The organism is Commensalibacter sp. ESL0382 (genome assembly GCF_009725775.1).
GTDB classification, from domain to species: Bacteria; Pseudomonadota; Alphaproteobacteria; order Acetobacterales; family Acetobacteraceae; genus Commensalibacter; species Commensalibacter melissae.
Genome location: NZ_WNII01000001.1, coordinates 57,672 through 146,825 on the forward strand (window position 1 = coordinate 57,672; position 89,154 = coordinate 146,825).

Annotated in this window: 70 protein-coding genes and 2 pseudogenes (1 of these 72 cut by a window edge); 45 read left to right on the forward strand and 27 right to left on the reverse strand. The window is 38.2% G+C overall.

The window, feature by feature from the left end:
- A protein-coding gene (locus GM552_RS00295) for a lycopene cyclase family protein (RefSeq protein WP_196424806.1) crosses the window boundary here: on the forward strand, window positions 1-1,353 show its 3' portion. 243 nt of this gene lie to the left of the window's left edge; 1,353 of the gene's 1,596 nt are visible here — the last part of the coding sequence; its start codon lies off the left edge, out of view; its stop codon occupies window positions 1,351-1,353.
- A gap of 315 nt (window positions 1,354-1,668) precedes the next feature.
- Complete coding sequence (locus tag GM552_RS00300; protein ID WP_370533572.1) at window positions 1,669-3,144, forward strand: SulP family inorganic anion transporter; 1,476 nt, start codon at window positions 1,669-1,671, stop codon at window positions 3,142-3,144.
- A gap of 46 nt (window positions 3,145-3,190) precedes the next feature.
- On the opposite strand, the gene GM552_RS00305 is transcribed toward GM552_RS00300, so the two are convergent.
- Window positions 3,191-3,745 carry a hypothetical protein gene (locus GM552_RS00305; RefSeq protein WP_110439249.1) on the reverse strand — a complete coding sequence of 185 codons (555 nt, stop codon included), beginning with the start codon at window positions 3,743-3,745 and terminating at the stop codon, window positions 3,191-3,193.
- 189 nt (window positions 3,746-3,934) lie between these two features.
- Between GM552_RS00305 and GM552_RS00310 the strand changes: the two genes are divergently transcribed.
- The 3 genes from GM552_RS00310 to GM552_RS00320 all read left to right on the forward strand — a co-directional run bounded on the left by GM552_RS00310 (window position 3,935) and on the right by GM552_RS00320 (window position 6,927).
- Complete coding sequence (locus GM552_RS00310; RefSeq protein ID WP_155564781.1) at window positions 3,935-5,122, forward strand: homoserine O-acetyltransferase; 1,188 nt, start codon at window positions 3,935-3,937, stop codon at window positions 5,120-5,122.
- Window positions 5,112-5,714 (forward strand): methionine biosynthesis protein MetW, encoded by a 603-nt coding sequence (gene metW, locus GM552_RS00315; RefSeq protein WP_122122823.1) that lies wholly within the window; start codon window positions 5,112-5,114, stop codon window positions 5,712-5,714. The genes GM552_RS00310 and metW overlap by 11 nt, the downstream gene beginning before the upstream one ends.
- A gap of 265 nt (window positions 5,715-5,979) precedes the next feature.
- Window positions 5,980-6,927 (forward strand): YihY/virulence factor BrkB family protein, encoded by a 948-nt coding sequence (locus GM552_RS00320; protein ID WP_110439252.1) that lies wholly within the window; start codon window positions 5,980-5,982, stop codon window positions 6,925-6,927.
- 10 nt (window positions 6,928-6,937) lie between these two features.
- On the opposite strand, the gene GM552_RS00325 is transcribed toward GM552_RS00320, so the two are convergent.
- Complete coding sequence (locus tag GM552_RS00325) at window positions 6,938-7,453, reverse strand: septal ring lytic transglycosylase RlpA family protein (RefSeq protein WP_196424188.1); 516 nt, start codon at window positions 7,451-7,453, stop codon at window positions 6,938-6,940.
- A gap of 326 nt (window positions 7,454-7,779) precedes the next feature.
- Here GM552_RS00325 and aroQ point away from each other — a divergent pair, with 326 nt between their 5' ends.
- Genes aroQ through accC form a run of 3 tightly spaced genes read left to right on the forward strand, consistent with a single transcriptional unit; the run spans window position 7,780 to window position 10,065 of the window.
- Entirely contained in the window at window positions 7,780-8,232 is a 453-nt protein-coding gene (aroQ, locus tag GM552_RS00330) for a type II 3-dehydroquinate dehydratase (protein WP_110439253.1), read from the forward strand.
- A complete protein-coding gene (gene accB, locus GM552_RS00335; protein WP_110439254.1) occupies window positions 8,232-8,708 on the forward strand; it encodes an acetyl-CoA carboxylase biotin carboxyl carrier protein in 477 nt (158 codons plus the stop codon). The genes aroQ and accB overlap by 1 nt, the downstream gene beginning before the upstream one ends.
- A 1-nt stretch (window position 8,709) precedes the next feature.
- Entirely contained in the window at window positions 8,710-10,065 is a 1,356-nt protein-coding gene (gene accC / locus GM552_RS00340; protein ID WP_155564782.1) for an acetyl-CoA carboxylase biotin carboxylase subunit, read from the forward strand.
- A 4-nt stretch (window positions 10,066-10,069) separates the two neighbouring features.
- Here the strand turns inward: accC and GM552_RS00345 are convergent, their stop codons facing one another.
- Window positions 10,070-10,630, reverse strand: a complete 561-nt coding sequence (locus GM552_RS00345; RefSeq protein WP_155564783.1) for an adenine phosphoribosyltransferase — start codon at window positions 10,628-10,630, stop codon at window positions 10,070-10,072.
- Between the two features lie 82 nt (window positions 10,631-10,712).
- Window positions 10,713-11,540 carry an SDR family oxidoreductase gene (locus GM552_RS00350; RefSeq protein ID WP_122122825.1) on the reverse strand — a complete coding sequence of 276 codons (828 nt, stop codon included), beginning with the start codon at window positions 11,538-11,540 and terminating at the stop codon, window positions 10,713-10,715.
- A gap of 179 nt (window positions 11,541-11,719) precedes the next feature.
- Between GM552_RS00350 and GM552_RS00355 the strand changes: the two genes are divergently transcribed.
- Both GM552_RS00355 and GM552_RS00360 read left to right on the forward strand, forming a co-directional pair.
- Entirely contained in the window at window positions 11,720-12,433 is a 714-nt protein-coding gene (locus GM552_RS00355) for an NAD-dependent deacylase (RefSeq protein ID WP_155564784.1), read from the forward strand.
- A gap of 9 nt (window positions 12,434-12,442) precedes the next feature.
- A complete protein-coding gene (locus GM552_RS00360) occupies window positions 12,443-13,036 on the forward strand; it encodes a uracil-DNA glycosylase family protein (protein WP_155564785.1) in 594 nt (197 codons plus the stop codon).
- 71 nt (window positions 13,037-13,107) lie between these two features.
- Here GM552_RS00360 and GM552_RS00365 read toward each other — a convergent pair whose 3' ends face one another.
- Both GM552_RS00365 and GM552_RS00370 read right to left on the reverse strand, forming a co-directional pair.
- On the reverse strand, window positions 13,108-14,556 hold the full coding sequence (locus GM552_RS00365) for a glycosyltransferase family 2 protein (protein ID WP_155564786.1): 1,449 nt from the start codon (window positions 14,554-14,556) through the stop codon (window positions 13,108-13,110).
- Between the two features lie 141 nt (window positions 14,557-14,697).
- A complete protein-coding gene (locus GM552_RS00370; RefSeq protein ID WP_155564787.1) occupies window positions 14,698-17,136 on the reverse strand; it encodes a DUF3772 domain-containing protein in 2,439 nt (812 codons plus the stop codon).
- A gap of 205 nt (window positions 17,137-17,341) precedes the next feature.
- On the opposite strand from GM552_RS00370, the gene GM552_RS00375 reads away from it, so the two are divergent.
- Complete coding sequence (locus tag GM552_RS00375; protein ID WP_155564788.1) at window positions 17,342-17,944, forward strand: YigZ family protein; 603 nt, start codon at window positions 17,342-17,344, stop codon at window positions 17,942-17,944.
- A gap of 86 nt (window positions 17,945-18,030) precedes the next feature.
- Here GM552_RS00375 and tldD read toward each other — a convergent pair whose 3' ends face one another.
- Together tldD and GM552_RS00385 are read right to left on the reverse strand one after the other, a co-directional pair.
- Window positions 18,031-19,482, reverse strand: coding sequence for a metalloprotease TldD (gene tldD / locus GM552_RS00380; RefSeq protein WP_155564789.1), 1,452 nt, complete (start codon window positions 19,480-19,482; stop codon window positions 18,031-18,033).
- 40 nt (window positions 19,483-19,522) lie between these two features.
- Complete coding sequence (locus tag GM552_RS00385) at window positions 19,523-20,563, reverse strand: COX15/CtaA family protein (protein ID WP_155564790.1); 1,041 nt, start codon at window positions 20,561-20,563, stop codon at window positions 19,523-19,525.
- 197 nt (window positions 20,564-20,760) lie between these two features.
- Between GM552_RS00385 and GM552_RS00390 the strand changes: the two genes are divergently transcribed.
- Together GM552_RS00390 and GM552_RS00395 are read left to right on the forward strand one after the other, a co-directional pair.
- Window positions 20,761-21,390, forward strand: a complete 630-nt coding sequence (locus tag GM552_RS00390) for a TVP38/TMEM64 family protein (protein WP_196424189.1) — start codon at window positions 20,761-20,763, stop codon at window positions 21,388-21,390.
- A gap of 47 nt (window positions 21,391-21,437) precedes the next feature.
- Entirely contained in the window at window positions 21,438-22,061 is a 624-nt protein-coding gene (locus tag GM552_RS00395) for a glutathione S-transferase family protein (protein ID WP_155564792.1), read from the forward strand.
- Between the two features lie 65 nt (window positions 22,062-22,126).
- Here the strand turns inward: GM552_RS00395 and thiM are convergent, their stop codons facing one another.
- On the reverse strand, window positions 22,127-22,948 hold the full coding sequence (gene thiM / locus GM552_RS00400) for a hydroxyethylthiazole kinase (RefSeq protein WP_155564793.1): 822 nt from the start codon (window positions 22,946-22,948) through the stop codon (window positions 22,127-22,129).
- A gap of 131 nt (window positions 22,949-23,079) precedes the next feature.
- Here thiM and GM552_RS00405 point away from each other — a divergent pair, with 131 nt between their 5' ends.
- The 6 genes from GM552_RS00405 to GM552_RS08900 all read left to right on the forward strand — a co-directional run bounded on the left by GM552_RS00405 (window position 23,080) and on the right by GM552_RS08900 (window position 34,907).
- Window positions 23,080-23,826, forward strand: a complete 747-nt coding sequence (locus tag GM552_RS00405; RefSeq protein ID WP_110439268.1) for an SDR family NAD(P)-dependent oxidoreductase — start codon at window positions 23,080-23,082, stop codon at window positions 23,824-23,826.
- A gap of 161 nt (window positions 23,827-23,987) precedes the next feature.
- Entirely contained in the window at window positions 23,988-24,965 is a 978-nt protein-coding gene (locus tag GM552_RS00410; RefSeq protein WP_155564794.1) for a COG2958 family protein, read from the forward strand.
- Between the two features lie 151 nt (window positions 24,966-25,116).
- Window positions 25,117-25,779 carry a DUF421 domain-containing protein gene (locus tag GM552_RS00415; protein ID WP_110439269.1) on the forward strand — a complete coding sequence of 221 codons (663 nt, stop codon included), beginning with the start codon at window positions 25,117-25,119 and terminating at the stop codon, window positions 25,777-25,779.
- A 92-nt stretch (window positions 25,780-25,871) separates the two neighbouring features.
- Entirely contained in the window at window positions 25,872-30,761 is a 4,890-nt protein-coding gene (locus tag GM552_RS00420; protein ID WP_155564795.1) for an alpha-2-macroglobulin, read from the forward strand.
- Window positions 30,762-30,846: 85 nt separating this feature from the next.
- A complete protein-coding gene (gene pbpC, locus GM552_RS00425) occupies window positions 30,847-33,177 on the forward strand; it encodes a peptidoglycan glycosyltransferase PbpC (RefSeq protein ID WP_196424807.1) in 2,331 nt (776 codons plus the stop codon).
- Between the two features lie 182 nt (window positions 33,178-33,359).
- Window positions 33,360-34,907 carry a hypothetical protein gene (locus tag GM552_RS08900; RefSeq protein ID WP_230882711.1) on the forward strand — a complete coding sequence of 516 codons (1,548 nt, stop codon included), beginning with the start codon at window positions 33,360-33,362 and terminating at the stop codon, window positions 34,905-34,907.
- Between the two features lie 98 nt (window positions 34,908-35,005).
- Here GM552_RS08900 and GM552_RS00440 read toward each other — a convergent pair whose 3' ends face one another.
- On the reverse strand, window positions 35,006-36,277 hold the full coding sequence (locus GM552_RS00440) for an MFS transporter (protein WP_230882712.1): 1,272 nt from the start codon (window positions 36,275-36,277) through the stop codon (window positions 35,006-35,008).
- Window positions 36,278-36,365: 88 nt separating this feature from the next.
- Window positions 36,366-37,409, reverse strand: coding sequence for an NAD(P)-dependent alcohol dehydrogenase (locus tag GM552_RS00445; RefSeq protein WP_155564797.1), 1,044 nt, complete (start codon window positions 37,407-37,409; stop codon window positions 36,366-36,368).
- Window positions 37,410-37,697: 288 nt separating this feature from the next.
- Here GM552_RS00445 and GM552_RS00450 point away from each other — a divergent pair, with 288 nt between their 5' ends.
- Both GM552_RS00450 and GM552_RS00455 read left to right on the forward strand, forming a co-directional pair.
- Entirely contained in the window at window positions 37,698-38,753 is a 1,056-nt protein-coding gene (locus GM552_RS00450) for a Gfo/Idh/MocA family protein (RefSeq protein WP_196424808.1), read from the forward strand.
- 71 nt (window positions 38,754-38,824) lie between these two features.
- A complete protein-coding gene (locus GM552_RS00455; RefSeq protein WP_155564798.1) occupies window positions 38,825-39,148 on the forward strand; it encodes a DUF1971 domain-containing protein in 324 nt (107 codons plus the stop codon).
- Between the two features lie 67 nt (window positions 39,149-39,215).
- On the opposite strand, the gene rpiB is transcribed toward GM552_RS00455, so the two are convergent.
- The gene (gene rpiB, locus GM552_RS00460) at window positions 39,216-39,674 is read right to left on the reverse strand and encodes a ribose 5-phosphate isomerase B (protein WP_155564799.1); all 459 of its coding nucleotides are present in this window, start codon (window positions 39,672-39,674) and stop codon (window positions 39,216-39,218) included.
- Between the two features lie 209 nt (window positions 39,675-39,883).
- Here rpiB and GM552_RS00465 point away from each other — a divergent pair, with 209 nt between their 5' ends.
- From GM552_RS00465 to dhaL, 5 genes are all read left to right on the forward strand, one after another.
- Complete coding sequence (locus tag GM552_RS00465) at window positions 39,884-40,999, forward strand: alcohol dehydrogenase catalytic domain-containing protein (protein WP_155564800.1); 1,116 nt, start codon at window positions 39,884-39,886, stop codon at window positions 40,997-40,999.
- Window positions 41,000-41,063: 64 nt separating this feature from the next.
- Entirely contained in the window at window positions 41,064-42,341 is a 1,278-nt protein-coding gene (locus tag GM552_RS00470) for an MFS transporter (RefSeq protein ID WP_231504039.1), read from the forward strand.
- A gap of 18 nt (window positions 42,342-42,359) precedes the next feature.
- Window positions 42,360-43,115 carry an SDR family oxidoreductase gene (locus GM552_RS00475; RefSeq protein WP_155564801.1) on the forward strand — a complete coding sequence of 252 codons (756 nt, stop codon included), beginning with the start codon at window positions 42,360-42,362 and terminating at the stop codon, window positions 43,113-43,115.
- A gap of 29 nt (window positions 43,116-43,144) precedes the next feature.
- The gene (locus GM552_RS00480) at window positions 43,145-44,149 is read left to right on the forward strand and encodes a dihydroxyacetone kinase subunit DhaK (RefSeq protein ID WP_230880972.1); all 1,005 of its coding nucleotides are present in this window, start codon (window positions 43,145-43,147) and stop codon (window positions 44,147-44,149) included.
- A 5-nt stretch (window positions 44,150-44,154) separates the two neighbouring features.
- Window positions 44,155-44,799, forward strand: coding sequence for a dihydroxyacetone kinase subunit DhaL (gene dhaL, locus GM552_RS00485; protein WP_155564803.1), 645 nt, complete (start codon window positions 44,155-44,157; stop codon window positions 44,797-44,799).
- A gap of 66 nt (window positions 44,800-44,865) precedes the next feature.
- On the opposite strand, the gene GM552_RS00490 is transcribed toward dhaL, so the two are convergent.
- From GM552_RS00490 to GM552_RS00500, 3 genes are all read right to left on the reverse strand, one after another.
- Window positions 44,866-46,407, reverse strand: a complete 1,542-nt coding sequence (locus tag GM552_RS00490; protein ID WP_155564804.1) for a carbohydrate porin — start codon at window positions 46,405-46,407, stop codon at window positions 44,866-44,868.
- Window positions 46,408-46,477: 70 nt separating this feature from the next.
- The gene (hisC, locus tag GM552_RS00495; protein WP_155564805.1) at window positions 46,478-47,548 is read right to left on the reverse strand and encodes a histidinol-phosphate transaminase; all 1,071 of its coding nucleotides are present in this window, start codon (window positions 47,546-47,548) and stop codon (window positions 46,478-46,480) included.
- A gap of 31 nt (window positions 47,549-47,579) precedes the next feature.
- Window positions 47,580-48,113, reverse strand: coding sequence for an ankyrin repeat domain-containing protein (locus tag GM552_RS00500; protein ID WP_155564806.1), 534 nt, complete (start codon window positions 48,111-48,113; stop codon window positions 47,580-47,582).
- A gap of 392 nt (window positions 48,114-48,505) precedes the next feature.
- Between GM552_RS00500 and tkt the strand changes: the two genes are divergently transcribed.
- The 9 genes and pseudogenes from tkt to GM552_RS00550 all read left to right on the forward strand — a co-directional run bounded on the left by tkt (window position 48,506) and on the right by GM552_RS00550 (window position 63,196).
- Complete coding sequence (gene tkt / locus GM552_RS00505; RefSeq protein WP_155564807.1) at window positions 48,506-50,560, forward strand: transketolase; 2,055 nt, start codon at window positions 48,506-48,508, stop codon at window positions 50,558-50,560.
- A 70-nt stretch (window positions 50,561-50,630) separates the two neighbouring features.
- The gene (locus GM552_RS00510) at window positions 50,631-53,471 is read left to right on the forward strand and encodes a bifunctional transaldolase/phosoglucose isomerase (RefSeq protein WP_155564808.1); all 2,841 of its coding nucleotides are present in this window, start codon (window positions 50,631-50,633) and stop codon (window positions 53,469-53,471) included.
- Window positions 53,472-53,543: 72 nt separating this feature from the next.
- Window positions 53,544-54,527, forward strand: a complete 984-nt coding sequence (gene gnd, locus GM552_RS00515) for a phosphogluconate dehydrogenase (NAD(+)-dependent, decarboxylating) (protein ID WP_155564809.1) — start codon at window positions 53,544-53,546, stop codon at window positions 54,525-54,527.
- 257 nt (window positions 54,528-54,784) lie between these two features.
- Window positions 54,785-56,413, forward strand: coding sequence for an NAD(P)-binding protein (locus GM552_RS00520; RefSeq protein WP_155564810.1), 1,629 nt, complete (start codon window positions 54,785-54,787; stop codon window positions 56,411-56,413).
- A gap of 49 nt (window positions 56,414-56,462) precedes the next feature.
- Complete coding sequence (gene nifJ, locus GM552_RS00525; RefSeq protein WP_230882713.1) at window positions 56,463-60,038, forward strand: pyruvate:ferredoxin (flavodoxin) oxidoreductase; 3,576 nt, start codon at window positions 56,463-56,465, stop codon at window positions 60,036-60,038.
- Window positions 60,039-60,225: 187 nt separating this feature from the next.
- A pseudogene (locus tag GM552_RS08905) lies at window positions 60,226-61,043 on the forward strand (Cof-type HAD-IIB family hydrolase).
- Window positions 61,044-61,148: 105 nt separating this feature from the next.
- The gene (gene pgl / locus GM552_RS00540) at window positions 61,149-61,901 is read left to right on the forward strand and encodes a 6-phosphogluconolactonase (RefSeq protein WP_155564813.1); all 753 of its coding nucleotides are present in this window, start codon (window positions 61,149-61,151) and stop codon (window positions 61,899-61,901) included.
- A 41-nt stretch (window positions 61,902-61,942) separates the two neighbouring features.
- Complete coding sequence (gene rpiA / locus GM552_RS00545) at window positions 61,943-62,641, forward strand: ribose-5-phosphate isomerase RpiA (RefSeq protein ID WP_110439287.1); 699 nt, start codon at window positions 61,943-61,945, stop codon at window positions 62,639-62,641.
- A 12-nt stretch (window positions 62,642-62,653) separates the two neighbouring features.
- Entirely contained in the window at window positions 62,654-63,196 is a 543-nt protein-coding gene (locus GM552_RS00550; RefSeq protein WP_155564814.1) for a gluconokinase, read from the forward strand.
- On the opposite strand, the gene GM552_RS00555 is transcribed toward GM552_RS00550, so the two are convergent.
- A complete protein-coding gene (locus GM552_RS00555) occupies window positions 63,197-65,404 on the reverse strand; it encodes a TonB-dependent receptor (protein ID WP_155564815.1) in 2,208 nt (735 codons plus the stop codon).
- A 74-nt stretch (window positions 65,405-65,478) separates the two neighbouring features.
- Window positions 65,479-65,928 carry a DUF2946 family protein gene (locus GM552_RS00560; RefSeq protein ID WP_196424070.1) on the reverse strand — a complete coding sequence of 150 codons (450 nt, stop codon included), beginning with the start codon at window positions 65,926-65,928 and terminating at the stop codon, window positions 65,479-65,481.
- A 161-nt stretch (window positions 65,929-66,089) separates the two neighbouring features.
- Here GM552_RS00560 and GM552_RS00565 point away from each other — a divergent pair, with 161 nt between their 5' ends.
- From GM552_RS00565 to fghA, 3 genes and pseudogenes are all read left to right on the forward strand, one after another.
- A complete protein-coding gene (locus GM552_RS00565) occupies window positions 66,090-66,860 on the forward strand; it encodes an energy transducer TonB (protein ID WP_196424809.1) in 771 nt (256 codons plus the stop codon).
- Between the two features lie 401 nt (window positions 66,861-67,261).
- Window positions 67,262-68,373: pseudogene (locus GM552_RS00570) on the forward strand (S-(hydroxymethyl)glutathione dehydrogenase/class III alcohol dehydrogenase).
- A gap of 27 nt (window positions 68,374-68,400) precedes the next feature.
- Window positions 68,401-69,237, forward strand: a complete 837-nt coding sequence (gene fghA, locus GM552_RS00575; RefSeq protein WP_155564818.1) for an S-formylglutathione hydrolase — start codon at window positions 68,401-68,403, stop codon at window positions 69,235-69,237.
- 77 nt (window positions 69,238-69,314) lie between these two features.
- Here fghA and GM552_RS00580 read toward each other — a convergent pair whose 3' ends face one another.
- From GM552_RS00580 to GM552_RS00590, 3 genes are read right to left on the reverse strand one after another with little or no spacing between them, the layout of a single operon-like run.
- Entirely contained in the window at window positions 69,315-69,923 is a 609-nt protein-coding gene (locus tag GM552_RS00580) for an SCO family protein (RefSeq protein ID WP_155564819.1), read from the reverse strand.
- Between the two features lie 3 nt (window positions 69,924-69,926).
- Window positions 69,927-72,707, reverse strand: a complete 2,781-nt coding sequence (polA, locus tag GM552_RS00585; RefSeq protein ID WP_155564820.1) for a DNA polymerase I — start codon at window positions 72,705-72,707, stop codon at window positions 69,927-69,929.
- An 8-nt stretch (window positions 72,708-72,715) separates the two neighbouring features.
- Window positions 72,716-72,916 (reverse strand): zinc-finger domain-containing protein, encoded by a 201-nt coding sequence (locus GM552_RS00590; RefSeq protein ID WP_155564821.1) that lies wholly within the window; start codon window positions 72,914-72,916, stop codon window positions 72,716-72,718.
- 66 nt (window positions 72,917-72,982) lie between these two features.
- Between GM552_RS00590 and GM552_RS00595 the strand changes: the two genes are divergently transcribed.
- Complete coding sequence (locus tag GM552_RS00595) at window positions 72,983-74,104, forward strand: alpha/beta fold hydrolase (protein ID WP_122122853.1); 1,122 nt, start codon at window positions 72,983-72,985, stop codon at window positions 74,102-74,104.
- 45 nt (window positions 74,105-74,149) lie between these two features.
- On the opposite strand, the gene GM552_RS00600 is transcribed toward GM552_RS00595, so the two are convergent.
- The 7 genes from GM552_RS00600 to GM552_RS00630 form a co-directional block, all read right to left on the reverse strand.
- The gene (locus GM552_RS00600) at window positions 74,150-75,481 is read right to left on the reverse strand and encodes a sulfate adenylyltransferase subunit 1 (RefSeq protein WP_155564822.1); all 1,332 of its coding nucleotides are present in this window, start codon (window positions 75,479-75,481) and stop codon (window positions 74,150-74,152) included.
- Between the two features lie 38 nt (window positions 75,482-75,519).
- Window positions 75,520-76,434 (reverse strand): sulfate adenylyltransferase subunit CysD, encoded by a 915-nt coding sequence (cysD, locus tag GM552_RS00605; protein WP_110439299.1) that lies wholly within the window; start codon window positions 76,432-76,434, stop codon window positions 75,520-75,522.
- Window positions 76,435-76,460: 26 nt separating this feature from the next.
- Window positions 76,461-77,213, reverse strand: coding sequence for a phosphoadenylyl-sulfate reductase (locus GM552_RS00610; protein ID WP_155564823.1), 753 nt, complete (start codon window positions 77,211-77,213; stop codon window positions 76,461-76,463).
- Between the two features lie 296 nt (window positions 77,214-77,509).
- Window positions 77,510-78,493: a sulfate/molybdate ABC transporter ATP-binding protein gene (locus GM552_RS00615; RefSeq protein WP_155564824.1), complete on the reverse strand. Its 984-nt coding sequence runs from the start codon at window positions 78,491-78,493 to the stop codon at window positions 77,510-77,512.
- 1 nt (window position 78,494) lies between these two features.
- Entirely contained in the window at window positions 78,495-79,337 is an 843-nt protein-coding gene (locus tag GM552_RS00620) for a sulfate ABC transporter permease (RefSeq protein ID WP_155564825.1), read from the reverse strand.
- A complete protein-coding gene (gene cysT / locus GM552_RS00625; RefSeq protein WP_155564826.1) occupies window positions 79,338-80,204 on the reverse strand; it encodes a sulfate ABC transporter permease subunit CysT in 867 nt (288 codons plus the stop codon).
- Window positions 80,205-80,222: 18 nt separating this feature from the next.
- The gene (locus GM552_RS00630; RefSeq protein WP_155564827.1) at window positions 80,223-81,254 is read right to left on the reverse strand and encodes a sulfate ABC transporter substrate-binding protein; all 1,032 of its coding nucleotides are present in this window, start codon (window positions 81,252-81,254) and stop codon (window positions 80,223-80,225) included.
- A 359-nt stretch (window positions 81,255-81,613) separates the two neighbouring features.
- Between GM552_RS00630 and cydD the strand changes: the two genes are divergently transcribed.
- From cydD to GM552_RS00660, 6 genes are all read left to right on the forward strand, one after another.
- On the forward strand, window positions 81,614-83,290 hold the full coding sequence (gene cydD, locus GM552_RS00635; protein WP_155564828.1) for a thiol reductant ABC exporter subunit CydD: 1,677 nt from the start codon (window positions 81,614-81,616) through the stop codon (window positions 83,288-83,290).
- Window positions 83,287-84,984, forward strand: a complete 1,698-nt coding sequence (cydC, locus tag GM552_RS00640) for a thiol reductant ABC exporter subunit CydC (protein ID WP_155564829.1) — start codon at window positions 83,287-83,289, stop codon at window positions 84,982-84,984. Before cydD ends, cydC begins: the two co-directional genes overlap by 4 nt.
- A 115-nt stretch (window positions 84,985-85,099) precedes the next feature.
- Window positions 85,100-85,570 (forward strand): hypothetical protein, encoded by a 471-nt coding sequence (locus tag GM552_RS00645; protein ID WP_155564830.1) that lies wholly within the window; start codon window positions 85,100-85,102, stop codon window positions 85,568-85,570.
- 190 nt (window positions 85,571-85,760) lie between these two features.
- Window positions 85,761-87,362: a cytochrome ubiquinol oxidase subunit I gene (locus tag GM552_RS00650; RefSeq protein ID WP_155564831.1), complete on the forward strand. Its 1,602-nt coding sequence runs from the start codon at window positions 85,761-85,763 to the stop codon at window positions 87,360-87,362.
- Window position 87,363: 1 nt separating this feature from the next.
- Window positions 87,364-88,500 (forward strand): cytochrome d ubiquinol oxidase subunit II, encoded by a 1,137-nt coding sequence (cydB, locus tag GM552_RS00655; RefSeq protein WP_155564832.1) that lies wholly within the window; start codon window positions 87,364-87,366, stop codon window positions 88,498-88,500.
- 16 nt (window positions 88,501-88,516) lie between these two features.
- Window positions 88,517-88,714 (forward strand): hypothetical protein, encoded by a 198-nt coding sequence (locus GM552_RS00660; protein ID WP_110439310.1) that lies wholly within the window; start codon window positions 88,517-88,519, stop codon window positions 88,712-88,714.
- The last annotated feature ends 440 nt before the right edge of the window (window positions 88,715-89,154 follow it).

Below are 89,154 nucleotides of genomic sequence, written 5' to 3' on the forward strand. Positions count from 1 at the left end.
ATTTATACAAATGATGAACTCTATAAAGAAATGGGAATTAGAAATTTTCCCCAAAAAAATTCCTATCAATTTAAACGTGGCAAACTGGAAAATCATTTTTTTTCATTATTACAAGATAAAATTGATATTTTACAAAATACGCGTTTTCTTGATGTTGAGGATGAGGGGCATTTTAAAAGAATCCACGTAGTTGAATTGAGCAAAGTCCAGAAAATCATTAATTCTCGTTGGATTGTTGATGCATCCGGACGGAAAAAAGTTATTTCCAGGAAGTATAATTTATCAAGCAAAGGTAATTTACCCAATTCTTCAGTCTGGTTTAGAGTCAAGGGGGCTGTTCTGGTAGATGAAATCTATCCGGCAGAAGAAGATAACCCTTTTTATGGCATGGATAGAAGCTACAGTTCCTTACATATTGATGGAAAGGGATATTGGATCTGGGTGCTTCGGCTTTCTGATCATACGACCAGTGTGGGAATATGTTTTAGTGAGAATATTCATCAATTTGACAGTTTATCGGATTTGGAAAAAACCTTTGAATGGTTAAAAACGCATGAAAGGGTTTTTTATGATTATTTGCTGAAGAAACAATTTTCCATCCTTGATTTTAAATATTTGAGAAAATACGCATCTATTGCGCAGCCCTGTATCTCTGAAAATCATTGGGCATTAACAGGGGATGCATGCATTTTTTTGGATCCAGTTTATTCAAGTGGTATAGATTTGATGTGCATTGAAAACACGTTTATAGTTGATGTCCTTGCACAGGAAAAAAATGGTCAAGACATAAAAGAACGTATGGCATTTTATAATTCGGTCATATCAGATCTGGTAGTTGCTTATAGTAACGTATTTGATAAAATGTACGAACAAAAAGATAATTGGTATTATATTTTTGTTAAATATGTTGTTGATTCCGTATTTTATTTTGGATCAATTTGCCCCTGTTTCATGAATAAGGGAATGAGAGATTTTAAAAACGCAAAGATTATATGGGATAAAATTCATAAAATTTATATGGAATATGATAAGGTGAATTCCATACTCAAAACCAAGAAATTTTCTGAAAACAATAGGCAGAATAATTTGGACTTACCAAGATTTATCAATCTTTCTGAAAGTCTATTTGCCAAAATAAACAGTTATTTGACGGAACCTGATAATGACCTGGAGAAATTGATTAATCTGTTACAGGATAATTACCAGGTCATGTGTAAAATATGTGAATATATTTCTTCCGATAGGAATTTATATGATTTGTATATTAGAAGGGATGGACAGCCAGAAATCTTTCATACTTCATGGCGTTATGGTGAATTTTTTCCCAATCCAGAAATGGTGAATAGAAATTAATTATTTTCTGATATAGATATTTATATTTTATTGTTCTGAAAGTGGCATTTTTATAGAAAAAGCGTTTACGTATTGATTCTGTGAATATTTTTAATTATAAATTATTAGTTTTTGTTACTAGATTGATTGATTTTAAAACTAAATTCTTATTGTTTTGTTGAATCGGAATGTTTGTTTTAACGCCGCCCTAAGTTAGCACTGTGTAACTAATTTTATTATTTCTGTTTTTTTAAAAAAAACAGAAACAGGATTGATGCGATCAGTCTGTTATTGATTAATTTTTCAATTTAAAAATATTTATAGGATTATAATATGTTGCTGTCTTGTAATCGACAAGAATGGCTTGGAAATATTCGTGCGGATATTCTATCTGGTATTGTGGTTGCATTGGCCCTGATACCAGAGTCAATTGCTTTTTCCATTATTGCTGGGGTTGATCCGAGTGTAGGACTTTATTCGGCTTTTGCCATTCCTTGTGTCATTTCGTTATTTGGCGGACGTCCTGGAATGATATCCTCATCGACGGGTTCAATGGCTTTACTGATGGGGCCTTTGGTAAAGACTTATGGATTGAGTTATTTACTCGCTGCATCAATTCTTGCAGGTATTTTTCAGATCATTGCCGGATATTTGAAACTTGGTGAATTAATGCGTTTTGTTTCCCATTCTGTCGTGACTGGTTTTGTAAATGCGTTGGCAATTTTGATTTTTATGGCACAGCTTCCGCAATTAGTGCATGTGACATGGCATGTTTACGTGATTGTTGGTGGTGGATTGGCAATTATTTACCTTTTCCCTTATTTAACGAAATTAATACCGTCTCCCTTGATATGTATTATTATAATGACCGCCATTTCAATAGGTTATGGTTTAAATATTCCAACGGTGGGTGATATGGGTAAATTGCCAGGTTCTTTACCAATTTTGGCTATTCCAGATATTCCTTTGGACTTTCATACCCTCATGATCATTTTACCATATTCTGCTGGACTGGCAGCGGTAGGATTACTTGAAACCATGATGACAGCAACGATCGTTGATGAATTCACGGATACTTCAAGTGATAAAAATCGTGAGTGTAAGGGGCAGGGAATTGCCAATATCTGTACTGCTTTTCTGGGCGGTATGGCTGGATGTGCCATGATTGGTCAATCGGTTATTAATATCAAGTCCGGGGGAAGGGGACGATTATCTACCTTGGTGGCTGGTATTTTCTTGCTCATTCTTGTTGTTTTTTTAAAGGAATGGGTGGCCCGGATTCCTATGGCCGCCTTGGTGGCTGTGATGATCATGGTTTCTATTAGTACTTTTTCCTGGCGTTCAATTCTTGATTTAAAAAAATATCCGCTTTCTACCAATATTGTCATGATTCTAACGGTCTGTGTTGTGGTTGGAACAAATAATCTGGCCTATGGAGTATTAACAGGCGTGCTGGTTGCCTCTCTTGTTTTCGCAAGCAAGGTTTCACATTTCATGCTGATTAAATCAGAAAAAAAAGATCAGTCCCGTATTTATAAAGTGAATGGTCATATATTCTTTGTAACGGTTGATCGTTTTATAAATAATTTTGATCTCAAGGAAGAGATTAAGAATGTTACAGTCGATCTAACCCATGCGCATTTTTGGGATGTAAGTTCAGTGATGGCATTGGATAAGGTTGTCATTCATTTTCGCCAACGTGGTATAAAAGTGGAGGTTCAGGGAATGAATGATGCCACGGCGACTATCATTGACCGTTTTGGCATCCATGATAAACCAGAGGAAATTGAAAAGGTTATCGGGAGTTATTAATCAGGATCATTCTTGGCGATATATATAGTTAATGTGTTTATATCGCTTATTTAGGTCTATTTTTTTGATATTTATGAATGGATTTTTTTAATTCATTTAGATTGGGTCCCTGTTGGGTTTCAACATAAGTTGTTTTATTCCATATCCAGATATCTGAACCTTCAACTATCAAATCATGCATCCCCTTGTGGGATGTTTTTTTTATTTCAATATTGCCAGTAACAGAATCGAGTATTTTTACCCAATGATTGTTACGGTTAAGATAGGCTGTGGTGGTACAGCCTCCAGACCCACAAAGACTGGCGGATTGTAACTGGGTAAATAGAACAGTTTGCGGTTTTTTTGTGCTGGAGAGGTTTGCATTGCCAATAAGGATAAGCGGTTTCTCACCATGTTGAACAGCAAAATTAATATCGGTTTTATTCAAGTTATATGCAATTGTTGAAAAATTGTTCGCAGGTTGGGGGGTTAAAACGACTCTTCCTGATTTTGGATTTTGATAATTTCTGTTTTTTTTCGTATGATGGGAAACTGCGTAAGAGGATTGGACAGTAAAAGCAAAGGCACTGATTATACAAAATACAACAAGTTTTTTATTCATAATTATTAAGGCCTTTTTCTAAACAAGAATATTTGATATTAATAGATGAACTTTTAAAAAAACCTAACTTATACAGAGATAACATTTTTAATTTCAAATGATTATATAAGATAGTGCAGTTTATGGCAAAGAGATGATTTTTGGGATGGATTTTCATATTTTATAGTAAAAAGGATACCTGTATTATTTATGGTAACTTCAGGGATTAAACAGGTTGCAGCTGACGAAACACAAAATGAATCTATTCAGAAATTACTTTTTGCTGAAGGACTTGTTTTGGAAAATGGTCAAAAACTAAACCACTTGGAAATTGCATATCAGACTTATGGAAAGTTGTCATCAGCCAAGGATAATGCAATTTTGATTTGTCATGCTTTAACTGGCGATCAGTATGTTACAGGTATTAATCCAATCAGTAAGAAACCTGGTTGGTGGAGCAGAATGGTTGGTCCTGGGCTACCTATTGATACAGACAAATATTTTATAATTTGTAGTAATGTTTTAGGAAGCTGCATGGGAACGACAGGACCACGTTCCATACGAACAGATCATCAGAAAATAGGCTATTGGGGAATAGACTTTCCTGCAATTACCATTGGGGATATGGTCAATGCCCAAAAACTTCTAATCGATCATTTCAAAATTGATCAGTTATTTGCCGTTATCGGTGGTTCAATGGGAGGAATGCAGGCATTGCAATGGGCGGTAAGCTATCCAGATCAAGTTTATGCAGCTATACCAATTGCCACCTCGTCTTTTCATTCGGCACAGAATATTGCATTTAATGAAGTGGGAAGACAGGCCATATTTTCAGACCCCGATTGGCAAAATGGAGATTATTGGCGATATGGTGTTATTCCATCCAGAGGGTTGGCTGTAGCACGTATGATGGCACATATTACCTATTTGTCAGAAGATGCATTAAACCGAAAATTTGGACGGAGATTGCAAGAAACAATGATAGATTCTTCGTCACCAATTTTCGGGGAAATGTTTCAGGTAGAAAGCTATTTGCATTATCAGGGATCGAATTTTGTGAGACGTTTTGATGCAAATTCTTATGTGACAATCTCCCGGGCAATGGATTGGTTTGATTTGTCCCAAGCTTATGATGGGGATCTGGTCAAGGCATTTTCACAGGTTAAATCCAGATTTTGTGTTATCAGTTTTTCTTCTGACTGGCTTTTTCCCACTTCACGGTCAAGAGTGATAGTCAAGGCATTAAATCGTGTTGGAGCCAAGGTTTCTTTTGTTGAAATTGTAAGTGATAAAGGGCATGATGCCTTCTTGTTGGATGAACCGGATCTTGATCATGTAATCAGCGGTTTTCTGGCAGGAATTAAAAGACAGAGGCAATTGGAAAATAATGCGTCTTGATCAATGTTGTATTGTTGACATGATTCAGCAAAATTCAACAATACTGGATATTGGATGTGGTGATGGTACATTAATTGATTATCTGTGCTGTAATCATCAATGTGATGCACGAGGAATAGAGTTGGATATGTCCTGTGTTACCAAGGCGGTAAGTAAAGGCTTATCTGTAATTCAGGGAAACGCAGATTTTGACTTGCAGAATTATCCCACGGATGGTTTTGATTATGTCGTATTATCGAGGACTCTACAGGCGGTTAATCGCCCACGTGAAGTTTTGCAACAAATGTTGCGAATAGGACGGTATGCTATTGTTTCATTTCCAAATTTTGGCCATTGGACTGTAAGAATGCAACTGCTTCTTAAAGGACATATGCCCATGACAAAAGTATGGGGAACCCATTGGTTTGAGACGCCGAATATTCATCCCTGTACCTTAACAGATTTTGTATCACTATGTAAACAAGAGGGATATCATATTAGTCAGTGGATGGCTATTGATGATCATGGCGAGGGGGAAAAGGCCCCCTGGCGACGTTCAATACGTTTGGCCAATTTTTTTGGGGAACAGGCCTTATTTTTGCTGACACGTTGATTAAATGAGACAATCAATGCAACTGTTACATATCTGATATTATATTGATTATATATAAACAAAATTGATATTCATTGGATTAGTTAACAGAGTATTTTAGATTTTTATTTTTATGTCATGAATTGGTTAATAGAATTGACGGGGTTGGATAATATTACTCTATCATTTACATTACATTATGGTTTTGTAGAGTCATATTTCTTATGGGTACGAATAAAATTTTTAGAATAATTTTTTAATATTTGATTGAGGTTTAAAAGAAGTAATGCGAGACTTGGATCGGTCTTCTGAAAGTCATATTTTTGTTGAAAAACATCATTCCCCTTTAAAGATATCATTTCATGGATGGATAAAAATTATAATGGCGACCATTCATACACTAATTGATGGTCCATATATGCTGGTTGCAGCTGGTTGCGCATTTTTTTCTACCTTGTCGCTATTTCCTTCTATAAGTAGCTTGATTTCCATTTATGGGCTGGTTTTTGATCCACAAACGGTTGAGCCACAACTGGAATTTCTACAACATTTTTTCCCCCCGAATGTTTATGTTTTTTTACAGGAAATGATTAACAGTATTGTCGAGCAAACCCATTCCACTTTAACAATACAATTGGTTGTTTCCATTTTGTTCGCTCTTTGGTCTGCATCCATTGGGACAAAGGGTTTGGTTACGGGGCTAAACGTTGCCTATAATACGCATGAGACACGGAGTTTCTTGAAATTTCAGGTTCTATCTGTTGTTTTGACATTCTGCGCTATTTTGGGAACGATTATGACCCTTGCGGTTATTGTTGCTTTACCGGCAATTTTGAATATTTTGCCATATCAATTTCTAAATATTCTTACAGATTACTTTCCTGCTTACAATATGGTGAGAATAAGTAGTAACATTATTGTTTTTCTTTTTGCAACGTGGACTTTTGCTTTATTTTACCGTTTTGGGCCCTGCCGTTCCAACGTGCATTGGCGTTGGACATGTCCAGGCGCTTTTATCGCCACAATTTTATGGTTGTTGGCTGCCTTTTCTTTTTCTTATTACGTTGCCCATTTTGCAAATTTTACAAGTACTTACGGCCCATTGGGAACCGTGGTTGCTGTTATGATGTGGTTTCTGGTTTCCTGCTATGTTGTTCTGGTTGGCGCTCAGTTCAATGCCCAGATAGAAGGATATATCTTGGATAGAAGCGAGGCTTCTAACAAGATACCATAGTCATAGAAAATTATTGGGGAGTTTCAGCAACTTCGATATTATTCAGGGGTTTAATTGTTACATGGGCAGTTCCCCGGCTTAACATGCCAATTTTTGCTGCAGCAGCTTTTGATAGATCAATAATGCGATGTTTTACGAAAGGGCCACGATCGTTAATGGTGACGATGACTGAGTGCCCTGTATCTTCTGATTTAACCAACACTTTGCTTCCCAAAGGAAGGGTAGGATGAGCTGCGGTAAAATTCTGGTTGTTGAATGTTGAGCCAGAGGCTGTTTTACGTCTTTGCGTATGTCGCCCACCGTACCAGCTGGCAATACCGCTTTGAAAAGCTGTTTCATCTGTACTGATGATCATGTCTGCAGGATGTCTATTTTTGTGAAGAGTGTAGGGCATCACTCTTTTCTTTAATTTTCGAATCCGGTGAGAGGTGATCTTATGAGAACCGGAGTTAGCATATACTTGCATGGATTGAACATTTAATCCGATAACAAGTGACAAAGCCAGTAATTTATTTCGACGTTTCATATACCCTGTTTATTATAGCGTTTTTTAATCATAATGATTAAGAAAACTACCATAATTCCTTTAAGTTAATATAAACCATGTTAAAAGCTAGAGAAAAAAAATGGCAAAAAAATGAAAAGATTTGCTTTTGTAACTTTACGCTAATACAATTGACGCACATATGGCAAATAATTTGTTTAATCTATTGTTTCTGGCTGAAATGATATAAATAGACATAGTTTATCAAAAAATTAAGAGAAAATTTAATTAATTTGTTGACTGTTTATAAGAGAGGCTTTTTAAATTCATATAGTGTTAAACCTGATTAAAGGCATGAATAACTAGTGATGGAATTGCCCCTCGTATATGTTTTGAATGGTCCTAACTTAAATATGTTAGGAATGCGTCAGCCAAATGTGTATGGTCATGCAACCTTGGATGATGTAGAACAAATCTGTATTCAAAATGCAGAACAGCTCGAAATAGCAATTGATTTTCGCCAATCCAATGATGAGGGGGAACTTGTTTCCTGGATTCAGGAGTGTAGGGGAAAAGCAAAGGGAATTATCATTAATGCAGGAGCATATAGTCATACTTCTATAGCAATTTTAGATGCTTTACTGGCAGTTGATTTACCTGTTATAGAGGTACATATATCAAATATTTACCGCCGGGAATCATTTCGGCATCATTCTTATGTTTCTCATGCGGCGACAGGGGTAATCTGTGGATTGGGTATTCAGGGTTATGCCTTGGCTTTGGCTGCGTTGGCAAATCTTATATTGGAAGAGGATAGTTGATGAGCAAAATGCTCGTAGATGTAGAAGTTATTCGTAAATTGGCTGATATTTTAACTGAAACAGGGTTAACAGAAATCGAGGTTTCCGAAAAGGATCAGCATATTCGCGTCGTAAAGAATATTACCGTTAACGCAAGTCCAGTAACAGCTCCCGTTTCCATGGCTCCTGTCATGAATTCCGCGCCTGTGCCTGTAACGGTTAATAATGATGATGCCAAACAGGAAGAAGATCTCTCTAAACATCCTGGCGCGCTGCTAAGTCCAATGATTGGTGTTGCCTATTTAACGCCGGAACCTTCTGCCCCCCCTTTTGTAACTGTTGGACAAGAGGTTCAGTCTGGACAGATCATCATGCTTATTGAAGCGATGAAAACGTTTAATCAAATTCGTGCCCATAAATCAGGAAAATTGACGCGTATGCTTGTTAATTCCGGTGATCCAGTAGAATATGGTGAGGTTCTGGCGGTAATTGAATAAAATGTTTTCAAAGATTTTAATCGCGAATCGTGGAGAAATTGCTCTTCGTATTTTACGGGCATGTCGTGAAATGGGCATTAAAACCGTTGCTGTGCATTCAACTGCGGATACAGATGCAATGCATGTGCGTTTGGCAGATGAAAGCGTATGTATTGGTCCCCCTTCAGTCACAGACAGTTATTTGAATAAGAGGGCAATTTTATCTGCAGCAGCCATCACAGGAGCCGAAGCAATTCATCCTGGTTATGGTTTTCTTTCCGAGAATGCAGATTTTGCCGAACTGGTTGAAGAGCATGGGTTTGTTTTTATTGGTCCTTCTGCCCAGCATATTCGTATGATGGGTGATAAGATCCAGGCCAAAACAACCATGAAGAAATTCAATGTTCCTCTGGTTCCAGGTTCAGATGGGGCCCTGTCAGATCTTGCTACAGCAAAAGAGGTTGCAAATAAGATTGGTTATCCAGTTTTGATCAAGGCTTCTGCTGGGGGTGGAGGTCGCGGCATGAAAGTTGCCTCTACAGAAACAGAGCTGGAAGAGGCGTGGCAGGTTGCAAGGGCTGAAGCAAAAATGGCTTTTGGTAATGACGAAGTTTATATGGAAAAATATTTGGATAAACCTCGTCATATAGAAGTTCAGATTATTGGCGATCAACATGGTAATGTCTTATTTTTGGGTGAGCGGGACTGTTCTTTGCAGAGACGGCATCAAAAAGTGTTGGAAGAAGCTTTGTCTCCTTGTCTAACTGTAAAGGAACGTGATTTTATTGGTAAAGTTGCCACTCATGCCATGCAGCAATTGGGATATAAAAATGCCGGTACGCTTGAATTTCTTTATCAGGATGGACAATTTTGTTTTATTGAGATGAATACGCGTTTACAGGTTGAACATCCTGTTACCGAACTGGTTACCGATGTTGATCTTGTTGCAGAGCAAATTCGTGTGGCTGCAGGAGAAAAATTAAAATTAAGCCAAAAAGACATTCAGTTTAAAGGACATGCAATAGAATGCCGTATTAATGCCGAGGACCCTGAAAATTTTGTACCCAATCCTGGAAAAATCAAAGTTTTTCATTCTCCAGGTGGACTGGGGGTTCGTTTGGATAGCGCTTTATATGTTGGTTATACTATTCCACCATATTATGATAGTATGATTGCCAAATTAATTGCCTATGGACATGACAGGGCAACCGCAATTGCAAGAATGCAAAGAGCATTGGAGGAAATGGTTGTGACAGGTGTAAAAACAACCATTCCATTACAGCAGAAAATATTGGCAGATAAAGAGTTCCAGAAAGGTGACTATACCATTCATTGGCTGGAACATTTTATTGAGAAAAACAAAGCCGAAAATAATTGAAACTTTATTCATTATAAGTGATTGCTGAAAATAAGGGGACGTCAATTTTTTCGCGTCCCTTTAAATTTTTTAGTTCAATTAAGGCAGCTGCTCCGATGATATTGGCACCAGTTTTACGTAAAAGTTTAATAGCGGCCTGCAACGTTCCACCAGTTGCGAGCAAGTCGTCAATAATAACAACGCGCTGTCCGGGCTTGATTGCATCTTCCTGAATATGGATACAATTTTGTCCATATTCCAAATCGTAATCAATTGAAATCGTTTTCCCAGGTAATTTCCCGGGTTTACGAATCATTATCATTCCACAGCCTAATGCTGTTGCAAGGGGTGATGCACTAACAAATCCTCTTGATTCAATTCCGGCAATTAGATCGGGTTGCCAAGCTGCAATTCCATGTGCCATACGTGCAGAAGCAATCTGCCAGGCATCAGCATTGCGTAGAAGTGTGGAGATATCGTAAAATAATATGCCTTCATGAGGATAGTTAGGAATAGTACGAATATATTTTTTTAAATCTATATTGTTGGGCGGTGTGAAATCTGTTTGATTAGGTGCGTTGCTCATTTCTAACAATCATTAATAAATTTAACATAAACCATTCATGTTTTAAAAGGTTCAAATACGTCACGCAATAAATTTATTGATCTTATGAATGTAGGTTATTTTTCTGCCAGTTTTTTTTTCTTTTTTCACAAAACTTTTCCACAAAAGGCATTAATCGTAGGATAAAATATGGTTTTAGCATCAAAAGTTTAGTTTGCAATCCTGACCATTTGGGAATGTAATATTCCAATCCTTTTTTCTTGAGGGCTTTCATAATTGTTTTACAGACAATTTCAGGTTCAAGAGGTGGAGAGCAGAAATTAAGCAAAGACCCTCCATTTTGCATTTCATTATGAAGCATTTGCGTGTTAATGGCGCCAGGAAAAATGGATGAAACATATATTTTCCGGGGACGGAGCTCCATGGCCAACGCCAAGGCAAATCCACGTAAACCATATTTACTGGCAGAATATAATGCGCTGTCTTTTAGGGGGAAAATACCTCCCAATGAATTTACAAAAATAATTGAGCTTTTTTTACGCATAAGCGGAAGTAAGCCCTTGGTCAAAAAAATGGCTCCATTAAGATTTACCTGAAGTTGGTTAAGTATTAATTGATCACTTAAATTTGAAAACGAACCTGGATAAATATTTCCTGCACAATGGATTAAAGCATTAATATGATGGAATTGTTTTTTAATATCCTCACATAAATACTGTATTTCATTAAGATGAGAAATATCGCAAATACGAATAATGACTTTATCTCCATAATGGAGAGAAATTTGTTCTAATTGCGCAAGATTTCTTGCAATCATAATAATTTTGTAATGTTCTTCTAAAAGGTAAGAAACAAGTTTTTTGCCCAACCCCCCGGTTGCTCCAGTAAGAACAGCGATTTTATTAGATTGTTTAAAAATATTTAAATTCATTTAGATAAATCTCAAACTTAAAAGGTCATTATACTAAGTTATAGAATACTATTTAATTAAGTATAACATAATATTTTAAAATATAAGATATTTAGGTTTATATAGCGTAATTAATCAAACTTGTTTATTTTTACCATAAAATAATTTTATGAATTAAATGTTATAAGAAGTATCGAGCAATGAATAAAATTGTTGTTTTAACTGGAGCCGGGTTCAGTCAGGAATCGGGTCTTGATACGTTTCGTGATGCTAATGGCATCTGGGCGAAATATAATATGGAAGAAGTTTGCACCTTGGAAGGATTTAAGAAAAATCCTGAAAAATTACATGAATTTTATAATCAGTTACGTTCGAATTTGCCTAAATATTTACCCAATGCCGCTCATATTGCCTTGGCGAAACTTGAACAGGCTGTCTTGAAAAAAGAAATTGAAGCTGAATTGGTTTTGATAACGCAAAATATTGATGATTTACATGAACGTGCCGGGAGCCGTTTTCTTTATCATATGCATGGAGAATTGTACAAGATAAGATGCACAACATGTGATCGACGTATGGAATGGCATAAGTCATGTTTTCCATATACATCTTGTCCATATTGTCATGCTGTGACATTACGGCCAGATATTGTATGGTTTGGGGAAATGCCTTATTATATGCAAGAAATTGGAAGGGCATTATCAGATTGTAACTTATTTGTAGCCATTGGTACTTCCGGTGTAGTCTATCCTGCTGCTGGGTTTGTAAACGAAGTACAGGGGCGAGCGAAAACAATCGAGTTAAATCTGGAACATTCTATGGGCACATCAAATTTTGATGAATCCTGGCAAGGTTCAGCAACAGAATTGGTTCCCGAATTTGTCAATTATTTATTAAACGCCTATCAGAAATAAGGGAAAAGAATGACTGACTCTTTAAACCGTCTTTTGAAAGAGGTTCGGGCTTGTCATATCTGCAGGGATTTACCTTTGGGTCCAAAACCCATTTTGCAGGTAGGTTCGTCTAAAGTGCGGTTGTTAATCACTGGACAGGCTCCGGGTACACGTGCACATGAAACGGGAATAACGTTTAATGATCCTTCGGGGGATCGTTTGCGTGAATGGATGGGAATTAACCGATCCTTATTTTATAATGATCAATTGATTTCAATTATTCCAATGGGATTTTGTTATCCAGGCAGTTATGAAAGGGGTGGGGATTTACCTCCTCGTAAAGAATGTGCGCCACAATGGAGAGCCAAACTTTTGAAATTATTGCCTGATATTGAATTAACCCTTCTGGTTGGATCTTATGCACAAAATTATGTCTTGGGAAAAGGAAGCCTAACAGAACGAGTTAAGAATTTTCGGGATTATTTACCTAATTTTTTGCCTCTTCCTCATCCTTCATGGCGGACAAGAATTTGGGCAAAAAAGAACCCTTTTTTTGAAACGGAAGTTTTACCAGAGTTGAAAAAAAGGGTCTGCGATATTTTGAATTTAGACATGAAATCTTAAATAATTATTTAATAACTTATTATATTAAATATAAGGAAACTATATATTGGCTGAAGTTGAAAATAATTATTTTATAGCCAACTTATAATTTTTCCAACATTATGTATATGTATTTTAGATTGTTCTTTTTTGGATAAAAGATTATATGCCAAGATAAAATCTGCATAGGTTATATCTTCACTATTTTGATATAAGTAATTATAAAAACTGTATAGATCATGTACAGAATCAGGTGAAACATTGAAATTAATTTCTAAATCCTTTGATTTCAGTTGAAGGTATTCCCATTCCTTACAAATGTTTTTGTTGACATCTACATCTCCAAAAAAACCTGTATCAGGATTTAACGACATAAATTTTTTAGAATAAGGTGTTTGTAATGAATGGTAAGGTGTATTATCAATTGAGCAAACTGAAAATTGATAGGTTGATGAAAATTTATTTAAAAATTTAATAATGAAAGGAATAGTAGATATGGAATTGCTTTCTTTATAGAAAAGATAAATCAAATTTGGTTTATGATTGTATATAACGCCATATATTGGTATCATATTTTGTATATTTTCAAAATTAAATAAATATCCTTCACGCATATGTAAAGCTAGATACCGTTCTTTTGTTGAGCAAAGTTTGAAACAATTTGATTGCTTGTTGTTGGATTTTTTCTTGTTAAAAGATCCCGTAATTTCAAATATATAACGATATACACATTCCTGTTTAAGGGTTACTAAGATTTCATTGGCTTTTATGATGAAATCTTTTCTTTCTTCGTGTTGTATATCATTTCTATTGAAATGCTTCCATCGACCTTCTGAATTTATCAAATCTGTATTTAGGCGGTATTGAATTCTAATTATATAATCTTCCATCGATCGGTTAATATAATGGTTGATACATGCATTATCCCATATAACAGTATCACTATCAGCACGTTTGTTTGAAACAGGTAATCCACACGCATTTGCATAATTTTGAGGGATTGTTTTGAAATAATGAGGATTCTCATATTCAAACGAGTAATTTCTAGGCCTTATAAAACATTTTGTTAATAAAGTATCGGAAAAATTTTTATCACAGTGCTTAGTATAAGCTTCATAGGTTGGAATTTTGCTCTTTAAAACTCTATCTGAATTTCCATAAATTCTCCAATTTAAAGAAACACCATTATAGTGTAAGAATCTTTTAAAAAAATCCTGTATAGATAGATCGTGTTCTAGTGATACATATTCATCGGCATCCAAAAATCCAATCCAGTCATATTCTTGATTCAATGCTTTTCGACAAGCGCTTTCAAATGCATTAGCTTGTCGATCATAAAAATAAGGAATACTGACAGGATTTGTTAGTTCAATTTCAATATTATATATATTAGAAACAGTTTTTAATATTTCATATGTTCCATCTGTTGAGTGATCATCATAAATAAAAAATTTATCGATACCGATAGCAAGATGCCAAGAAATCCATGATAAAATGTTTGGATTTTCATTTTTAAGAAATAAAGCGAGACAAATTTTCATACTTAAATAACTTTTTAGAAAAATAACAATAATACGTATTTAAAATTATAAATATATCGAAATAATAATATAAAAATAGCAAAAAATTAATTATTTTTTAATTTTTCTTAATGTTAAGTTATTAATATTTATGTATATTGTCTATTTGTCACCCTTTTCTGAGGAGGGTTTGTTATTGGATAGCTGACTTATATTATTTAGATATTCAGATAAGATGTTATTTCTTACTGCATCTGTATTTGCCAGATAATTTGTATAACAAACAATGGTCATGACTAAAGAGCTTTCTGTAATGTTATCAACCCATATATAGGGTTTCGGATCATCTAGAACATCTTTTTGTTTTTCCATGATTTTCATGATTAACGTGCGTGCTTGATCCAATTGTTGAATGGTAATTACAGGTAATTTAAATGAAACCAGACCCATATGACGTCCACGGGTGGCATTCTGAACAGAAGATGTGATAATTTGTGAATTTGGAACAATTAGGGTTGAAAAATCTGACAAACGAATTTCGGTAGCTCTTACTTTGATGCTCATTACCACTCCTTTAACACCATTTATGATAACCGTATCCCCTATGCGGACGGGTCTTTCAGCGAGAAGGATAAGACCGGAAACAAAATTCTGGACAATGGCTTGTAAACCGAAACCAATACCGACAGAAAGAGCGCTGACAATCCAGGTAATGTTTTGAGTTGTTACACCAAGGATGGATAAATCAATAATGGCGACAACGACCCAACAGCAATAATTGAAAATTGTATCAATTGAATTACAGGTTGCATTATCCAGACTGGTTTTTGGGAAGAAGTTTTTATTTAACCAGTTTCTGACAATTCTTATACAATATATACCAATGAAAAATACCAAGATTGCCTCGGCGATTGTTGAAAAGGAAAATGTAAAGTTACCTATTTTTTGGTTGGTTAGGGTGGTTGTTAAATGTTGGATGAAGACGACCAGATCAAAATTGCCGGGGGAAATAATGGAAACAATTGTCAGAATGACAGTTGTTAGTGTGATGACACCGGTAATGATGGTTGATAATTGTTCCATGCTTTGAGGTTTTATGCCTAAAAGCTGTATTTTTTTACCCAGCCAGCGATCCGGATCAAAGATGAGGTTTGTTATATCATTCAAAAGTATTCTTAAAAGACTTAAAGTACTGAAAACCAGAATTACCCAGTTAAGCCATACACACATTGAATAACCCAAATGGATGTATCCTGTTAGGATGGCAACAATAGAGATGATACAGAATAATGGGAGCCCGATTGCAACCACAAGAAGTGTGATATCCGGACTTTGATTATTTTGTGCTGAATGAAGTTTGATTCTTTTCTGACCCACTTCGCGAAGCTTTATGGGAATGGATAAAAAAAGGATTGAGGCGATACAGGCAAAAAAACCATTGCATAATTGCTGTGCTATAATACTTACACCACTAACATTATTGATATAACGGACAATTCCAAGAAGCAGGATAATGGCCATATAAATATTGGGTAGAATATTGATTGAATGCGCAACTTCATCACCAATGGGCAATAACCGCCATTGTGGATTTTTTACAGCAAGAAAACCTCGATAAAGTCCAAAGATGAAACCGCAAAAATAAAGTTGGTGAATTATGTTTTGTGCAAAAGCATAGGCTTGTGGGCTGATCGTATTGTGGTTATTAATGGTTACCAAAATGAGTGTGGCAGATAATCCTGCGGTAAGAGAGGCTATTATTGCTGAACACAGCGTCATTAAACTGCGTCTAAGACGTGTGGGGGGAATGAATTTTTCTGTGAACTGTACCAGTCCTTTTTCAATAAGAGGACGCAGGATGAAAATTAACAGAATAGCGCCAAGAAAACCTGCAAGCATTGTAAGACGGCTTCCCCAGCCATCTTGCCATGTTTTGGTGAATAAACTGCCAAAATCAGAATATAGTTTATTTATGCGGGAACTGTCATCATCGTAATGAATGGCAATTTCATGCCAAAAATTATAACCTAGGGGAGAGGATATGCGGGTAAATAACTGCACCTGTTGAATCTTGGATAAAGCCTGCTGAATTTGTGCAACCTGACTATTGGCTTCCAAGGATATGATTGTTGCCTGCTGAATTTTTGCGCTAAGATCATTTCTATTTTGAATAAAGGATTTTTGTCGATCATTTAAATTTTTAATATCATCTTTATTTTTATCACTTCCTGTATTTTGGATAACGTTATCCAGTAGCTTTAAAGCCTGATTATATCCCTTCAGACGAGGGGTCAAATCAGTTACAATCGCATCGGCCGAGGTGGATATCGATCGTGCTTGATTCAGCAGATTTTTGAATTGTGTAAAATCTTCAGAATGCTGAAGGTTTTGTAAGCTTTTATTAATATTTCCCAATTGTTTTATAAGCTTATTTAAAATTGGTTGAGTTGTTGTATCGGGAATATTGAGAAAAACAGGTGTATTTGAAGGGGTTGATGAGGAAATAAGAGAGTTGGCTGCTTCTTGCGCGTGGGTATTTTGTATAGATATTATTCCAAAGGAAAGGAAAAGATTAAATAATAGGTATTGCACTATTTTCATAGAAGCAGCTCCAAGTTTAAAGGCAAATTTGTTTTATTTTATAACGACTTGGTAAAGTAAACTATAAAAATATGTAAAAATATTGTTTTTTTGTACAAAATAAGGCGAAAATGATTTTTTTGGAATGAATTATATGGGAATTGTTAGTAAAATGTATTCTCAAACATTGCTTTATTACATAAAAACATAATTTCTGAATGAATTAATGATAGCAAACAATCTGATTTATACGTTAACCGCCCCTTATCAGTTTCAGCAAGAAATTCGAAAAAGTATATTTTTGGCACATGCTGTGCCCGTCTATACAGAAATGCAGGTTGGGGAATGGTTGCAACGATTAAAAATACCAGAGGCAACACATAATTGCTGGGCTTATCGTATAGGACAAAATTATAAAAGCAATGATGATGGTGAACCTTCCGGAACAGCGGGGCGACCCATTTTACAAGTTATAGAAAGACAGAATTTTGATTGTACACTAGTAATAGTTATTCGATGGTTTGGTGGTATTAAGCTAGGCGCAGGCGGTCTTATTCGGGCCTATAGTGGAACTGCGGCTGAATGTTTACGTCAGTCTTCCTCCAAATTATATATTCCTAAAAAAGAAATTATAATTGTCTGTTCTTTTTCAGATTATGCTTTGGTAAAAGCCCGTATTGGAGAATATCAAGCAGAAATTGCCATGGAAAATTTTGAATCCATGGATGTGGAGTGTCATCTTGTCGTGCCTGAAGAACAGTATTTGGCTTTAAAGCGGCGTTTACTTGATCTGACAAGGGGACAGATATTGATAGAGGATATTATATAGATAAAGATCGGTGATAAAATACAGGAGGAGAGATGATTTCCTGATCCTTGGGGTATAAGGATCAGTTACGTTTGTATTGACAAAAATTAGAAATCTGTTCCCCCGACGGTCAGGCCGGAAAGTTTAAGGGATGGCTGTCCAACTCCAACCGGTACGCCTTGACCAGCCTTTCCGCAAGTTCCCACCCCTTTATCTAATTCAACTTTATTGCCAATCATTGTGATTTTGGTAAGGGCATCTGGACCATTTCCAATCAGGGTGGCCCCTTTAACTGGATGGGTGACCTTTCCATTTTCTATCAGATACGCCTCTGAAGTAGAGAAGACAAATTTACCAGAGGTAATATCAACCTGACCACCGCCAAAATTGACAGCGTAAAGACCTTTTTTGGTGCTTTTAATCATATCGTCCAACGTATCTTTTCCAGCCAGCATAAATGTATTGGTCATACGAGGAATTGGCGCACAGGCAAAAGATTCTCTGCGTCCATTTCCCGTTGATGGTTTATTCATCAGACGGGCGTTCAAACGGTCATAAAGTAATCCTGTCAAAATGCCATCCTCGATCAGGTTTGTCCGTTGAGTTGGAGTTCCCTCATCATCAATATTAAGACTTCCCCGTCGTTCAGAGAGGGTGCCGTCATCAACGACATTAACCCCTGGAGCTGCAATTCTTTTACCCATTAAACCGGCAAAAGCAGAGGTTCCCTTGCGATTGAAATCACCTTCTAATCCGTGGCCGATAGCCTCATGTAACAAAATACCAGGCCATCCAGACCCGAGAACGACATCCATTTCACCGGCAGGTGCAGATTTACTTTCCTGATTGATTAGGGATTGATGCAAGGCTTCATGAACAGCATTTTTCCAAATATTTTCCTGTGTAATATGATCGTAACCATGGCGTCCACCACACCCATAGGAACCTATTTCTCGACGTCCATTTTTTTCTGTTATGATGGTAACATTAAGTCGAACCAGGGGACGGATGTCAGCAACACGGAACTGACTGGTCCGGATAATTTGAATTGCCTGCCATTCTGCCGATAGGGATGCGCTTACCTGAACGACATGAGGACTTTTTGAACGGGCATAAGCATCAATTTCATGAAGCAAATGAGCCCGATCGGCAAATTTACCTTGATGAAGTGGGTTGTCAGGGTGATAAAGCTGATGATTGGTCAGGACAGGTTTATCACTGATTATAGATTCATGATCTGATTTCAGTTGGCTGACAGTTTCACTGGCACGTTTTAAGGCTTTATCACTTAATTCATTGGAAAAAGCAAATCCTGTTTGAGTATCCAAGACTGATCGTAGGCCAAATCCAGAAGTGATATCTGTTGTCGCGGTTCGGATGGTTCCATCATCAATACTTATCATTTCACTTTCACGATATTCAAGAAACAGTTCTCCATCATCCATGGAAGAAAGGGTCTGATGAATGGATTTTTCTGTCTTATCCCGATCCAGCTGGGTTTTCTGTGGATTAAAAAATATAGAATCTGTCAGGGTCAAGGCATTGATGGGGTCAGTCATAAATGATAGCTTTCAAGAGGATCAAAATAAAAAATGTTAGTCATGATAATGATTTATTTTTACGCATATGATGTAGGGCAATCGTAACTGTTGTCAATAAAACGATTGCAAAGGCTTGATGAACGGTGCCTGCCCAGACGGGAACAACAAGCAATAATGTTGTAACCCCCAGGGCGTATTGGATAAGGACAGCCCATCCCATTGCCATAAAGCTGTCCTTGGTCGCCTTGTCCAATGAGGATTTCAGACCTGTCATAACGGTTATTAGAATCATTATGCCCGTAAATGTTGCCAGGAGCCTATGATTGAATTGAATGGTTGAAATATTTTCAAACCAGTTTAACCAGAAAGGGGATAGTCTGTTATAATCAGCAGGAATCAGGTGGCCGTTCATTAGGGGAAAACTGTTAAAGGAATGACCCGCATGGGTTCCTGCAGTAAAACCACCGGCAACAATGGTGACTAGCAATAAAATGAAATCAGTTCTCAATAGGGTTTTAATAAATTTTACGGCTGGATTTTGGGTCAGTGGATTGGGAACAGGATGGCGTAATGAAAGGGCTGTCCATAAAATAGCGATATAGAGAATAATGGCGCAGGCTAGATGCAAAACGAGACGGACCGGTTCAACCGCGGTGCTGTTTGCTCTGAATCCAGAATGAACCATGAACCAGCCAATACCGCCCTGTAATCCACCGAGAATAAAAAAAATGAACAGGCGCAGAGCCAGTTGTTTTGTGATCATTTTTTTATAAATAAACCAGATTAAGGGTAAAATGAGAACCAGACCTATTAATCTTCCCAGAAAACGATGGCTCCATTCAGCCCAGAAAATCTGTTTAAATCCATCCAGTCCAAACCCATTGTTAAGAATTTGATATTGTGGAATGGTTTTATAAAGATCGAATTCCCGAACCCATTCTGCGTGGCTTAGAGGGGGGATGATACCAGTGATTGGACGCCAATCCATAATGGACAGACCGGAACCCGTTAGTCGTGTATATCCCCCAAGGGCTATCATGCAAAGAAGCATAAAGCAGATGAGGAACAGCCACGTTGAAATTGATTTATTGTTTTGCATGAGTAAAGAAATTCTAAATAAATGATAAAGGGTATCGTTTTAAAGAAAAGTGAGATATTGTGTTTTTTTTAGTCCTATAAGAAGGTTTTTGCAAGTCAAGCCTTTCATAAGGTCAATAATTTAGTTGTGTTATGAAAAGAAATAAAAATTTAACTCAATACAAAACACTAATTGGTCAAGTAATAAAACCATTATGTATGGTTTTTGGAATTGTTATTGTTCTTTTACTTGCTCGTTATTTTCACGGCTTTGATTTGTTTTTAAATGATCATACGTTATTAAGGCGCGGGATAAAAGGTCCCCTGATTTTCTTATCCATTGCCATCATTATGTGCATGGTCGGTTTTCCAAGACAGCTTGTCTGTCTGACGGCTGGGGTGGTATACGGTTTTTGGTTGGGTATTTTTTACGCCACGATTGCGACTGTCATAGGAGCGTTATTGGCTTATAACTGGGCCCGGTGGCTGGGACGTGAATGGGGGAAAAAATATCTTTCCCATGCAAAACTAAAAAAAATTCATCATTTTATTCAAACAAACCCTTTTCATACCGTTCTTATCTGCCGTTTGATGCCTGTGGGCTCTTCCGTTCTGCTGAATACCATGGCTGGTATAGTTGGTATTTCCGTTATGCCTTTTATCTGTGCGACTTTTCTGGGAAGCTTTCCACAAACGGTTGTTTTTGTTTTACTCGGCGGCGGAATTCGGATTGGCCATTTTGGGCAAATTACGTTAAGTTTACTTTTATTGGCTGTTTCAATACTTGCTGGTTTGATTTTAATGAAACGTTCTTTTAACAAAAAAGATGATTTATTATTGCCTGAATAATTATAAAAGCATTATAATTTTCTCAGGATATTTCAAGGAGGCTATTGATGTTAAAGCTTTATACAATTCCAGGCGCTTGCTCAACAGGATGTCATATTGCCCTATATTGGTGCAAAGCTGATTTTGACTTTGAAATTGTTGATCATGATGGTTTAAAAAAGGATGAATTTCTTAAATTGAATCCATCAGGTAAGGTGCCCGTATTGGTTGATGATCGTTTTGTGCTGACTGAAAATGTCGCCATCATGAATTATATTGCGGATTCTTTTCCACAAGGGAAGCTACTCGGAGATGGTAGTAAGCAACAAAGGGCAGAGGCTTTGCGTTGGTTGGCTTTCGTAAATTCCGATATTCATCCTGTATTCGGTTTGATTTTTGGAGGACAACAAATCAGCGGCGATCAAAAAGTGATTGAAATCCTTGATACTGCCGCTCGTAAAAAACTTCATAAATTATACGGTCAGGTTGATAAACAACTGGCGGAAAAGGAATGGATCGCGGGTTTCCGTAGTGTGGCAGATCCATATTTATTCATGACCTTGACCTGGGTTCAAAATCTAAAAATAGATATTTCGAGTTATAAGAATCTGTTGCAGTTTTATATGAAAATGCAAAAAGATGATGGGGTTCTTGCTGTTTTCAAGGCGGAAGGTATTCCGAATTTCGTTTGATGTCCAAATAAGGTATGATGAAAATGAAATTTCATTTTCATCATTTTGGAAAATTATTTTATCCATTATTTGACAAGATTAATTTTTGCATATTTTATAATCTTTTCATCGTTCAATAGATAAAGCTCGTCAATTAATCCGATTTGCAGACTGCCGGGGGCGTTGATATGTTGCATAGCGATATCGGCGGCAATGCCAATAAAAGCCATTGCCGCGGAACAAGCATATAGGGTGTTTTTTTCAACAGACAGGCATGCTGCGGTGATGGCGGTTGCTGCACAACCAGATCCTGTTACTTTGGTTAAGAGAGGGTGGCTGTTTCTTACGGAGACAATCTCTTTTCCGTTGGTGATATAATCTGTTTGGCCACTGATTGACACAGTGGTTTTATAAGATAAGGCCAGTTGTTTAGCGGCTTCCAGTGCATCATGAGAGGAATCAAGACTATCCACTCCATGGCCCTGTGTTCGAGGAGATGTATTTTGATGATAATGGTAAAGACTGATAATTTCTGACGCATTTCCCCGAATGGCATTGGGGAAATTCTGTAAAAGACTGAGCGTTGTTTTGGCTCGATAAAGAGAGGCACTAATGCCCACCGGATCGAGTATCCATGGAATGTTTTGCTGGTATGCGGTACGACTGGCCAACTGCATGGAGCGTAATTGGGGTGTTGATAAAGTCCCGATATTGATAACCAGAGCGTTGGATTTTTGAACGAATTCCTCAACTTCCTCCTCCGCATTGGCCATGGCGGGTGATGCGCCAAGCCCAAGTAAAATATTTGCGGTAAATTGGGTTGCAACCTGATTGGTTATATTGAGGATAAGTGGATTTTTTGCGCGTATGGCATGAAGAGTGGAAATTAGGATATTGGGTTCGATCATGATAATACAAAGTTTTTGTTTTATAGGTTATGGTTTATGAATGGAGATTATAGACTATTTCGTTGCAAAAGATATCTGCCTTACGTATTCTAGAAATAATAATGTCTTTTAAAATTTGAGAGAATAATAAAGTGGATCTTGGTCTAAAAAATAAAAAAGTGCTTATTAGTGGCGGTTCCAAAGGAATTGGATTGGCGATTGCCCAAAAATTTATTGATGAAGGTGCGTTTGTCAGTATTTGTGCCAGAAATCAGCAAGGTATCGATAAGGCTATTCTGCAATTGGGTGACCGGGCCATGGGCATGACTGTTGATATTAACAAGGCGGATGAAGTTGAAAGATGGATCAAGGAAAGTCACAAAAAGATGGGTGGGCTTGATCATGTGGTGGCGAATGTAAGCGCTCTTGCCTCGGGACGGGATCTGCAAACCTGGAAAAAGGCGGTTGATACAGACCTGTTAGGTACCGTTGCCCTAGTTAACGAGACATTGCCTTATTTAACCAAACAGAAAAACGGATCAATTGTTATCATATCCAGTGTTTCCGCTTCTGAAATAGACGTATTTGCTGAACCATATGGCGCCTTAAAGGCTGCCTTGAATCATTATGGCAAATCGGTTGCACTAAGAGTTGCAGAACACAATGTAAGGGTTAATCTTGTTTCTCCAGGAACAATTTATTTTAAGGGAGGGATATGGGATCAAATTGAACGGGAGCAGCCTGAACTTTATAATACAGCCTTGAAGAATAACCCGTTAGGTCGTATGGGAACACCAGAGGATGTGGCCTCAACAGTTGTTTTTCTGACAAGTGAACAGGCAAGTTTTATTACAGGAAGCAACCTTGTTGTTGATGGTGGCATGACAAAACGCGTGTAAAATTATTGATAAATTGCCTGTCCCAAGCCTTTTTAAAATCAAATAGGCGGTATCGGGCAATTTAACCGGTTATATATATTATGTTCTTTAAATAAGGTTAACCAATTATTTTAATATCATATGATAGAAATAATGAATTTATCTGAACAATTTATAATATTATGAAAAATTATACATTAATTCAGCAAGTTGTTTTATTTTTAAAAGATAATCCGCATAAACGATTTACCGCGCGTGAAATTGCAATCCAATTAGTTAAAATTTATCCTGATTATTATAAACAAAAAAGACTAAATAGCCAGCAGCGTTTTACCTCGGAAAATTCTTTTATTTCTCAAATTGTTGCTGAAATTGGTTCACGTATTAAAAGGTTGAAACAATCAAATGCAGGAATATTGATTCAGGACCAACCTCGACCAAGAGTTTACGAATGGAAAGGTAATTCCAGGCTCAAGAGCAATTTTATAGATAAACTGAAAGATGAAGAAAATGCAGGTAAAGACATTTTAAATTTGCCATTAAAAAAGATAAATTATACGGAAGCTGATCTTTATCCTTTATTGATTGAGTATCTTGGTACGGAATATAATTTAAAATGTGATAGGATCAATGAAAAATTTTCAAAAAAAGGTAAAGGGGAAAATGGCAATAAATGGTTGCATCCGGATATTGTTGCTTTGCAGGCAGTGACTGAAGACTGGAATAGTTTGGTTAAAACTTGTGTACAGTCAGGGGATGCTAAAATGGCTTATCTATGGTCTTTTGAAGTAAAAAAACAGATTTCCCGCTCAACGGTTCGTCAATATTTTTTTCAGGCCGTTAGTAATTCCAGTTGGGCAAATTACGGTTATCTTGTGAGTGCAAGCATTCCAGATGATGGAACGATGAATGAGCTGAGAATGTTGTCGGCTTTACATGGTATTGGGTTAATTATACTTAAAACAGATAATGTAATTGATAGTCAGATAATGATTCCGGCGGCATTTAGAGCAGAGGTGGATTGGTGCTCGGTAAACCGGTTGGTTGAAGAAAATCCGGATATGAGATTGTTTATTCAAAAAGTTGCAAGTTATTATAAAAGCGGTTTGTTACAAAAAACTGGATGGAGTAATGATTTACTGAAAGTTGAGAGTAATTAAATATAAATTATTAATATATATTAATTTAACTATAAAAAACTGATTTGATTAAAATAATTCTTAAATAAATATATAAATATTTTCCAATATGTTATAATTTGTAGAGTAAAAATGAATTTATTCAGTGTGTTATTCATATAAGAGATTTTTCATGAATTTTTATATGTTGGTTTTTGTAAAATTTATTATCGGCTTTGCTGTTGTAATTTTTTATTTTAATCAGTCCGGAAAAACTCAGCTTTCCCAAATGACCCCTATTGATCTGATTGGAAATTTTATATTGGGTGGAATAATTGGGGGGGTTATTTATACAGATAGTATTTCTCTGTCTCGTTATATTGTTGTCTTGATAATTGGCACTCTATTAATGCATTTTCTAAATTATATTGCCAAGAAATTTGATGTTTTCCGTGCCTTGGCCTTGGGTAACACGATTGTTTTTATTAAAAACGGTTCCTTATTAATGGATAATATCCAGGATAAAAAAAATAAAATTGATATTATCAATATTATGTCCAGTTTACATTCCAGAGGCATTGGTTCAATGCAGGAAATATATTATGCCCAAATTGAGCCTAATGGATCGTTGACTGTTAAAAACAAAGAGGAAAAGGATCCTTCCGTCATTTTAATCCTTGATAGCGAGATCAAGGATTGTCCATCCCATTTGTTGGATATAAGTCAAGATACGGTCCAGCATTTACTTGATAAATATTCCTTGAAACTGGAGGATGTTTATCTAGCCGAATACTACGATAAAAAGATCATGTTTGCTTTATATGACGGTAAAAGAATAACTATTCCATTTTATTGAGCATCTATAGTGCTATATAAATTAATTTGAATATTTAAGTTTTTGTTTTTTAGTTTGTTTTTGAAAAATGTTTTATTTTATTGGATTTTTAGATGTTTGAAAAACAAAGGTTCTTTGCCTTTTTTATATGTTTATTTATATGTAGTTTTTTTTTAAATTCATTATCTGTCAAAACTGTTTATGGAAATTCAAATGTTCAGAATTCGGGTAATGAACAAATTTTAAAGGTTGTTGACGTATCTGAAATAGACAGGGATGGTTGGGACTGTCTTGCGGTTACTTTTTCATCCCCCCTGAATGAAAACCAGAACTTTGAAGAGATATTGCATCTTTTTGATGCAAAAAAAGGAAAGGTGGATGGCGCCTGGATTTTATCTGAAGACCATCAGGAACTTATTTTTAATCATCTTGAGCCTAACCGGAAACTGGTTTTAACTGTTGATGCTGGATTAAAGGGTAAAGACGCAAAAATTCTCAGAAAAGAATATACGGCCAAAATCACAACAAACGATTTAAGTCCCAATATCAGCTTTGCCAGTCAGGGTTCTTTGTTTCCCGTAAGATTGGCCGAGGGTTTGCCTGTTATAACATTGAATGTAAATCAGGCAAATGTTGAATTCTTCAGAATAAAAAATGACCAGCTTGTCAATTTTTTTGAAGATAAGGAATCTTCCTCAATCTTGTCAAATGACATGATCTCGGCTTTGGTTGATAAGGCGGATCTGATATATACGGGTTCTTTTAAGCTAAATGTAGATAAAAATCATCGTCAGAAAATTTTACTGCCGATTTCTTCCATCAAACCTTTACAAAAAAAGGGTGTTTATTTTGCGGTTATGCGTTCCGCGGGAATGTATAATTACAGTTATCCTGTTACAGTGTTTACGATTTCTGATATTGGCATTTCCGTACATCGTTATCAGGATAATGATCAGGTCAGCGTTTTTACACAGTCTCTAGAAACGGGTGATGTCTTACCAAACGTAAATATCAGTGCTTTGGATAAAAAAGGGCATATCATTGCGACAGCTTTTTCAGATAAGGACGGTTATGCAAATTTGACAAATATGTCAAAAGCTAGAATTTTGCTGGCAACACAAAATGGTCAAACATCCTTTATCCAATTAAAGTCTCCAGCTTTGGATTTATCAGATTTTAAAATTGATGGAGATATCCAGCATGATTTACAGTTTTTCGTTTTTGGCCCCCGTGATTTGTATCGTCCGGGAGAAACCGTAATATTGAACGCTTTATTGAGGGATGCGGATGGGCAACCTGTTCAAAATATTCCAGTCAATGCTATTGTTTATAATGCAGAGGGAAAAAAGGCCCAAAATTTTGTTTGGAAAGCCTTAGAGACAGGATTTTATCAATATCAGTTAAAATTACCCGCCAATGCTGTAACAGGCAAATGGTCTGTCGTTGTGAAAGCGGGAAGGAAAGAATTGAATCAGTATCGATTTGCAGTTGAGGATTTTTTGCCTGAACGTATGGGTCTTACTTTACAATCGGAAAATCTGGAAAATTCGAAAAATAATGTGCCTCTGACCTCTCGGCAAGATTTGCATGTCAAGGCTAATGGCTGGTATTTGTATGGGGCGCCGGCCAGTCATAATCTTTTATCAGGTTCAATTACCATGCACTCATTGAGAAAAGCGGTTCCTCAATTAAGGGGATTTGAATTTGGTGATAGTCAAGAAAAAGGCCTTGATAAACGGATGGATTTTGACGAGATTCATCTGGATCAGCTAGGTTATGGCCAAATTAAAATGGCCAATCAATGGCAAGGGATCAGATCACCTGTTCAATTGATTACCGAGGCCAGCCTGTTTGAAACCGGAGGACGTCCAGTGGTGAGACATTTGACGCAATTTGTATGGCCAGCCAAGCAATTGGTTGGTATCCGGCCCCTTTTTGATTCGGTTACCTCGCATGACAAGCCAATTCGATTTGAGGTTGTCATGGCTGATTTCGAAGGGCATAAATTACCGGCAAAAAATTTAAAAGCAAGATTTGTTTATGAACGTCATGATTATTATTGGACATATTCTGATGATACAGGGTGGGACAGCCATTTTAATAAGAAAGATGTTATAGAGGATGAACAGCTTTTAAACATAGGCCAAAACAAAACAGCGATGCTGACATTTCCTTCCAAAGATTGGGGATCCTATCGATTGGAAGTGTTCAATCCAGATACCGGTTTGACATCCAGTTATTCTTTTGAAACGGGGGCAGTTGAAGAAGCGGGTTCAGAAGAGAATTTGCGTCCCGATCAGGTTAAGGTCATGCTGGATAAAACGGCTTACAAAGTTGGCGATATTGCCCGAATCACTTTGACCCCTCCTTCTGATGGCAAGGGTTATTTGGCGGTAGAATCATCAGGTCAGCTATTATGGCGGCAATCTATTCAGGCTTCTGCCAAAGGTTCAAGTTTTACCCTTCCCATTAATTCAAAATGGTTACGTCATGATGTATATATTACAACTTTGATTATTCGACCCGGTGACCGTAAGGTTGGCGCCACTCCAAAACGATCTGTGGGAATATTACACTTACCTCTTGATCGGCAGGATCGTAAGTTAAAACTTCAAATGAAAATGAATTCAAAAATCGAGCCTTTAACGGATCAGAAAGTTAAGGTCAAAGTTACGGATGCATATGGGAAACCTGTAAAGGATGCCGAGGTTTTGTTATCCGCCGTGGATACAGGTGTCTTAAATATTACGGATTACAAAACTCCAGATCCTTTCAGGGCTTTCTTTGATCGCAAAGCTTATAATGTTGATCAGTTAGATGTTTATGGCAAGTTAATCGAGGCAGGTCAAAACCCTTCGGCAAGTTTGGCTTTTGGTGGGGATGCAATGGTGAAGGGGGGGAAACTGCCTGATACCAAGATCAAGATTGTTACGTTACAACCCAAGCCTATTCATGTGAATGATCAGGGTGAAGCCGAGATTTCAATTACTGTTCCAGATTTTAACGGCGAATTAAGAATTATGGGGCAAGTTTGGACAGCTGGTCAATTTGGTATGGCAGAAAATAAAATAACAGTTGCCGCACCTATTGTTGCCGAGATGTCCACACCACGTTTCCTGGCAGGGGGTGATGAAACGGTTCTGGCACTTGATCTTACTAACATGACCAGACAGTCACAGGAATTATCTGTGCGTTTCAAGACAGAAGGATTTATTTTTGCAACGCATTCTGGGGATCAAGCTGTTATATTGGCACCAAATGAACGGAAAACATTAAAAATTACTGTCCAGGCAAAAACAGGATCAGGAGAAGGAAAAATCAGGGTTGATGTTTCAGGAATTGTCTCCAACGGTAAAAAGCAAGTATTGAGCCGTTCATGGTCAATTGGAACACGCCCGCCTTATGCTGCTCAATTTATAATAGAACAGACTAAACTAAATAAAAAAAGTTGGCAGATATCACCATCGGTCTTGCATAATATCGGGATTTCAGGTCGTGAGGGGAGACTGAACATAAGTCCTTATCCACCCTTGAATTTATCCAGACAGATTGAGGATTTACAAACTTATCCCTATGAATGTGCCGAACAAACAACAAGTGGAATTTATCCTTTCCTCTATGTAAACGAGGATGTCTTAAAACAGCTTAACATTAAAAACAAGCTAACCGATCAACAGCGTCATGATGCGATTAATGCAGCGATTTTCCATATACTAACGATGCAGCGTTCAAATGGGGGATTTGGGTTATGGAGCAGTGACAGCCCAGAAGAATATTGGTTAACCGTTTATATCACGGATTTCCTTATTCAGGCACGGGACCGGGGTTATATGATTCCTGAAGATGCCTTGCAAAATGCCTTAAAACGTTTGTTAATATATGTTCAAAACGGCAATGAGATTGACCCTTATTACAGTCGTGACTTTAATGAATCGCGTTTTACGGTTCAAGCCTATGCTGGATATGTATTGGCACGAACAAAACAGGTACCTTTAGCCGCATTAAGAAATCTTTACAATCATCGTAAACAGGCACCATCAGGACTTTCTTTAATTCAGTTGTCAGCAGCATTAAAGCTAATGGGAGATGAGGGACGTTCTGCACAGACCTTAAATGAAGGTTTACATTATGGGCAACGTGTTCATGATTGGTGGATAGGAGATTATGGAAGTGATATTCGTGATAATGCGTTAATTCTTGCACTTTTACAGGATAATCATTTGGTCAGTGATGACGTTGTTATACAAAGGCTGTTTGCTTTAAGTCACCAAATTGAAGATAAAATATATTTGTCTACACAGGAAAAGAATGCAATTTTTCTGGCAGGATATCGCTATGTTTCAAAATCTGCTAAAAACTGGAAGGTTGAGGTCGACGTGGCAGGGAATCATTATAACCTGACAAACCAAAAATCTTTTTTGCAATTCAATGATCAGGAAATGAGACAGATCAATACGCTTCGCCTTGCCAGCAAAACGGGAGATGTTGATCTATATCCAAATCTCGGTTTATCTGGTTATCCGTTACAGGCTCCTGTACAGGTTCAGAAGAAGGAACTGAACATAGAAAGAGAATTTCTTGATATTTACGGTAATCCAGTGGATTTGAAAAATGTCAAAACGGGTGATCTTATATTGGTTAGAATTAAGATATTTTCGTTTTCAAGAATGCATGATGCCCTGGTGGTTGATTTCCTGCCCGCTGGATTTGAGCTGGAAAATCAAGATCTTTCAAATGTTTCTGTCAATTTGGAAAATGCAGGGGAGGTAATTAAAAAATCGCTTGAAAAAATGCAGGAAGCATCCATTCAACATCAAGAATATCGCGATGACCGTTATGTAGCCCAATTGAATCTTACAAATAAAACTGAACTGGTTTATTTGGCCCGTGCGGTGACACCTGGAAGGTATCACATACCATCGGCAACATTACAGTCGATGTATCAGCCAGGCCGGTTTGCAAGGACCAGTGGCAATATGACATTAATAGTTAAAGCACGTTAAAAAATTAATAAAAAGGTCATAATCAGGTGTGCATCAATATATGATGGTGTACGCCTTTTTTTTATTAGAATAAATGGTGTGTATAGTGCGTGTGATAGGTCAGATTTACCGAAAAGGGGTAATATTCTGTTTATTTATTTGCATTGGGTTATTTATAGCGGATAAAACCAACCCTCTTCCTTTACCAAATATCAGTTCTTCTCGTGTCGTTTTGGCAGAGGATGGAACGCCATTATGGCGTTTTACCAATCAAAAAGGGGTCTGGCGTTATCCTGTTACCATCCAACAGGTTTCTCCATATTATATTCAGGCTTTGTTAGCCTATGAAGATCGGTGGTTTTATCATCATCCCGGCATTAATCCTGTCGCTTTGGGCAGGGCTTTTGGACAAGATATTTATCATCATCATATCGTATCGGGTGGTAGTACGCTCTCAATGCAGGTTGCCCGTATTGTTGATCCCTGTCCCCATACTTATTTGGGAAAAATTGGGCAGATTTTCCGTGCGTTGCAACTTGAATGGCATTTGAATAAAGAACAGATTCTAACCATTTATCTAAATCATGTATCTTATGGGGGAATGGTAGAGGGTATTGCGGCGGCAAGTTGGACATATCTTGGTAAACCACCGGATCAACTTACCAAAGGAGAGGCAGCCTTGCTGGCTGTTCTACCACAAGCGCCCAGCCGTTTACGACCAGATCGTTATCCTGAGCGTGCCAAGAAGGCCCGTGACAAAGTTCTGGAGCGGCTGGCTCAATTCAAGGTATGGTCAAAGAGGGATATTGAGGAAATTAAAGGGGAAAATGTTTTATTAAGTGAACGTCAGATACCACAATTGGCTCCCTTATTGGCGAGACGATTATCATTTCAGAACAAAGATGCAGTCATCCATAGCACTATCAATATAGATATGCAACGTCATTTGGAGGAACTTCTTGAAAATTGGAAAAACCGTTTGCCACCGCATAATTCCGCTGCCATTTTGGTGGTGGATTCAGCGACAATGCAGGTTAAGGCCTATCTCGGCTCTGTAGATTTACAGGATAAACAGCGTTTTGGTTATGTGGACATGGTAACCGCTATCCGTTCACCCGGTTCAATATTAAAGCCTTTTCTTTATGGGTTGGCCATGGATGAAGGGCTTATCCATTCTGAATCCTTATTGCAGGATGTACCAAGACAATCTGGTCATTATAGGCCAGAGGATTTTTCTTCTTCATTTGTTGGACCCGTTTCAGTAAGCCAGGCATTGCGAAGGTCACTTAATTTACCAGCTGTACAAGTGTTGGAAGTTTATGGAGCCAGAAAATTCTATGGCAAATTAACAGGTGCCGGCATTGGATTAAAACTACCTCAAATGGTTGAACCAAATTTGGCAATTATTCTTGGCGGGATTGGCACGTCTTTGGAAAATGTTGTTACAGCTTATAGCGCGTTCGCAAGAAAGGGGAAGGTTGCAATGTTACGTTTCAAGAATAATGGATCCATGAGTGAACGGCCATTATTGTCTGAAGGTTCAGCCTGGGTTATTCGGAAAATTCTGGAAGGTGAAAGTCCATTGGACAGTAATTTTGATCGGCAGATTTTTCAGCAGGATCATTTGGCATGGAAAACAGGGACAAGTTACGGATATAGGGATGCTTGGGCTGTTGGCGTTGGCGGACATCATATAATGGGGGTCTGGATTGGAAGACCTGATGGAACACCTGTGGCAGGCCAATATGGAATAGCTTCCGCAACCCCCTTATTATTTCAAGTATATGATATGGTCAGAAACCAAGCTTCACAGACGTTTTCATATAGTATTAAAGATCATGAGCCGGCAACAGTAAGCGTTGCACAGATATGTTGGCCATCTGGACAGATATTGCCTGATAGGGATCAAAATTGCCGACAAAAAAGGACCGCATGGATTATAAACCATATAGTTCCACCCACTTTGGAAATGGCCGATCAACCGTTAGGAACGGGTATCAGCCAAACGGTATGGATCAATGAACGAGGATTCCAAGTATCGTCTGATTGTCCAGGAGCCATTGAAAAAAAAATTGATCTGTGGCCAATCGCACTTGAACCTTGGTTGCCCCTTACAGAACAGCGTCACAATCGTCTGCCCACACAGGATTTATCCTGTCCCTCCTTATCTTTGATGGAATCTTCTTCCTTGTCCATTATAGGTGTAAAAAACGGAGACCATTTACAGTTGCCTCCCAGCAATATGCATCCGTTAACTTTAAAATTATCTGCCCTTGGGGGTACAAAGAAAAAATGGTGGTTCCTAAATGGTTATCTTATTCAGGAAACTGATGGAAATCAAAGCTTTGATCATGTTTTTCATAATCATGGAAAGCAACAATTGACGGTAATGGATGAAATGGGAAAAACGGCTCTTGCTGAATTTACGTTGAATTAAAGGCATGAATTCATAGGATATACTATCAGGTAAAAAATAAATGGATTCATTGACAATTTGAAATCATATTTATGGCCTTGGTATAGATCATCTTCATTCAAGAAAATATCTTGTATCTTTTTCTATAATCGTGGAAAACAATTGTTATACACAAGTAATAATTTCAAAGAGAATTATTGGATATGTATCCGAATCATTTTAAAAAAAACAAGGCATCCATTATTTCATTCCTGTTTTTAATTTTATGTTTTGTATTATTTTTATATGAAAATATAAAGGGTTTAGGTTTTTTAAGATTTACAGACGAATCAGGTCATTTTGTAGGTGCACAAGCCATTCATAGAGAGGACAAACTTTACAGGGACTATATAGATTATCATGGTCCCGTAATTTATATGCTGACATGGATGATGGGATTAATTGTTGGTTTCTCAGAAGTATGGCTGTTGAGACTTATTTCTTCGTTTAGCGCAATGCTAGTTGCCCTGTGTTTATTTTTTTCCCCAATTTTTCATCATTTTTGGCAACGTTATCTTGTAACCGCTTTGTGGTTTGGTTTCATTTCAAGTGTCTGGCTTATACAGGGTTTATATCTTGATAATTATTGGACATTAGGTGGGTGTTTTGCAGCTATTGGTTTGGTCACTCTTGTTATTCCCATTATTTATGACATAAAGCCGTCACGGATACAGGCCTTTACAGGAGGATTTTTTATCACGCTTTTGCCTTTTATTGCCTATCCTTTTGTAATAACCGCCTTTATTTTATTTCTTGTTGTTATCAATGGAATTTGTATAGATCATAGAAAATATGTTTCGATATTCGCGACAAGTTTGTCGGGGTGTTTGACATCTATCATTATGATGCTTGTCTGGTTAGGTATATATGGGGATATAGGTGGAATGGTTGCCTTTCATTTCATCACCAACCAAATGAATTATGCACGATACATTCCCTTCAATTTAAGCAATTTTTTTCTAAGTTTGATCCCATCTTTTTCCTCTAATCATATTGTTGAAACATTTGCTTTATTTTCGTTTTGTTTTGGGGGGATTATCCTGGTTGCAAAAGGAAAATATAAAATAAGTGCATGTCTTGTATTGTGCGGGATTCTGGGTTTGCAGGCTCGAGGAAGTATCCTGTTTCAAAATGGTGCTTTCCTTATTGCTTCTGTAACCTTAATAATCGTTGCTTTTGTAAAATCAACGGAAGTTAAGCCGGATATTTCCCTGTTTTTCTCTGTCATTTCAACTTTTTGCATCTTTTTTATCATTGATCAATATGCAGTAACCTCTCCCAATATTTTAGACAAGCGACAACGTAATGCCTATCAATGGCATGCCTTTCGTGAAGGATATAATGAAGACACGAAAGCAATTTGGTTTTACGTTGATAAAAACGAAAGAATATTATCTATACCTTATAATCCAGATATTTATATTTTGGCTAACCGTTTGCCCATAAAAAAATATCACGCTTATTTACCATGGGAGACAGACTACGCTTCACATCCTTGGCACCATTATGAACGGGACCTTTGTAAAGATTTGCCTAAAAATAAGCCACCACTTATTTATTATGATCCATCAATAATATGGGGCAAATATATGCCAGATCAGTTCTTGAGTTGCGTATTGATAGTTTTGAAAAATGATTATACCCATATTGCAACGGATTCTTACATTTATGTTCGTAATGATCGTTATAGGGAAAAAGGTAAAATAAATTAGTCGTGTATTGTTTAACCATATTAGGGGTATTAACCTAATATGGTTATATTGTTATATAGCGTCCGGGTGATTGCTGATTGTTGTTACGTTAATTGTAATTAAAAAGGTTTATCAACACCGGGTTGTTTGAGGCGGATAAAATAGGTCATGATTGCCGCACAATAATATAAGAAACCAAAAATTATGAAGACGCTAAAATGTCCCAATCCTGTAAAAAGAATGAGAGAAACCAAAGCGGGTCCGCCAAAATTGCTTAGACCACCACCAAGATTTTGGATGGATACGGCTGCCCCTTTATGTTCAGGTGTTAACATTGGAAAAATGGCTCCCATTGGAACAAAGGCTGTAATGGTCAGGGCAAAAAACAGGATTCCGCATATGCTAGCCCATATATTTCCGGGAAACCAGACCGGAATAAAATAAAGCAGGATGGTTGCCGTTCCACATCCTATAAATCCCGCCCATCGCATTTGCTTTAACCAACCAATACGATCGCCGATAATGCCCCATAGAACATTGGTAAAAGGTTGGATTGGATATATACTAAGGCTGATAATTTTCCATTGTTCATCCGTAAAATGTCCACCATGTTCAGACGTGTAGAAAATAGGCATTACGACCGCAAGAATACCAAAAAGGGAAAAGTTACAGATTGCACGGGTTATGAGTGCAATTGACAGATCACGATTATAAAAAACGAGTGAGAGATCTTGGATAATACCTTTAAATTTGTGTTTGAATGAATGAATCTGATGATTTTTCTTTTCTATAACGGGCGCCTTGAGAAGGAAAAAGGCGATTGCACCACCTGCAGTTGCCCAGCCTATGGATTGCCATAAAGTGTTGATCTCGCCAAAGTAACGGACAGAATAAATCGGTAACAAATTTCCGAGAATGCCAAACCCTATGGTGAACATGGACCAGATCCACCCCACCGCCGAGGCAAGCTGGCTATCAGGGGTTTCTTTTACAACCCAATAGAAAAATGCATAAAAGAATAAGGGATAAGCAAAACCGCGTAGACCATAGAATAGCAACATCATGTAATAGTTATGAGGTATAACTCCGAAAAGCATAAAGGCTGCGTGAAAAACAATCCATGTAATGGCACCAACCATCATGATTTTTTTTGCACCAAATGTTTCAGCTAGAACGCCAGAAAGCCAGCTTGAAATTGCAGCGGTTAACCCATAAGCAGCAAAAATAAGGCTGACTTTTTTTTCTGCGAATCCCAGTGTAACAATGTATTTGGAAAGGAAATTCAGTTCAAGACCGTCGCCAATCATGAAAAGGGCAATGGCAATATACCCCCAAAACAGAGAGACTGGCATTCCCATCATCATACGTGATTTTGTTTGGATATTATTCATAAGTAATCTTTGAGCATGATAAGTTTATAAAAAAAGCCCGAATTGAATTGATTTCGGGCTTTGTATCGGAATAAAATTCAGAAGAATCTTATTCGGGCATTTCAATTTGCAATTTTACATCAGCAGGTTGTGCTGATGCGGCCCGTTCAAAAGCCTCGATACTTTTTGAGAATGGATAAACTCCAGAAATTAATGGCTTGATATCAATCTTTCCAGAAGCAATCAGATTAATGGTCCGGTCATAAACATGTGCATATCGAAATATTGTTTCCATATGTATTTCCTTTGCTTGTGCAGTAACAAGATCAAAGGGGATCTTGTCAACGGGCATCCCTACAAATACTATGGTTCCACCAGGGCGGACACAGGCCAATACGGTATCATAAGCGGAGGGATGTCCTGAAGCCTCAAAAACGACATCTGCCCCCCAGTCTTTACCGCATTCCGCCTTGACTCTTTCCTCTACGGATTCATTTTTCAAATTAATTGGGATAATGCCATGATATTGTTTGGCAATATCCAGTTTGGGTTGAGCAAGATCAGAGATGAAAACCTTGCTTGCGCCAGAGGCAAGTGCGGCAAGTGCGGTCAGAATGCCAATTGGACCACATCCTGTCACTAAACAGATATCGCCAGGTTTTAATCGGGCTTTTACGGCAGCCTGAACGCCAATGGCAAGAGGTTCAACAAAGGCACCTTCCTCGAAAGATACGTTGTCGGGCAGTTTAAATGTAAAAGCAGCGGGATGTACTACCGTTTCCGTTAAGCATCCATGAACGGGTGGGGTTGCCCAGAACACGACGTCAGGATCAACATTGTAAATACCGAGTTTTGTTGCGCGTGAGTGTGGATTGGGTATGCCGGGCTCCATACATACACGATCCCCAACCTTTAAATTTTCAACATTTTTGCCTGTCTTAATAACAATACCGGAAGCCTCGTGCCCGAGCACCATTGGTTGATTTATGATAAAAGGGCCAATTTTTCCATGTGTGTAGTAATGTACATCACTTCCACAAATACCAACATTACGTATTTTTATTTTAACGTCATTATCCCCTACTGTAGAGGGTAAATCAATGTTACGGATACTTAATTTGCCTTTTTCTTCAAGTACAAGAGCTTGAGCCATGAAATGTTCCTTACTGGAATAAATATATAAAATACACAATTATGTTACCAATATTCCGTAAGTATGAAAAATAACAAATGTGTTATTTCAAAGTAATTTCATTCTATTTATAAAAGATTGAAATAGCAATTTTTAATAAAAAAATATTTGTTCGTAATTATAAATAGTTTTATTGTTATTACAGTTCAGTAGTTTATATAACTATTACATTTAATTGGATAATGACAGAAATATTTTATTTATTTTTTTGTCATTTTGTTTAAATAAAAAATCCAAGAAAAGAGTTCGATGATGATTAAACAAATATCAGGTAACAAAACGTTAAAGATTGGAATCATTGGTACTGGAGCTATTGGTCAGGATCATATCAAACGATGTACGAACTTTTTATCAGGAGTCGAGGTTGTTGCTGTCAGTGACATTGATAAAAAATCTGCACAGAATGCCATTTCCACATATGGATTGGATGCTAAAGCATATGAATCAGGGAACGATTTGATTCAAGCGAAAGAGGTGGATGCAATTATCATTGCCTCTTCAGGTAAAACCCATGCGGAATATATATTGTCTGGCATTGAGGCAAAAAAATTCATTTTTTGTGAAAAGCCGCTGGCAACGACAATCGAGGAATGTCAAGCGATCATCGAGACTGAGCAAACATATGGAAAACGTTTAGTTCAGGTTGGATTTATGCGCTCTTATGATCGGCGATATCAAGAACTGAAAAAAATCATTCAAGATAAAAAATTAGGCCAGATCCTGATGATACATGCGGCACATAGGAATCAGGAGTGTCCAGAGAATTTTACATCTGAAATGGTTATAACGGATACCTTAATTCATGAACTGGATATATTTCGTTGGTTGTTGAACGATGAATTTGTTACCGTAAGTATGATTCCAATCCGTAAAACATTAAAAGCGCCAAAAGGCTTGCAGGATCCTCAGTTTGCACTTTTGGAAACCCAATCAGGAATCAGAATTAATGTGGAATTATTTGTAAACTGTCAATATGGTTACGATATCAAATGTGAAATTGTGGGTGAAGAAGGTGTGGCCAGCTTACCCGCTCCTGCTGCTGTTTCAATATGCCAGCATGAAAAACGGTATGATCAAATTTTGGCAAATTGGCAGGATTGGTTTTTGGAAGCCTATAATATTGAAATACAGGAATTCATTAATGAATGTCTGGTTGGAAAATTACAAGGTCCGGATGCATGGCGGGGATATATGGCGACTTATGTGGCCGAATTCTGTATTGAATCTCAGAAAAAAGGTCAGGAAATTGCAATACCCGTCTTGAAATGTCCCGATTTTTATAGGTCTGATAATAAAATTGAGTAAATTTGTAACAAATTGGAATATATTTAAGTATAGAATCTAAATCATGATTATTTTTAATAGATAATGAGGAAATGATGAATGCTGTAAAACAGAATTATGGGGATGGTAAATTGGTTTGCTATAAAACTTTGCCAATATGGAATGTAAAAACTTTACCAAAATCTTTCAAGGAATGCCATAATACAAAAGAGGGTGTCTGGGCAAAATTAAAGATATTATCAGGATCTTTGGTAATGGAATTTTTGAATGATAAAAAAGAAATTGAGAAAGAAAGTGAATATTCAGTTGTGCATCAACCTGAAATGATAAAGCCACGCCAATATCATAAAATCGCTTCCTGCAGTGAGGATATGACCTGTCAGTTATCTTTTTATACAGTTTCGTCAAATGATTGATACGAGGATCTCCTGTTCCATAGACTTTTAATCGATACCAATTAATAGTCTATGGAATTATGTAGGATTACTCGGAAATTGCTTTATCTTCGTAATACGCAATTCTTTTTACCTTAGGCTCTGATCTACCTTTTTCATATTCAGAATCAAGCCAGGCCTGAAGGATTGTTTTTGCCAGTTCTTCACCGATAACACGGGCACCCAATGTGATGATTTGTGCATCATTGCTTTTTCTGGCCCGTTCGGCGGAATAGGTATCATGGCATTGAGCCGCACGAATGCCGGGTATCTTATTTGCAACAATTGCCATTCCTATTCCAGTGCCACAAATCAAAATCCCTCTTTCATGTTTGCCGGACTTGATTGCCTGTCCTACAGACCAGGCAATATCCGGATACAGATTTGAATCGCGATTGGAATCGCTACTGTAGTCTGTCACTTCAATATTGTTGGATTGAAGCCAGTCTACGATTTTATTTTTTAAGTCAACAGCAGCATCATCGCAGCCGATAGCAATAGAAGGCATTTTTATATTCCTTAAAATTTTTTAAAATATTTCATTGTATTGGTGTATTAAAATATTTTTAAAGATTCCCATTTATGGCATGTATTTTATAAAGTTTTTCACCAATAAATATACAAGTAATTTAGATTAAAAGATCACAAGAAGTTTATTTGTTTTTGAATATATTCTGGCTGATCATCATAGTAAACATTACAGATGAGCAGAGAAAAATGATGGAAAAAAACGGTAAATCTTCTATTACGAAAATAGATAATATTCCCAAGACAATGAAAGCAATTGTTGCTTATGCGCCACATGATTACCGTTTGGAAGAGGTTCCTGTACCACAAATTGGTTCTGAAGAAATTCTTGTTAAAGTAGAGGCATGTGGAATTTGCGCTGGGGATACCAAAGCATTTGATGGGGCGCCAAGTTTTTGGGGGGATGAAAAGCAACCTGCCTATATTAAGGCTCCTATGATACCCGGTCATGAATTTATTGGGCATGTTGTTGCCTATGGCGATAAAATCAAAGATTTCAAACTGAATGACCGTATTATTTCCGAACAAATTGTTCCTTGTTGGGAATGCCGTTTCTGTAAACGTGGTGAATACTGGATGTGTGAAAAACACGATCTTTACGGTTTTCAAAACAACGTTAATGGCGGCATGGCAGAATATATAAAATTGCCTAAAGAAGCGATTAACTATCATTTGCCAGATGATCTTCCCATGAAACAGGCTGTTCTGGTTGAACCATATGCCTGTTCATTACATGCCGTGCAACGTGCAAGCGTTAAGTTGGGAGATTTTGTGGTACTATCTGGTGCGGGCACTCTGGGTTTAGGTATGATTGGTGCATTGAAAAAATCCGGTCCCGACAAACTGGTTGTTCTTGATTTGAATGATGATCGTTTAGCATTGGCTAAGAAATTCGGTGCTGATATCGTGATGAATCCAGCCCGTGAAGATGTCGTTAAGAAAATCAAGGATATGACCGAAGGATATGGTTGCGATATTTATATTGAAGCTACGGGTGCAGGCAAATCAGTAGAACAGGGTCTGTCAATGATTCGCAAACTTGGTCGTTTTGTTGAATTTTCTGTATTCAAAGATCCGGTATCGGTTGACTGGAGTATCATTAGCGATCGTAAGGAGTTGGATGTCTTGGGATCACATTTGGGTCCTTATTGCTATCCCATGGTGATCAAGGGAATACAAAATGGCGATTTTCCAACGGAGGGCGTTGTAACGCATGTTTTCCCATTAAAGGATTTTAAGGAAGCTTTTGACATAATGAAAAAAGGAGTGGGTTCTTTAAAGGTCGTACTCGATCCAAATTTATAATTTATTGAATTTTAGCCATCTAATTATTTGAAAGTAATTTATTTACTAAGAGGGAGGCCTGCGCGTGAACAAAGTCATAGAGAGACTTTTCATTTCTCCAAAATTGATGTTGGGTTATTTTGGAGTATTAATTTTCATGGCTGGTGAAGGGCTGGAACAGAACTGGTTGTCTCCCTTTTTACAACAGCATGGTCTAACTGCACATCAGGCTTCTACCATTTTCACGGTTTATGGATTGATGGTTGCCATTTCATCATGGCTTTCAGGTGTTTTGGCAGAGATTTTCGGGGTTCGGAAAGTAATGACCATTGGACTTGTCCTTTTTTTTGTAGGGTCATTTCTTTTTTTGGTTTTTGGTATTCCAACTTATAATTTTAGCGTTATATTGCCTACCTATGCAGTGCGGGGACTTGCTTATCCTCTATTCGCTTATGGTTTTCTAGTTTCAGTTGCATATGAGGCTCCCCGTGAACGGTTGGGAGGTGCTGTCGGTATGTTCTGGCTTGTTTATGCAGGTGGGATTTCCGTTCTGGGAACTGGCTATTCAAATATTATGCTTTATTATTTCCACATGGAAAACCTTCATTTATTGTGGACGGCATTGATTTTTGTTGCTGTAGGTGCTGTTATTGCACTGAGTCTAAGTGGAAAAAAATCTGCACAAAATAATTATCCAGAAGATGATGAAACCCATTCATTAAAACATTTGTTAAAAGGTTTAACGATTGTTTATGAAAAACCAAAAGTGGGGATTGGTGGTCTTGTTCGGATGATTAATACAAGTGCCGCATACGGTTTTTCAGTTTTTATGCCAACTTTTTTATTCGGTATGGGATATGCTGAAAATGCGTGGCTTGAGGTTGCCGTGTATTTATGGATGGGTAATGTTGTATTCAATCTTATCTTTGGGGCCGCAAGTGACAAATTGGGGTGGCGTAACGTTGTTATGTGGTTTGGCTGTATAGGCTGTGCATTGAGCGTTATGGCATATACCTATTGCATTTCTATTCATGCGGATCTTTTCACCATAAAAATATGCGCCGCTGTATATGGTGCATTGCTTGCAGCATTTGTTCCGTTATCAGCCATTATGCCAAATCTTGCCCCTGAAAATAAGGGTGCGGCCATGTCAATTCTTAATTTTGGTGCAGGAATGAGTTACTTTTTTGGTTATGCAATTGTCATGCTTTTTCAAGGGATCATTGGTAATTTCGGGGTGATGTATATTTATATCGGGCTCTATTTTGTTGCTGCAGCATTAATGATTTTTGTCAAGGTTCAACAATATAAAAATGAAACAATTGATCGAGAAGTTGGTGTGGCAATAGAAGAAACATTATAGCCTATTAAGGAGAGATTTATGTCAACAAATCAAATGTTTGATTTATCAGGTAAAACTGCACTTGTTACCGGGGGGGCTGCCGGTATTGGAAACGAGATTGTTCGGACTTTTTTACAAAAAGGTGTAAAGGTAGCGTTGTTGGACCGACTTGATACCATTGACCAAGTTGCAAAAAATCTAGGTCCAGATAATGCTATTGGTATCCAGGTTGACGTAACGAATAAAAAACAGGTTGATCAGGCAGTAAAAAAAGTTGTTGATCATTTTGGTCGTATAGATATTGCTGTAAATTGTGCGGGTGTTGCTTTGCTTGATGCAGCTGAAACGCTCAGTGAGGAAATGTGGAATGCGACTATTAATATTAATTTAACTGGTACCTATTGGGTTGCCCAGGCAGTGGGAAACGTGATGTTAAAACAAAAGAGTGGATCCATTATTAATATGGCTTCACAGGCGGGGGTTATCGCCTTGCAAAAACATGCTGCTTATTGTGCCAGCAAGGCAGGTGTTATTGGATTGACACATGTATTGGCATTGGAATGGGGACCTCATGGGATCAATGTTAATGCGATTTCTCCAACCGTTGTTTTGACGGAACTTGGGAAAAAAGCATGGGCAGGTAAAGTTGGTGAGGATATGAAGGCACAAATTCCCATGCGCCGTTTTGCTGAACCCGAACAGATTGCCGCTGCAGCTGTTTATCTTGCCAGCTCTGAAGCATCTATTGTGAATGGTGCTAATTTAGTCATTGATGGTGGATTTACCATTCAATAAAAAGAAATAAAAAATAATGAGAATAAATAATGACAATGAACAGAATTATTAATGATCCAGATTTAGTCGTTGAAGATGCAATCGAGGGATATGTCGTCGCCCATCCAGAATTTTTTGAAAAAACGGATAATTCTAGAGTTCTAAAATATTCAGGTTCAGAAAAAAAAGGTAAAGTTGGCATTATTACAGGTGGCGGTTCCGGTCATGAACCAGCCTTTCTGGGATATGTGGGTAAAAATATGGTTGATGCGGTTGCAATTGGGGAAATTTTTTCTTCTCCCACTGCTGGTGCATTTTTGGATGCGATGAAAGCCGCAGATTCAGGTGCTGGTGTTGCTTGTTTATATGGCAATTATGCTGGCGATAATATGAATGTCAAGATGGCAATAAAGAAGGCCACAGCCGCTGGTATTACAGTCAAAACAGTTGTTGCCAATGATGATGTCGCTTCCGCACCGGCCAGTGAAATAGAGAAACGCCGCGGTGTTGCGGGTGAAATCCTTATGTGGAAAATTGGTGGGGCTGCCGCTGCCGAAGGATATGATCTTGATGGTGTTATTGCCGCTGCCCAAAAAGCAATAAATAACTGTCGTTCAATTGGGGTTGGCTTGAGTTCTTGTACTATTCCTGCAGTTGGAAAACCAAATTTCCATATTGAAAAAGGAACAATGGAATTGGGTATTGGCCATCATGGTGAACCTGGAATCAAGGTTGTTCCTATAGAAACGGCAAAAGAGATGGCGGAAACCATGCTTCATCCAATCATGGAGGAAGGTCTTTTTGAACCCGGATCTGAAGTGGTCGTGCTGGTTTCCGGCCTTGGAGCAACACCTGTTATGGAGCTTTATATCTATTATGCAGAGGTTGAACGTCTTTTGAAGGCTAAAAATGTCAAGATCCATCGCTGTTATGTAGGAAATTATTTTACTTCTCTTGAAATGATGGGTGTGACGCTTTCCGTTATGAAATTAGATGCGGAATTAAAAAAACTGATTGATGTTCCTGCACGTTCTTTGGGTTTGGTACAGGAGTAAATGGCATGACAGAAGTGGCTAAGATTGAAAATGGTACCGAGATTGTTGATGATCTAATCAGCTGTATCGTGAATAACCGTGATTATTTAAGTGAGATTGACGGTGCGATCGGTGATGGTGATCATGGGATCAATATGGCAAAGGGATTTAACATTTGCAAACATCGTATTGATGGGAAAAATCTATCATTGTCAGAAGCCTTTGAAATATTAAGTGATTCCCTGATGGAGGGGATTGGTGGTTCAATGGGGCCTTTATATGGCAGTATTTTTGCTGGATGGGCTGAGGCAATTCAAGGTAAAAATACCTTGAATTCAAATGAATTCAAGGAAATGCTTTCAAAAGGGTTGCATGAATTACAGGAAATTAGTTCTGCCAAACAGGGTGATAAATGTTTGGTTGATACTTTAATGCCTGCAATTGAAGGATTCAAAAAAGCGAATGAATCCGGAAAAACATTTCATGAAGCTTTGATTATTATGAAACAGGCAGCACATGATGGTAAGGAATCCACCCGCAATCTTGTTGCAAAAATAGGTCGTGCCAGTCGTTTGGGTGAACGTTCAAAAGGCATTTTGGATGCTGGTGCAACTTCTTGCTGTTTGCTGTTAACGCAACTTGCGGACAGTATTTCGAAAAGAATTTCCTAAATTTTAAAAAAATAAAATACAAGTTATATACATTATCGATTTATCGATAATGTATATAACCTTTTTTTAAAAGTTGACCGTAGATCTCAATCCAAAAATGGCGGCATTTGGAATTTTCTTTTTACTATTTTCCTCAAGATTTAATCCTCCACCGGAACGGAAGACATATTGAAAATCAGGTTTTAGCTCTAGCCATGATGTGGCCTGTATTTGCCAGGCGAGCTCGATATGATGTTCTGTTTTTCGAACACACCAGTATGGATCCGCAAAATTGCGGTAATCACGGTCATAATGTCTGGCACGGTTGCCAGTATGGGCAAATCCCCAGCCAAAACCTAGGGAATCATGTTCCCGATTGAGAAGTCCCTTATAGACAATCCCTGCATCTCCTGCATAATTGATGGGGCTGCGGTCAGTTGGGCTGATTTGCATTCTTCCAAATATGCCAAGAGATTCTTTTTTGTTTCCCGGGTTTCTCCATATCATTTGATCCATAATTCCATAAACTGACCAGGTGTGGCGATGGTTGAGCATTGTTTGGGGATTGTCCGGATTTCCTAATGGATCCCCATCCCTGTTATAACGTTGATCCGGGAATTTTGAACTATCAAAATAGGCTCCCAACCGATAAGTTCCAGGATAAGCTGTATATTTTTCATCATCTTCATTGCCAGGATTCAGATGATATTGAATTTCATTGGTTATGAATACCCCGGTAGTAAAATTGAAATGTGTTCCTGATTGATGCTTGGAATACGGATCACAGGTAAATGGTCCGGATGGATTGCAAAAAGAAACATTGTTGGGATTACTGTCCGCAACTGCAAAAAGGTCCGTCCAGTGATCATTGGGTTGAAAACTGAAACGGATTGCAGGAGAGGCAACGGGATAGTCAATTCCTCCACTATAGGTATTGACTGATGGAATCATGGGCCATCCAAAAGAGGAGTTAATGAATAGCGTTGCATAATCGCTGATGTTAAACTCTTGGTCCAAACTTAATTTCCCGATGCGAATGGTCATTTTATTATCGAAAAACCCCTGTTGATACCATAGTTCCCATAGGCGTGTCGAGCGATCGCCTTCCCAACCACTGGTAGAGTTATAGGCTCCTATATTTTCTGCCGTAAAAGCCCGTCCTCGAAGTTGCAGGGCGCTAATGTTAAAAAGACCATTCTTAATTCCTGTCACTTTCTCGGGATCCCAGTTCAAGGTAACTGTGGTCAAACCTGTATAGGCAGCACCCTGCTTGATCCCCCCATAAGGATTTCCCCATACCTCATTGACATCCACCAGGGTGAGGGTCAGACCATATTGTGCCATAAGGGAACGTAATCCCAAAATATTTCCCAATAACATATCGTTGTTTTCGGGTGCCTGACCTGTATCCTTATCAAGGATTGTGGCTGGTGGAGGGGATTTTTTTACCGGGGTTGCACCGCTAATATTTGTTGATGGAGATGCGCCCTGATTAACAATAGGGGAATTTCCAACCGCATATGCAGAATGTTGATTAATCAGCGCTTGATATATAACAAAATTAATTAAAACAATTTTGGATAAATCATTTTTTTTTGAAAAAAAAAGCTGGGAATAGGGATGAGACATTATAACACACCTCATTTCAAATGATTGTTACTAATATAAATTTTAAGTTAATCTTATTTATTTTGTATTGTCAATTAGTTGATATTATTGTGCTTATGACCTGTATCAGGATTTGACATTCTTTTTCTGTGCCAATTGTTATCCTAAGCCAGTTTTGAATGCGTGGAAGATTAAAATGTCTTACCAAAATCTTATTTTTTCTTAACTGAATTGCAAGTTTTTCACCAGATATCTCGGGATGAGATGTAAAAACAAAATTTGATTTTGAATCGAGAGTTGTGAATCCTAATTCAGAAAGGGCGTTGATCAGGTAATCTCTGTTTTTGATAATCTGTCGGGCATTATTAACAGACCATTGAATGTCTTTTACTGATGCAATCGCACCAATTTGTGCCAATCGATCTAAGGGATATGAATTAAAACTGTCCTTTACACGTTTAATACCCTCAATTAATTGTGTGTTTCCAATTGCATAACCAACCCGTAATCCTGCAAAGGCGTGAAATTTCGAGAAAGTTCGAACAACAAGAAGATTTTGAAATTGATTGATAAGGGGAATGACCGATTTTCCACCAAAATCTATATAGGCTTCATCGATAATAACAATTTGTTCAGGGTGTGTTTCAAGGTAATGCCGGATTGTCTCCTGGTCAATCAGCAAGCCAGTTGGAGCGTTGGGGTTGGCAATGACGATCCCGCAAGCATCTTCTGCATCATATTGTTCAAGGTCAATCTTGAAATTTCCGGTTAAGGGAATGGTTTTATAGTCAATATTGAAAAGATTGCAGTAAACAGGGTAAAAACTATAGGTTATATCTGGAAAGAGAACAGGTTTTTCATGTTTTAATAAGGCATGAAAGGCAAATCCAAGCACCTCATCAGAGCCATTGCCGACGAAAACCTGGTCTGGTTGGACATGGTGCAAATCAGCCAAGGATTGACAAAGGGCCTGGGATGTAGGATCGGGATACAATTTTAATAAATTGTTGGTATTTGCCTGTATGGCTTTTAATACGCTGGGGGATATATCATACGCATTTTCATTTGTATTAAGTTTGATAAGATTATTTACCTTGGGTTGTTCCCCAGGTGTGTAAGGAACTAAATTTTTGACAAAAGAACTCCAATAACGATTTTGCATAAGGATATACCTATTTAAAAAATTATGAAATTTAAATGTTTTGATAGTTTTCAAGTAAGTATATTAGATGTTTATTTCCTTGTTGTTCTGCAAGTTTTAAGGGTGTAATGCCTTCCCCATCGGCGTGCAGAGGGTTCGCCCCGGCTTTTAATAAAATTTCAGTCATGTCGTTTCGGTTAAAAAGGATTGCAAACATCAAAGGTGTGCGTCCTAGATTATTGGGAATATCAACTGAGGCACCAGCCTTAATTAAAAGATTGGCCATTTCAACATGATCTTTGAAAGCTACGCCCATTAAAGCCGTTGCACCTGTTTTATCCTGCAGATTAGGATTTGCCCCGCTTTTTAATAGGAAAGCCGTTGCATCATGATGATTATTGTAGGTGGTTAAGATGAGAGGAGTATAGCCTTTTTCATTCTGATGATTGATATTCATACCCGCGGCGATGAATTCTTCAAGCAAAGGAAGTGAACCTTCTCTAGCAGAATTGAAATAAAGCGTTTCTATTTCCTGTGAAGTGAATTCGGGGGAAGAACTAGAATCAAGAGAAGATGAAACCGTCATGGTATTGCCATATTATTGAGAGTTAATGAACAAAAATCTGGTTTTTATTTTATAGTGCCGCGTATAAAAAAGAAAGATCAAGAAAAATAAGATTTCTTTTATAGGAGAAAGTTTTATAAAAGTGTATGATTTTAATATAATTTAATATAATCGATAAAATTGATTACAGATAAAATGTTTTATTAATTGAACATTTGGCAGGGGTCAGAATTTATCGGAATATTAACAATTCGATCTTAAGTTAATTGATAGCTTTGTAGGATAAAATTTTTGTAATTTGAACAATCGATTTTTTTTCCTTTTTTATTGGGTGATATAAATTGATTTAAAAAAAACGATTAAATTTATGATTAACGAAGTTATTTTAAAAGTTGTTTGATGGAGAGACTTGAATGAATATGGATAAGGTATGTATTAATACCATTCGTGGACTTGCAATTGATCAAGTGCAGAAAGCTAACTCTGGTCATCCAGGTACGCCGCTTGACTTGGCACCCGCGACATATGCCTTATGGAATAATATTTTAAATTATGATCCTGCGAATCCATTGTGGCCGGCCCGCGATCGTTTTGTTTTGTCAGGTGGTCATGCCTGTTCCCTTTTATATGCCATGATTCATTTAAGCGGTATTAAGGAAGTGACACGTCAAGGTAAAGTGGAAAACAAACCAGCCTTAACCCTTGAAGATTTAAGTCAATTCAGACAGCTCAATTCAAAAACGCCCGGTCATCCAGAGTATTTGCATACCACCGGAATTGAAACCACAACAGGACCTTTAGCTCAAGGGATTGCAACGTCTGTGGGGATGGCGATTGCCCAGGAATGGTTTGCTGCACGTTATAATCGACCAGAATTTCCATTGTTCGATTATTATGTCTATGCTTTTTGCGGTGATGGTGATCTTATGGAGGGGATTTCCTATGAGGCGGCCTCTCTTGCAGGACATTTGAAGTTAGGTAACCTTATCTGGGTATATGATCGGAACCGTATTACGATCGAGGGCAATATCAATATTGCCTTTACAGAAAATGTTGAAAAACGTTTTGAAGCTGCAGGATGGAAAATCTATCATGTGAAAGATGGTAACGATATCGATGATTTCCAAAATAAGATTAATCAAGCGCGTCAAAATAAAGACATGCCAAGTTTCATCGTCATTGATAGTGTTATCGGGTATGGGTCTCCTAATAAAGCGGGAAAATCAGTAGCGCATGGTGAACCGCTTGGGGTGGAAGAAGTTAAAGCGACCAAAAAGAATCTTGGTTTGCCTGAAGACAAAGATTTCTTTGTCCCTGATGGTGTAATGGATCATTTTAAAGCCAATATTGGTAAAAGAGGGGCTGCAGCCTATCAAAAATGGCATACGCTGTTTGCGGATTATAAGGTAAAATATCCCGAGTTGGGTCAAGAGATCGAGGATATTTTAAATCATCGCCTACCAAAGGGATGGGACAAGGATATTCCAATTTTTGCGCCTGATGCCAAAGGGGTTGCATCGCGGGCCAGCTCAGGAAAGGTATTGAATGCCATTGCGAAGAATGTGCCCTGGTTAATCGGTGGATCTGCAGATCTTGCCCCCTCTAATAAAAGCAATCTGGATTTTGAAGGGGCCGGGGTTTTTCAGAATCCTGCTTATGGCGGTACATATGATGGACGGAATTTTCATTTTGGCGTTCGTGAACATGCCATGGGGGCAATTGTCAACGGAATGGCCTTAAGCGGTTTGCGTTCGTATGCCGCAGGATTTTTCATTTTTTCTGACTATATGAAAAATCCCATCCGTTTGTCTGCATTGATGCATTTGCCGGTCATATATATTTTTACGCATGATAGTATCGGGGTTGGTGAGGACGGTCCGACACATCAGCCAGTTGAGCAGTTGGTTCACTTTAGGGCAACGCCTAATCTTGTTGTTTTTCGTCCCGCCGATGCAAACGAGGTTGTCGAGGCATGGAAATATGCGATGCAGGAAAATTCTAAACCAGTCATTCTGGCATTAAGTCGTCAGAATTTGCCAACAATTGACCGCCATCAATATGCTTCGGCAGAAGGGCTTAAAAAGGGTGCTTATGTTATTGCGGATTGTGAAGGTAAGCCAGACTTGATTCTCATGGCGACAGGAAGCGAGGTTGGTTTGATTATGGAAGCTTATCAGGTTTTAACAAAATCCGGAAAAAAGATTCGGGTTGTTTCAATGCCCTCATGGGAACTTTTTGAAGAACAGTCCAAGTCTTATCGTGATCAGGTTTTGCCTCCTGATATAACAGCACGTGTCGCGGTTGAACAGGGATCTCCCATTGGATGGGATCGTTATGCTGGAACAAACGGTGCAATCATCGCTATGCGTGGTTTTGGTGCCTCTGCTCCCTATAGTGATCTACAGAAAAAATTCGGGTTTACTCTTGAAGCTGTTTTACAAGCGGCACAGGAACAATTGACAAGGTAAATGTTGTGAATCCTTCTTAATTTATTAAGAAGGATTTTTTGTCGCAGCATATTTAAGGAAAGAAATAGAAATGGTTGAAAACCCTCTCATTAAATTAGAAAAGTATAAACAATCACCTTGGCTAGATTTTATCCAGCGTTCATTTACACAAAGCGGTGGGTTAAAAAAACTGGTTGATGAAGATGGATTAAAGGGCGTTACTTCCAACCCTTCAATTTTTGAAAAGGCAATGGGGCATGGCACTGACTACGATGAACAATTTAAACAACTGATTTCTTCGGGAATCACCGATGTTGTTACCTTATATGAAACAATGGCGATTGATGATATCCGTGCGGCCTGTTCAGTATTGTATCCTGTATGGGAAAAAACCCATGGGCTGGATGGATATGTCAGTTTGGAGGTTTCTCCATATATCGCTATGGACGGGCATGCAACATTGGAAGACGCACGCCGATTATGGAAAAGGGTTGCTGAAAAGAATCTTATGATCAAGATTCCAGCAACAGCACCTTGTATTGCCGCTATTGAAGGGGCCATTGCCGAGGGAATCAATGTTAATGTAACTTTACTATTTTCCTTGGATATGTACAAACAGGTTCTTGAAGCGTATATCAAGGGGCTTGAAGCGCATCTTACCAAGGGTCATCATATTGCGCATATTGCCAGTGTGGCCTCTTTCTTTATTAGTCGTATTGATACGGCCATTGATAAGCAAATTGATCAAAGGATCGCCGCAGGGGATAAGGAAAGCGGTGCATTAAAAGCTATTCGTGGCAAGGTTGCCATTGCAAATGCAAAACTTGCTTATCAGCATTATCTTGAAGTGATGCAAAGTGACCGATGGAAAAAACTTGAGGCTGCAGGAGCGAAACCCCAACGTTTATTATGGGCCAGTACAAGTTGCAAGGATAAGACATTTCCAGACACTATTTATGTTGATCAACTGATTGGTAGGGATACTGTCAATACAATTCCACCTGCCACCATGGATGCTTTTAGAGATCATGGTACTGTGGCTGACACCCTGGAACAAAATATTGATGAAGCTAAAAAGATTCTGGCTGAGGCTGAACATTTGAACCTTGATTTAAAAAAAGTTACGGATCAGTTGTTGGAAGACGGTGTTAATTCATTTGCCGACGCTTTTGATCAATTATTGGGTTCTGTTGGTGAAAAGCAGATGATATTACAGGGGAATAAGCTAACTCATTTGCAGTCTGATTTACCCTCAGATTATGAAACCGCTGTAAAAACTGGTCTGGATAAATGGCGTAAGAATGGCACAGTCCGCAAACTGTGGGATCGTGAATCTTCTGTCTGGACGGGAAAGGATGAGAATAAATGGCTCGGTTGGCTTGATATTGTTGATCAACAGGTTGAAAATCTTGCTGAACTGGAGGAATTCCAAAAAGAAGTCAGGAATAGAGGTTTTACCGATATCCTTTTACTAGGTATGGGCGGATCAAGTCTTGGTCCTGAAGTTCTGGGAGAGGTTTTTGGACATCAGGCTGGTTTTCCGCGTCTTCATGTCCTGGATAGCACTGATCCACAGCAAGTGCACAGCTTCCAGCAGAAAGTGACAATTGCGACAACCCTGTTTATTGTTTCTTCGAAATCAGGCAGCACTCTGGAGCCTAATATTCTTAAGGCGTATTTTTTCAATGAAGCCAAAAAGGTGCTGGGTGACAAAGTGGGACAGCATTTTGTTGCGGTCACTGATCCGGGTTCCCATATGGAAGATGTGGCCAAGCAGGATGGTTTCTGGAAAATCTTTTACGGCTTGAAATCAATCGGTGGGCGTTATTCCGTTTTATCTAATTTTGGAATTGTTCCCGCAGCCGCGGCGGGATTGCCTTTACAGGAAATCCTGTATTCGGCCCAACGAATGGAAAAAGCCTGTTCTGCAGGATCTCCACCGGCACAAAATCCGGGAGTTCAACTCGGGACAATTTTCGGGGTTGGTGTTGCTGAATTCAAACGGGATAAATTTACAATCATAGCCTCACCTGATATTGGCTCCTTAGGTTCATGGCTTGAGCAACTTTTGGCAGAATCAACGGGTAAGGTTGGTAAAGGAATCATTCCTATAGATGAGGAAACCTTGACTGTACCATCTGTCTATGGAAAGGATCGTCTATTTATCTATTTACGGTTGGAGAATAAGATTGATCCTCAACAGGAAAAAGCAATTGCTGAATTAAAAGCGGCTCAACAGCCTGTTGTGACAATAAATCTACATGATAAAGCACAGATTGTTCAGACTTTTTTCCAAACAGAATTTGCAACCGCTGTGGCGGGTGCCTTCATTGGAATTAATCCTTTTGATCAACCCGATGTTGAAGCCAGTAAGATTGAAACCAAGAAAATTACAACTGCTTATAATGAAAAAGGATCTCTTCCCGCTATTACCCCAATCGTTCAAGAGCAAGGGTTTGATCTTTATGCAGGTAAGGTTGAAATTGCAAAATTAAAAGGTCTTTCCACAATCTCCGAAGCCTTGAAAAACTTTTTCAATGAAATTGCTGCAGGGAATTATGTTGCTGTTTTGGCCTATATTGAACGTGATTTGGCAACACGGGAGTGGATCCAGAAATTACGTCTGGCTATAAGAGACAAGAAAAAGGTTGCAACAGCGGCTGAATTCGGTCCCCGGTTTTTGCATTCAACTGGACAGGCTTATAAGGGTGGACCCAATAGTGGTGTATTTTTACAGATCACTGCCGATGATGATCATGATTTGCCTGTTCCCGGTGAAAAATACACATTTGGAATTGTAAAGGAAGCACAAGCTCGTGGTGATTTCGACGTATTATCGGAACGGGATAGAAGGGTTATCCGTATTCATGTAAAAGGGGATATGAAAGTTGGATTGGATAAATTAAGCCAATCAATTTTAAATATTCTGTAGATTAATCAACGTTTATATCTTACGATTACCGCAAGATATAAACTTATTGTGATGAAAATGGAGAAATTAACTATGAAACTAGGTATGTATGGCTTGGGCAGAATGGGTGGTAACATGGCAATTCGTTTGGCTCGTCATGGTCATGAAGTTGTTCTGTTAAATCGTACGCGCAGCAAAAGTGAGGAAATTCATAATCAAGCTCCTAAAAGTACCATTGTCGATGATTTGAAATCTTTGGTAGAAGCATTGCCTTCCCCAAAAATTGTTTGGATTATGCTGCCTTGTGGTGCAGTGACAGAACAGGCAATCAAAAGTCTTGGAGATATGTTAAATAAAGGGGATATCGTTATTGACGGTGGAAACACGTTCTATAAAGATGACATACGTCGTGCAAAAATGCTGGAAGCAAAAGGTATTCACTATGTTGATGTTGGAACTTCCGGTGGCGTTTGGGGCCTGGAACGTGGATATTGCATGATGTATGGTGGCAGTAAGGAAGCTGTTGACCATATTGATCCGATTTTGGACTCTTTGGCTCCTGGAATGGGCGATATTCCACGTACAAAGGGACGTAATGCCAATTTGAATCCCCGTGCGGAAAAAGGTTATCTTCATTGTGGTCCCGCAGGTTCTGGACATTTTGTCAAAATGGTTCATAACGGTATTGAATACGGTATGATGCAGGCCTATGCAGAAGGGTTTGATATCATGCGTACCAAAGGATCAGATCGTTTACCCGAAGATGAACGTTTTGATTTGAATATGGCAGATATTGCAGAAGTATGGCGTCGTGGCAGCGTTATTCCGTCGTGGTTGTTGGATTTATGTGCGGATGCGCTTGCAAAGGATGGTACTCTTGCAGGTTTTAAAGGTGATGTTGCAGATACGGGAGAAGGGCGCTGGACCATTGAAGCCGCAATTGAAGAGGCTGTTCCTGCCCCCGTTATAACTTCCGCTTTATTCACCCGTTTTCGTTCCCGTTCAGGAAATACGTTTGGCGAAAAGATGTTGTCAGCAATGCGTTTTGGTTTTGGTGGCCATGTAGAAAAGAAATAATATAAATTTTCTAATTTTATTGGAAAAGGCCTTAATCGTGAGGATTAAGGCTTTTTTTTTATAAATTTTATACAAAATATATAAGGAATATATGGAGTTAGTGAAATAAATCAAATTTATTTTACTAACATTACGTTAAACAAAATTCGCTATTGAATGGTTTATGACATAATAATTTTCTAACAACATACATAAGCATAATGGTTTTTCATAAAGATTATAAAAATCTACAAGATATAATTTAAGGGTATCATCTAATGGGAACAAAACATCACGATATGAGTCCGGTCATTGATATGACTCAACAACAGTTTGGTGGGCCGGTAAGGAAATTATATCCTGTTTATAATCGCCATTTACCACCATGTAATTATGCTTGTCCCGCCGGTGAGGATATACAAGGGTGGCTTTCCCTTGCTCAAGAGGGAAAGTTTAGAGAGGCTTGGGAACATATTCTTGATAATAATCCCATGCCTGCAGTTCACGGGCGGGCATGTTATCATCCATGTGAAGGTTCATGTAATCGTAAAGAATTGGATGGATCTGTCACCATTCACGCTGTTGAACGGTTTTTGGGGGATATGGCTAATGACCGGGGATGGCAAGTTTCCGTTGCGGATAATCCTAATCGTAAACGTATTTTAATTGTTGGAGCTGGACCTGGGGGGTTATCTGCAGCTTATCATTTGTGTCGTATGGGGCATGAAGTTGTAATACGTGAGGCTTTTCCTGAACCTGGAGGCATGATGCGTTATGGCATTCCCGCTTATCGTTTACCGAGAGATATTCTAAAGCTTGATATTTATCGGATTGAACAGATGGGGGTCAAGATCAGATGTAATGATCCAGTGAGGGACTTATTGAAAGAAAAGCAGGAGGAACGGTTTGATGCGGTCTTTTTGGCAATAGGGGCTACAAAACCAAGTTTGTTAAATATTCCAATTGATAAGGAAGCGCATCTTTTGTCAGCCATAGAGTTTTTGGGTGATGTCAGTGCTGGGAAAAATCCAAAAATCGGTAAAAACGTTTTGGTCTATGGAGCCGGAAATACAGCGATGGATGCCGCTCGAACAGCCTTTCGTGCAGGGGCGCAAAAAGTAACGGTTATTTTCTTTTGGGATCGTTCGCATATGGAGGCGCATCAATTTGAGATTAAGGATGCAGAGGCAGAAGGTACTCAATTTAAATGTATGAGGACAATTGATTCTGTTTTTAAAGACAGGTCAATTTTACGGAAAATGATCATTGGCCAGGATGCTCGTCCGGAACCATCCGAGGAGATGGAGGAAATACAGATGGATACCGTTATTATGGCATTGGGACAGCAACCTGATAATCATTTTTTGCAAAATATTGAAGGAATAGAATTTGATTCAAAGGGGACTCTGGTTATTGATGCCCAGATGATGACTGGGGTTTCTGGCATATTTGCGGGCGGGGATGCTATTGACGGTCCTCGAAGTATCACGAATGCTGTGGGTTCTGGTAAAAAGGCTGCTCGGTTCATTAATGCTTGGCTGGATAATAAACCCTTTATTGTATCCCCAAAAAATCCGATTACCTATTATACGGATTTACATCTTCCCTTATTGGAGGATACACCTCAGATCCTACAAAAGGAATTGCCTGTTGAAAAGCGTGTTGGATTTACGGAAACATTAATCGGTTTTAATGAAAAGGAAGCTCTGTATGAAGCCAAACGCTGTCTTTCCTGTGGAAATTGCTATGAGTGTGATAACTGTCTGGCAGCTTGTCCAGAGGATGCTTTAACCAAAGCCGGAGTGGGAAAAGGGTATTTACTGGATATGGATCGTTGCACGGGATGTGCGGTCTGTTTTGAATCCTGTCCATGCCAAGCAATTGATATGACAGCTGAAAATATCTAAATATATTAATATTACATGCAGATAACGTCTCAAGAGAGGATGGTTATAGATGACTAATACAATAATGGACGCCAATACTGCAGTTGCCCATATTGCTTATCGTGTTAATGAGGTTTGTGCCATATTTCCGATTACGCCCTCATCCCCGATGGCTGAGCATATTGATGAATGGGCGGCAAAGGGAATTAAAAATATTTGGGGAAATATTCCCCTTGTTCAGGAAATGCAAAGTGAGGGTGGTGCTGCAGGAGCAGTACATGGCTCTTTACAAACAGGGGCGTTAACAACAACCTTTACGGCATCACAGGGATTGTTGTTGATGTTGCCAAACATGTTCAAGATCGCTGGTGAATTGACCTCGACGGTTTTTCATGTGGCAGCACGTTCTGTTGCAACTTCTGCCCTGTCAATTTTCGGGGATCATTCTGATGTCATGGCAAGCAGAATGACAGGTTTTGGCATGTGCTGTTCTGCATCAGTCCAGGAAGCCCATGATTTGGCCTTGATTATGCATGCTGTTACATTGGAGGCACGTGTACCTTTCATTCATTTTTTTGATGGTTTTCGTACGTCTCATGAATTAAACACATTGGATATCATATCTGATGAGATTATGGCTAAAATGATCGATGATGAATTTGTCATTGCACATCGTGAACGGGCCCTAAATCCCGAAAAACCCTTTATTAGAGGAACGGCTCATAATCCTGACACATTTTTCCAGGCACGTGAAGCGGTTAATCCATATTACAACCGGGTTATCAAACTTGTTGAAAAATACGTAAAGCGTTTAGGGGATTTAACAGGGCGTTACCATGATCTGATTGAATATGTTGGGGATTCTCGGGCAGAATATGTTATCGTATTGATGGGATCCGCTGCCGAAACTGCTGACAATACAGCTGAAGCCCTCATAAAACAGGGGGAATCTGTTGGTGTTTTAAAAATTCGTCTCTATCGTCCTTTTCCTTCAGAAAAATTTCTCGAATTCCTGCCTACTTCAGTCAAACGAATTGCAGTTATGGATCGCACAAAAGAATCAGGTGCGTTGGGGGAACCTTTATATTTAGATGTGATGGCGACTTTGGCCGAGGCTGTCTCAAGGGGGAAAAGAAGGGATTTGCCCTTGATTATCGGTGGTAGGTATGGTCTTTCATCCAAGGATTTCACCCCTGCAATGGTCAAGGCCGTATTTGATGAGTTAAAGACAGAGAATCCTCGACATGGTTTTACAGTCGGTATCCAGGATGATTTAACCCATAACAGTTTAATTTATGATTCATCCTTTACAATTGATAGTGATCAAATTAAACGCGCCATGTTTTTTGGATTGAGTGCGGATGGAACTGTTGGGGCCAACAAAAATAGCGTGAAAATTATTGCTGAGGATGCAGGGGAATATGCACAAGGGTATTTTGTTTATGATTCTCATAAATCCGGTGCGCAGACCGTGTCCCATTTACGTTTTGGTAAAATTCCGATCAAGGCGGCCTATCTGGTTCAACGTGCCGATTTTGTCGGGTGTCATCATTTTCATTTCCTTTATCGTCAGGATATTCTTGAACATGTGGTGGAAGGTGGAGTTTTTCTGCTGAATGCGCATTATAATGCAGATGAAGTTTGGCAACATTTACCACGTTTGGTACAACAGCGTATTATTGAAAAGAAATTAAGATTTTACGTTGTTAATGCTTCAAAAGTTGCCCAGGAAGTTGGGTTGGGTATGCGTACCAATACGATTTTGCAAACCTGTTTTTTTGTAATTTCGGATATTCTTCCAAGGGATAAAGCGATTGAATATATCAAACATTCGATCAGGAAAACCTATCTTGTAAAAGGTGAGGATGTTGTACAGCAAAATTACAGGGCTGTTGATGCAGCCTGCGATAGCTTACAGCAAGTAAAGGTTCCAGACCGTGTATCAAGCAATATCGATCTTGAATGTCCTATTCCAGCAGATGCACCAGAGTTTGTTCATAAGGTTATTGCTCCTATGTTTGCGGGCAAGGGGGATCAAATTCCAGTAAGCTTGATCCCGGCCGATGGAACTTTTCCTTCTGGAACAGCCGTTTATGAAAAACGTAACGTTTCGGATTTTGTTCCTGAATGGCGAGAGGATTTGTGCGTGCAATGTGGTCAGTGCAGCTATGTTTGTCCACATAGTGTGATACGTTCCAAAACTTACCATGATCGTTATCTGGAAAAAGCACCAGAGGGATTTAAGACGGCACCTTTAAAAGTTAGGGGATATCCAAATATTAATTATACTTTGCAATTTTACGTGGAGGATTGCACAGGGTGTACTTTGTGTGTTGATGTATGTCCAGCGAAAAGTCCTATTGAGCCCGAAACCAGGGCAATCAATATGACAGCAAAGGAATCCCTGCTTGAAAGAGAAAAAAGGAATATTTTGTTTTTTGAAACTTTACCGGTTGATGATCGTAGCAAAGTTAATTTTTCGAATGTACGGGGTGTGCAGTTTCTGGAACCTTTATTTCAGTTTTCTGGTGCCTGTGCCGGATGTGGGGAAACGCCTTACCTGAAATTATTGACCCAGTTGTTTGGAGATCGCTTGCAAGTTGCCAACGCGACTGGTTGTTCATCAATCTATGGTGGCAATCTGCCTGTAACGCCCTGGTCTGTAAATGGAGAAGGACAGGGCCCAGCCTGGTCCAATTCTTTGTTTGAAGATAATGCCGAATTTGGATTGGGTTTTAGGATTGCTGTTGACAAACAGCTAGAAGTGGCCGGTCATTTATTGAAGCGATTGAGGGAAGAGGTCGGTACGGATCTGGCTGATGCGATTTTGAATTCATCACAGAAAGAAGAATCTGAAATTCAGGCCCAACGTTCACGGGTAAAAATGCTGAAGACACGTTTAGCTCGGCTTAACAGTGATGATGCAAAACGTTTATTGGCATTGGCTGATTACTTTATCCGTCGCAGTATCTGGATTGTTGGTGGAGATGGTTGGGCCTATGACATTGGTTATGGTGGTTTGGATCATGTTTTAGCGTCAGGTGAAAATGTCAATATCCTCGTGCTGGATACAGAGATGTATTCCAATACAGGAGGTCAGGCCTCAAAGGCGACACCGTTCGGATCAATTGCCAAATTTGCATCAAAGGGAAAAGAAACAATTCGTAAAGATTTGGCGTTAATGGCCATGACATATGATAATGTCTATGTTGCCCAGGTTGCCCTGGGTTCCAATCCGCAACATACCCTAAAAGCATTTCGCCAGGCCGAAGCTTATGATGGGCCATCGTTGATCATTGCCTACAGCCACTGCATTGGACAGGGAATAGATATGCGCCATGGATTGACCCAACAAAAATTGGCGACAGCATCCGGTTATTGGCCATTATTCCGTTTTGATCCTATGATGCGGAAAATTGGTAAAAATCCTTTCCAACTGGATTCAGCCAGACCACGTATTGCTTTAAAAGAATATGCGGGTAATGAAATCAGATATCGGAATCTAAAACGGATACGTCCGAATGATGCCGAGGAAATTATGGAAAATGCACAAAAGGCAATTGACCGTCGTTATAAACAATATGAGGCCCTGGCATCAATTGAAACGGATGAAGTCAATCCTGTTGTATTGGGATTAAAACATTGAGACTAAATTAAAATATGTGATTGATGACACTCCTTGACGATTGTGGTCAAGGGGTGTTTTTATATTTTGACAATTATATATCGTCATATTTTTATCAATTTGTGAATATAATATTTTTCCAATTGATTATTAGAAAATCAAAAATGGCTTTTTGGATGGTTTTAAAACATTTTAATACAGTTGGAAAGTGTCAATCTTGAATAAAACAACTCCAGCAATTCGGTTGTTAATTTCGGATATTGATGGAACATTGATACCAAACAATAAAATTGTCACAAATGAAACCATTCATGCTGTTCATAAAATGAAACAGGCAGGGATTGGATTGTCCCTGGTAAGTAGCAGGCCTGCCTTGGGTATGCGTTTGTATTTGGAGCAATTGAAAATAGAGTTGCCTTTTGCCGCATTGAATGGCGGAGAAATTCTTGATGTAAAAGGAAATATCTTTTCCAGAATTTGCATGAATCCTGTCCTGATTCTCGATATATGCAATATGCTCCAGAAGCATAAAATTGAAATATGGCTTTATAGTAGTCTTGAATGGTTTGTATTTACTACTGAAAGCGCCTTTGTGGAGCATGAACAAAAAGCCTTGCAATTGCAGCCGAAAATTATTCAAAACATTCAAGATCATGTAACGGATACAATAAAAATCATGGGTATTTCCCAGGATACTGTTTTACTTGATAATCTAGCACAACAGATAAAACGACGTCATGGCCGGAAGTTTCCGCAGTTCATTCTTCAAAAAATTATCTGGATATCTCTCATTTAAAGGCAAATAAAGGATTTGCAGCTCAGAAAATAGCGGAATTACTTAAAATTCCGTTAAGTAAAACGGCCTGTATAGGGGATATGGATAATGATATTCCGATGCTGAAAATTGCAGGAATGCCGATTGTTATGGGACAATCAAGTCAAAGGGTAAAACAATATGCTCATCATATTGCACGTACGAATGAGGAAAATGGATGGGCTTATGCTGTTAATCAATTTTTACTTTAATTTAAATGAAAATATTTTAAGTTGTGAAATAATGGATTAATTTTGTAACCTGAATTGTTGAATCCCGGGAAGGGGTACATAAAAATTATAAAGAACGAGTTATCTATGACAGACAATATGGAAAAAGGGCATAATGCGAAAACCGGATATGTTCTTGTCTTACCCGATGCAAATGCACAGGCTAATTACCTGGCTGATATCATTTTGCACCAGATTGAGGAAAAAAAGGATGCGGTTTTCAGGATAGCGTTATCAGGAGGATCCACACCTAAAAAATTATATGAATTATTAGGGGGAGAAACTTACAGTCATCGATTGCCTTGGGAACGGTTGCATCTGTTTTTCGGTGATGAAAGAATGGTGCCCTATACGGATGAAGCCAGCAATTTTCGTATGGTTACCGAGGCTTTGCTTAATCATGTGAATATTCCATTTAGGAATGTTCATCCGATGCCTGTTTTAGAAGATGTGGAAAAAGCTGCGCGATTATATGAAGAAAATTTACAGCACGAATATGGATCAAGGGTATTGAAGAATGGGGAACCCTTATTTGATATCGTTTTATTGGGACTGGGAACAGATGGTCATACGGCTTCACTTTTTCCTGATACAGCTGTTTTGGAGGAAAAACAGAAGTGGGTTTCTTGGTGTCAACCAAAAGACGCCCCTCATAGAAGAATGACATTGACCTATCCAGCAATTGCTTCCAGCCGTTTGGTTATATTTGTAGTGAGTGGAGAAAACAAGGTTAAGATTTTCCGTGAGGTAAGGGAAGAGAATGCAATATATCCTTCTTCAAAAATTGAAACGGAAGGAGAGGTTCACTGGATTTTGGATAAAGCGGCCGGTGGTGAATAAAAGCGGTCGGTAATTGGATAACGAAAGAATACTAGATAGAGATGGATGCACAACAAATCGTTAAATATAAAGAGCAGCTTGGAAAAATAGGGGCTTCATTAGTTTCGCAAGGGATGAAAGTTGGATTGGGAAGTGGGAGTACCGCGGCATGTGTTATCCGATCTTTAGGCAAGCGGTGGCAAGAGGAAGGTTTGCGTTTTGAAGGTGTGCCTTCCTCGATTGCGTCGGCCAAGCTGGCCGAATCTTACGGAATTGAACTGACAACATTGGGGGAATGTCCAGAATTGGATATTGCCATTGATGGGGCAGATGAGGTTACGCATCAAGGATTACAGTTAATTAAGGGGTTGGGTGGCGCTTTATTACGAGAAAAAATTGTTCGCTATGCAGCCAAAAAATTTGTTATAGTCGTTGATGAACGTAAATTAGTCGATAAGCTTGGTGAGCATACACCTGTTCCAGTTGAGGTTACCCCTTTCGGTTGGGAAGCCACAATGAAACATTTGGAAAAAATTGGAGCATCAATAAAAGTTCGGGTCAAGAATGATCATCCTGATTTTTTCCTGACGGATGGTGGGAACATGATTCTCGATTGTGATTTTGGAATTATTGACGATCCTGTGCGACTAGAGAAAGATATCATTTCGATTGCTGGGGTTATCGAAAGCGGTTTATTTATTAATTGTACGGATGAAGCTTTAGTCGCGGGCTATAACGGGATTCAGCATTTATATAAGTAAAGGAACACATCAATGTCTTTGTCCACGAATGATAATGTACAGATTAGGCCTTGTTTATTGGTGATAATGGGTGTTTCGGGATGTGGAAAAACGACATTGGCAAAAGGTTTGGATCAGTATCTTGACTGGCCTTTTCAGGAAGGGGACTCTTTTCATTCACAACATAATATCCAGAAAATGTCAGAAGGCAAACCCCTAACAGATAGCGATCGTTGGCCATGGCTGGAAAAATGTCATGCATGGTTGGAGGCATGTGCGGAAGAACATGGTGGGAAAGGGGTGTTAACATGTTCTGCCCTAAAAAGATCCTATCGTGATTTTTTGCGCAAGGGCATTGGGAAACCTTTCTATTTTGTAAATTTAAAAGTTCCATATGATGTTCTCCTTCATCGTATTGAAAAACGTGAAGGGCATTTTATGCCCGCAAGTTTACTGGATACACAGCTGAAAAGCTTTGAACCGCTCCAGGTGGATGAACCTCATATAGAAATTGACATGTCCCATCCGCTTGAAACGGTTATTCGAGATACACTAATAAAATTACAGCAACTTTAGTTAAAAGCTGGCAGTCAGGGCGATATTAAAAGAACGACCCAGACCAGGCAGGGCACGCAATTCGTTTGTTGTGATTAAATCCCCTAAGGACATTCCCCCCAAAGGAAGATAATATTTTTTGTTGGCAATATTTTCTATGCTTGCGTCTAGGCGAAGCATACGCCATGTATAACTCCCCCCGATATTGAACAAAACATACCCAGGTGTTTTCGGTTCACGACGCATAGGGTCAATCTGACTTTTTGTATTGACGAAATTTGCCTCGATCCTGCCAGCCCATGGACCAAAATATTCATTAAGGCTTAACGTTCCATTTAATGGCATCATGTGATAAAGGCTGTTGTGATTGGTTCGATCTTGACCCATAACCCAGTTGATATTTCCTTTCAATATGCCTTGACCATATTTCTTATTGTTCCATAATTTATAGGATTCAGCTGTGTTAATTCCATAGATTTGGGCGTTATGATTGTCAAACTGCAATTTTGAGACAGTTGTATTTTGACGTGTTCGCATACTCCCAAGGTAATTAACGTTGATGTAATGGTGAATATAGGTATAGAAGGGTTGAACCTTGACCTCCCATATATCCTGGTGTGGATCGTGAAAGTCAAAGGTTGTGCTGACGGTATTGCCTACTTCCGGTTTGAGGTTGAGATTGCCGATATAACCATTTCCATCACCAAACCAGCCAATCATGCGCATGGCCATTGGAGATGTGCCCCATGTATAACGTTCATATAAATTTGGAGAACGGCTTTTCCGGGCATACCCACCTTCCCAGGTAAAGGATTTATTGACTGTCCATCGTGCCATGGCTGTAACATCAAAATTGGTATCGGTATGGCCACGGTTTGCAGTATTGAAATTATGAATGGCTTTCCGTTCCTCGGCATTCATTCCATTGATGCCCTGGTATCCAGATATTCTCCCTGTATTCATCATGACCAGATCATTTCGAAAACCGAGAATGGTTGTGACTTTTGGGGTCCATTGGGCTTCCCATTCAGCAAAATTTCCCAATCGATCCCGATGGCCATTATTGATATTGTGATAGGTATGAGGTCCCATCATCATGTTTTTTTGTAGGGGGGGCCACCAGTCATTTAAACCTGAATGATCGAAAGAGCTGCCAATCCGTAACGTGTTATGATTATCTATGAATACCGTTGCCTTAACATTATATCCAGCTGTACGACCATCAATGTTCATGGGCATTCCTTTCGTGGCGGAATGGCCGCCTTTATTGCTGAGCATATTCATGGCATGGGTGACACGTTGCCAATAGCCTCTTGCTTCAATTGTTCCCCAATCGAAGTCACCCTTATATTTTCCATTGACAAAAATGGAGCGATTATTGGTCATATCCATATATTGATTGGGAAAACCTTCATAGGGTGTGTCAGATTGTCCATAGGTCAAAGAGAATAAATGGTTATCCTTTTTATAACCTAGGGTCACATCATGATTGAATGTTTTATAAGCAGAAGAATACACTTTTCCACCTCCGCTGCCTGCATGATAATTGCGGGATTGAGACCATGACCCGTTATAGCGGAGACTTAAATGTTTATTGGCAACAGTAATGTTTCCTGCCGTTCCTACGCCTGAACCATTACTATGATAAAAGCTTGAGACTTCTCCTTTGATGAGAATTTTTTTGTTTTTTTCTGCAAAAAGAGGATCTTTTCGTTGGATATCAATTGATCCGGCCAGGCTGTCCCCTCCCATACTTACGGGTGTGATACCGGCCATGATTTTGGCTGTTGCAACATCATGGGGATTAAGATAGGAAATGGCAGGATTCATATGGTTTGGACAATCCCCATTGATACGCATACCATCAATGAACGTGGCCACCCGATCATCCGCCATTCCGTTAATTACGGGTAAAGAGGCAATACGACCCGCACCATATTGGCTGATACCCATTTGATTTTTGAAAAGATCCATTGGGTTTGGACTGTTATTCACAATATCCTTTAATTTATCCTTTTTTAAAAAAATTGAATTGGGTGGATTTGTGGAAAAGTCTGGGATGTCTTCTGATTCAATATGTATTTCTGGAACTGGTGCAGTGGTATTGGTTCTTGAAAGAGAGGTTTTATTTTGTGTAATGTTTTTTTGTGCTTTTCCATTATAGGGGTAAAGAGAACATAATAATAAAAAAAGGTAAAATTTACATGTACAATGCCATCGATAAGACATAGATTAACCTGATATAATAATGACAAAGGAATAATTTGGTCATAATATCTGTATGACCATTAGAACTATCAGTGTTAATAAAGGGGTGGTGCACGGGGTAGCTGCGTATTCAAGGGTAATATCGGGGGAGGTTGAGCCTGATAAACCTTGCGCTTCAAAAAAAGATGAATAATTGTCAATTGGGGAAAGATAAGTAATAAATTTAACAAGGGGCTTGGAACAGCCAATCCATTACAGAGGGGACAAACAAAGATTCCATGATGTTGTTGATTGTGTTGGGAGTGTTGATCCGTTTTCTTGCTTATCTTAGAGTGGGAGAAAGTGGCAGTGTCACACATCGTCATTGACATGGATGCATGCTGATTTTGCATCATTGGACAATGCCAAAGCGAGGTAAATGTAAAAGGTAAAAGAATTAAATGACTTATAAACAGAAACAGGACAATAATAACAGAATATAAAGATACAGGATAAGAATCTTTATTTTTTTTTACCCATATATTTGTTGTAGAGGATAAAATCATTAATGCCTTGGTCAAGTATTGAAGATCATCATTATTTATTTGATTAAAATTATGGACAAAGTCAAATTTCTTTTTAGTATTCGAATGTTTTGTTTTATAGATAGAATAGAATAAAGGCTCTTTACCTCTAATATATTTGAGCAAATATGGCATCAAGGATTATGAAACAGGAACCTATCTGTCCTTCTCTGAATCAGAAAACGATTTTATCATCATTTCCAAAAAGGACGTTGGTTTTTTCTGAACATGTCAATTCAGTAGGGATAGAGCTTGCCTGTACGGTTGCTGTTCTATTTAATATAATTGTTTTCCTGCTAATGTTTTTTTGTTTACATGTAAAGAAAGAAGTTTTCCCACTCTCTTCAATGGTTGTGGTTCAATTTCAAGAAGGGATGAAATCTCTTTCCTCATTGGATGCAATTGCAGAAAATAAAACGGATGATCTGAAGGCAGTAACCATCCCCGTGGCCAGAAGTCCTGTCAATGCTTTGCCGGCCATGAACGCATTGCAAAAAATTTCAGTGCCAACCATTCAGGATCAATCGAGTAATCGCAACATTTCCAAAAATAAAATGGCTGCTCAATCAGCAATGGGACAGCAGAAAAGGCAGGATAGGGGAATGGAACAAAAAGCCAAATCATCAATACCTTTAGTTAGCCACAATTTTCCATTGCAACGCTGCTCATCACCAAAAAGCACTTATCCCTTGGCTGCCCGTAGAAGACATGAACAGGGTGTTGCAAAGGTTGCATTGCAAATTTTGTCAAATGGACAGGTTGGTCAGGTAAAAATTGTTGAGACAAGTGGTTTTGTTGATTTGGATCGGGCTGCAATCGAGGCAGTCCAACAAATAAAATGCAGTGCACTGAAAGATAATGATACGCTTGTTCAGACAACAACCACGGTTCATTTTGAGTTAAGACACAACTAAAAATATATAAGTAGTATTCATGTATAATTGAATAATATTTATGATCGGTTCAGCCGATATATATGTTTTTATATTATATAGTTTATTTGATTATTGCCATTTTATTTTTAAAATTGAAACAGGTTTAAATTAAAAATACTTTTTCGGGAAGATTATCTGAAGTAAGAATATATCAAGAAAGAAAATTCTATCAATGCCTGTTTGGGGTTTATGGATTGATTATTTTCAAACTGTTGGAACCAGAAGACTATAATAAATTTTAACCTAAATTGAGTCATGAAATTCAATTTTATAGATATAATCTTTACTTTGAAACTGTTTGTTTGGTTTATAAAATTCTGGGTTTTAATATTTAATTGAATAAATTAATTTTTGTATCAGAAGAGTGATCATAGATGGAGATGATAAAAACGAAGGCTGCTGTTGCATGGAGAGCCAATCAGCCCCTTTCAATTGAGACAGTTGATTTAATGCCGCCACAAAAAGGGGAAGTTTTAATAAAGATAATTGCAACCAGCGTATGTCATACAGATGCATACACGCTTTCAGGAAAAGATCCTGAAGGTATATTTCCTGCAATATTGGGTCATGAAGGGGCGGGAATTATACAGGCTGTTGGTGAAGGGGTAACAAGTGTTTCTGTTGGTGATCATGTTATACCCTTATATACTCCGGAATGTGGAACATGTGAATATTGTCGTTCTGGTAAAACCAATCTCTGTCAGGCTATTCGTGTCACTCAAGGTCAAGGGTTGATGCCTGATGGTACGAACCGTTTTTTTAAAGACGGCGAACCTATCTATCATTATATGGGAACATCTACATTTTCCGAATATACGGTTGTTCCGGAGATTTCCGTAGCAAAGATCAGTAAACAGGCCCTTTGGAAAAAGTATGTTTATTGGGTTGTGGAATCACAACTGGTATGGGAGCTGTAAAAAATACGGCAAAAGTACAAAAAGGTGATAGTGTTGCAGTTTTTGGGTTGGGTGCGATTGGCTTGTCGGTCATTATGGGAGCCCATATGGCGGGTGCAGGTCGCATTGTCGCAATTGATATTGATTCAGAAAAATTTAAATTGGCTAGGAAGTTAGGTGCTACCGATTTTATAAATCCTAAAGATTATTCCGCCTCAATACAGGAAGTTGTAATTGAAAAAACAAAAGGTGGAGTAGATTTTTCATTTGAATGTATAGGAAACGTTCAGGTAATGCGTTCTGCTCTTGAATGTTGTCACAAAGGTTGGGGAGAATCTGTTATCATTGGTGTTGCCGGGGCAGGTGAGGAAATTTCCACCCGTCCTTTTCAGTTGGTGACCGGCCGCGTATGGCGAGGATCCGCATTTGGTGGGGTTAAGGGGCGTTCACAATTGCCTGTTATTGTAAATGATTATCTGCAAGGCAAATTTGTTTTGGAGGATTTTATAACACAAGACTTGGCATTTGATGAGATTAATAGGGCTTTTGATTTATTGCATCAGGGAAAGGCTATTCGAACTGTTTTACATTACTAGTTTCAGATAGGTTTGACAGGAAATATTATGAAATATGTTGAATTGGAAACTCATCAATCTTTTGGTGGACAGCAAAAACGGTTTAGACACTGGTCAGTCACACTGGGCTGCGAAATGAGTTATTCAGTTTACTTGCCACTTGATTACAGGAATACAACTTTACCTATATTATACTGGCTTTCCGGTTTAACTTGTAATGACCAGAATTTTGTGACTAAGGCAGGGGCGCAAAAATATGCTGCAGAATTGGGAATTATACTGGTTGTCCCTGATACAAGTCCCCGAGGTGATATAATTCCTGACGCGCCTTCTTATGATCTGGGACAGGGAGCGAGTTTTTATGTTAATGCGACACAAGAACCCTGGAAACAAAATTATCAAATGTTTGATTATATTTCCATTGAGCTTCCCAAATTGATCAAGCGACAATTTAAATCGAATGGCAAGCAATCTATTGCTGGACATTCAATGGGTGGTCATGGTGCTTTGATGTTTGCCCTAAAACATCCTGGTCGATTTTGTTCGGTTTCGGCTTTTGCACCAATTGTTAATCCAATGCAGGTGCCGTTTGGGCGTAAGGCATTTTGTCATTATCTTGGAGATAGCAAGGAAACTTGGCAAGTCTATGATAGCTGTTTTCTAATGGAGCATTATATTGATCAACCCTTTCCTATATTGATTGATCAGGGAACAACGGATGAATTTTTATTAAAACAGTTACAACCAGAAATTTTGGAAACTGTTGCCCTCAAAAAGAATTGGCCGTTTCAATTGCGATGGCAGAAAGGTTATGACCACAGCTATTTTTTTGTTTCAAGTTTTATTCGTGATCATTTGTTATTTCATTATAGATATTTAAAGTAAATATATGTGAATAATCATATCAAGAATTTATGCAGTTTCACGCTTTTTGAAATGAGGACAGTTTGTATAAACTATATTTAATGGATTATTGATTCAAGGGTCTCTACAATCTGATGCGTTTCTGTTCCTGTTTGAATGGAGGTTCTATATTTTCCCTCTGGATCCATGAGAATGAACTGATCATAAGGTTCAACAAGACTTATATCACTATTGATTGGCGCTTTTTTGATGGAAACATGATAAAGAATTGAAATATCACGAAGCGCCAGTTCACCACCGGTCAGGGCTATAATTTTATCATTATAGGCCTTCATACTTAACATCAGACGGCTGGGTGTATCATAGTTAGAATCAAAGGATATGAAAATTGGAACAAGTTGAGATGCTTTATTCTCTAAATGGTTAATGATCTCACCCATTTTTATAAGATCCTTACGACATTGATTATGCGGGCAACGTGTTGCACCGAAATACATCAACATCCATTTCCCTCTGAATATTCCGTCATTGACGATACTTCCTGCAGGGCTGATAAGTTGAAAACCCCCTCCGATTACATTGGAATTTTCAGGCGCAACGGCTGTATGATTGGCAGTGAATTTAATCCCGAGGAACATCATGCCAATAATGAAAGCGATAAATAGGAATGAAATAATCCAAATAGATTTTTTTTGATTCTGTGGCATGGTTTAATGTGCTTCTGCCCAGTTTTTACCTATTCCAGCCTCAACAACAAGGGGAATGGAAAGATTAACAGTGTTTTCCATTGTTTGCTTTACAAGATTAACGAATGTTTCAGCATAATCTGTTCGCACTTCAAAAAGCAACTCGTCATGAACTTGTAATAACATGCTTACGGGGAGTTTTTTTTCTGTGATGATTTTGTCCATATCCCGCATTGCGCATTTTATAATGTCGGCGGCGCCCCCCTGAATAGGAGCATTTATGGCTTGGCGTTCGGCATAAGCCTTTTGTAGACCTTTGCTATTTTTAATTCCAGCAATCCAGCATTTTCTGCCAAAAGGTGTTAGAACAAATCCCTTTTCCTTTGCCTCTTCCTGGGTATTTTGCATATATGCCCTTATTTCAGGGTAACGTTTAAAATAGGTCTCAATATATTGTTTGGCATCAGATGATGAAACATTCAGTTGTTTGGCTAACCCAAAGGCACTAATTCCATAAATAATACCAAAATTGATGGCTTTGGCCTGTCGACGCAGCAAAGGTTGCATTTCATTGATTGGAACGTCAAAGACCTCTGAGGCAGTACGGGCATGAATATCCTCATTATGAATAAAGGATTCTTTTAATTGGGGAATATTTGCAACATGTGCAAGAAGCCTCAATTCTATTTGTGAATAATCTGCGGAAACAAGAACATGGCCAGGCTTGGCAATAAATGCTTCCCTGATTTTTCCACCCTCTTCTGTTCGAATAGGTATATTTTGTAAATTGGGATCATTGGAAGACAAACGTCCCGTAACGGTTCCAACCATATTAAAGCTGGTATGTACACGTTTTGTTTCCGGGTTTATTTCCTTAACCAAGGCATCCGTATAGGTGGATTTAAGTTTCGCCAATTGTCGCCAAGCCAGCAGTTTTTCAGCAATCTCGTAACCCTGATCGCTAAGTTCCTGTAATACCTTGACATCTGTTCCCCATGTACCAGATTTCATACGTTTTCCACCAGGCAACTTCATCTGGTCAAAAAGGATCTCCCCAAGCTGTTTTGGTGAGGCCAAATTGAATTCTTCACCGGAAACATGATAGATTTCTTTTTCTTTTTCTGACATTTTTTCGGTGAAAGTAGTAGAAAGCTTTTGAAGAAGGGAAGCGTCAATCATAATTCCATTCTGTTCCATCCTGGTCAGGATTGGAATTAGGGGGCGTTCTATTTCTTCATAAAGACCTAGAACATGTGCGGTTCTTAATTGAGGTCGCAATATTTCCCATAAACGCAAAGTGACATCTGCATCTTCACCTGCATAGGTTGTTGCCTCTTCAATTGAAACTTGCGCAAAAGGGATACGTTTACGACCGGTTCCGGTTAATGCATCATAAGATATTGTTTGATGATTCAAATAGCGTTTTGCCAGCTCATCCATTCCATGTCTGTGCTCTCCCGCCGCCAGGTTGTAAGAAATAATCATTGTGTCATCATAGGGGGCAGGTTGCGGAAACCCGTTATGTTCCAAGACAAGAAAATCATACTTAGCATTATGAAAAATCTTGAGGATGGAAGGATCTGTCAGAATGGGGCCAAGATACTGAATGACATTTTTTAATGAAATTTGTTCTGGTTTTAATAATTCTCCATCTATTTGATGATTGATGGGAATATAACAGGCTTTACCCGGGGCTACAGCTATGGAAATCCCGATTAGATTTGCCTGTAATGCATTAAGGTTGTCGGTTTCAGTATCCACGGCACAAAAATGGGTTGTTTGAATTCGGTGAATCCATTCCTGTAATTGCGTGTTATTGAGAATGGTCTCATACTGATGATACGGGGCGGCAAGAACCGCTTTGTTTGGTTCGGGACCGGTCTGTGTTTCCTGTCTGCGAGATGTATGAGGAATGTCGCCTGTATTATGAGAATTTTTTGTCCAGCGATTTAATATGGAGCGGAATCCATGTTTTTGAAGCCATGCGGTAACTTTTTCAGGATCAGCCTTGCAACAATTTAACTGATCAATCGGGGTGGGTAGAGGAATATCATCTTTTAGCTGAACAAGTTGGTATGAAATTCGTGCATTTTCCTTGTTGGTTTCAAGATTATCGCGCCGTTTGGAGGGCTTCATCGTAGGAATGGCAGCAAGGATATCCTCCAACTGTCCATATTCATGAATTAAAGCGGCTGCCGTTTTGGGACCTATGCCAGGAACTCCAGGGACATTATCTACCGGGTCTCCCATCAATGCTTGTAAGGAAATCATATCTGTTGGGGACACACCAAATTTAGCTTGTACCTCTTCAATCTTGATGATTTTTTCCTTGATGGGATCCTGCATTTGAATATGTTCGTTGATTAATTGCATCAGATCCTTATCGGAAGAAATAATTGTACATTTGCCCCCATCTGCCACGATTGCTTTTGCGTAACTTGCAATAAGATCATCAGCTTCCCATCCTGCCATTTCAATTGTTGGTAATCCCAGAATTTCAGAGGCTTCCCGAACAAGTGAAAACTGGGGAACAAGCTCTTCAGGAGGAGGGGGTCTATGTGCTTTATAAGCTGGATAAATTTCATTCCTGAAGGTTTTTCTTCCTGCATCAAAAATTACAGCCATATGACTGGCCACACGATCACGGATTAGTTTTATCATCATGTTAGTAAAACCATAAACCGCGTTGACAGGTGTTCCTGATGGATCAGTCATTAAGGGAATGGCATGAAAAGCGCGAAAAATAAACCCGGATCCATCAATGAGGATTAAGTGTTTTTGATTTGATGCAGAAGATGAAGTCATGAAAGATGTTAATTTGATTCAGATGGTTTATAGACAAATGATTTTGAGCAATAAGGACAGGTTGCCTGTCCGTTTTTTAGTTTTAGAAAAACCCGTGGATGACCGAACAGTGTATGATTACCCTCACAAGCAACGGTTTGGGAGGACGTATAAATGGTTTCAATAGGTTTCGTCGGTAAGGTTGTTGTAGAATCTTTTTCTAAATTCATGAATATACCCTTGTTAAGTGGTTCAGAACTTGTCATTTATAAAAATAAAATTTATCTTGGACAAATATGTTTTTCTTAAACCGTTTAAGTTCTGTCTATTTACATAAAGCTTGCTATTTTTTTCTGATCGGAATTTATTTCCTGACCCAACATTGTAATATAGCCTATGCAGAAGTTAAAGTGAATAGTTCTGTTTTGAATACATCCTCTATCGGTTCTGATCCCTATGCACGTTATAAAAAGCTGATTCCTCCTGATTTGTGGTGGGAAATGTCGGATCATGCCCGTATTCCCGTGCGTATATGGCGGGCAATACAACAAAAGGCAATTATCCTGGCTTTACATGGATTTAATGATAGTCGCGATGCGTGGGAAGATTCAGCAGATCATTTTGTTAAGTCAGGTGTAACTTTATATTCCCCGGATCAGAGAGGATTTGGACAAGCACCGTTAAGAGGGAATTGGGCGGGTAGCCGTCGGATGATTGACGATATTATTGAGGAAATATCATTTTTAAAAACTCGATATCCCGATACACCCTTGTATGTGATGGGAGAGAGTATGGGGGGGGCTGTCGCCATGTGTTTGGCCTCACGTCCCAATGTTCCAAAAGTCGATGGTTATATTTTACTGGCCCCAGCCGTGTGGGGTCATAAACAGCTGGGACTGGTTGCCGATGTTATCTTGCGCATGATCAATACGATCGCCCCGAATTGGCGGTTAAGTGGAAAAAGCGCCCCGGTAACCATCAGGGCAAGTGATAATGATGAATCCCTGTTACGTTTGTATTTTGATCCGTTATCATTGCACAAAGCCCGTGTAAAGGCATTGTATGGGTTGGTCAATTTGATGAGCAAGGCTGCAAAGGCGGCTCCTTATATTCATTCTCCAATCCTTGTAATGTATGGTGATATGGATCAGCTCATCCCTGATTCTTCAATGAAAAAGGTCTGGCGACAATTTCCTTCTTGGGTAAGAAAGGATTATATTCCTGGAGGATATCATTTATTGTTGCGTGGTAGAAATAGAAACATTGTGGTGCAGGATATACTGAGCTGGATTTTTAGTCCGGATCAGTTTTTGCCATCAGGTGGAGATATTTCAACCTCCACATGGTTATCGATTGAGGGAAAGGAAAAAATACCGGTTTATTTGCCAAGCCAGGTTGATAATTTTATTAAAAAATAAAAGTCTCTATATCTTATGGGTGATAGTGCAATAACAGCTTGCCGGCTAGCCTTGGAGGAGAACAGCTCCAGCAGTCCGATTGGTGGCCGTATCTACCAAAATGGCTGCACCCACATCTTTTGCCTGGTTATAGGGTAAAACCGGAATTGGCTGTTGCAAGGTTAGGGAAACTTGTCCAATACTGTTTTTCTGTAAATCCTTGGCAGGTTCTTTTTCCAGATTATGTATATTTAGATGATTATGAATCGATGAGATTTTCGCCTTGATCCAGCGGTGACCATGTTTCAACCAATAAAGTCTTCCAATAATCAAAGGTTCGTCATCCAACCATGCCAGGGTGGCTTGGACCTCTTTTTGTAATGGAGATATGGAAGGAGAGGTTATCCAGTCCCCTCGGGAAATGTCTATTTCCCGGTCAAGAATTAATCCAACGGATTTACCCGCTTCAGCACAGGGTATTTCGTTTTGTAGTGCATCGGCAAAAATCTTAGCAATTTTTGCTTTTAGTCCAGAAGGTTGCACAATAATTTCATTTTCTGGCTTGACAGTTCCTGCCGCTATTTTCCCCCAAAAAATTCTTTGACCATGTTGGGTGGGGCTGGATTGGGTTTCAGATAGTTTTTGTACATATTGGACAGGGAAATATAAAGGACATTTGACAATATGTTGTTGGGAGGGAAGTTCGGTCAAGGCGTCTAAAAGACAGGGACCGTGATAGACATTTTCACATAAGCGATATCTTTCGTTATCAGCTATAGTGGAGATGATATTATAACCTTTTAATGCTGAAATGGGTATGATGTGCGTAACAGGTATATTTGCTTCCTGAGTGAATTTTTTCAGTGCTTTTTTAATATGCACAAAGGCAATATCGGGATTTTTGACAGCATCAAGTTTATTGATGGCGAAAAGCAGCGAAGGGACTTTTAATAGGTTGGCAAGTAATGTGTGTCGACGGGTTTGAGGCAATAAGTCAACATTTTCCATCTCCCAGTTTAATTTTGTCGCATCGACCAAAATGACGGCAGCGTCACTATTGCTGGCGGCGGTTACCATGTTTCTTGTGTATTGTTCATGACCTGGTGCGTCCGCGATAATGAATTTACGAGTTGGTGTGGTAAAATAACGGTATGCCACATCGATTGTAATACCTTGTTCTCGTTCAGCTTGTAATCCATCTGTAAGCCGGGCGAGATCATAGGAACGGTCTGTCGAAAACTGTTGTTGTATACCAGATAGTTGATCGGCAAGAATTGCCTTGCTATCGAGTAATAAACGGCCGATTAATGTGCTTTTGCCATCGTCAACGTTTCCGGCGGTCAGGAATTTTAATGTATGATGTGAATGAGAGGTTGAATTTACGGGAGAAGATATCATGATGCATTCCTTAAGAAATAAAAACGGGGATAGAGAGATCAGAAATAACCTTCCAGTTTACGTTTTTCCATTGAGGCTTCTGAGGTCTGGTCATCCATACGGGTTGCACCACGTTCACTGATCGTGACGGTAGCTGTTTCCCTGACAATATCGCGTGCTGTTTTTGCATTGCTTTCAATAGGGCAAGTACAGGTCATGTCACCGACCGTGCGAAAGCGGACAGTTTTGGTAAGAATTTCTTCATCTTGTTTAGGCTGTGTCACCTCTGTTACAGGAACAAGCAACCCTTTGCGGGGAATGACTTGCCGTTGATGAGCGTAGTAAAGGCTGGGTAATGGAATATTTTCCTGTTCGATATAACGCCATACATCATATTCCGTCCAGTTAGAGATTGGAAAAACACGGAAATTTTCACCCGGATGAATTCTGGTATTGAATATGTTCCATAATTCTGGCCGTTGATCTTTGGGTTGCCATTGGCCAAAAGAATCCCGGTGTGAAAAAATTCTTTCCTTGGCACGGGCCTTTTCTTCGTCACGGCGGGCCCCTCCAATTAATGCATCAAAACCAAATTCCTCTATAGCCTCCAACAATGTTACTGATTGATGGGGATTACGGCTTTCCAAAGGATGAGATAGCCTCACCGTACCTCGTTTCATTGATTCTTCTACTGATCGAATAATTAAATTTGCCTTTAATTCTTTTGCTCTCTGATCACGAAACTGGATGACTTCTGGAAAATTATGTCCTGTATCGATCATAAGAAGCGGAAAGGGGAAGCGTCCCTGCCCAAAGGCTTTTTCAGCCAGCCTTAATAAAATACATGAATCCTTGCCGCCAGAAAATAACAGGGCTGGTTTTTCGAAGGAACCAGCCACTTCACGCATAATGAATATGGCCTCTTCTTCCAGATCATTTAAGGCAGGGTTCGAGGATGATATGAGAAAATTCATGATAAAATGACCATAATTAAAATATGTTAAGACTGATGAGAGTTGAGAGAAATGGGTGCACTCACATGAAGACCACATTCTTTCGCTTCATCATGTTCCCACCACCAGCGTCCAGCTCTGAAATCTTCACCAAGAGTGATGGCGCGAGTGCATGGTTCACAGCCAATACTGACAAAAAAATGATCATGAAGCGTATTGTAGGGAACGCGATATGTTTTAACGTAGTGCCATACATCTCCATTTGTCCAGTCAAGTAAAGGGTTAAGCTTTACTTCAGGTTGATCATTCCCTTTGTTTTCAGGTTCAACTGCTTGAAGATTGGCTCGGAAATTTGATTGTTCCTTGCGTAATCCTGTAATCCAACCTTTATAGTTCCGTAAAAGGTCGGTCAGGGGGACCAGTTTTCTGATTTGACAACATTCTTTACGAAGCTCAGTTGATCGATAAATCGCTTTTTCACCATTTTTTTGAACATAATTCTGGACTGTTCTTTTGTTTGGATAGTAGCTTTTTATTTTTATACTATAATGAATTTCAACTTGTCTTTTTAAGGCTAGCGTTTGAGGATGCAGTTTTAGTGTATCCAGCATGGAAACCTGAATGGGTAAATCAAGCTGATGGATAAGATCTGTGATTACCATATCCTCCACCCCTAAACTGGTTGCCTGAACCAATGGTGAATAATCCCGATTTATTTTTTGCAGGAATGATCTTGTTTGTTCGAGCTTCTGTTCATATTGCTCGCTTGGATGTTTGGAATAGAATTCAAGTGGTGTCATCGTAAACTGTTACCTAAGTTGATATAATAATTCTGTTATTAGGAATTTGAAAAAGATGCGGTTAGAAATTCTGGTGTTAATGACTAAACAGGATAATCTGCAATAGGGGGCTGATCCATGATAAAACTATTCCTCAAATTACTTTAATTAACTGTAAAATATAGAATATTTTCAATTTAAGCAATATAATTTGTATTATTTAAGTAAATAAAGTCAATTAATAACTATAAAATATTGTACATTTTATTTGTAATTTATTGATTTATATATAAAATTTATAATTTCCTTGTATATATTCATATTTCAAAATCTAAAATTGGCTTAAAATAAATAATTTGGCCTTTTTTTAGATTATGAATTTTTGGAATTGTTTTTGGAATTTGGGCTTCAATGTGAGAGGTGCATTGTTGAGGTTTTAAAACTAGTTTCATTAAAGCACCAAGGGGTCGTATATCGATGACTTCTGCTGGATAGTATCCTATAGGGGATATATCGTTAATTTGTATATCAATTTCATAGGGGCGAAAATTAAAGCTTTTTTCCCCAATACGTAAATTATTCGAATCGCCCAAAAAATTATAGACAAAATCATTGGCCGGATTATTGAGGATTTCAATCGGGGAGCCAATTTGTTCAATGATACCCCTATTCATGATGACAACACGATCAGCAATTTCCATGGCCTCTTCCTGATCATGCGTTACAAAAAGGGTTGTCAGTTGAATTTCTTGATGAAACCGGGTTAGCCAACGTCGTAATTCTCTTCGGACCTTTGTATCAAGAGCGGAAAAAGGTTCATCCAGTAATAGAATTTTGGGATTTATGGCTAGGGTACGTGCCAGGGCAATTCTTTGGCATTGTCCGCCGGAGAGTTCATGTGGATAATGATTGGCCACATGTTCAAGTTGTACCATTTCCAGAAGAAATTGAGCTTTTTTCGTGATCTCTTTGGGGGAAAGCCGTACTTTTTTTGGTTTAATGCGTAGACCAAACGCAATATTGTCAATAACTTTCATATGTGGGAATAAAGCGAAATTCTGGAATACATACCCAATATGTCGATTACGAATATCTTCCTTGCTTATATCCTGGTTTTCAAAAAAGATGTGTCCCGAGGTGGGCAATTCCAATCCTGCAATAATTCGTAACAGGCTTGTTTTTCCACATCCCGATGGTCCTAGGAGTGCAACAAGCTCACCTTTTTCAATGGTGAGGTTTATATCATTGAGTGCATGATAATGATTGAACCATTTATTGAGATGAGATATCTGAATACCCATTTTAACTATTTCCCTTCTTTGGGGACGGTTTAAGTTGTTTCTCACACCAATATCTTAGAATGAGAATGAATAGGGCCATGATAAGAAGGAGAATGGAAATACTGAATGCGGCCGCGGCATTATATTCATTATATAAAATCTCGATATGAAGGGGTAAGGTATTGGTCAGGCCTTGTATATGGCCTGAAACAATTGAAACGGCACCAAATTCTCCCATGGCACGGGCGGTACACATAACAATACCATACAGAAATGCCCATTTGATGTTGGGAAATGTTATTTTTTTAAAAATTAGCCATCCTGATGCCCCTAACAAACGGGCGGTTTCCTCTTCTTGATTGCTCTGGGTTTGCATTAAGGCGATCAAAGAACGCGCGATAAAGGGAAAAGTCACAAAAATGGTTACAAGAATAATTCCTGGAATTGCATAAATAATTTGTAAGTGATAATGCATTAAAAAAGTATGTAAAATACCTTGCGATCCATAGAGTAAGGTATAAATCAAACCTGCAATCACAGGGGAAATGGAAAAAGGCAGATCGATGAGGGTTAAAAGTATATTTTTCCCTTTGAAATCATATTTGCATAAACACCATCCGGCCATCAGTCCGAAGATTCCATTGAAAAAAACGGCGCAGGAAGTCGCTATTATTGTTAATTTTAGTGCCGCCAGGGCTTCTGACGAAGTACAGGTGACCCAGAAAAAGACAATACCCTTGCCTAAACCTTCAATTAGAATGATAGAAAGGGGTGCGATAAAAATAATTAAAAAAATGAGCCAAGTAATAAAGATAACGCTGTTTTTTTGCCAATTTACAAAAGGTTTGGAGGAATAAAAGGGCATTTATGTATTCCTCTGAAAAATATTAAAAGGGGAAAGCTGGGATGTGGATAGAATTAGGCGGTAAGGTTTAAAATGTTTTTGGAACAGGTTGAAAAAAAATAATAAAGAAAAAGAAACCAGCAACATTAAGAGACTGATTACAGTTGCACTCGTATAATCAAACTGGTCAAGTTTTGATACGATTAAGATAGGTAAAATTTCCGTTTTGTAAGGAATATTTGCGGCAATGAACACAACGGAGCCATATTCTCCCAAGCTTCTTGCAACAGAAAGCGAAAAACCGGTAAGCCATGCAGGAAATAAAATGGGGAGAAAGATATATATAAATGTTTGTAAACGGGTTGCACCTAGTGTGTAAGCCGCTTCTTGTAATGAAGGGGGGAACTCTTTTATAACGGGTTGCAAGGTTCTGATTACAAAGGGAATTGTAACGAATATGAGGGCAAGAATAATGCCCAGGGGTGTGTAGGCAACCTTGAAGGGTAAAATTGTACCGAATAAACCGTTGGGCGCATATAAGTCCGTTAATGCAATGCCTGCAATTGCAGTAGGTAATGCCAGGGGAAGATCAATCATTGAATCAATTATTTTTTTTCCCTTGAATTCGTAACGCATTAAATTCCAGGCTAAAAAACCGCCCAGGATAGAGGACAGTAAAGAAGCGCAGAAAGAGGTGTAAAAAGAAAGTTTTAATGCGCTTAATAAGCGTTGATCGGTTAAGATCATGACAAGCTGATGACTATTGATATGGGTGCTGTAAAGAATCAGTCCAACCAATGGTAATAAAACGATAAAGGACAACCAGAAAAGACTGTATCCAAAACTAAGCCAAAACCCTGGAAGAATTGAATATCGGGAAAAAGACATAATTTTTTCCTTATGGCTTTATTGATTAATACTGTGAATGATTTGGTCAAAAATGGCATGATCTTTGAAAAACTCTTGGTTAATCTCTGCCCAGTTTTTGAAGAAATCATTGATCTTTAAAAGATGAAGGGGACGAAACATGATGTAATGGGATGCTATACGTGGATTAATGGGACGATAATAATTTTGAGCGGCAATTTTTTGACCTTCATCGCTGTAAAGCATAAGTAAATAATCTTTTGCTACTTCCCTTGTTTTTTTTTGGTCAATAACAGTATCGATGAGTGCAACGGGGGGTTCCGTTAGGATAGATGTGGATGGGGTTATTATCTCAAATTGTCCTGCCCCTGATTCACGGGTTGCCATATAGGCCTCATTCTCCCAAGAAATAAGTACATCTCCAATGTTGCGTTGGGTAAATGTAAGACTGGCGTTCCTTGCCCCGGCATCAAGTATGGGAACATTTTTATAAAGCTGTTTGACAAAATCATAGGCCTCTTGTGGGTCATGATTTTTGGTATAACTGTAAAGCCATGCAGCGAGAAAATTCCATCTTGCCCCACCAGAGGTTTTTGGATTGGGGGTAATTACAGCAATGTCAGGTTTGACAAGATCATTCCAGTCATGGATATGCTTGGGATTACCTTTGCGAACAAGAAAAACAATGGTTGATGTATAAGGAACACTATGATTGGGAAAATTGTCCTGCCAGTTTTTGGTCAGCAAGGGGTGATATTTATTGATTGCATCAATATCTCCGGCAAGAGCTAGTGTGGCAATATCGGCTTGCATACCGTCAATAATGGCCCTGGCCTGCTTTCCTGAACCACTATGGGATTGGTATATTATGACATCCTGACCTGTTTTCTGTTTCCAGTAATGTTGAAAAAAATGGTTATATTGATGAAAGAATTCTCGTGTTGGATCATAGGAAGAATTCAATAGACTTATGGTTTTAGTACGGGCGGTGGATGTTGTGACGGCAAAAACTGCAATAATCAAAGCTATATATAAATGTAATGTTTGAGTAATATATCTGAATAAAAACATAGGGATATGGCTTTGAAAGGGGAATAATTACTTGCGTAAATGTGAATATGAACTATTTTAACAAAAAATAAAAGTTAATTTTTAAAAAATATAATAAATTACTTTTTTATAAAGTATTTTAAATCTGTGTAAATATAAATTTTCAGATTTATCTAGAAGATAAATTTGATGACATTAATTTATATATCAATTATTTCTGTTTTACAACAAACTTCAATTTTCGCGAAAATGTTTGTTTTATAATTTTAGGGGCCAATATAAAATACATTTTATATCATTATCATCATGTTGCCGCCAATTTAAATAATGATTATTTAGATTAGTATAAAATTTAGATTAATTTTATATGTTTTATAAAAATGAATAATATATCAATAACGCTTAACAAATTTATTAAATTATCAGTAAATTGGTTTGTTATTACTGTTTTTTTATCTTCAATTTCATCAATATTATTAATATTAGAATTGGTGTTGTTGTCAAAAATCATTACTTCAATCATATTTTATAAAGCGAATATTTCTTTTGTTGATAACGAAGTTATTTATTTTATATGTTGTGTATTTTTTCAAATTTGTACCAGATCTGTTTCTGATATTACTGGCATAAAAGCGGCATTAAAAATTACAAAAGCCATAAGGTTGGAGATTTATCAATCACTGTTTAGAACAGGTCCAATTTCCTACAGTCATATTTCTTTGGGGGAAATGGTTAACAGCCTAACAGAAGCCGTCGATAATTTGCTTCCCTATTTTGCACGCTATATCCCCAGTGCCGTGATGATGGTCATATTGCCCCTGTTTATTTTGGCCACTGTTTTAAACTTTGATATTTGGGGTTTTGTGATTTTGTTATGTACGGGTCCTTTAATTCCGCTTTTTATGGCTTTGGTTGGATATACGGCACAGGTGATTATGGATAGACAATGGCGGCAGTTATCCCTGTTAAGCGGAAACTTTTTTGACATGTTGAAAGGGTTGAAGACCTTACGGTTATTTGGACGGGCTGGTGAAAGTTTGAAATTTATTGAAAAACTTTCAGATGAATATCGTAAAACAACACTGTCAGTTATGAAGGTTGCGTTTTTAACGTCAGCAGTGTTGGAATTTTTTTCAAGTTTATCAATTGCAGTTGTCGCTGTGACATTTGGTATTCGTTTGTTAAATGGAACCATGCATTTTCACTCTGCTTTTCTTGTCTTGTTATTGGCGCCAGAATATTTCATGCCTTTACGAGACTTTTCATCGAGTTACCATGCCAGACAAAATGCAAATGCAGCTTTGGATCAATTAAAAAAAATATACAGTTTACCGAAACTAATTAAATTTTCTTATCAAAATAAAAGGATAGATTCATGTATTAAGGAAATCATTCTCGATCATGTAACGGTTAAGAATAAAGAAAATATAAATTTAGTGCAGGATATTACTTGTACATTTTTAAGAGATAGGCTCAATATTATATTTGGTCATAGTGGTGCAGGAAAAACGACCTTATTAAATATTCTACTTGGTTTTTTACCTGTACAATCAGGCACGCTTAAAATGATTGATTTAAAAAACCAGTCACAATCTCTAAATATGGTGGATATTGCCTGGGTTCCTCAAGAACCTTTATTGCTATATGGGACGATTAGGGATAATTTATCCCTGAAAGCTTTTGAACCTTCTCTTGATCAATTGCGTAATGTAGCCAATCAAGTCGGTATTTTGTCTTTTATAGAAACCCTACCACAGGGTTTTGAAACTCATATAGGGGAGGAAGGGCAGAATTTATCGGGTGGACAAATAAGACGCCTTATGTTGGCACGAGCGCTGTTAAAAAATCCAGATATTCTGATTCTTGATGAGCCCACTTCCGGGTTGGATCAAAAAAATGCCTTGCAGATCATTCAGACTATTCAACTTCTTAAAAAGGACAGGATTGTTATTGTGGCAACGCACAATCCCCTTTTAATCTCTTATGGTGAGGTTTCTGTACAAATAGATCGGGGACAACTGCTTCATAATTCAAGGGTTGGTGGCAAGTCGTTATGAATTTTAATTTTTCTTTTTTTCAATTGGTTAAACCGATTAAATGGCATTTAATGCTGGGTCTATTTTTATCTTGTATCGCGGCCCTGAGTAATTTTGGGTTGCTGTTTTTATCAGGATGGTTGATAGCTAGTGCAGCCATAGTTGGATTAACCGGGATTATTGCCGTTCAGGCATTTAATATTATTGTTCCAGCCTCAGGGGTCCGTTTTTTTGCCATAACACGGATTGTGACACGATATTTGGAACGTGTGATCACGCATGATGGCGCATTAAGGGTTATAAGCCTGGCAAGAAAAAAGGTTTATGAATGTCTGATCCCCTTAACACCTGCAGGACTTGTGAATAAAAGAGGGGGTGACTTGCTGGGACAATTTGTTTCCGATTCAGAAAATATAGCAAATTATTATACTGATGCATTGCTTCCTTTTATTCGGGCTTTATGTTGTGGGATTATATTTATTGTTACCTTTTATTTCTTTTTGCCTGTGGCGGCTTTCTCCTTGGCCATAGCTTTTATCATGGCAGTCGGTCTGGTTTCTGTTGGAGTTTACGGTTGTTCATACAAGTATATTTGTCATATTCTTGAATCAAGAAACAATTTACAGGCTGATCTAGGTGAAACTCTGCGTCATTTTGGTGAATTATATATTTTTAAGGTTATTGATCAGTATTTTAAAAAAATTCAGACTGCTCAGAAATCTATTGATCAAAGCAGATTGATGCTGGATTGTATTGAAAGTGTGGCCAAGTCATTAATTACATTTATTATGATGATTTGTGTTATTGCCGTTTTGTTTCAGGCCAGTAATGCTCATCATGATATGGGATTGAATGCAGCTGAAATTCCCATGTTGGTTTTGGGTGTAATGGCAGCTTTTGATGTTGTAATTCCCTTACCACAGGCTTGTCATGCTCATATAAAAGCACGCCTGGCACAAAAAAGGTTACAGATTCTATCAAATGCAGGGAAAAAGAAACAAAGCAGTAGGGTCATCAATTCCGTATCCTCTTCCACCTGTCTCGTATTTGACAAAGTTCAATTCAGTTATCCCCATAACCCAAGAATGATTTTACAGAATGCATCTTTAACAATCAAACAAGGTGATAAAGTGGCGATTATTGGCGAGTCCGGGACTGGCAAAAGTAGTTTGATCAATTTGATTTTTTCGTTTTATCCAATCCAGGCTGGAGAAATTAAGTTTGCCGGTGAAGCTGTCAAGAATTTGAATACGGATAATTTATCTTCTTTTATCACTGTTGTTTCCCAGGATTTTCATCTTTTTTCTGGAAGCATCATGGATAATTTTAGATTGATTGTACCGGATGCAACTGAAAATGAAATTTATGATGTGTTAAAAATTGTGCAACTTGATGATTTTGTTAAACGACTACCAAAGAATATTCACAGTCATATAGGCAATAATGCAATAGAATTGTCGGGAGGGGAGGCAAAAAGATTGGCTATTGCTATTGCTCTTTTACGTAAAACCCCCTGGCTGATTCTTGATGAACCAACAGATGGTTTGGATCAGCAAACAAAATATACAATGATGCAGGAATTATTGAAACTATATGCTGACAAAACTCTGATAATCATTACTCATGAAACAAGTATATTGTTTTTAATGAATCTTGTTTTTTCGCTGGAAAATGGATATTTTCATAAAGTTATCATGGATGACTATAAAAAATAATCTTAATTTCAAAATCAAATTACACGAATATTTTACGTATAATTACAGTTTTTTTATCAATCGATTTTAACAGGATATGTTATAAAGAATTAATATTGTTTTTAGCTGTCTGATAATGTATCCAAAACGGAAAATTGAAGAAAAAAATATAGATAGGGCTTGTAACTATACAGCACTGACAGTTTTGTTTTTCTTTGTTTTTCATTTATTCACTACGCCCCTGACATTTACGAAAATATGGCATTGCCCAATGTATAATGGGCAATTCGCGCCAAAGGGCATGATGCATATGCAACATATGAACAGTATGTTGGGTATGAATAACGCCATTATGCCAATGGATGAGAAAATTTCCTCTTCTCACGGTTCAACTTCTCATTCAAAACAAAAAGGGATACTTTTCTGTCTTTATTGTAGTATTTTTTGGTTGCCAATATCGATTGTTAATTATGAGCCTTTATTACCTTCGATTTTAATATCCATTATTTCATATTTATATCGGATATATCTTGCTAAGGCTCCACTCAATATTTTTTACAAGGCAAATGGGGCAAGAGCGCCTCCATTTTATGAAACATATTCATAAGTAAAATATTCAAACAATATTTGTGTTTGGCTATTATAGAAAACACCTCGTTGATAAAATAGTTTATAAAGCAATCAAATAATCATTCTTTTATTTGGTACAGGGTTTTTTGTTGTCTTTTTCTATGATTTTCTATTTTAGCCAGATATTAGACTAGAACATTTTTTTGAAAAAATGAAAGTTATATAAAATGGATGGGATACACCTTCTGGTTGTAAATCTTTCCCGCTTTCAGTTTGCTTTGACAGCTTTGTATCATTTCATGTTTGTTCCTTTGACACTGGGTCTAACATTTATCTTGGCTGCCATGGAAACTGCCTACGTCATTACTGGTAAAGAAATTTACAAGGAAATGACACAATTCTGGGGAAAATTATTTGCTGTTAATTTTGCGATTGGTGTCGCCACAGGATTAACCATGGAATTCGAATTCGGCACGAACTGGTCAATGTATTCAAGGTTCTTTGGCGATATTTTTGGAACACCTCTTGCGATTGAAGGTTTAATGGCCTTCTTTATGGAATCAACATTTATCGGACTAATGTTTTTTGGATGGGACCGGTTGAGTCGTGGTGCGCATCTGGCAATTACCTATCTTGTCGCATTGGGGTCAAATATTTCCGCCTTATGGATTTTAGTGGCAAATGCATGTATGAATATGCCTGCAGGGGCTCATTTTGATCCAGAGACCATGCGATTAACCTCAACAAGTTTTGTTGCTCTGGTTTTCAATCCTGATGCACAGGCAAAAGCTGTACACACTTCTGTGGCAGGATTTGTAACCGCATCAATGTTTGTAATGGGGATCAGCGCATTTTATTTATTACGTAAACAGCATCGTGAATTTGCCGCACGTTCTTTTCGTATGGCCGCGTTATTTGGAATTATTTCAACAATTGCAGTCATAACGCTTGGGGATGTCCTTGGCCGATTGGATTATATGCATCAACCGACAAAAGTTGCTGCAATGGAAGGGTTGTGGGAAACAAGCAAACCTCCTTATGAACCATGGATTTTATTTGGTATTCCCGATGATAAAAAGCAGACAAACCATTTGGAGGTTGGAGTTCCTTTTGTTTTAACCCCTTTGTTAACCCATGATTTTACAACTTCTATTCCTGGTGTTAAGGAATTAAAAAATCAAGCGGTTCCAAGGATTGAGTCGGGCATAAAGGCGGTATCGGCTTTAAAACGTTATGGGGAAGACCATCGACAGGCTGATCTTGATATATTTAAGGCTCATCAAAAAGATATGGGATATGGTTTTCTGGCAAGTCAATATGCTCCGGATCAGGATATAGCAAAGATTACGCCAGAGTATAAATCGACTATTATTGAAAAAACCAAGAATGATATTGTCCCTAATGTCTTTGTCACATTCTGGGCCTTCAGAATTATGGTTTTCCTTGCAATTTATTTTTTTGTCATTTTTGCCATGGGATCTTATGTAAGTCTGAAAAGACAAATTGAAAAAAACCATTTGTTTTTAAAGATAATTACATGGTCAATTCCGCTTCCTTTTATTGCATCCGAGTTCGGTTGGATCACAGCAGAGGTGGGAAGACAACCATGGTCCGTTTATGAAATTCTGCCGACAGTTGTTTCTTCGTCAACACACAGTGCGGGATATATGGTTTTTTCCTTGATCGGCTTCTTATTATTTTACAGTGTATTTATTGTCGTGGAATTTTATTTGATGTTTAAATTTGCTCGACTTGGGCCGGTAAAATATCAAGATAGGGATTCTTTATCGAAAAAAGTGTTTACATATCAAGAAGGCTGGGGAGATTGATATGGAGTATTATGTAATTCTCAAATTAATCTGGGCAACATTATTATGTATCCTGCTTATTGGATTGGGCCTGATGGTCGGTATGGATATGGGTGTTGGTATGCTTCTTCGTTTCGTTGGCAAAAATGATGTTGAGCGTCGTACAGCCCTTAATATTATCGGACCCCATTGGGAAGGGAATCAGGTATGGTTTATTTTGGGAGCAGGTGCCATTTTTGCTGCTTTCCCAACCTTGTATGCCACGGCGTTTTCTGTTTTTTATGTTGTTATGGTTTTACTGTTGTTCAGCATGATTTTGCGACCTGTAGCTTTTGAATTTAGATCAAAAGTTGATGCAAAATTATGGCGTTCGAGTTGGGACTGGATTTTTTTGCTTTCTGGTTTCTTTCCAATGTTTGTCTGTGGAGCAGCCTTTGGTAATATCTTGCAAGGTGTAGGATATCATTTCATTTGGAATGGACAGTATTTTCAGGATGAATCTTTCTGGAGTTATCTGATTAATCCATTTGCTGTTTTATGTGGTTTATTATCGGTTTCGTTAAGTATTTATCAAGGTGGAGCCATGTTGATGATACGTGGTGAAGATCCCATTTATTTACGGGCAAAAAAATATGCTACTATTGCAGGGATGATTGCGATAATATTATTTGTGTTGGGAGGATTATGGATTACGCAAATTAAAGGATTTGTTTTAGTCAGTGGTCATCCTGCAATGCCTTCAAATCCATTATTTGGTCAGAATGTTGCATTATATAAAGGGGCCTGGTTACATCATTTTTATGAACATCCAATTTTATGGGGTTTACCTTTGCTGGGTGTTTTATGCATGTTACTGGGAACATTAATGGTTAAATCTGATAGACCTGTTGCTGCCTGGTGGATCGGACTTGGTTCCTGGATTGGTGTTATTGGTACGGTTGGGGCTGCCATGTTTCCGTTTTTTATGCCTTCAACAACAATTCCAAATCAAAGTCTGACAATATGGAACAGTTGCGGTAGTTTATACGGACTAATTTGCATGGCTGTTGTGGCTTGTCTTTTCGTGCCTATTATCCTTTCTTATACGTCATGGTGCTTTTATGTCATGCGGGGTAAGGTTAAAACTTCTAATATCATAAATGATCATCACAGTTATTGAATAATAAGGTGTTATTATGTCTACATTTCTACGTTTCACTGGACTAGGCCTAGTTTTAATAGTCGCATTATTAATCGCTGTTTTTGTGGGTGATCAGGGACCTTGGTATTTTGCATGGTTAATTGGTACAGTGATGATTATTCTCATATCAGTGGCAGGGGCAGTTTTATTTGATGCCCAATCAGATTTACGTGATTCAACAGGAGAATTCTAATGGGTGGTTATCTTGAATTAATCATATTTTGTGTTCCTTTTATTTATTTGGCTGTTTATTTGATATTTTATTTTATTACTAAAAGAATTTTTCCCTAATGTAATAGATGTATTTTAAATAACAAAGCCGAGAAAAATATTTTTCTCGGCTTTGTTATTTAAAATAATTAAGTGATATATTAAAATTTGTAAATGAATAATATTGATAAGTTAATTAACTAAGGGAAATAATCCCTATTCAATCAATAAGTAATTAATTAATTTCTTATTATGATTAATTAGTTATTTTACAATAAAGTTGGTTGGGATTATATATGTCTATTCAAAGACCTGGAAAGCTTTTCTCCTCTAAATGGGCAGAAAAAGGCGAGCGTTTTGATATTGTTGAATCTGGTGCAGATCATCGAAATGGACGTGCGGATATTGAAAAAGGTTTTCCAA

Excerpts from the sequence above, each read along its gene's own strand:
- GM552_RS00305 (WP_110439249.1), bottom strand. The coding sequence starts at position 3,745 with ATGAATAAAAAACTTGTTGTATTTTGTATAATCAGTGCCTTTGCTTTT.
- GM552_RS00310 (WP_155564781.1), top strand. The coding sequence starts at position 3,935 with ATGGTAACTTCAGGGATTAAACAGGTTGCAGCTGACGAAACACAAAAT.
- metW (WP_122122823.1), top strand. The coding sequence starts at position 5,112 with ATGCGTCTTGATCAATGTTGTATTGTTGACATGATTCAGCAAAATTCA.
- GM552_RS00320 (WP_110439252.1), top strand. The coding sequence starts at position 5,980 with ATGCGAGACTTGGATCGGTCTTCTGAAAGTCATATTTTTGTTGAAAAA.
- GM552_RS00325 (WP_196424188.1), bottom strand. The coding sequence starts at position 7,453 with ATGAAACGTCGAAATAAATTACTGGCTTTGTCACTTGTTATCGGATTA.
- aroQ (WP_110439253.1), top strand. The coding sequence starts at position 7,780 with ATGGAATTGCCCCTCGTATATGTTTTGAATGGTCCTAACTTAAATATG.
- accB (WP_110439254.1), top strand. The coding sequence starts at position 8,232 with ATGAGCAAAATGCTCGTAGATGTAGAAGTTATTCGTAAATTGGCTGAT.
- accC (WP_155564782.1), top strand. The coding sequence starts at position 8,710 with ATGTTTTCAAAGATTTTAATCGCGAATCGTGGAGAAATTGCTCTTCGT.
- GM552_RS00345 (WP_155564783.1), bottom strand. The coding sequence starts at position 10,630 with ATGAGCAACGCACCTAATCAAACAGATTTCACACCGCCCAACAATATA.
- GM552_RS00350 (WP_122122825.1), bottom strand. The coding sequence starts at position 11,540 with ATGAATTTAAATATTTTTAAACAATCTAATAAAATCGCTGTTCTTACT.
- GM552_RS00355 (WP_155564784.1), top strand. The coding sequence starts at position 11,720 with ATGAATAAAATTGTTGTTTTAACTGGAGCCGGGTTCAGTCAGGAATCG.
- GM552_RS00360 (WP_155564785.1), top strand. The coding sequence starts at position 12,443 with ATGACTGACTCTTTAAACCGTCTTTTGAAAGAGGTTCGGGCTTGTCAT.
- GM552_RS00365 (WP_155564786.1), bottom strand. The coding sequence starts at position 14,556 with ATGAAAATTTGTCTCGCTTTATTTCTTAAAAATGAAAATCCAAACATT.
- GM552_RS00370 (WP_155564787.1), bottom strand. The coding sequence starts at position 17,136 with ATGAAAATAGTGCAATACCTATTATTTAATCTTTTCCTTTCCTTTGGA.
- GM552_RS00375 (WP_155564788.1), top strand. The coding sequence starts at position 17,342 with ATGATAGCAAACAATCTGATTTATACGTTAACCGCCCCTTATCAGTTT.
- tldD (WP_155564789.1), bottom strand. The coding sequence starts at position 19,482 with ATGACTGACCCCATCAATGCCTTGACCCTGACAGATTCTATATTTTTT.
- GM552_RS00385 (WP_155564790.1), bottom strand. The coding sequence starts at position 20,563 with ATGCAAAACAATAAATCAATTTCAACGTGGCTGTTCCTCATCTGCTTT.
- GM552_RS00390 (WP_196424189.1), top strand. The coding sequence starts at position 20,761 with ATGGTTTTTGGAATTGTTATTGTTCTTTTACTTGCTCGTTATTTTCAC.
- GM552_RS00395 (WP_155564792.1), top strand. The coding sequence starts at position 21,438 with ATGTTAAAGCTTTATACAATTCCAGGCGCTTGCTCAACAGGATGTCAT.
- thiM (WP_155564793.1), bottom strand. The coding sequence starts at position 22,948 with ATGATCGAACCCAATATCCTAATTTCCACTCTTCATGCCATACGCGCA.
- GM552_RS00410 (WP_155564794.1), top strand. The coding sequence starts at position 23,988 with ATGAAAAATTATACATTAATTCAGCAAGTTGTTTTATTTTTAAAAGAT.
- GM552_RS00415 (WP_110439269.1), top strand. The coding sequence starts at position 25,117 with ATGAATTTTTATATGTTGGTTTTTGTAAAATTTATTATCGGCTTTGCT.
- GM552_RS00420 (WP_155564795.1), top strand. The coding sequence starts at position 25,872 with ATGTTTGAAAAACAAAGGTTCTTTGCCTTTTTTATATGTTTATTTATA.
- GM552_RS08900 (WP_230882711.1), top strand. The coding sequence starts at position 33,360 with ATGTATCCGAATCATTTTAAAAAAAACAAGGCATCCATTATTTCATTC.
- GM552_RS00440 (WP_230882712.1), bottom strand. The coding sequence starts at position 36,277 with ATGAATAATATCCAAACAAAATCACGTATGATGATGGGAATGCCAGTC.
- GM552_RS00445 (WP_155564797.1), bottom strand. The coding sequence starts at position 37,409 with ATGGCTCAAGCTCTTGTACTTGAAGAAAAAGGCAAATTAAGTATCCGT.
- GM552_RS00450 (WP_196424808.1), top strand. The coding sequence starts at position 37,698 with ATGATGATTAAACAAATATCAGGTAACAAAACGTTAAAGATTGGAATC.
- GM552_RS00455 (WP_155564798.1), top strand. The coding sequence starts at position 38,825 with ATGATGAATGCTGTAAAACAGAATTATGGGGATGGTAAATTGGTTTGC.
- rpiB (WP_155564799.1), bottom strand. The coding sequence starts at position 39,674 with ATGCCTTCTATTGCTATCGGCTGCGATGATGCTGCTGTTGACTTAAAA.
- GM552_RS00465 (WP_155564800.1), top strand. The coding sequence starts at position 39,884 with ATGATGGAAAAAAACGGTAAATCTTCTATTACGAAAATAGATAATATT.
- GM552_RS00475 (WP_155564801.1), top strand. The coding sequence starts at position 42,360 with ATGTCAACAAATCAAATGTTTGATTTATCAGGTAAAACTGCACTTGTT.
- GM552_RS00480 (WP_230880972.1), top strand. The coding sequence starts at position 43,145 with ATGACAATGAACAGAATTATTAATGATCCAGATTTAGTCGTTGAAGAT.
- dhaL (WP_155564803.1), top strand. The coding sequence starts at position 44,155 with ATGACAGAAGTGGCTAAGATTGAAAATGGTACCGAGATTGTTGATGAT.
- GM552_RS00490 (WP_155564804.1), bottom strand. The coding sequence starts at position 46,407 with ATGTCTCATCCCTATTCCCAGCTTTTTTTTTCAAAAAAAAATGATTTA.
- hisC (WP_155564805.1), bottom strand. The coding sequence starts at position 47,548 with ATGCAAAATCGTTATTGGAGTTCTTTTGTCAAAAATTTAGTTCCTTAC.
- GM552_RS00500 (WP_155564806.1), bottom strand. The coding sequence starts at position 48,113 with ATGACGGTTTCATCTTCTCTTGATTCTAGTTCTTCCCCCGAATTCACT.
- tkt (WP_155564807.1), top strand. The coding sequence starts at position 48,506 with ATGAATATGGATAAGGTATGTATTAATACCATTCGTGGACTTGCAATT.
- GM552_RS00510 (WP_155564808.1), top strand. The coding sequence starts at position 50,631 with ATGGTTGAAAACCCTCTCATTAAATTAGAAAAGTATAAACAATCACCT.
- gnd (WP_155564809.1), top strand. The coding sequence starts at position 53,544 with ATGAAACTAGGTATGTATGGCTTGGGCAGAATGGGTGGTAACATGGCA.
- GM552_RS00520 (WP_155564810.1), top strand. The coding sequence starts at position 54,785 with ATGGGAACAAAACATCACGATATGAGTCCGGTCATTGATATGACTCAA.
- nifJ (WP_230882713.1), top strand. The coding sequence starts at position 56,463 with ATGACTAATACAATAATGGACGCCAATACTGCAGTTGCCCATATTGCT.
- pgl (WP_155564813.1), top strand. The coding sequence starts at position 61,149 with ATGACAGACAATATGGAAAAAGGGCATAATGCGAAAACCGGATATGTT.
- rpiA (WP_110439287.1), top strand. The coding sequence starts at position 61,943 with ATGGATGCACAACAAATCGTTAAATATAAAGAGCAGCTTGGAAAAATA.
- GM552_RS00550 (WP_155564814.1), top strand. The coding sequence starts at position 62,654 with ATGTCTTTGTCCACGAATGATAATGTACAGATTAGGCCTTGTTTATTG.
- GM552_RS00555 (WP_155564815.1), bottom strand. The coding sequence starts at position 65,404 with ATGTCTTATCGATGGCATTGTACATGTAAATTTTACCTTTTTTTATTA.
- GM552_RS00560 (WP_196424070.1), bottom strand. The coding sequence starts at position 65,928 with ATGATTTTATCCTCTACAACAAATATATGGGTAAAAAAAAATAAAGAT.
- GM552_RS00565 (WP_196424809.1), top strand. The coding sequence starts at position 66,090 with ATGAAACAGGAACCTATCTGTCCTTCTCTGAATCAGAAAACGATTTTA.
- fghA (WP_155564818.1), top strand. The coding sequence starts at position 68,401 with ATGAAATATGTTGAATTGGAAACTCATCAATCTTTTGGTGGACAGCAA.
- GM552_RS00580 (WP_155564819.1), bottom strand. The coding sequence starts at position 69,923 with ATGCCACAGAATCAAAAAAAATCTATTTGGATTATTTCATTCCTATTT.
- polA (WP_155564820.1), bottom strand. The coding sequence starts at position 72,707 with ATGACTTCATCTTCTGCATCAAATCAAAAACACTTAATCCTCATTGAT.
- GM552_RS00590 (WP_155564821.1), bottom strand. The coding sequence starts at position 72,916 with ATGAATTTAGAAAAAGATTCTACAACAACCTTACCGACGAAACCTATT.
- GM552_RS00595 (WP_122122853.1), top strand. The coding sequence starts at position 72,983 with ATGTTTTTCTTAAACCGTTTAAGTTCTGTCTATTTACATAAAGCTTGC.
- GM552_RS00600 (WP_155564822.1), bottom strand. The coding sequence starts at position 75,481 with ATGATATCTTCTCCCGTAAATTCAACCTCTCATTCACATCATACATTA.
- cysD (WP_110439299.1), bottom strand. The coding sequence starts at position 76,434 with ATGAATTTTCTCATATCATCCTCGAACCCTGCCTTAAATGATCTGGAA.
- GM552_RS00610 (WP_155564823.1), bottom strand. The coding sequence starts at position 77,213 with ATGACACCACTTGAATTCTATTCCAAACATCCAAGCGAGCAATATGAA.
- GM552_RS00615 (WP_155564824.1), bottom strand. The coding sequence starts at position 78,493 with ATGGGTATTCAGATATCTCATCTCAATAAATGGTTCAATCATTATCAT.
- GM552_RS00620 (WP_155564825.1), bottom strand. The coding sequence starts at position 79,337 with ATGCCCTTTTATTCCTCCAAACCTTTTGTAAATTGGCAAAAAAACAGC.
- cysT (WP_155564826.1), bottom strand. The coding sequence starts at position 80,204 with ATGTCTTTTTCCCGATATTCAATTCTTCCAGGGTTTTGGCTTAGTTTT.
- GM552_RS00630 (WP_155564827.1), bottom strand. The coding sequence starts at position 81,254 with ATGTTTTTATTCAGATATATTACTCAAACATTACATTTATATATAGCT.
- cydD (WP_155564828.1), top strand. The coding sequence starts at position 81,614 with ATGAATAATATATCAATAACGCTTAACAAATTTATTAAATTATCAGTA.
- cydC (WP_155564829.1), top strand. The coding sequence starts at position 83,287 with ATGAATTTTAATTTTTCTTTTTTTCAATTGGTTAAACCGATTAAATGG.
- GM552_RS00645 (WP_155564830.1), top strand. The coding sequence starts at position 85,100 with ATGTATCCAAAACGGAAAATTGAAGAAAAAAATATAGATAGGGCTTGT.
- GM552_RS00650 (WP_155564831.1), top strand. The coding sequence starts at position 85,761 with ATGGATGGGATACACCTTCTGGTTGTAAATCTTTCCCGCTTTCAGTTT.
- cydB (WP_155564832.1), top strand. The coding sequence starts at position 87,364 with ATGGAGTATTATGTAATTCTCAAATTAATCTGGGCAACATTATTATGT.
- GM552_RS00660 (WP_110439310.1), top strand. The coding sequence starts at position 88,517 with ATGTCTACATTTCTACGTTTCACTGGACTAGGCCTAGTTTTAATAGTC.